Genomic DNA, 115,343 nt, shown 5'->3' on the forward strand with positions numbered 1-115,343 from the left:
AATTCCTATGAAAGTAACAATGATAATGACAGCAGAGGGTTTAAAGTTTCATGATTATAAATCTGAAACCAAAGCAACTAAAAATATTCAACAGCATCCTTTTGCATTTGTAGGCACGTCATCAATGAGTCGTAAGATTGTACTTTTGAAGAAGGCAAAAGATGATATAAGGGAATTAGAGTCTGATATATAACTGCTTTGTGTATTAGTAATAGCAGATCAGAAACTATATATGTCAGTAATTAAAAAAGCCCTAACAAGAATCTGTTAGGACTTTTAATTATGAGATTGATGAATTTGCTTGATTATTTGTCCAAATCTTTCAGCCAGGACTTGACTTCTTCACGTGTTTTGCCAGTTTTTTCTTGTAGTCTACCATAGAGTTCATCCTCTTTCCCCTCAATGTACAGTAAATCATCGTCGGTTAAGTCAGCATACTTTTGCTTAACCTTTCCCTTAAGGATGTTCCATTTTCCTTTTAAATCCAATGTATCCATATCAATTCTATTTTAGTTTTATTTATAACGCATAATGAAATGATAATGTTTTCATTTAACAGAAATTTAACTAATTGGATTGGTGCGTATATGGAGGATATCTATAGCCAAAGGAGCTTAACAAAATAATTATCTAATATGTATTGGATTATTTTAGGGAGGGGAACCTGACGCCAAATGTTATGCAGAAAGATGTCTGTAGTCTATCAAAATATAAGCATACCTGTTTTTTAATGCTTTAAAACTATAGGGGCTAAAAAAACGGTTTAATCTGTTCTATAAATTACCATGCGTCGGTTAAACTTTCTTTTATGTTATTATTTGCGACCTCCATAACCCCGTAGAATGTAGTACTTAATAAGTTTGCATTAACGTTATATTTTTGAAGTCTTTTTTCTTTAGTTTTTCCCTGTGATCTATTTACTTCCTTGGCAAGTTTGAAAACTATATCTTCAAGCGAAGAGCCGTACATGCTATAACTTGATGCGTCGTCGGTATGTATATCAAAAATTCTCAATCTAACCTTTCCATTCTTTACATCGAATTGCATTGTAAAATGAAACGTGCCACCAACGGATTTAGATCCATACCACCAACTATTGTCATATGTTTCTCTCGACGATATATTGCCCTTACAAATGATTAGACCTGTATTTATATCCTCTGACTGAATTACACTTTTAGCACTTTTAAAGTAGATTCCAATAAACCGCTTTGCTGCACCATAAATAGCATCTTTTGATGCGTTTGGGTAATCATATATTCTTTCGTAAATAATTTTTTCATCAATGATAGGAATTTCTTGAGATAGGCATTTTAGTGGTGCTAGCAAAATGAAGAATATTAAATATTTCATAAAAATTTAGTCTTATTATTCAAAAGTAGTAAAGATTTTTATACTGTAATCATGATGTTGAATATAAATTCCCCCTTTTGTTTTTCTTATATTTGTGTTTAAAAATTAACCAATGAAAAGCTTCTTTATGAAGAACAAATATTTTTTTTATGGAGTATGCAATGTAATTGTTGGCTTTTTACTGTGCTTATTTCTTCTAAAAGGTAATCCACATAATATTTCTAGATGGATTCATTATGCTGTCTGGGGAAATGTAGCTGATTGGTGTATGACTGTTATAACTGGCTTTACTGCGTTTTACTTGGTTAAAACATTTAGAGAACAGCGTAAAACTACGGAAATTGAGCAATCCAGATTCTTACAAGAAATAAAGCCTTCCTTAAAAGTAGCATTCAAAAATAAAGAGCTTGTTTTACTGGTTGAAAAGAATGGTGCATATAATGTAGTTATAATAAATAAGAGCGATAAAGATGTTGAAATAAAGGACTTATCGAATGAAGCACACTTTGAAAACATTCAAACAGGGGTACCTTTATTTCTTGATCGAAATTTTCAATTCCCAGCAAATACTGAATCTGCATTAGGAATAGAAATATATTACAGTGATAGACTAGGAAACAATTATAAACAAACATTTATAGCATTACATAACAAGCATGTAATTTCAATGGAATTAGTACATGTTAAGGAAAGTCCATTCGATCCAAGGAAGATTTGAGCTGTAAAACATTAACCTTAAGCCGTATTGCTACGACTTGGGGTTAAACAATGGGTCTACAAATCTCTTCTCAACTGGGTTAATATCTTTTATTCTCTTGTATGGCATTCTCCACTTCTCTAGCCCATCCAAACTTGACACAGTAACATATTTAAAGCACGGTCTTATAAATTTGTACTCTTTAACATTGCCATCTTTCCATCGATCTATTTTGAAAATATATCCTTTCTTTATATAACTTTTATATTCGAGTTCCTTTACAGATGACTGCATGTGATGTGTTGGATTGAAAAAGAACTTTTGAAATGAGGTTTCATTTTTAAAAGTGGTATCTTCAAATACAACATGAATACATTTTTCAGTTATTTTCCAACATGTACCCAATTTCCCTTCTGAAAGAACTGTATCTCCTACAACGAAATTCATAATCTTGTATTCGATTCCCTATACATCGAGAGGTTTTAGGTTTATTTGGAAGTAATTTTGTCCTTAATCTCTTGTGTTAATCGAAGTATTTCCTTCGTTGTATCTTTGTTAATTTTGCCATCTATAAACTCAGACTTTACGAAGCCTTCAATCACTTCTATGTCAGTAAAAATTTCATTTATCATTACGCTGCTTGTTTTAAAATTTCCTTTCCTTGCGATTCGCACCAGCATTTAACAACTAGCGGTACCACGGAATTTCCAATAAACTTCTTTTGATCAGATTGATTCCCGTACAACTTATAATCAGCAGGGAAGCCCTGAATAACTTTAAGCTCCGACACTTTAAGCATGCGCATCTTTATGTCAGATATTCCGTAAAAGGCCATGAACTCTTTGATCTTGATCATTGTCTCGGAATCACCTTCGTAAATAGGTATGTGATGGCTGTCTGATTGGGAGTACTGAACCAAATAAAGTGGGGCTTTGTCTTGTCTTGCTACTATTACGGGACACGGTTGATTGCAATGCATCGTGTGCCCACCATGGCTTGGATTAAGGATGAATGGAGCGGAAACAAGTGCGTGCTTATCTGACGTCATAATGGTGCCGGCTGGCTGATTAATAGATTGATGATTATGCTCGCCGCTGTACTGTTTGTCTAGCCAGTTCACCTGGACTTTAGTAAATCGATCCTTAGTCGTTAGTGTGCCGGCAGGTTCATCAATAGATGCAACATTTTCGCCAGTACCATAGTATTTTGTAAGGAAGGATGCATTGATAATTGAATGATGATCAACGGTTGTAATCGTTCCAAGTGGATTATTCACAGAGGCAATTTGTCCTTCAGGTTTGCCGCTAAAATACCGAGATATAAATGATGCTTGAACAAGTGATTGGCTTCCGGATGTCGTTATCGTACCTAAAGGATTATCGACACTTGTTACTTTACCTGCTGGCCTTCCACTGAAATACTTTGTTATAAAAGAATCTGTTCCGCCTGCGACATGTTTGACTAGCCCCGCATAAATTCGACGTAATGTAGCTTCGACCAAGGGTTTCTTACGTGTGAAAATGCTTTCTCCTTCATCTGAAAAATCTAAAACATCCTTTACGGGCTTCCACTTTTGTAAGTACGAATCAAACAGTGTCGCAGTATTTCCAACTTTTTTACTGTGTGTTGCTGTAGGCCATACGATCGGTAATCCATCTTTCGCAAAGCAGCCAAATAGACGGTTTCGGGAAGTATAAGCCCCAAAATCAGCAGAGTTTAATTCTCGCCATTCATCGCGGTACCCGAAGGAATTTATGTGATTTCTCCATCGCATCCAATCTTGTCCCGATTTCATGCTGACTGGTTTTCCCTTTTCGTTTAGAGGTCCCCAGCTCATAAATTCTACTACATTCTCGATCTGTACGTAATCGGGATTTATTGCCTGAATATATCTGTCTAAATGATCAGCAAGTGTCCGGCTATCGGCATCGCGAGCTTGTCCACCCTTAGCCTTTGAAAAATTGGTACACTCCAAAGATGCCCATAACACAAGTTTCGCTTTTGGATACAAGTTTCGGTACGTATTAACTAATGTGATTAACGGATCTAGTTGCAGTGTTCTGATATCCTCCTCGAAATGGAAAACTTCCGGATGATTTTCCCAATGGCTCCGAATTGCTTTATGATCATGGTTCACACATGCTGCAATTACAGCTATGCGATTGCCAGCGGTGTTGCGCGCTTGATCAAAGCCTATTGTAGTGCCGCCTGCTCCGCAGAATAAATCTACGATTACAAATTGTACATCCTCGGGGGCTTGTACAACTGTAGGAGTAAAAGGCTTATGTTGTAATACGAATGCGTTTATCATTTCCAATCAATTTGCGCCCTCAACAACCTAACTAGGCTTATGAGGGCAAGGGTTAGTATTATCATTGTTTACTGTGTTATTCTTGTTTATCACCAAATTCCGTGTTAATCTTAGACTGCATAGTTACCGGGACACCTTCCTTACCGATGTACCCGCGGTAATCTGCGTACCACTTGGATACTGTCTTTCGACTGCATCCAATAAAGCGAGCAAAATCTACGAAGGATACTCCCGAGGTTACAGATTCAATTGCCTGGGCACGGATGTGGATAGGGTAGGTGAAGTTGGGCATGGTTAGAAAAGGGTTAGTTGTGGATGAGGTTGGTTTAATTGAGCCTCGTTTGAAATCCCAGTTGCTGACGGAGTATGCTCAATGGTTGGGTACTCAACACATGCTTTCTCGTGTATACCCCCAACCTTAACCAACGCTGCTGAGCCCTTTAATCCGTATTCTTTACTGCATACATTGCAGTCCGAGACCTTCACGCGCTTCGCTATGCTGCTTTCTGTTATACTTATTGTTACCACTCCATTAGAGCAGCTAGAACAATGGTAGTTTGTGTTTTTCATTTGGTTTTTTTATTGGTGTGTAAATAATTGTAAACTTCTTCGCGTTACACCTAGATTAAATGCTGTAATATGCTGTTGTTAGATCGGCGATTGATGTAAATACCGTACCGTTGAAATCGGCATGACCGACTGCGAGAATCTGGTCAACCATTGATTTGTACTCAATCAACTGGCGACTCCGCATTCGCTTCAAACACAGTTTTCTTTTGAAAGAGTAGGGGATTGATAATATCATTGGCCACCTCCATAAAGAATTTCTTTAGCATCTTGTAGAACTTTATTTGTTCCTGCCATATTAGGATAAATGTTGTTTGCGATAATGTTTCCAATGAACTGGGGATGTGGCGTTACAAATGCTGCTGTTTGTAGCTGCGGGCTGTTCAGCATTCGGTCGGCGTTTTCTCGGTTTTCTTGGACGATCGCTTTCATCCATTTGTTATACCCGTTTGGATCATTTGGATTCCAATCTAAGGGGATGATTGTTTTTTGGATTAACAATTTTTTACCACTCATAATTTTGACTTTTAATAGCAAAGCCTGATCGGGTTTAGAGAAGTGCAGTCTCCGCCCCCAATCAGGCTCAAAATCTCTTTGGTATTTTATGTTCAGCTTCTGCACTTCTGAACTTTCAACAAGTCAAAGGTGAAAAAGATAATTAAGTTATCCAAATAGATTACTTTTTGTTTTTGTAAATATCTGTGTTACAAATAATTAATTTACAAATAATTTACAATGTGGAAGTTGTTGTGTGTTTACTTTATTGGTAATTAGGTTGTTATGTTGTTGTGATGATTAATTGGATACATTAATCATAGCCGCAAAGATACGGTTTATTCTTGGATTTTAGGCTATAGATGGCTGTTCACTTTTATTGTTTAAGGATGCCTTAAAAATATAAACCCCTGCGTCAACAAGGGTTTATATTTTTCTTAAAAGAGCACTCTGCGGAGTACGATACTCAACGATTTTAAGCCATAATAACAAGTACAAATCCAATAAGAGCGGGAAGTCCTTGTTTGTAAAATATACCCTTGTCTGCAGTGATTGCGCCGAAAATTGCAGCAATAATAATACAGCCGAGAAAGAACAAGATTTTTAACGTTTGATGAAGAATTTCTTAAGTCGCCAAAAGGAAAGGATATTATTATAGGAATATAGGAGTCGAATCGACCTGTCGGGATCTTTCTGGGGGACGATATTATGCTTTTTTTTGAATATTCTAGAAGAGGTTAAAATCTCTTAATTGTGTAGGTTTTAGGTTTATTAGACAGATTTCTTAATAAACAAAATCCAATATAACTAGGCTTGGTGATATCACTACTAGGAGAGGGGATAAAGCTTGTTATCCCCGTATGTCTAATCTGTACAAATTTACCTGTACTATTCCAAACGCTGTTGTCTACTCCGTATCAAGCTACTGTAGTTTGTTTTTCGTTTACATAAGATGTGCATAAACAAGAGAAATATTAAGATTGAAAAACTTTATTTAGTAGCTATTTAGAGTTTAAACGATCTATAATTGGGGCATATGTCTCTGGTCTATAGTAATCGGAGAACATAGTGTTCTTGAATACTCTTTCTGTTTCATCAAAGTAAAATTTATCCGGTGACATACCTGTGATTTTAGACAAGCCGTTTATTAGATATTGTACATCATAGTTTTTGCCATTTACAGTTATCTGTTGATTTTTAGATGGAAATTCAGGTGATTCCTCCTTCTTTTCACACGAGCTAAGACCTAGTCCCAGCAACATGAATAATAGCAATATATTTCTCATAATTAATTATCTGTAAGATAGTCAATTATGATAGTATTTTTTTTACGGGTTTCCGTAAAGTAAAAAGCCACTAACTAGTGGCTTTTATGTAAAGTGCTTGCCTTGATATGGAAGGTCTAGAGTATTTCTCCCGGATTCGGAATATCTCCACCGCCTGGAGCAACCCATCTATTTGCATTAATTATTTTACTTCCGCATTCTCCAACATAATTCAATGTGATTGATAAATTATTATCGGCTGTATGTGGATTTTGATCGGTTCTAACTGTAATTACATTAGAATTTTGCCCACTTATAATCGTTCCGCCTATAACACTCCAATTGAAGGAATTTAGATTAAAACCACTATCAACATAAAATTGATAAATTGTACTTGGTTGTAACGTAATTCCATTAGCGCTATCCTTTATATCACCTGAGCTCGGGTTACCAACATATATTGTCTGACTGACGTTATTCTGACCATTATCTGCTACTAGAACTATTTTTCCTGATCCATTGCCAATTTTTGAAACTTTATACTGTCCTCCGCCAAGATCCGTTAAAGTAGCTGTGTTATTTGCACCTTCTAGTGTAACTGTCGTGGCATTGGCAACTGTATATATTTCTTCTGAACAGATTGATGTAGGGCCATTAATTGTGGGAAGAGGTCCTGGTTCGAAACGGACATGTAGTATACTATAATTATTACTTCCAGGCGCTCCGTACATCTCTGTCCATCCATCATTGTAATCAGGGAATGGATACTGGTCTTTATAATATCTATATTTTAGTTTAAGGCGATCGGTTCCATTATCAGCTAACTGATTAGACTGGATAGAGCAGTTGATGAATTTTGTATTGGTTGCATCACCTGATATAATGTCACTTGATGTGAATTTTAATGTATCGCTAATATCGGTGATTCCCAAGCTACTTTCTAAGTATACAACTGCCTCAATTTTAATAGGTCGTGTGAAATTTACAGGTTGAAAAAAAAACATGCCGGTCTGAAAGGTTGTTGTCCCTGTACGTTTAATTTGTACAAATTTACCTGTGCTATTCCAAACGCTGTTGTCTACTCCGTATGAAGCCACTGTAATTAATTGACCATTTACATAGGAGATACATAAAAACACGAAAAAAGTTAAGATTGAAATAAATTTTATTTACGTAGTTATTTAGAGTTTAAACGATCTACAATTGATGCATATGTCTCTGGTCTATAGTAATCGGAGAACATTGTGTTCCTGAATACTCCTTCGGTTTCATCAAAGTAAAACTTATCCGGTGAGATACCTGTGATTTTAGACAAACCGTTTATTAGATATTGTACATCATAGTTTTTGCCATTAACAGTTATCTGTTGAGTTTTTGGCGGAAGTTCAGGTGATTCCTCCTTCTTTTCGCATGAGCTAAGACCTAGTCCTAAGAACATGAATAATAGTAGTAAATTTCTCATAATTAATTATTTGTAAGATAGTCAATTATGATAGTAGTTTTTTTACGGGTTTCCGTAAAGTAAAAAGCCACTAACTAGTGGCTTTTATTTAAAAATCTAATCTTGTAATAATCCTTACAAACTCCATCGACGGTATTGGTTAATGTATTCGCCATATCCCTATAAGTAAAAAAAAAACTGCCCGTAGTCTTCTGGGGTAGTAATGATTTGAAAGAGTTTTTTAGTTGGAGAGGAAAACGTACTTAAATTATAGAATTCTTTGAACACTATTCATAATGAAAATTTGACTTTTTTTTATTTTGGTGCCATTTCAACTAACATGTAACTACGATACTCAACGATTTTAAGCCATAATAACAAGTACAAATCCAATAAGAGCGGGAAGTCCTTGTTTGTAAAATATACCCTTGTCTGCAGTGATGGCACCGAAAATTGCAGCAATAATAATACAGCCGAGAAAGAACAAGGCAATATTCTGTTGCCACACACCATCCGTAATAAATAAAGACCAAATAAGGCCTGCGGCTAGAAAACCATTATAAAGGCCTTGGTTTGCTGCTAGTCCTTTTGTCTCCTTAAATAGGTGTTCCGGTAATGATTTAAATGTTTTTTTTCCGGCCGTTTCCCAGGCGAACATCTCTATCCATAGGATGTATAAGTGTTCGAGCGCAACGACGCTAATCACTATTTTTGCTATAATTCCGAGCGTTCCTTCCATAAGTTTATTTATGCTTTACAACAAATTTACAAACAATCTTGTTTGTAAAGACTAAAATAAAGGTCTGAACATAAGTATGGCACTTATCCCTTGTTTACAGCTTCATGGAACCTAACTAAGCGGATATAGGCCGGACATTTATCGATTTCTTTTGTCCAAGCTTCGGCCATTTGAAATGATGTTTTTAAAAACAAATCTACATTGGTAACCACTTGGTCCGGATTTATACGTACTTCTGAAGGGTATTCCTGCCCTAATAACGCACTTTTTAACTCACTTATTGACATACGGCAAATGTACTATTTAATTTAGTGATTTTGAGCTGTAATCAAAGGGACATGCTTTTGTTACCTTTGATTTTCTCGTTTTATGTCTACATTTAACCTTTCTATAACCATTGTAGTACCAAATGTTAGAGATTAATTTCAGAATAAAGGTCTTTTATGTCGTAGCTAAAGAGCTCAGTTTTACGAGAGCTGCGCGCGAATTGTTTATCAGTCAGCCCGCTGTTTCAAAGCATATCCAAGAGCTTGAAACCAGTATCGGACAAGCCCTCTTTTTACGTAAAGGAAAAGGATTAGTGCTTACGGAGGCCGGACATACCTTGTTGGATAGTGCGAAAGTTATCATGAAAGAATACGCCTTAGCTGATTATCGCCTAGGGCTTCTTCGAGATCAAGTTGTTGGCCAGCTGATTGTGGGCGCCAGTACCACACTTGCACAGTATATCATGCCTAAACTAATCGCTGGTTTTGTTAAAGAGTATCCAGATGTGCGTATTAAGTTGTTCAACGGGAATACGGCAGATGTTGACCGGTGGTTAAATGATAAGCGTATTGGGATAGGCTTTGTCGAAGGATTGCCTGAGGATAGCTCGCTGAAGTATAGTAAGCTGTGGGGCGATAGCTTGGTGCCGGTAGCCCGGCCGGATCACCCTATTTTTAAGGATGCGACGATTAAGCTTGATGATCTTCGCCGGCAAGAATTTATTTTTAGAGAACAAGGTTCGGGTACGAATGACATCGTTTTTCAACGGTTTAAACAATTTGGAATAGAGATAAAGGAACTCTTAAACCGAGTACAAATGTCGAGTTCAGAATCCATTAAACGCTACGTAGAATTAAGTGATTGTATCGGTATTATGTCTATTCATGCGGTTAAGGATGAGTTGGAACGTAAGGATTTACGATTGGTTGAGGTGGAGGGTTTCTCTATTCACCGCCATTTGTACATGGTACATTTACATGGAGAAGTTTCTGGCTTGCCCAAACTTTTTATGCGCTACGTGGAGAAAAATAAGTCTGCCTGTGATAACTATATGTTATAGGTCATAACTTTTTATCGTTTTACAATCTGTAGACCGCGGTGTATGTTTGCGGTATGGAAAAAGAACGGTTTAACAACGAAAAGCTGAGCAAGGAAGTAACGAAACTTGCTTACCAATCCCGCATTATTGGTTTTACCTTTATGCTTGTCGTGGTCCTCATTTTAATACAGATGTTAGGATTATTGCCCGCTGGGTTCTCTGGGCAGCCAATCACCGATTCGGTTCATGTATTTGCTGAAGGTTCTTTTTTACAACATGTAGAAAACTTTGAAATGGATCCTTTTCCTGATACTGAGGAAGGAAAGCTCGCTGCCTATGGTGAGAAGTTGATTACCCAGACAGCTACTTATCTAGGGCCTGAAAACAAATTAGGAGCGATATATTCCGGCAATAATTTAGCGTGTGCTAGTTGCCACCTTAATGGAGGTACGAAAGCGTTTGCCGCACCGTATGTAGGGTTGACCGCTGTTTTTCCGATGTATAGCGGTCGTGAGGGTAAAGTTGCAACTTTGGAAGATCGTATCAATGGATGCTTTGAGCGAAGTATGAATGGGAATAAGTTGCCAACAGATAGTAAGGAAATGGTGGCTATTATCAGTTACATGAAGCATTTAAGTAAAGATGTTAAAGTTGGTCAACGTATAAAAGGACAGGGGTTTGTTACGCTGGATATGCCCGATCGTAAAGCGGATCTAAAGCATGGTCAGGTGATTTTTGAAAAGCAGTGTGTGAGTTGTCATCAAGGCGATGGGCAAGGCCAGCGTCGTGATGTAGCTGATATCAGTCAAGGATATGCTTATCCGCCACTGTGGGGATATGACTCATTCAATGATGGCGCTGGAATGGCTCGCATGCTCACCGCTGCCAAATTTATTAAGGGTAACATGCCTTTGGGGGCCTCTGCAGAAAATCCGATGTTAACCGATGCAGAAGCTTACGACGTCGCGGCATACATCAATTCTTTTGCACGACCTGTTAAAACACAAAAAGAGCTTGATTATCCGGATCTATCCAAAAAACCGAAGGATGCTGGATACCCGCCTTATGCGGATAAAATCGCGACAGAACAACACAAATACGGTCCCTTTAATTTCTAGAATTTACACTATTTAAAATTTTATAACGCGTATGAATATGAAAAAAATAATGCTAATTGCTGCCATTGTATCCGGAAGTTATGCTATACAAGCACAAGAGGTATCCCTGGAGACGTTAACTAAAAATGCAGCATTTACGGGGGCGGTGGCAACGAAGTCTACCTACAAGGCGATTTACCAATTGGATAGTAATAACCCGGATGTCGTTAAGAAAGCATTTAGAAATATTCGGAATGTCTTGGGGGATCCTCGACTTAAAGGGAAATTGGAAATAGAGCTCATCACGTTTTCCGGAGGCACAGAGGTCATGTTAAAGACGTCCGTTTACGAGAAAGATATAAAGGATCTGATTGGTAAAGGTGTGCAGGTCTCACAATGTACAAATTCATTAGCTGAACGCAACTTGACGAAGGACCAGATTTATCCTTTTGTGGCTTTTGTGCCCAGCGGCAATGGAGAGTTAGTAATTCGTGCATCCGAAGGATGGGTTATTGTAAAACCATAAAATAGTATAACATGTATTATAGATTACTTCTTTATACGCTTCTAGGTCTTTTGGCCATAAGAGAAGCAAATGCGCAGGACCATCGTTTTGATCCGCCTTGGAATATTCCTCCTGCATCTGCTGTGCATTTTACGGTGCCGGGAATTGATAATGTGCCTGATTTGTACGGTGATATTGTCGATCCTCAGCTCGTTGTTTTCTTTGCTGGAAATCAATTTATGTGTATTGATGATTTGCTTGCAGCTTTTAAGAAAGAGCATCCACAATACGAACGTATTTTTGTTGAAACCTTGCCTCCAGGGATTCTAGCAAAACAAATTGAAGGTGGTTCATTGACGATGGGAAATTTACGTATTACGCATAAGCCGGATGTTTATGCGGCAGGGAAAGGACGGATGGATAGTATGGCCAATCATTTCTCCCGTGTGGAAACATATGCTTATAATAAGTTAGCCATTATGGTACCGAAGGGAAATCCTAAAGCTATTAAGGATATTCGCGATCTCGGTCGCCATGATGTCCAAGTAGCCATGCCTAATCCGGCTTGGGAGGGTGTGGGAAAGCAGATTGTAAGTGTGTACAATAAGATTGGTGGACCATCGCTCGCGGCGCGTATTATGACGGAAAAGGTAGAGAAGGGAAGCACCTATCTAACGAAAATACACCATAGAGAAAGTCCGATGCGTATTTTATATCGAGCTGCAGACGCCGCTCCGGTATGGTATTCAGAGGTTGTATATCAACAATTGTTGCAACACCCTGTGGATTACGTCGCAATTCCAGATGAGGATAATATTCGAGCGACATACCGTATTGGTGAACTTAAAAATGCGCCGCGCGCGCAAGCGGCTAAGGATTTTGTTGACTTCATGAAAAGTGAATCCGCAAAAGCAATATACCGTAAATATGGTTTTGAAGTATAACTGACCATCTTCTTTATAACTTTAGATCTGCTTTGATAATTGTCCAGTGGTCACCACATACTGGACAGTTATCAAAGTTTTTTTATCGGGTAGAATCTATCACGCATTTTCGCATTTGAATTTAAAGAAAATGAAAATGCGCAATTTGATTCTGATTATTTTATATGCACTGATAGGCTTGCTGGATAATTTTGCTTTTGGTAGAATAGCGGAAAGTTTGGAGAAAGATACATTATTGGTTCCGACCGTAGTTCGTCGGAATGTTTTGACGGACGAACGAATTTCCATTAAGCCGCATACTGATACTATAGGTGATGATGCGGAAATTTCTCGTTTTGCTATTCCTTCTGTTTTAATTGGTTATGGTTTAGTGACTCCGCTTATTCCCGGACTGAAAAATATTGATTACAGCACAAAACGTATGGTTAACCGTCATATTCATAGACGGATGCGCATCGATGATTTTATACAATACGCGCCTTCGGTTGGCGTGTATGCTCTAGAATTCGCTGGACTTACGCCAACACATAACTTGAAACAACGCACGTTGGTTATGGCAACTTCACATCTGCTGATGGGAGCTGTTGTACAGGGCATGAAGCATAGTTTTAAAGTGCAACGCCCCGATGGGTCTAACTATAAATCTTTCCCATCAGGACACACAGCAACAGCTTTTGTTGGTGCGCATATATTACATCGGGAATATAAAGATGAATGTCCATGGATCGGCGTTGCTGGATATGCGGTGGCAACCACAATAGGAATTTTTAGGGTGTTGAACAAAAAACACTGGGTGAGTGATGTCTTGACAGGGGCTGGGATTGGGATCTTGAGCACCGAAATGGGATATCTACTGCTACCCAAGGTGGAGAATTGGTTTCGTACGGCATCAATCGCTAAAGGTGTAAAGATTCAGCGCGTATCGTACGAAGACGGAGATGGCGTGCGCCTGACATACAAGTTTTAGGTTATTTGTTAAAGAGCTTGTCGTCTACTACGACTTGAAAGAACTCTTCGCGACGATGTTTGGATAAGGGAATTTCGTGGCCATTGATTAGGATTGTATTTCCGCGAATACGTTCGATTCGGGCAATATTGATCAAATATGATTTGTGTGTCCGAAAGAAGATATCCTGTGGTAAAAGAAGTTCTGCTGCTGACATGGTTTGATGTACTGTTATTTTTCGATCTTGGAAATGAACGATAATATAGTTTTGCATAGATTCGATAAACAGGATTTCCGACCATTGTACCTGTATATACTCATTACCTTGTTTCAGGTATATTTCGCGATTCATATGATTGTTGGTCTTTGGCAGTGCTTGTTCGTGTTTTTGCATAAATAAAGCACGTGCCCTTTGGGCAGCCTGTACAAAGCGTGCTACCGAGATGGGTTTGAGGAGGTAATCTACAGCGTTTAATCGAAACCCATCGATGGCATGCTCCGAGTAAGCCGTTGTAAAGATTGTTAAGGGGGGATTTTTTAAGGTTTCTAAAAAGTCGACTCCCGATAGATCGGGCATGTTGATATCAAGGAACATGAGGTCTACCGCGTGCCGATTTATTATTTCCATCGCATCGATTGCAGTGTGACATGTACCGATTATTTCGATATAATCTAATTTTTCAGCGTAAAACTTTAGCCCCTCTATTGCCAATGGTTCATCGTCAACCAAGAGGCATTTCATTTTGGTTACAAGGTTGATGTCAACAGGTTGTTGCATATAGTTCGAGCGTTAGGTGACAAGAATAGATCTTTTCGGTTCTGGTGATTGTTAATGTATGTTTGTTGGGGTATACGAGCTCGAGTCTTTTCTGTATGAGGTGAAGACCCAATTTGGGACTGGTTTTGTCCTTATGTTCTTTTTCGGTTACTGAATTTTCGATTGTAAATTCTAAAATACCAGCTCTTTGTTCTAAAATTATTTTAATGAAACCCGCTCCATTGCTTATTCTGGCTACATGCTTAAAGGCATTCTCAATAAAAGTAATAAAGAGTAATGGCGGAACTTGTTGCTGTTCATCTTCAACCATCCAATGGCTCTCTACGGATAATGTATGTTGCCAACGTAATTTCTCAACCTCGATATAGTTTTGCATAAAAGCAATTTCTTCTTGAAGTCTGACTGTATCTTTCTCGACTTTCTCCAGTTGATAGCGAAGAATATCGGCATATTGTAGTAGTACTTCCGAGGCTACTTCGGTATCCTTTTGTATTAAAGTATGGATATGATTTAATACGTTGAACATAAAATGTGGATTCACTTGTGCTTGTAATGCGGACAATCGACTTTCTAGATGTGCTTTCTCTAATGCCATATGTTTTTCGTTCAGCGCATTGTGTTCAAAATAGAATTTCAATCCAGTAAATCCGATGTTAATCATGAGCGTGACAGGTGCCGTACTCATTAAAAGGCGCAAGAGAGGCTCGCGTTCGGCTGGATCTAGAGGGAATGTAATGATTCCAATCTCCTTTAACGTATGAAAGGTTTCCTGGCACCCCCATAAGATCAGTGCTTGAGCAAGAGATATAGCCAAAACCCGTAATGCAATTTTTGATAAATTGAATTGATTGATGACTTTCGGTAGTAGGTAATTACAGAGGAGGTACGTGGTACTTATAAAGGATAGAAGGATAATAATGGCATACAGACGTTTCTGTATCGTATATATGGTGTTGGTATCGTCAACAAACCAAATTAAGGAACCTAGGATAAACCAAAGAATAAAAAAAATACTGTTGAAGCTATTTATTTTTATGTCTCGCATGGCACGAATTTACAAGTTTGTCCTTAATTTTTTAATACGAGGTTTAGGGGAGGAAAGGGGGAATAAAAAAGGCTACCATCGTAGCCTTTTTTATATCGTACTTTTAATTTGTTTTATACGTTAAAACGGAAGTGCATGATATCTCCATCTTCAACAATATATGTTTTTCCCTCTACGGAAAGTTTTCCAGCCTCTTTAACTGCTGCTTCGGATCCATATTGAATAAAGTCTTCGTATTTGATAACCTCCGCACGGATAAACCCTTTTTCGAAATCTGTATGGATCACACCAGCTGCTTGCGGAGCGGTAAATCCTTTTTCAATGGTCCATGCACGAACCTCTTGTACTCCCGCAGTGAAATAAGTGGCTAAGTCCAATAGTGCATAGGCCGCACGGATAAGTTTGTACACACCCGACTCATCAAGACCTAAATCGTCAAGGAACATCTGGCGCTCCTCATAAGACTCCAATTGTGCTATCTCCGACTCAATCTGTGCTGAAATAATCAAGACTTCCGCCTTTTCGTCCTTCACCGCTTCTCTTACTCGTTCAACATAAGCATTACCTGTGTTTACAGACGCTTCGTCAACGTTACATACGTATAAAACAGGTTTTACAGTTAGTAATGCTAAATCTTCTATAAACTCAAAATCTTCTGTTTCAATGGCCGCCGTTCTAGCTGATTTTCCAGCTTCCAAGTGCTCTTTTACGATGGATAAGATTTCAAACGTGCGTTTCGCATCTTTATCCCCCCCAGTCTTCGCCATCTTCTCCACTTTTTGGATACGCTTAACAACAGTATCTAAGTCCTTTAGTTGAAGTTCTGTATCGATGATCTCTTTATCTCTGATCGGGTCTACTGAACCATCGACATGGATAACATTTCCGTCATCAAAACAACGCAAAACATGAATAATCGCATTGGTAGTACGGATATTTCCCAAAAACTGATTTCCTAAACCTTCGCCCTTTGAAGCGCCTTTTACTAAACCAGCGATGTCGACAATTTCAATAGTATTGGGTACGATACGTTGTGGGTTTACCAATTCCGCTAATTTATTTAGACGTTCGTCTGGAACGGTGATAACACCTACATTGGGTTCAATCGTACAGAATGGAAAGTTTGCCGCTTGTGCTTTCGCATTGGACAAACAGTTGAATAAAGTTGATTTACCAACATTAGGTAAACCGACAATGCCGCATTGTAAAGCCATTAATTTGGAATTTTGTTAAAATCGCACAAAGATAATATAAAATCCTTATATATCGTTCTTCTAATGTGTTACAGTTTTTATGGTGTTTTTGTGGCTGAAATTTTACAAATTTTAACATTTTTGGAATTAATCCTTCGGCGCATTATTGGTGTCATACCACCAAAGATATCGCTATACGGCGCGCCTAATGTATAAGATGTCGGTACCGTCCTTTGAGGTCTAAACGTATCACAGAAACTAGGGTAATACCTTTGAAAAGCACATGAAAAATTAAATAGGGAGGGAACTATGAAGAAGTATTTTTACGCAGCGTTGGTAATGGGATTATTTACGGCTGTCACGCCGGCACAGGCGCAACTAAGTGTTAGTGTTAATATTGGGGCTCAACCACAGTGGGGGCCGGTTGGGTATGATTATGTTCGTTATTATTACATACCGGAAATTGATGTTTATTATGATGTTTCCAGTCGTAAGTACACATATTATCAAGGGAATAGATGGGTCACACGCTCTTCTTTGCCACGTGTATATGGACGTGTAGACTTATATCGCACATATAAGGTTGTTATTAATGATCGGAATCCGTGGCATCATCACGGGCGTTATAAAAAGCAATACGGACATTATGCGCATAATCATTCACAACACGTACTAAGAGACTATCATAAAGACCATCGTAAATACGAAAAGTACGAGAAAAAGAGAGATAAGCACGAACGTAAGGCGTATGAAAAACACAGAAAGCATTACGACCGTGGACGACGAGATTAAAGAATAAAAAGTGGACTTGTAACGCGTTGAAACAGCGCTGTTGCAAGTCCCTTGTGATGTTGCTTCCTTTACATTTGTAGGTTAATAATTTTGCGTTTGCTGAAGTAATGTCCTACTTTTGCATAAGAATAAAAAAACAGTGTTATGTTAAAGGGGATGCGAGGTCAGGCCATGGTGGGCGGCCTTTTATTAGCAGCGAATATATTTGTCGGTTGTCAAGGAAGTATGGATTCGAAGGCCGCACATAGCCCCCAAGATACCCTCGCTTTGGAAACGGAAGCAAAGCAAGATACCTTAGCGAAAGGAAAACTTGCAACGCGATTAAAAGATTCTGCAAAGCAGAAAGTTGATACCGTCGGTGTCATCAAAAAAGATTCTGTCATTCGACAGGCAAAGATGGAGCAGCGTCGTATAAAGGATTCTGTACGTCGAGAGCTCGACAAATTGCCCAAGCATATTTATTTTACCTTTGACGATGGTCCTTTACGTGGAAGTGCTGCTATTGACTCGATAGCCAAAGCTCGAAATATTAAGATCAATGTTTTTCTGGTAGGTAAGCATGCTAACATGTCGAAAGGATTGAAACGCGATTTTCAGAAGTATTATGACAACCCATTGGTGGAGTGTTATAACCACAGCTACACGCATGCGAATAACAAGTTTACCACTTTTTACAGTAATCCAGTAAGTGCTTTTGATGATTTTGCAAAGAATGAGCAAGATTTGAAATTGCAGCACAAAATCATTCGTCTTCCTGGACGTAATATTTGGATTTATGATGATATCCGTCGTATAGATCTTCAAAGCGGTGCTAGTACGGCAGACATGTTGTATGGCAGTGGATACAAGATTTATGGATGGGATGTCGAGTGGAAGATTCATGGTTTAACAGGTAAACCTTTACAGTCTGTTACCGAAATCTATAACCGCTTGCGTAATTATATGAATAATAAAACATCGCAAGAACCCAATAATGTGGTGTTGCTTATGCATGACGATATGTTCCAAAATAAGAAGGGACAAGCTTTATTGTCATCACTTATTGATACAATACAAAAGACAACAGACTATAAATTTGAGTTTATGCGGGATTTTCCTTTCCGCTACTAATTTCTCTATTTTAAGGTATTTACTTACAAAAGGCCGTAATTTTTAGCAACAATTGCTAAAAATTACGGCCTTTAACGTATTCATTGTCAGCTAGATGTTTTAGTGTAAAAAATACAATAAGCTGTGAATCAGTTTTTTAATTGATTTATCTTGCTTAGCTTTGTCTTATATTTTTTACTAAAAAAGTGTTGGGTTTTCAATTGTGCGCTGTCTTACTCTCTTTTATTTTAGCTGTTCAGTATAGCATGATACCCCGTCTCTATCCATTTAATCCTTTATATTTCATTATTCATGTCGTTAAAAACATTAGGTCAGTTTATTATTGAAAAACAAAATGATTTTCCCTATGCCAAAGGAGAGCTCTCGCGTCTCCTGCGTGATATAGGGATTGCGGCGAAGATTATTAACCGAGAAGTGAACAAAGCTGGACTGGCTGATATCCTTGGTGAATACGGCGCTGAAAATATTCAAGGTGAAGCGCAAAAGAAGTTGGATGTCTATGCCGATGAGCAGTTTATTGAAGCACTGACCAAAGGAGGGGAGTGTTGTTATGTAGCTAGCGAAGAGCATGAAGGGGGAATTGACCTCTCTAGACATAGCGTTTCCAAAAATGGAAAGTACATTGTATGTATCGATCCGCTAGATGGTTCTTCGAATATAGATTTAAATGTATCGGTCGGATCTATCTTTTCTATATATAGACGCAAGCATACCGATCGTCCTATCACGATGGACGAGGTGCTGCAATATGGTAGTGAGCAGGTTGCCGCGGGATATGTGATCTACGGCTCGTCAACCATGCTGGTCTATAGTACAGGGAAAGGAGTAAATGGCTTTACATTGGACCCTTCAATCGGAGAATTCTGTTTGTCTCATCCCGAAATGCAAATCCCTCTCGATGGAAAGACCTATTCAGTGAATGAAGGTAACTACCTTAAGTTTCCGCAGTATATCAAAGATTACATAAAGTATTGTCAAATGGAGGATAGTGAAACCAATAGACCCTATACGTCACGATACATAGGCTCTATGGTGGCAGACTTGCATCGTACATTGATTATCGGAGGGATATTCCTATATCCAGAGACGCAGAGTTATCCGCAAGGGAAGCTACGTCTTTTATACGAGTGCAACCCACTTGCTTTTATTATCGAGCAGGCTGGGGGCAAGGCTGTTTCTGGTGTAGAACGAATTCTGGAAATTAAACCAACGCACTTACATCAGCGAACATCCATTGTAATTGGTAGTAAACATATGGTGGAGAAGGTGGAGGAATTTTATGCGGGACATGAAGAGCAGGTAACATTACCGTCCCTCCGAAAGGTTTAAAATAGAGCGTTTTGTCACTAGAGAGGCGTACGACGATAAGACAATAGTAATGGACTGGGATTACAATTTCGTTTTCGTCGTACGCCATTTTACATAGAGGAATGCTGCGGCTGGCAATGCTAAAAGTTGAAATATAAACAAAAGGAGGGAAGGAATACCTTCGGGTTTGTTTGCATTCGCAGGTGTCAAAATCATAGCGCCTAATGGACCGTTGGAAAATAATATAATATGGCATAGATTCCATCCGAGATGCAAAGAAATTGGTAGCCAGAGTGTCCCTGTCTTTGCATAAGCAAAGGCTAGAACCCAGCCTATTAGTCCGGTGCTAATAAAAACAAGAAGCATCTGCATGGGGAATCCTAGAACGCCATAGGAGAACCAATGGTACACTCCGAACATCATAGCAGAAATAAAACAACCTTTACGCCAACCCATATATTCAATAACTAAAAATAAGAGCACTCCCCGGAAAAGAAGTTCTTCGAATAGTACAGATTTTACTACCCATAGGATTCCGTTCCCGACTGCGATAGTGTCTAGCTCTGGATTCCATAGCCATGTGTTTTTAGCTATACCTGCTTTTAGTAGATGGTAGAAAGTGCATAAAAGAATCGATAAACAAAACCCGATTAAAAAGTCTCGTGATCGGGCTTGATTCGGTTTTAAGCCTAAAATAGTAAGACTCTTACGCTTCAGAATCCATAAAAGTAACGCGGAAAGAATAAGAATGATGCAAAGCCCAAGCATATTTAATTCTATTTCAAATAAAAATACCACTATAAATGTAATTATTTATTTTTCGGATCTTGTTTTTTGACTTAACTCGATATAATGCTGTCTTATTTGGGCGTTCCTCTATTAGATTCTTTAAGATATTTGTGTGAATAGAGATTTCATCTCTACACTTTATAAAAATTTAGGTTGTTTAATTAGTTGTTGTATTTAGAAGGTGTTTTACTGTTGTGAGACACCTTTGAAAAGAATTTCTTAAAAAAGCGATAGGTTACGGTTTCCCGTAAGGATATTGTTTAATGAATGGTTATTTTTGATAATGTGGGCCTGCCTGTATGAAGAAGTATTATATAAATATTAATGCATATGTTAACGGAGATTACGAAGTGCATAGTGAACATTGTGTTTTGCTTCCAACGGAAGTGAACAGAGCATATTTGGGAAATTTTTCTTCAGGTCAAAAAGCAACGGAACACGCTCGAGAGCTTTATCGACTAGCGATCGGTTGCCGCTTGTGTGTTCGATAGTTCCTGCCTAAGGTGACAATTTTGGTTATACGTTAACACAATTATATTCTTGTAAGGGATTACTGCAACAGTAATCCCTTTGTTCTTTTAAAGAAATACGCTTTTATCCACCTGGTTTTATATTGAATTTCGATTTATTGTGTAGGGGCATAGGATGGGCATCACTATTTGAAGGTTGCTGTTTGTTGTTGCCAGCTTTACCAAGCTCCCAGCTAAAGCTAAACTTATAGACACGCAAGTCTGTACGGAAGTTCATCGTAGAATGTTGGTTCAGGTCGCCTAGAATTTCTGCTTTAAAGATGCCATTGTAAAAAAAAGATCACTCATCGAAAGTTTGAATGTTAGCTTCTCATTCCATAGTTTTTTGTTAACACCTAGGCTTACTTCAGCCCCTTTGCTTGCTATAGAAGAATGTTGGAGGAGAAACTTCCAATTTTGATTTTCGGTGTATTTACGCTGGAAGCGGAGACATGCGTCTCAATTATTGCTTTTGTTAGTCAATATATTTTCTTGCCTGAACTGTGTGGTATGCTGTGAATCCCCTTCCATAAATGTGCACGTTACTCCATTTGTAGGTGTACTTATACTTTTTTGCACATAGGTATGGTAGCGAAACCTAGCGCTAGAGGTGAAAATTGTAATTACAGCCAAAAAAGTGGTTAAAGCGTATTAAAGTCACCGTGAACCGTTTTAACGTTGACGGTTAATATGACCTCTTTTTCTATGGTATACACTGTGTTGTCATGCTATACATGTACTTAAATTTGGGTTATCCGTAATGTTTAAGAATATTATTTGTTTGTTTTATTCTATTGTTTATTTATATTTTGTTTTGACGGTCAAAAAGTGCTACATTGCGAAAAGACTATTAAACCAAGTTATTTAAAATTTTGTTTATGAGAAATTATAGCTTTTTTGTACATACCGATTATATCCAAGTTTGCTCGTAGGTGCGAGACGAACAATAGATCACAGTAGAAGGGCAGTCTATATTACATTGATATCGTTGATTATCAGTGGTATGTATGATTTCCCACAGACTTCTAGAAATTTTGATTACTTGGCGATCGTATTAAAGTATTCGCTGGGTTTTTTGTGCCTCAGACAGTGTAATGAATAATAATAAAACGGAAATTATAATAATAAAATGCATATGAATACGTGGACATCCCGGAATGGACGGATAGTTTCCTATCTTCTTCTTCAGTTTTTTCTTTTACTCCACATTGGAGGGTCATTTGTTCATGGCCAAACACGCATGACAAAGATTAAAGACGGTACGGTAGCTAATACCGATTTTGAACCATTTAGAGGAGCACTATTAGAGCTTGAAAGTACAAATAAAGGACTATTGGTGTCTCGTTTGACGACCGCGCAGCGGGATGCCATTCCGTTAGTAGATCGCTCGAATGGCATGCTTATTTACAATATCAGTACTGACTGTTTTAACTACTGGGCAGCCAATACAGAAAATTGGTTAAGTATTTGTGGAACTCCTCCTCCCGCTGTAATGCGTATATCAAATTGTGATCAGGTTAAAGTCGGTGGTACTTTAACACAAGGGATTGGGTTGGATGCCAATAATTACTTGGAAGTTCCTGTAACGGTAAATCAGGCCGGAACATACGAGGTTGCCGCCTCTACGGAAAATGGTTATTATTTTATGGTAAGTGGCACTTTTCCAAATGCAGGGAACTACACGTTGTATCTTCCTGGGATGGGTACTCCACGAACGGGATACGTTGAAGGGGATCCTGGCGATGTGCTCACCATAAAGATTAATGGCGTCGAGGTGACCAATTGTAGCCCCACTGTGTTTGTGCGTCGTGCAAATGTCGATTATTCCCTTATTTGTGGACAGATAAATGTCGTAGGCGACTACATGATGGGGGTTCCACTGGATGAAGGGAATAAGGTTCGTGTTTTAGTGAATGTGATCGTTCCAGGTTATTGGAGCATCTGGACTCCTACAATAAATGGCTACTCTTTTGCTGGAAATGGCACATTCAACGAAACCGGTGAACAGTGGGTTGAGCTGCAAGGCACGGGAACACCGGTAACGGGGGAACCTAGTCCAAATATGTTTACGCTAGCGGATAATGCCGAAAATAGCGTGACCTGTGACCCTTTCCCAGTTCCGATCACACCTGTTTCTTTCGTTATTGACTGTGATGCCGTTGAGGTAGGTGGCTCATATATGCATGACGTACCGTTGGGAGCAACGAATACGCTCAATGTAAAAGTACAGGTTACTTCTACCGGATATACCACATTGGAAACGAATACAGTGAATGGTTTCAAGTTCAGTTCAGGTTCTATTCTATTGCATAAGCTAGGGGAACAGGTGATTCCACTTATAGGCTCAGGAACCCCTCAGGAAGGTATTGATACTCCGTTTGAAATAAAGGCTACTCCGGGTGGTGCCGTTGCAAGCTGTAATGTTACTGTTCCAGTTAAACCGCAACCTGTGGCGTTTACGATGACTTGTGCCTCTATTGGAGTTGAGGGACGTTATCGACCAAAATTACCGATGACCGATGAGAATAAGATGACTATAAATGTTAGACCTGAGTACTTAGGCGAATGGAAGATTGAGACCAATTGGCTGAACGGTGTTCAATTTACGGGCAGCGGAACATTTACACAACCCGGAGAGCAACAAGTAGTGCTGCAGGCTAGCGGTACACCAATCAGTGGTGGACAGTTTAACTATACACTTACCTCGAATAGTGCTTCTGGAAGTACCACCTGTACGTATCGTGTTACGTACGTTTACCGGACGATGAATATACTCGGGATAGGGCGTGGAGTATACCAGCCGGGAACCTCCAGCGCCAGTAATTCCTCGCGGGCCATTTTGGCAAACTCAAATAGTTTTGGACCGAATGGTACGGTTAAAGTGCAACGTCTAAATATCTTTAATGCAAGTGAAAGCGAAGGAGCAACGCTAAGAAACGCCATAAACTCCAATAATATTGACATCATTGTTATAGGCTATAACTATACCCCAGGGGAGGAGTCTCGTTCTATTTTGGAAGATTTTGTCAAAAACAAAAGAGGGGTGCTGATTCATTCACAAGAAAATTCGTCCAGTGGAACAGCGGATCTTATAAACCGGATTTCTGGAGGTAATGTCTCTGTTTCGGGGTCTGGCTCGGTTTATTTTAACCCCACATTAAACGTCGATGACCCCGTATTGAATGGACCTTTCGGCGATTTGCGCTTAAAAGGTACGGGCTCGGATGTAAATAACTCTTATTACGTGACCAATATACCCTCCTCGATGATCGCTCTAGGCGTTAATGAGCGCGACCGTAGTCGGGTACACATCATGAGGCATCGTACTTTGGGGTATCTGTACGTCGGAGATTCGGGATGGACTGCCGGAAACTCGTCTAGTGGTTCTTCGACAATATACCCAGCGAGAATTACCTCGACAGGGTTGCCACAAACAAAGCCCTATTCTGGAGGAAATACGGTATACAATAGTTTTGTTTATGCAAATGCCATCGCTTGGGCTATTCAATATGCGGAAGAACATATTGTTTCGGATTACCAAGTGCGATAAAATAAGATAATGCTGTTTATAGGTGCGTATTTTTACAGTAGTACCTTTAAACAGTATTATTTACCTGCTTTGAAAAAATAAAACATTTTAAAGATCTTTACGTTTTTCGCTTTATATGATGATAGAAAATGCAGTAGTACCCGCAGATGTCCCTAGATTGTTCGCAGCAGCTTGGAACGAACGTAGAGCCGATAAGATTGCTGATCTTTTTGTTCCTGATGCTGATTTTATTAATGTAGTAGGTATTTGGTGGGAGAATAAAGTAGATATACAGAAGGCTCATGAGTATGGTTTAACTGCTATCTTTGGTGAATCACACCTAACTCTAGGCAAAGTAAAAGTGAAAATGTTAAGTTCCGAAATCGCTGTGGTACATGCACGGTTCCGCTTGGCAGGACAGCGTGGACATGGACAGTCGGCCGGTTTACGGCAAAATTTGTTTTTGTTTGTTATACAACGTCTTCAGGACAGATGGTTAGCTGTTTCTGCGCAAAATACCGACATAGTTATTGGCGCAGAAACCAATATAAGGCGTGCAGACGGGACTTTAGTCCCCACTGATTATCGCCCTTTAAAAGAAAACCAGACAGATATCCCTTCCTATAAAGTCCCCGAAACAGATTAATTTTTTTGCAGTTTTTATGTAGTAGAGATATTATCTGATTTTTTTTTCTCTTTTTATTGATTTACAATGTCTCATTTTCGTATTTTTCTACTTTTCCCTTATTTAAGTGAAAATTGATCTTTTTTTATTGTAAAACAATATTTTTGAGTGCGGACATTTGGTTTTTTTCGTTTTTAATATTGCGAAAAAAATTTAGTTATAAATCCAAGAGATAAAAAAATATCCATACTTTTTTTGCGAAGATCACCAAGGAAGAGGTCCCTTTTTTGTCCCGCTATTCATGGCTTTTATTTTCTTAAAAAAATCCACTATTCTTATTTTGAAATAAATTTTCTTAAAGGTGTTTTTATAACTGCGATTTTAGAAAATAGTTGTATATTTGTTTAGCAACATAAAAGGATAAATTTATGCCTCTGATTCGTTTCATTTTAGGTTTGTATATACTAGGAACAAGTTCGGATTGAGAACCATTCTTATTTTTTTATTGCATTGAGAAATTACGCTTTCGTTAAGGTTTGTGTTATTTTGCTTCCAGTTTATTCTTTGATGTGTTTTTGTCCTAAAACACCATATTTACGCTAAATTTTTTGTTTCAAAAAACCTATTAATTCTCTGTTTTTCAGTCTGTTATTTGTTTTTGCGCTTTTTACAACTTTAATAAGTGTACTTGTCCACCCTATATGTCCGTTGTTTTGTCTCCGAGACATTTTCATTAAGCAATAAAATCATTTCCAAACTTTGGTTAAGTCATTCGGCTCACTGCCGGATACCTACAAAACCAATGTATGCTGTGAAGAGGCATAACCAGTTGAGCTATTGAAGAACTCTAATTCAGTGGCTCAAGTCTCCATCAGCCAGTATTTATGAAATTATTGAAAGGAGGACATATGTTAGTACTCATCAACGGCTGTAAACTACAGGCTACAGACACAACCAATAGGTTACTTAGGACTACGATTATTTTTTTAGGTTTTATTCTCTTTTTCTTCACCAGCGCACGTGGGCAGGTTGTTGGTTCTTTTGAGGAGTTCACAAGCAACACACAGGACGAACGTAGCAAAGATATATTGCAGTTGTATCAACAGATCGACCCCGTAGCGACTATTGACCCGCGAGGGCAGTTTGTTGATAACTTGCCGAATTTCATTTCCAAAGTCCTTAAAGTTGATGGTCGTCAGCAACAGATGATCGCCACGGTTTATCCAAAGTTATCGGCTGTTCGACTCCTCGTTGTTAAGGCAGCATCTAGGAATCAATTGCCAAAAGACCTGTTTGACAAGATGCCAAGCTTAGTCTATGTCGTGGTGGAGTATGATCCAGACGAGGTGACATTATCTGCAAATGATCTTAAGAATCAATTCAATAGTGAGGATTTGGAAGATAGAGTCTTATTGGTAAGAAAAATCGGTAAGGATAAATAGGTTTTACTTTCTAAAGGGCAAAAATTATGAAAACTTTTATATATCAAGCAAAAGAAAGTAAAAGCAAGAATCTTGTCAATTACTTCTTACTCTTTATCTTGTTGCTGTTCAGTATATCTGGAGTGGCGCAGGTTCGAAAAGCATTTACACCTCGTACCTCGGTCGAAGCGGGTAATAAAACCATTTATAATCTAAAGGGTGACTTTACCATGTTGGGAAACCTCAGCTTACGGCTTCAGACTTATGGGGACAATACCACGAATGGTGGTAACATGATGGTTTATGCCGATGTTGATACGGATCCCAGTACGGTAAACTCCTCTTCGGCGAGTTTAGTTCTATCGACTGAAAACGGTTCAGATCCGAATTGTTCGGAGATTGTATTCGCCGGGTTATATTGGAGTGGCCGCGTTTCTGGAGGTAATACGACCTCTGTGACAACCTCTCAGCCCGTTACAAATAACTTGACAAATCAAAACGCGACATGGTCTCATAACTCGGTGACCTATACCAATGCCGCTTTGTCGATTGCTCGTTTGGGAGGCAACAACGATCGTTATCCCGAATACACCTTTGTCGTAGGTACAGAAACACATGTAATTCGTATCAATAATAATTCAGCTAGTGGCAATACACTACGGGGGACGGTCAGTATTAATGGAGGTTCATTTCAGTCGCTTCCTGGATCCTACAATTCATCGACTGGCATTTTTACGCCGACTGGCACCTACACCATTACTTCAGGCGGAACTTCTGTTACGATCAATAGTATCCGGCGGAATATCAGCGCAAGCGGTAGTACTGGCGACTATCAAACGAGCCCTACAAACTCTGCATCAGTTACATTGAATGGAACGTTTATAACAACCCAAAATGTAACAACAACACTGGATAAGACTAAAGTAAAGATTAAAGGGCCAGGGGCTCCCACTTATACCGACTTAACCGCAAATGCTTCTGACATACAATATCCTGGCGATAATAATATGTATGCTGCATACAAGGATGTAACAAGCTATGTTAAACAATATGGCATCGGTAGTTATACCGTAGCAAACGTGTCGTCAACCGAAGGTGAAGGTGATGGTGTCGGATATTATGGCGGTTGGGGAATGGTTGTTGTTTATGGTAACTCCAAGATGAAGTGGCGCGATATAACGGTATTCGATGGATATGCTTATGTCGTCAACGGAGTTGCGACCCATGAATTACCGATTAGCGGCTTTCATGCTACTCAGGCCGGAGATGTCAAAGTTAAACTTGGGGTGATGGCAGGTGAAGGTGATCGAAATTATGATGGAGATTTCTTAAATATCCGGAATGCGGCGAACACAGCCTGGGTACCCCTACAGCATGTTGGCAACCCGCCAAGTGGAGGTACCCCTAACTTTTTCAATTCGTCGGTGCAAACCGGAGGAAACGCACGAAATCCTAACCTATTAAATAATTCAGGTTTGGATATTGCGATGTTTGAGATTCCGAATGCGACGAAACAGATCATACAGAATAATGCAACCAGTACCACCTTGCAATATGGTAGTACATTGGATACTTATATTATTTACAATATCGTATTTGGTGTGGATGCCTATGTTCCGGAGGTAGAGCCTTTAAATACAATTGTAAGTGTCAATGGATCTCCATCAAGTGGTACACCAACTGTTCAACCTGGAGATATTATAGAGTATAAACTTCAAATTAAAAATAGGGGAACTGAGGGGGTTAGTAATGCGAAGGTTACCATTCCTGTTCCTTATACCGCTTCTTTTGTAAGTGGTAGTTTGGTGGGAACACCGGGTCCAGGTGTCACACCTGCAGCTGCACCTGCATTTGATCCACTTAATGGTGCATTAGGTTCCATTGTGTGGAACATTGGTAGTTTACCACTACCTGCCAATCCAGAGACCGTATTAGCAACATTAACGTACAAGTTTAAGGTTACCGAAGATTGTTTCTTGTTAGCAAATCCAAACTGTACACCTACTGTTGCAGTGGATGGATTAGTGACGGGAGTTGGTGCCGTAACAGGGACAACATTAGGAGGCAGCGGGGAATTTATTTCCGGCTTCCAGTCTGAAGGTGCTTGTCAAGGCGAACCTATTCGCGACCCAATCGCGGTACAGATCAACGTGGGTAATCACTGTCAAAATTATCAATATCAGATATTAGACTTTGTTTTTTGTGAAGCTACTAGTAACGCGGTAATATTGGCGCAAGTAAGGAGTGCTTTTCCGGCAGGAACGCGTTTTTACAGTAATGCGAATGGTACCGGAACGGAGTATAATGAGTCGACGCCATTTCCATTGAATGATCCAAATCTTGTATTCTATGCAAAACCAGCAGGAGCGGAAGGTTGTTACTACGAGTTTAAAATTAAAGTAACAGATATTACAGACCTTCCAACGGTGAGTAGCACTCCGATAGTGTATTGTGTGGGTGAAACTGCGGTGCCATTGACTGCCACTGCGACTGTTGCTGGGTATAATTTGTATTATTACACGGCGATTGACGGAAATGGTAAACCGGTGGGTTCAGCGCTGAATGCGATTACACCGCCGACGAGCACAGCAGGCACTTTCACTTACTATGTAACACAAGGTACAGCAATTTGTCAGAGTGACCCTGTTGCCATTACGGTTCAGGTTTTAGCTACGCCTACTATAACAACAGATCTTCAAAACGTAACTCTCTGTCAAAATACAAATGGCAGCATGACTGTGGTGGTTGGAAATACGCTTCCGGCTTTCACCTATACGTGGGAAATGGAAGTTGGTGGTGTTTGGCAAGCAATTAATAATACGGCCTTAACGTCTAATGGTGCGACTTTAAATATTACGAATGTGCCACTATCCCTTAACGGAACTAAGGTTCGTGTAACTATTGCGAATGGTAGATGTGCAATAACCTCCGCGGTGGGTACAATTACAGTTAATAAATTAACTACTGTTACGACTTCCCCAGTGGGAGCTACCTACTGTAAGGATGCAGTTGCTACGGCACTTTCTGTTGTCGCCGAGGGCACCGGTACGCTTACCTACCAATGGTACAGCAACACGCTCAACAGCACGACAGGTGGTACGTTGATCACGGGCGCGACCAATGCGAGCTATACACCGGTTACGACTACGGTTGGTACGCAGTATTACTATGTCGTGGTTAAAGGTTCATGTGGCGCAGATGCAACGTCAGCAGTTGCTGCGATCATCATCAATAAACCGACTGCGGTTACGACTTCCCCAGTGGGTGCTACCTACTGTAAGGATGCAGTTGCTACTGCACTTTCTGTTGTCGCCGAGGGCACCGGTACGCTTACCTACCAATGGTACAGCAACACGATCAACAGCACGACAGGTGGTACGTTGATCACCGGGGCGACCAATGCGAGCTATACACCGGTTACGACTACGGTTGGTACGCAGTATTACTATGTCGTGGTTAAAGGTTCCTGTGGTGCAGATGCAACGTCAGCAGTTGCTGCGATCATCATCAATAAACCGACTGCGGTTACGACTTCCCCAGTGGGTGCTACGTACTGTAAGGATGCAGTTGCTACGGCACTTTCTGTTGTCGCCGAGGGCACCGGTACGCTTACCTACCAATGGTACAGCAACACGATCAACAGCACGACAGGTGGTACGTTGATCACCGGGGCGACCAATGCGAGCTATACACCGGTTACGACTACGGTTGGTACGCAGTATTACTATGTCGTGGTTAAAGGTTCCTGTGGTGCAGATGCAACGTCAGCAGTTGCTGCGATCATCATCAATAAACCGACTGCGGTTACGACTTCCCCAGTGGGTGCTACGTACTGTAAGGATGCAGTTGCTACGGCACTTTCTGTTGTCGCCGAGGGCACCGGTACGCTTACCTACCAATGGTACAGCAATACGCTCAACAGTACGACAGGTGGTACGTTGATCACGGGAGCGACCAATGCGACCTATACACCGGTTACGACTACGGTTGGTACGCAGTATTACTATGTCGTGGTTAAAGGTTCATGTGGTGCAGATGCAACGTCAGCTGTTGCTGCGATCATCATCAATAAACCGACTGCGGTTACGACTTCCCCAGTGGGAGCTACCTACTGTAAGGATGCAGTTGCTACGGCACTTTCTGTTGTCGCCGAGGGCACCGGTACGCTTAGCTACCAATGGTACAGCAATACGCTCAACAGCACCACAGGTGGTACGTTGATCACGGGTGCGACCAATGCGACCTATACACCGGTTGCGACTACGGTTGGTACACAGTATTACTATGTCGTGGTGAAAGGTTCATGCGGAGCAGATGCAACGTCAGCTGTTGCTGCGATCATCATCAATAAACCGACTGCGGTTACGACTTCCCCAGTGGGTGCTACCTACTGTAAGGATGCAGTTGCTACGGCACTTTCTGTTGTCGCCGAGGGCACCGGTACGCTTACCTACCAATGGTACAGCAACACGATCAACAGCACGACAGGTGGTACGTTGATCACGGGTGCGACCAATGCGACCTATACACCGGTTACGACTACGGTTGGTACGCAGTATTACTATGTCGTGGTTAAAGGTTCATGTGGCGCAGATGCAACGTCAGCAGTTGCTGCGATCATCATCAATAAACCGACTGCGGTTACGACTTCCCCAGTGGGTGCTACGTACTGTAAGGATGCAGTTGCTACGGCACTTTCTGTTGTCGCCGAGGGCACCGGTACGCTTACCTACCAATGGTACAGCAATACGCTCAACAGCACCACAGGTGGTACGTTGATCACGGGTGCGACCAATGCGACCTATACACCGGTTACGACTACGGTTGGTACACAGTATTACTATGTCGTGGTGAAAGGTTCATGCGGAGCAGATGCAACGTCAGCAGTTGCTGCGATCATCATCAATAAACCGACTGCGGTTACGACTTCCCCAGTGGGTGCTACCTACTGTAAGGATGCAGTTGCTACGGCACTTTCTGTTGTCGCCGAGGGCACCGGTACGCTTACCTACCAATGGTACAGCAATACGCTCAACAGCACCACAGGTGGTACGTTGATCACGGGTGCGACCAATGCGACCTATACACCGGTTACGACTACGGTTGGTACGCAGTATTACTATGTCGTGGTGAAAGGTTCATGTGGCGCAGATGCAACGTCAGCTGTTGCTGCGATCATCATCAACAAACCGACTGCGGTTACGACTTCCCCAGTGGGTGCTACGTACTGTAAGGATGCAGTTGCTACGGCACTTTCTGTTGTCGCCGAGGGCACCGGTACGCTTACCTACCAATGGTACAGCAATACGCTCAACAGCACCACAGGTGGTACGTTGATCACCGGGGCGACCAATGCGACCTATACACCGGTTACGACTACGGTTGGTACACAGTATTACTATGTCGTGGTGAAAGGTTCCTGTGGTGCAGATGCAACGTCAGCAGTTGCTGCGATCATCATCAACAAACCGACTGCGGTTACGACTTCCCCAGTGGGTGCTACGTACTGTAAGGATGCAGTTGCTACGGCACTTTCTGTTGTCGCCGAGGGCACCGGTACGCTTAGCTACCAATGGTACAGCAATACGATCAACAGCACCACAGGTGGTACGTTGATCACGGGAGCTACGGCTTCTTCTTACACGCCATCATCGGCTACGGTTGGTACGCAGTATTACTATGTCGTGGTGAAAGGTTCATGTGGTGCAGATGCAACATCAGCTGTTGCTGCGATCATCATCAACAAACCGACTGCGGTTACGACTTCCCCAGTGGGTGCTACCTACTGTAAGGATGCAGTTGCTACGGCACTTTCTGTTGTCGCCGAGGGCACCGGTACGCTTAGCTACCAATGGTACAGCAATACGCTCAACAGCACCACAGGCGGTACGTTGATCGCGGGCGCTACCAATGCGACCTACACGCCATCATCGGCTACGGTTGGTACCCAATATTACTACGTGGTAGTGGGCAGTGATTGTGGGGCTGATGTCACCTCCGCTGTTGTCAGCATTGTGGTTAACCAACCTACAGTTATTACCACATCACCAGAGGGTGGTATCTATTGCCAGAATACAGAGGTTCTTCCATTGAGTGTTGTGGCCAATGGTACAGGCGAGCTTAGCTACCAGTGGTACAGCAATACGATCAACAGCACCACAGGTGGTACGTTGATCACGGGTGCGACCAATGCGACCTATACGCCATCATCGACTACAGTTGGTACCCAATATTACTACGTGGTAGTGGGCAGTGATTGTGGGGCTGATGTCACCTCCGCTGTTGTCAGCATTGTGGTTAACCAACCTACAGTTATTACCACATCACCAGAGGGTGGTATCTATTGCCAGAATACAGAGGTTCTTCCATTGAGCGTTGTGGCCAATGGTACGGGCGAGCTTAGCTACCAATGGTACAGCAATACGATCAACAGCACCACAGGTGGTACGTTGATCACGGGAGCGACGGCTTCTTCTTACACGCCATCATCGGCTACGGTTGGTACCCAATATTACTACGTGGTAGTGGGCAGTGATTGTGGTGCTGATGTCACCTCCGCTGTTGTCAGCATTGTGGTTAACCAACCTACGGTTATTACCACATCACCAGAGGGTGGTACCTATTGCCAGAATACAGAGGTTCTTCCATTGAGTGTTGTGGCCAATGGTACAGGCGAGCTTAGCTACCAGTGGTACAGCAACACCATCAACAGCACCACAGGTGGTACGTTGATCACGGGCGCTACGGCTTCTTCTTACACGCCATCATCGGCTACGGTTGGTACCCAATATTACTACGTGGTAGTGGGCAGTGATTGTGGTGCTGATGTCACCTCCGCTGTTGTCAGCATTGTGGTTAACCAACCTACAGTTATTACCACATCGCCAGAGGGTGGTACCTATTGCCAGAATACAGAGGTTCTTCCATTGAGCGTTGTGGCCAATGGTACAGGCGAGCTTAGCTACCAATGGTACAGCAATACGATCAACAGCACCACAGGTGGTACGTTGATCACGGGAGCGACGGCTTCTTCTTACACGCCATCATCGGCTACGGTTGGTACCCAATATTACTACGTGGTAGTGGGCAGCGATTGTGGGGCTGATGTCACCTCCGCTGTTGTCAGCATTGTGGTTAACCAACCTACAGTTATTACCACATCACCAGAGGGTGGTATCTATTGCCAGAATACAGAGGTTCTTCCATTGAGCGTTGTAGCCAATGGTACAGGCGAGCTTACCTACCAGTGGTACAGCAATACGATCAACAGCACCACAGGTGGTACGTTGATCACGGGCGCTACCAATGCGACCTTCACGCCATCATCGGCTACGGTTGGTACCCAATATTACTACGTGGTAGTGGGCAGTGATTGTGGGGCTGATGTAACCTCCGCTGTTGTCAGCATTGTGGTTAACCAACCTACAGTTATTACAACATCACCAGAGGGTGGTATCTATTGCCAGAATACAGAGGTTCTTCCATTGAGCGTTGTGGCCAATGGTACAGGCGAGCTTAGCTACCAGTGGTACAGCAACACCATCAACAGCACCACAGGTGGTACGTTGATCACGGGAGCTACCAATGCGACCTACACGCCATCATCGGCTACGGTTGGCACCCAATATTACTACGTGGTAGTGGGCAGTGATTGTGGGGCTGATGTCACCTCCGCTGTTGTCAGCATTGTGGTTAACCAACCTACAGTTATTACCACATCGCCAGAAGATGCTACTTACTGTAAGGATGTAGCTGCTACGGCACTTTCTGTTGTAGCCGAGGGCACCGGTACACTTACCTACCAATGGTACAGTAACACGATCAACAGCACCACAGGTGGTACGTTGATTACTGGGGCGACTAGTGCAACTTATATTCCTTCAACTGCAGTTGTTGGTACACAATACTATTATGTACTCGTTCATGGGGATTGTGGTGCAGACGTTCGTTCAGCGATTGCGACCATAACAGTGAATAAGCCGACAACAGTGGTGTCTTCGCCGGTAGGGTCTACCTATTGCGAAGGTGGAGGTGCTACTGTCTTGTCGGTGGTTGCTGATGGTACAGGCGAACTTACGTACCAATGGTATAGTAATAGCACAAATGCAACGACAGGCGGTACACTTATACCAGGTGCGACGTCAGATACGTATTTGCCAACCACAACAACAGTCGGCACACGGTATTATTATGTGGTCGTTACCGGAGAGTGTGGTACTATTAGTACTTCTAGTGCTGCAGCCGTTAAGGTCAATGCCTTACCAGAGCCACCGGTCGTAGAAACTATAACGACATTTAGTGGTGGTCCGGAAATAGCATATGATGTTGTGGCTCTTCCGAATCATACTTTGACATGGTACACTGATATGAACGGAACCAGTCCAAGATCTCTTAATGCGTCAGTAAGAACAGATGTTATTGGAGTATTCACCGCGTATGTATCGCAAACAAATAACGAAACTGGATGTACAAGTCGAATTATCCCAGTACAAATTATTGTTAAGTCGATCGGTATCGCTGTAGAAAAAGAAGTTGATCAGACAGCAGTTACAGGACCGAAGTTATTGACTTATAAGATTAAGGTTACTAATACAGGTACGTATGATCTTACCCAAGTAAATGTGGTCGATATTCTGAAACAAGAAAATGCGCCTGATATGTCCATTACCGCAATTGGATCTCCAGTAGAATCCGGTGTTGCCAATGGTATTTTAGAAGCACAAGAGACCTGGACTTACCAATTTACTTACATGGTGGATCAGGGACGTGTGGATAATGGTAAGAATGTCATCAATACCGTTTCGGTTACTACGCACGAAGTTGAGGTTCCAGTGACGGATGCTGTAGAAACCAGTATTAGTCAAAGTGGTGCGATACGTGTGGTTAAAAACCATGCACTTCCTAGCACCGGTGAAAGAGGATGCTACGAACTTAAAGTTGGAGACAAGATACCGTATCGTTTTGCGGTCAGCAATGGTGGAAATGTCACGCTACGTAACATTACATTAAATGATCCGTTGGTGGGACTTACGACTCCAATTTTGACTGGTGGTGATACCAATAACAATGGTCAATTGGATGTGGGTGAGGTTTGGAACTACACCGCAGAGTATACCATTAAGCAGGCTGATATCGATGCTGGACGGGTAAGTAACCAAGCTACAGTACGTGGTTCTACACCTGCAGGGGTACAAGTAAGTGACTTGTCTGGAAGTAGTGTAAACACGGATGGTGCTACGATCGTTAACATCTGTGCACTGCCAAGCGTAAGTATTGAAAAAATAGCAGATCGGGCAGAGATTGTTCAAGTCGGCGAAGAAGTTAAGTATACCTTGAAAGTGAAAAACACAGGTAACACCATGTTGTACAATGTCGTTGTAACAGACATTCTGTTCAGTGACTGGTCAAGAACACTGGCAACTTTAGCACCGAAGGAAGAGGTGGTTATTAATCTTACTTACAAGGTTACACAAGCTGATTTTGACAAAGGTACAGTGAAGAATATTGCACGAGTAGAGGGACGCGATAAACAAGAGGTACCAGTCAAAGGAGCAAGCCCTGAGGTGGTTATTCCGATCAAGTATATCAATAAACTTGTTGTGGAGAAAACAGCCGATGTTACCCAAGTGGGTGAACTTGATGCCGAAATCTCTTACACCATTTTAGTCAGAAATGATGGAAATCAACCGCTAATAAATGTAGTTGTTGTTGATCCATTGACAAACTTGAACAGAACGATTGAGAAATTGGCTCCAGGTGAGTCAACGACGATCACCACGGTTTACAAGGTTACTGTAGATGATCTGCGGAATAAATCGACTATTGAGAATGTGGTAAATGTAACGGCGAAGACTCCACAAGGTACAGAAGTTAAAGGCACCGATGCAGTGACAGTGAAGGTTGTTCCAGTTGATAATTTTAAAATACCAAATGTGTTTACTCCAAATGGAGATGGTACAAATGATAATTTTGAAATAATTGGAATTGAACTGTTGGATCGTGTAGAAGTAATCATTATAAATCGCTGGGGTAATGAAGTTTATAGAAATGATAATTACCGAAATGATTGGAGTGGTGAAGGATTGAATAATGGTACATATTACTATATCATCCATACTATAGATCGGGGAGTAAGAACGCCGTACAAAGGCTGGGTAATGATTAAAAAATAAAATCGAAATCAATTAAAATTGAGAATCATGAAGACGCTTTTTAAGATAGGGATGTTATTAATGCTGGTCGTAACCAAAGGTTACGCCCAGCAGAATATCCAGTTTTCGCAGTATATTTTTAATAGTCTCAGCGTTAATCCGGCCTACGCAGGGTATAAAGAAGAGTGGTTCGGACAGTTAGCTTTGCGGAGTCAATGGACAGGATGGAAGGGAGCGCCCAAAACGGGCTCGGTGTCTGTGGATGGTGTACTTGACCCTGTAAATCGGAGGCATGGTGTGGGGTTACAAGTTACCGGTGACAAGCTTGGGGCACAGAGCGCTACATCAATTTATGCTAACTATGCTTTGCGGTTGCAACTGGATGATGAGGATACGCAGCGACTAAGTTTGGGTATAGCAGGAGGGATGACAACATACGCACTAGATGGTACGATGTTAGATCCAAATAATCCGAATGATCCAAATCTACCGGACGGAAAAATATCCAAATGGAAGCCAGATATTAGGTTGGGAGTCTACTATTACAATGCCAATTGGTATGCGGGCGTATCGGTACAAGATTTCTTTGCAGGAAGTAATGATAATGAAGATTTTGTGTTTGATAACCTAGCTACGGAAAGTTTGTATCGTAAGATAAACGGTTATTTTATTGCTGGTGCAATATTTAATCTTTCGCCAGGTTTAGCGTTACGCCCAAGCTTATTGGTTAAAGACGATTTTAAAGGTCCTACATCATTGGACGTTAATGCAATGTTTATATTCCAAAATAAGTTTTGGATTGGCGGGGGCTATCGCACACGAAGCCGCATCTTTAATCGTGAATATGTGGATCAATCTGCTGCCAAGTTAAGTTCCCGAAATGCGGTTGTTGCTATAGCGCAGTTTTATATCTCACCACGTTTTAGGATTGGCTATTCGTATGATGCGATGTTGAATAAAATGAGCGGAAATCAAAATGGTAGTCATGAGGTGACCCTCGGAGTAACGTTTGGAAAATCCGTCGTGAAATTGTTAAGTCCAAGATATTTTTAATTGTATAGCCCTAAAATTAATGACGTTATGAAAAATATACTTTTTATGAAAAGGGAAATACTTCTCCTGTTGTTATTAGTGCTAGTATCGACTCGTCATTACGCACAAGAGCAACCGGATATAAGGTCAAGAGCCTATCAGTATTTTACATTGGGAGAATATGCTCGCGCGGCAACATTATATGAAAAGCTTGTCGATAAAAAGAAAGTTAGGACGCAGGATCTCGAGCATATCGCGGCGTGTTATCAGCAGATTAATGCCTATGAGCAGGCGGAAAATTGGTACGCTCGTGCTATGCAGCAAGAGGGATACCTACCGGAGACCCATTGGAATTATGCACAAGCTCTAAAGCAGAATGGAAAGTACGATGCCGCGAAAAAGCAATTTGAAGCGTACCGTACTAAGTATGGTGCTTCTGATCAACTTGCGTTGGAGATTGCTGGTGCAGATTCGGCCGTTCGATGGATTGCAGCTCCCCAAAAAATAGATATCCGAAATGAACGGAGTATAAATACCCCATTATCTCAGTTTGCCGCATATCCGTGGAAAGGTAATCAAGTGCTTTACGCGACAGAACCAATGGATAATAACATGAAGGTGAGCGGGATGACGGGGAATGCATTTCTTAGGTTGGCGTCAGCCAATACAACGGCGGAAACTTTGGCCTTACAAGCCGATAACCTTCTTTCAGGAGCTGTAAATAATGCTGCTTACCATATTGGCCCTGTTGCATCGACAGCTTCGGGCGAGGTGTTATATGTAACACGAACGTATCCAGGTAAAGATGTCGAGCGCTTTCGTAAGGACGGTCTGAAGTTTAAGAAGCATAACCTAGAGCTGATGATCTATACTAAAGATGGAGACGACTGGACGGTGGAACCTTTTGCTTACAACGATGTGAAAAAATACTCTGTAGGACATGCGAGCTTGAGTAGCGATGGACGTGTGCTCTATTTTGCTTCGGATATGCCTGGTGGTATAGGAGGAGTTGACATATGGTGTAGTTTTTTGGAGAATGATGGTAAATGGGGTACTCCGCAGAATCTGGGAAGCGCTGTAAACTCTGTCGGAGATGAGCTTTTTCCTACGATACACGGTGATAAATTGTATTATTCAAGTAATGGATTTGCTGGGATGGGAGGTCTGGATGTGTATGTTGCAACCGGTAAAGGAAATCAATTTGTGGGACGACAAAATCTTAAGTATCCAATTAACACCGCATCAGACGACTTCAGTTTTGTTGTCATAAAAAGTAAGGGGACTACGCGTTCAGGTTATTTGTCGTCTAACCGTTTAGGTGGGGCAGGTGGAGATGATATCTATTCATTCAATGATGTACCTACACCTGTGAATATTCGCCTGGTCGGGACAACGGTAAATAAGAACACCAACGCCCTACTACCTGAAGCAGCGGTGTATCTTTTTGATAAAGACAATACGTTGGTTTCGCGTAAGCTGTCAGATGATCGAGGGGCATTTGCTTTTGATATAAGCGCTGATAAGAGTTATAGTATTCGGGCGGAGAAGACAGGGTTTCATGAGGATATGGTTTTGGTTGATGCAGTACATCCCATTAAGGATACCACGCTTTCGGTCGTATTGCGTTTACAGCCAGTGTCTAAACCCGGAGATAAATTTGTGTTAGAAAATATCTACTACGATTTTGATAAATATAACATCCGAAAGGACGCATCGATTATACTAAATGGTCTTGTTCGGACATTGCGGGATAACCCTACATTGCGTATTGAGCTATCCAGTCATACCGACAGTAGAGGCAGTGACCGTTACAATGAGTCTCTTTCTCAAAAAAGAGCACAAAGTGCGGTGGATTATTTAGTGAGCCAAGGAATAGATCGAAATAGGCTGAAAGCCAAAGGATATGGAGAGAAAAGATTGGTTAATCACTGTTCAAACGGTGTTTCTTGTTCTGCTGCAGAACATCAAGCTAACCGGAGGACGGAGATTGAAATTTTAGAGTATTAATAGGGTGTAGCTTGTTATCTACATTTTTTAAAATGATAGTTTTTTGTAATAATATTTTGTTTTTAAATTGGAGTAGAGTTCTTGGAAATATACGTAAAGACGGTGTTTCCAACGCTCAAACCTAAGTGTGATGCCTATGAAAGTGTACGATAGCCTAGGGGAATTGCTAAATAGAATTGGCCAGCAATATCAAGAGTGGGGAAACAAGGGATTCGCCACATTGACCGATGTCAGTAGTGAGGGGGGTGTTCATTTGTTACCAAAAGAACAATTTCTTGCCTTGCATGATATGGATGTACTTCGAATACAGGGTTATGCTATTATGATGCTCTTTGTCAGTAACATTTCGCTCATTGTATTACTATGGTTTTTATTTAGAAGTGGTAAATCAGGGCAACGAAACGGTGTGGATCGGGCCTCTTTTGTGGGGAGAGAAGATGAATTCACTGGAAACGGATGGTCTAGCTATTTGCCACAAGGAAACGATAAGCTTCGTATAGAATTTGACTACGACTTTCAGGACCAGCAGGAAAAGAGGAAACAACATATGTTGCAAATGAATTTACGAGCTGATGATAAGTGGGTGATTTTCAAAAAATGGTTTAACGAGATCTATCCCGATTTCTATCCGGTGCTTACTGAGCGATATCCAGATCTCACACAATGCGAACTTCGGTTACTATCGCTGATGAAGTTTAAGCTTAATAATAAAGAAATGGCGCTTAGACTCGGTATTTCTATGGAGGGGGTGAAGAAGTCTAAACAGCGTTTACGTAAAAAGACGAGTATAGACCTGGATGAATTAGTTGCCTAATTAATTTGGCAATACATAAATGAACTCTCATAAACTACTCTATATACGGCGTCATCGAAAATTGATGACGCTTTTTGTACTATCTCAGTTTCGATTTTAGGTATATGAAAGTGGTGCTATCAAAGTCTATGCTTCCTTCTGCGTAATAAGGAATTCCCATATATTCCATTTCTGTTCCATTTCCTTGTATGAGAGAGTCTCCTGAAGCAAGTAGCGCTAATGGACGTCTTTTCTTCCTAAAAGTGCCGTGTGGTCGGTAGTAGTAGTCTCCGGTAAGTGTATCTTTTGTTATTTTTCCCTGTACTTCTCCGGAGTCGATTATATTTCCAGCGCGGTGAACATTCAATTTTCCATAGAAAGTATCTTTATAGCGAGTCAATGTTAAGTGTGCAGTGTCTCGCTTATATATGGCATGATACGAGACTGTATGATCATTCTTGTCAGAATGACACGATGATATAAGTGAGGCAATTGAAATGGTAGCAATAACTATTCTTGTCTTCATGACGTGTTGCTGAAGTTTTCGTAAAGAAACAAAGATGGTTAAAAAGTGTCAGATAATGTACCGTAGTCTTTTGTGCGATTGATGATGGCTTCGTAATAGTTGATAGACTGTGTTTACTCGTGTCTCATATTTTGTTAAGTTGTGATCAGGTAAATGTAAAAAGCAAGTAATCGTTTTGATACATCTATGGTATTACTTTTGAGAATTAAGATATAATCATCATCTTTATAATGGTTTTGTAACAATTCACGAAGATCAGTGGAGGTATAAAGCCGTATGACAAACATCAGATTAATTAAAAAGAAGGAAAATGAATAGTAAAAGTTTTTTTTTAAGAGCTAGTTTTTTTATGGTTCTGGGGGGGATGACGGTGTCGTTTGCTCCGATCAAAACTCATCAAATAGAGGTAAATGTATCTCCTTTGAAGTTTGAACAGGAAAAGTTGAACTATGCATTTGATGCGCTGGAGCCAGCGATTGATGCACAGACGATGCAAATTCACTACGAGAGACATTATGGTGCTTATGTGAAAAATGCGAATGATGCACTGGTTGCTGAGAATGTAAAGGAAACGAGTGACATCGCCTTGTTTAAGAATATAGATAAGTATAGTGCCAAATTGAGAAACAATGCTGGCGGTTCATTTAATCATGCATTATTTTGGAAAACGATTAGAGCGCCTAAAGCAGATAACAAACCTACCGGAGCATTAGCTGCAGCCATTGATAAAGAGTTTGGAAGTTTCGATAAGTTTAAAGAAGAGTTTACGAAAGTCGCGACATCACAATTTGGTTCGGGCTGGGCTTGGTTAGTACTTGAAAATGGTAAATTGAAAGTTGGTGGTACGGCAAATCAGGATAACCCATTGATGAAAGGGATCGCTTTACAGGGAACCCCTCTTTTGGGCCTCGATGTTTGGGAGCATGCTTATTATTTGAAATATCAAAATAAACGTGCAGATTATATCACTGCTTTTTGGTCAATCGTGAATTGGGACCAGGTGCAACGTAATTTCTCTGCAAAATAGTTTAACGACAAGAATCTAAAGAAGACCCCGGTGGCTAATATAGTACCGGGGCTTTTTGTTTTATAAAGTTATTAAAGGTGTATTTGAATTAGAATTCTTTGTTGTGTCATGTGCAATGTTGATGTATACTTTTAAAATAGGATTTGGTCTGGTTAAAGATATTTTTGATGGTTCTTAGTAAAGTTGGTGAAAAACAGGAGGATGTCTGTTTAACAAATATTCCTTCGTTGTGCCGCAATCTACTATATTATTTTTTGTAATTTTCTATCAACGTGATTTGGGGCAATGAAATTGTAATTACGTCTACTATAAGATTTTGTTCAAAAATGCTGAACTGTTGTAGTTTTTGACTATCAACATAGTCTATATCTTCATACAGTTGTAAATCCATTTCTTCCCTCAAAAATTTTAAGTACCCCGTATCATTTATTTTATAAATGAAAAAGCCATCAAAATTACTATCGGGCTGTATTCTTTGAAAGTCCTTTTCTTGCGTTAACATTTTATCCCTTATTTGAAAAGATACAAAATCTGCAAAAAAAATCTTGTAGGATATTTCCTCACTTGAATAGTGCTGTAGTACAAAGGAAATGTTTTCCCCTCGGGGTGATCTTATTAAAAGATCAATAATTCCAAAATCACTGGAGTTAACTCTTCCACCATATCTTCTTAAAATATCATGTTTCAACTCTTGCACACTTAATTTTTTTTCCATTACTATCTTTATTTTGCATTACTAATCTTTAAATATGCAATTTATTTTAGGTTATTGTAAATAAATATTTTATTATCAGTGTGTTAGTTTTTTTTTTTTTTTTTTTTTTTTGGCGTGATTTTAAATTTTCCTATTTGGCTGGTGAGGAAAATCGAGGAACGGCTTATTTCGTTCTATTAACTCTTGGTCTTTTATTATACCATTTTGTAGTCGGTATTCATTTACCTCATTTTCAATTTCATCATTATATCGGTTTGTTCGTCATCTCCCAGTTTGAAGATGTGTTTATCAAATTCAACAAAACCATTTTTTTTGTAAAAGCTGATCGCTCTCGGGTTTTCTTCCCAAACACCTAGCCAAACATAGTCTGCTTTTTTTCCTTGGCGATCTCCATAGCTTTTTGATACAGGACTTGTCCGACATTTTTGCCATGATATTCTTTTAATACATAAATACGTTCGATTTCCAGGGCTTTCTCATCTTTTAATTCGGTTTGGGATTGACCGAAGTTGATTTTTAAGTAACCGATCACCTCATTTTGGGATAAGGCGAAATAGAACATAGAGGTTGAATTATTCAGTTCGTCGGTGAGCTTTTCGAAAGAAAACCCTTCTGTTAAATAATTCGCCATATTTTCCTCGGTATTACTTTCGGAAAATGTTTCAAAGAATGTTTCTTTGCCTATTTTTTGTAATTGATTGATATCGCTTAGGGATACTTTCTTTATTGTTATCTGTTCCATTAGTGCCTTGTTTTTAGATGTTCCATTCGTAATTTAACCAATCCTTGTTTTCTTCTGCGCCTAATCATTCATAGAACTTTATTCCGGCTTCGTTCCAAGGTGCTACGGTCCATTTTATTTGTTTACAATTATTCGTTTGAGCTCCTTCTTTCAATGCATTATATGTTCGTAATGAATATTGAGTCTAAGTTCGGAAATGAATTTGATGTAAATTTTTACAAATGATAAAAAATTGATTTATACTAGTTATAGGAATATGACAAGCTATTTGCCTAACTTGTAGCGTGATCATTAAAAACAAAAAGAGGTAAATCATTGATATTTACCTCTTTAAAAGCTTAGTTTGTGGAGCCGGAGGGAGTCGAACTTCGCTCGTAACTCTTTGATTTAATATCGATTAAGATTCTTGTTTTCGCAAGGGTCTCGATTTGGTCTCGCTAAACATATTCTTGATATTCCCTAATTCTTTTGCTTAGTAAAGATAGCGAAAAAAGGGGAGAGGTGTATGTTTAATGACTTGTATTATATATAGTACCCGTTCAAGAAGTGTATGGCTTTACGATTGAATTAGAATCACGCTCGTATGAACCTTTTTTCTATTACAGTATACTCTTTGATAGTACAGCTTTAAACCATTCTTTAGTAAAGAACTATAAAAGTCAGACCTGATTACAAATTGCTCCTCCGTTGTTGTTTAATCTACATTATTACTTTTTGTAATTTTCTATCAACGTGATTTGGGGAGATGAAATTGTAATTATATCTACCATCAGATTTTGTTCAATAATACTAAATTGTTGTAGTTTTTGCGTGTCCACATAGTCTATATCTTCATATAGTTGTAAATCCATTTCTTCCCTCAAAAATTTTAAGTACCTCGTATCATTCATTTTATAAATGAAAAAACCATCAAAATTACTATCGGGCTGTAATCTTTGAAAGTCTTTTTCTTGCGTTAACATCTTATCCCTTATTTGAAAAGATACAAAATCTGCAAAAAAAATCTTGTAGGATATTTCCTCACTTGAATAGTGCTGTAGTACAAAGGAAATGTTTTCTCCTCGGGGTGATCTTATTAAAAGATCCAGAATTCCAAAATCACTAGAGCTGACTCTTCCTCCATATCTCTTGATAATATCATGTTTCAATTCTTGTAAACTTAAATTTTTTTCCATAATTAATCATTAAATCTGAATACGCCAATTTCCTTGTTGTTTCTTCTATAGCTTATTGAGCTTTTTCCTGTACTTTTAGAAAAAGGGTAATAAAAATATGTATCTGAACCAGATACCAACCGTAATCTTCCATCTCCATACTCTACCCATGTACCGCCGTGTTTTTGTTGTATCATTGCGCGAATTTGCGAAGGAGTATAATTATAGATTGTTATGCTGACTTTCTTTGTATTTCGAATTGTTGTAGAACGGAATGAAATACTCTTTGTATTAACTCCAATTCCATATAAAACATGTGTAATATAAACATAATATGATGGATCTCTTATAGCATCGATCCATGAATTGGTTACACCATGGAAAAAATCTCCTGCTGCAAGCTGTATTTGAGAAGTAGAAGGAATACCGTTTAAATAGAAGGCATTTGAAGCTGCTTTGTAGAGAGTATAATTACTTTTAAACATGCTTAATGCATCTGCTCTTATTATGTACTCTATTCCTCTATTTTGGTTTCTTGTAGCGGTATAGAATTTTAGCAAACTATTTGAATCATAGTGAGGGGTTAATGTGAACTCGCCAACTTTAATAGAATTTGATGCAACAGAATAAACACTTGAATTTAATATCTTACTATTTTTGTAGACTGAAATTAGATAAAACTCGATAGGATCACCTGTTATGTCATTTTGTAGATTGTTAAGTACACTATTAAATTCTGATTGAGCGAAAGGATCCGTTATACCTATTGCGGAGTAATTTGATGGTACTGTAGGGACATTTGTTTCTACTATTATGTCATCGTCAAAGTCACTTGTAACTCCATTAATAAAAATGAGCTCAAAATCTTCCCAAGTAATATTTCCACTTGTAAGTTCTTTAATTGCCCAAGTAGCTAATTCAAGTTTAGCTACTTCAATTTCATTTTCTATTGCATTTCCTGTGGGGCTTATGTTATACTCTCCTGATGTTATAAAATCTAGTATCTTGTCAGTAATCGTTTCATTTGATGCAAGAAACGTAGCCTCTTGATTCGTCAATGTAATAAACTCGCCAAGCAATTGTGTCTTTGTTAATGGGTCTATAGGTATAACATTAGAAAAGTAATCTTGACATTGCATAAATTCTTCATGACTTTGAAAACCTTCTCCAGTATAACATTGAGCAAAAGGAACGTCTGGCGGATAATTGCCTGGATCGGTACTAGGACCTCCAGGACCACCTCCAGGACTACCGCCTCCGCCACCACCACCACCTCCGTTACCGCCTCCGCTACCACCCCAACACTGCTGTACTATTGTAGTCGTTACGTAAGTGTGGTAGAATCGCATAGGTGGGCTACAATTAGTTCCGTCGCAATCGCAATTATGATCTACCGTATGCCCAGGGCCACCTGTACAAGGTATATCTAAAACGTCTGTTTTATATTGTGATACAAGAACGTCCATACATTCTACATCACCTCCTGGATTGGCAGAAGCAAGTTTATTTATCGGACCACGATCTTTACTGAGATTAATAGAGAATTTACTTTTACTTTTAAAGTCGTAGAAGGAAATACTTCCATTGACCTTTAATCGTTTATTTGATGTTATCCATTCAGTGGGGGATATTCTTATTGTACTAAAGTGAATTTCGTTGTCCTTTAAAGTGACAGATAAAAAATTGAGTTGTTCGTACGGGACGTTTTTCTTACCTCCAATGTTAATAAACGCATTTTTAAAGCGAATCGGAACGTATATGCTTGATGAATGACGAAATGCTCCATCCCATAAGGGCGTTAAATTAGTATTTTCCTTATTAAAGCTTAAGTCAATACCACTTTTCTCAAATTTAGACTTTATAATCTCAATATCTAGTTTATCATTCTGATGAAGAGAACCATTTAAGTAATAGTCTTTACTGCATCCTGAAAGGAGGATAAGTACCAGACAAAAAAGAGTCTGGCAAATCTTTTTGGTGATTTTCATAATAAAAAAATTGGTTAGTATTCTAAACATAGTTATTAAATATTTGATTATCAATTAATAATAGTTTTTGATTCTTTTCTACTTCAAACATCCTCCATTGTGTGAATTATTTTATAGTTTATTTTCTTGCATATTGATGGTCTAAAGGCATTAAATGCTGTTATTGTTAAAGCATAGCTATATTAAGTTCTTTGGAATACGGATTTCCGTAAAATTTTCTCCAAAAAAAAAGTACTCTTCGCATATGTCCGAAAAGGCAAATGATTAATTATTTGGTATGGTATATATTGGAGAATATCCTAAGAACCCAAACACTCAAGGTTGGGAGCAGTTCAATGCGAGTAAGAGTGCGATGTTATCGGCATTTGATCAGGCAATTGTGAGGTCGAAAGGTAGAAAGGTACAGACTGAGCATGGAAGGGTGGCTGAAGCGGAATTTAGGAAATGGTTGTCTGATTTTTTACCGAAAAAGTATGGTGTTACTTCTGGCTTTATAATTTCGCAAGGGTTAGGAGGCTGCGACGACCCCTAATTTTGATGTTATTATTTATGACATACTTGAGTCTCCGGTTCTATGGATTGAGGAAAATCCTGATAGTTCTATGAACGGTCAGTCTCGAGCAATACCTGCTGAATATGTGAAGGCTGTTTTCGAAGTTAAATCGCGGTTCAATGCGCAAAATGTCAAAAATGCCATTAACCATATAGGTGAGTTAGAAATTTTACTTTCTGGCCAGAATCCCGATCCAGACGGCTATAACTTGTTTTTACCAAAAGATTTCTTTTGGTCCCTCGTATTTTTTGACTTCAAAATAGGAGACCGAGGTAAGTTATCGTCATTGAACAATTTTTTAGATGGATTAAAGTTTCGTGGAATAGCCCCATCTGTGATTTTGCGATATGAGGGTTTTGAAAATGAAATGTTAACAGGTAGTGTCGAACTTTTTTTGAATGAACAAAAAGAGGAAGCAATTGCTGATGTATCTTCTTCTCAGTTTGAATTTAATGATCTAAATGCCTCTTTTGTATTACGCTTTACGGAAGAAAATTTTTCTCGTTTTGCATTTTCAACTTTACGACTTCTTAATCCTAATTTAGGTTATTCTAACTATGTTAGCGGTTCGTCTAATTCTGAATTTGTTTAACAATTTTAAGTGTTTATTATTAGGTGTTTATAGAAGTGTTTTGACGAATTCAATGCTATTTGGGTTTAAATATTTGGTAAAGTGTAAAATTCGGATCGTTTATTTTTAACAAGATAAAATTTCAATATTATGATTGTCTGTCATTATGATTTAGAGGTGCTGTTCAGTAATTACAAGAATTTACTTCAAGAACGTTTGGACCGATATCGCTTGTTGCATATCTGTGAAGACTCGGTTAGATATGATTTTTTCTCCGCCCTGATAGAAACTTATGGGTTAAGACCATCACAAATACAGATTGAGGTGCCAATAAATGAAAAGTGCTTTAATTCTCGAAATAATGATAAAGCTTTTCGCAAGGAAAAGCCATTAATTGACTTAGTCGTTAAAGAGGAGTTTTTAAATATTTCGGCTGAGTTTGGCTTGTTCCGGCAAAATAGCAATGAAAATGGTACTATCAATCAGACATATCGTACTGTTAAGATGTTAAACGATATGATTAGGGTGTCTTTAGAAGCAAATTTTACAGGCACTAGGGGGCTCTTCATATGTGTTGCCGATCATAAAATGCTTGGTCATCAAATGAAGAGTAAAATAATTGATAGTTTTCCATCTAATTATTATATAACCACTGCGCTTATAGAGCATCAGCTTAAACAAAAGACAAATAATTTTGATCACCGTTTTCTTCAGATTTTTAAGAACGAGGGAAGAAATATCGTTAGTAAGTTGATTTTTGATGAGCTGTTGAAAGCTAAGTTGGTTATGCATGAAACTAAGCTTCTTATTTGGGAAGTCTATTTAGAGTAGGTGATTGTAGATTTAAGATAAGCATATAATGCTTTTCCTTACCTAGCTATTTCTTAATGGTGTTGTATACACGGAGGCTTTGCCTATAGCTTTTACCTGTTATAAGGGCAATGTCTTTGGGATAAACGCAGATTCTTTTCATACTCTTTATACCCTTTATCTTAGGAGATGATATGCTTCATCACATTCACATGTTCCTTTACTGTGTTGTTTAGATGTTAAAAGACTTTAATTGAATACCTTCTGCTGTTTTCCATTCTAAAGGACCACTTGCTGATCTTGCTAATATTGCTGTTGCTGCTCGCGATGATGATGTGAAAATATAATCTTTGGTTAATCTGTAGTAGTCCCCTTCAATTTTTAAGATGCCTTCTGATAACATTTTCTGTCTTTCCGAGCTAATACTATTAGTTAGTGATGGTTGCTCATTTGCCATTAGAAGAGAGTCTTTATATATTATAAAACCTTCCGTTGATGGGCTGCCTTTACTGTCTGCTCCGGCTCCATTACGACAATAGAATATTTGATTTTGGACTGCGTTGTCTTCGATCGTTTCCTCTAATGCTTCAAAGAGTTTATGCCCTAAGGTAGCTGTTAGAACTTTTACATGTGCAAGAAATTCTTCTAGCTCGGCTTGTTCGGCTTCTGATAATTCGGATCGGGTAGGGGTATTCTGATTAATAGAATACCGACCTGCTTTTATCGCCAACTCATGCAATCGATTTTCCAGATACTTTATACTGGCTTTGTTTAGATATTTGTCTTTGCTACCAAAGAATATAGCTTCATTCCAGAAATCTTTATTTGCAATTTGTTGTAGTAAGCGGTCGGCAACAACCTCTGCTTCGCCAATATAGGCAGCGTCTTCGTTGTTTTCTCCTTTACCTATCAATATATAAACGCCTGGTTTTTGAAACTCCAAACGGTTACTATATTCTTTGATTTTAATACGAGGTACCTTGATCCCTATTCCCGTCCAGTTACTGAGTTCGACGGTTGTAAGACCGTTAGCTGTTCCATCTACTAGAAATAATCGTATAGTTTTTCCGAAAGTGTGCATTTGAATCGAAATTATATTCTTGTTAAAATGAATAGCCCTGTCTAGTCGATTGCTGTTCTTCTGTATTGTAAATATATTTGCTCATCAGCAGGATGATAATAATGCCACATACTTTTCGTGTTATTACTACCCAAAACAAATTCTCTAATGTCATAATCATTATGCCTCAAAGTTTTAATGGTCTTTTGATTTTTACTCAGATTCATTACTCCTAATGATAATTGCTGCAAAATACTTAAAATACTTCTAAAGATAAGGGTACACAAAGATGAAAAATAGGAGAGGTGCCTGTTTAACAGCTTGAATTTTATGTATACCCGATAAGGAAGTGAATAGGTAAACAATCTATCTAGAATTATGCTTGTACAAATCTTTTATCTAATACAGCATCCCCCTCTTTAATTGAAGTAAGGATTAAAATATTTGTACAGTTTTTTTTCACTTGCTACTATATTTTAATTGACTTTGGTTTACTTCATTAAGGTTTTCCGTATTTCAATTACGTTTTTTCTAACTATATTTAGACAGTTGTTAACTTATAAAATGTTACAATTACTCTATCAAATTTTGACACAATAATATCTATACAAATATTAAATGACAAGTATAATACAAAGAGAAGAGCTTAAGAGCAAAATATGGAAAATTGCCAATGAAGTTCGTGGCTCGGTAGATGGATGGGATTTTAAACAATTTGTTTTAGGAACTTTGTTTTATCGTTTCATCAGTGAAAATTTTACTGATTATATAGAAGGTGGTGATGAATCTGTCAATTATGCCAAGTTTAAAGATGTAGATATCCCTGAAGAAGTGAAGATCGATGCCATCAAAACCAAAGGTTATTTCATCTATCCTTCTCAATTGTTTGTAAATGTTGCATCGAAAGCTAAGGACAACGAAAATCTGAATACAGATTTAAAACAAATTTTTACGGATATTCAAAACTCAGCAAATGGTTACCCTTCAGAGCAAGATATTAAAGGTTTATTTGATGATTTTGATACCACAAGTTCACGTTTAGGAAATACAGTTGCAGAAAAGAATGAACGCTTAGTAAAATTGTTAAAGGAGATTAATGATTTTAACTTTGTTAGTTTTCAAGATAGTGATATAGATGTCTTTGGCGATGCGTATGAAATTTTAATTAATAATTATGCTGCCAATGCAGGGAAATCTGGTGGTGAATTCTTTACACCGCAGGAAGTATCGAATTTGTTAGCACGTATCGCCTTGCATAAACAAACAAAGGTCAATAAGATTTATGACCCAGCGGTTGGTTCAGGGGCGTTATTATTGCAAGCCAAAAAGCATTTTGATGATCATATTATCGAAGATGGTTTTTTTGGACAAGAAATTAACCATACGACTTACAACTTAGCACGTATGAATATGTTTTTGCATAATGTCAATTACGATAAGTTCAACATTGCGCTGGGTAATACCCTAACAGATCCACAATTTATAGACGATAAACCGTTTGATGCCATTGTGTCGAATCCTCCATATTCGGTGAATTGGATTGGTTCGGATGATCCAACTCTAATCAACGATGAACGATTTGCACCAGCGGGTGTTTTAGCTCCCAAATCAAAAGCTGATTTTGCCTTTGTATTACATGCATTAAGTTTCCTATCGGGTACAGGTCGTGCAGCGATCGTTTGTTTCCCTGGTATTTTCTATCGTGGAGGTGCCGAGCAAAAAATCCGTAAATATTTAGTAGATAATAATTTTGTAGAAACAGTTATTTCTCTAGCACCGAACTTATTCTACGGTACTACAATTGCGGTAAACATCTTGGTCTTATCTAAACATAAGTCGGACACCAAAACCCAGTTTATTGATGCTAGCGGTGAGGCATTCTATAAAAAAGTAACCAATAACAATAAGTTAGAACCAAACCATATTGATGCCGTATTAAATATTTTCGATAGCAAAGAAAATATCGACCACGTAGCGGTAACCATAGACAACGAAAAGATTGCTGAAAATGAGTATAACCTTTCGGTAAGCTCGTATGTAGCAGCTGAAAACATGCGTGAGGTAGTTAAAATTGAAGAATTGAATAACGAGTTAGACAGCACAGTCAAGTCCATCGATGTACTTCGTAACTCTATTGCTACTATCATAAAAAAGATTGAGGCATGAGTGAACTAATTTTATATACCACAGAAGATGGTATTACTAAACTGAGTGTTCAGTTAGAGAATGAAACAGTTTGGCTGACACAAAAACAATTGGTAGATCTCTATCAAACAGCAAAATCTACTGTAAGTGAGCATATAAAAAATATCTATGCCGACGATGAATTGATACCCGAAGCAACTGTTCGGAAAATCCGAACAGTTCAAACGGAAGGCAGTCGTGAGGTAAGTCGTGAACTCGATTATTACAATCTGGATATGATTATTGCCTTGGGTTACCGCATTAATTCTAAAATTGCTACACGCTTTCGCCAATGGGCAACACAACGCCTTAAAGAATACATCGTAAAAGGATTTGCGATGGATGATGATCGTCTAAAAGGCTTGGGCGGCGGAAACTATTGGAAAGAACTACTGGATCGCATCCGTGATATTCGCTCGAGCGAAAAAGTCATGTATCGCCAAGTATTAGAACTATATGCTACGGCAACAGATTACGATCCTAAAAGTGAGACAAGCTTAACATTTTTCAAAATCGTACAAAACAAACTACACTATGCGGCACATGGGCATACAGCCAGTGAAGTAATTTATTTGCGCGTAGATAGTGACAAACCTTTTGCAGGCCTAACCAATTTCAAGGGTGAGGAACCTACCCAAGCAGAAGCTATGGTAGCAAAAAACTTTTTGGAAGAGAAAGAACTCAAAGTACTCAACAACTTGGTCGCTGCATATTTCGATTTAGCCGAATTAAATGCCATCGAAGAACGCGAAATGCGCATGGAAGATTATATCCGCGAGTTGGACAATATCCTTAATTCTACAGGACGTAAAGTATTAGAAAACGCAGGAACGATCTCCAATCAACAAATGAAAGAAAAAGCGTTGGCAGAATACAAGAAATATAAAGCAAAGACGTTGAGCGGCGTGGAAAAAGAATACTTGAAAACTATTGCTACCATAGAGCAGCAAGCCAAAAAGGCAGGCAAAGTAGGCAAATCTAAAGGTAATTCTAAAAAAGGAGGAACAGCATGAGTACATTAAAAGAATTATTGCAGGATGTTCCAGTGGAGTGGAAAGCTTTGGGAGATGTTTTGAAAATAAAGAATGGTAAGGATTACAAAGAGTTTAAAACAGGAAAAATTCCAGTTTATGGCTCAGGAGGTATAATGAATTACATTGATACCTATGTTTTTAATCAACCTTCAGTATTGATACCTAGAAAAGGCTCTTTAAAGAATCTATTTTATGTTAATGAACCATTTTGGACTGTTGATACTATTTTTTGGACAGATATTAACTTAGATATAGTAAATCCAAAATTTGTTTATTACTATTTAAAAACTCAGAAACTCGAAGAGCTAAATATGGCAGGGGGCGTACCTAGTTTAACTCAAACTGTATTAAATAAATTACCATTCCCGATCCCATACCCTAATGATCCTGAAAAATCATTAGCCATTCAACAAGAAATTGTAAGGGTTTTGGATGGTTTGAGTGAAAAAAACAAGGCTTTAACTGCTGCTTTAGCCAAAGAAATAGAAAACCGTAAAAAGCAATACGAGCATTATCGTGAAAAGCTTTTTCGTTTTGAGGGTAAGGAAGTGGAGTGGAGGAAAATTAGTGAAATAGGTACATTTCAAAGAGGAAAACGTTTTATTAGAACGGATATGATCTCAGAGGGAGTACCGTGTATTCATTATGGAGAAATGTATACTCATTATGGTACTTGGGCTAAGCAGGCCAAATCCTTTTTAAGTGAAGAATTAGTTACCGCAAAGAAATTAAGAGCTGCAGATAAAGGTGATGTAGTGTTAGTAGCCGCAGGTGAAACAATCGAAGATATTGGAAAAGGTACGGCATGGTTAGGTGACGAAGGTGTGATTTTACATGATGCATGTTTTACATATAAAAGTTCATTAAACCCAATATACTTTGCATATTTTACTAGAACAGTTTTATTTCATGATCAAATTAGGAAAAATATTTCATCCGGTAAAATTTCTGCAATTAATGAAAAAGGATTTAGTAACGTAATTATACCCGCACCTCAAGGTGATGAGCAAGAACGCATTGTTCGCTTATTGAATCAATTTGATGAAGCTACAAAAAAAATTATAACCGAATTACATAGAGAGATAGAATTAAGAAGAAAACAATACGAATATTATAGAAATTTGTTATTAAGTTTTCCGGAAGGATAAATATTAGCCAATTATGAACCTAAACCTAAAAGAAGTAGCAGAAACTTTAAAAAACGCTAAGCATATATATAATGTGAAAAGTGAGGAAAAGATGGAGGTTGAGGTACCTGTACAATTAATTTATGCATTTAATGGTACGGGTAAAACTCGATTATCTAGACATTTTAAAGATTTGTTACTGCAAGAAGTTGTTGAGGAAGATGTGGAAGAACCTTTAAAAGACAGATTTTTATATTATAATGCATTTACTGAGGACTTATTTTTTTGGGATAATATAAATAAAAAACTAAATATTCACCCCAATAGATTTACAAAATGGATAATTGAAGAAGAAGGACAGGACGCAAATATCACTTCTTTTTTCCAATATTATACAAACAGTAAATTGACTCCATATTTTAATGAAGAATATGCGAAAGATGTAGGAAACGGTAACTCAATAAAAATATTAGCTAATTCAGAAGTAACTTTTTCAATAGATACGGGAGATGAAAACAAAACTAATACTGTTAAAATCTCAAAAGGTGAAGAAAGCTGCTTCATTTGGAGTATTTTTTATAGTTTATTGAATCAGATTATTGAAGTTTTAAATGTTCCTGAACGAGCAGAGCGTAGTACAGGTAGATTTGATGATTTGGAATATGTTTTTATTGATGATCCAGTAAGTTCTTTAGATGAAAACCATTTAATTGAATTAGCTGTAAATCTTGCTAAAATAATCAAGAAAAGTAAGTCCGAGGTGAAATTTATCATAACAACTCATAATCCGTTATTCTATAACGTTTTACATAATGAGTTTAAAGATTGTAAGTACAAGAAATATCTGTTTAATAAATTAGATGATGGCACATATCAATTACACAATCAGAACGATGATGCTCCTTTCTCTTATCATTTGTTACTAAAAAAGGAAATAGAGAATGCTATTAAGACGGGAACTATTTCTAAATATCATTTTAATTTTCTTCGAAATATTTTAGAGAAAACTTCTACATTTCTAGGATATAAAAATTGGTCAGAGTTGTTACCGGAAAAAACTCCAGGTGAACGGGATTCATATTCAACAAGGATTTTGAATTTATCAAGCCATTCAAAACATACAACAGAAGAATATTATATTTTGAATGAGGGACATAAAAGAAATCTCGAATACTTAATGAAAGAAATAGAAATATTCAAATTGTTTAAAGATTAGCTAATGCCTAATTACAACACCATAGCCGAAAGCAATAATTTTATTGTATTAGAGAAGTACGATAAGTACACTTATGCCAGCGATGCGTTCTCTGGTTATCAAACCGAGGTTGCTTTAGAACGAGAGTTTATTCAAGATTTAGTAAATCTAGGATACGAAAATGCTACGCATATCAAATCCTTAGATCAAATGTTAGCCAATGCACGTGTACAAATAGAAGCATTGAATAGCATGATTTTCACGGATAAGGAATGGTCTCGTTTCTTAGAAGAATACTTAAACAAGGCGAGTGATGATTTGGTCGCAAAAACCAACAAAATACAAAATAATCATATCTATGATTTTGTATTTGATGATGGGCATATTCAAAATATTTATCTGGTAGATAAAAAGGAAATTGCTCGTAATAGAGTACAGGTGCTTTCTCAGTTCGAGCAAAAAGGAACACACGCTAACCGCTATGATGTCACGATTCTGATAAATGGTTTGCCTTTGGTGCAGGTGGAGTTAAAAAAGCGAGGCGTTGCTATTCGTGAAGCATTCAATCAAGTACACCGCTACAGTAAAGAGAGTTTAAATGGAGAAAGTTCTTTATTTAAGTTCGTGCAACTGTTCGTGATTTCTAATGGAACCGATACACGTTACTTTGCGAATACAGTAACGAGAAACAAAAACAGTTTCGATTTTACAATGAATTGGGCAAAGGCAGATAATAACTTAATCAAAGACTTAAAGGATTTTACAGCGACGTTCTTTCAGAAAAATACCTTGCTAAATGTAATATTGACTTATTCGGTATTTGATGTAAGCAATACGCTTTTGATTATGCGTCCGTATCAGATAGCAGCTACAGAACGTATTTTGTGGAAGATTAGAAGTGCTTATAATACTAAAAAGTGGTCTACCGTAGAAGGTGGTGGGTTTATTTGGCACACTACGGGTTCGGGTAAAACCTTAACCAGTTTTAAAGCGGCACGTTTAGCGACTGAACTAGAATTTATTGATAAAGTATTTTTTGTGGTCGATCGTAAAGATTTGGACTATCAAACGATGAAAGAATACCAACGTTTTTCTCCCGATAGTGTAAATGGTTCAGACAGTACGATGGGCTTAAAACGTAATATAGAGAAAGACGATAATAAGATCATTGTAACCACGATTCAGAAATTAAATAATCTGATGAAGAGTGAGGCGAACTTGGAGATCTATAACAAGCAAGTGGTTTTTATTTTTGATGAAGCACACCGTTCACAATTTGGCGAAGCACAAAAGAATTTGAAAAAGAAGTTCAAGATATTCTACCAATTTGGATTTACAGGAACACCCATTTTTTCACAAAACGCCTTAGGGGCAGAGACAACGATGAGTGTTTTTGGTACCGAATTACATTCTTATGTGATTACAGATGCGATTCGTGATGAGAAGGTGTTGAAGTTTAAGGTTGATTATAACGATGTTAGGCCTCAATTTAAAAGAATAGAACAAGAGCAAGACGAGAAGAAGTTAAATGCCGCAGAGAATAAAAAAGCGTTTTTACATCCTGCACGCATCAAAGAAATTTCTCAATACATCTTGAAGAATTTCAAAATAAAAACCCATCGTAATCAAATCGGTAACAAAGGTTTTAATGCCATGTTTGCGGTGAGTAGTGTAGATGCTGCAAAACTGTATTATGAAGCATTAAATGAACTCCAAAAAGATTACGATAAGCCATTAAAAATAGCAACCATTTTCTCATATGCAGCTAATGAAGCACAAAGTTCCATTGGAGAGATAGTAGATGAAACGTTTGAACCAACAGCTTTAGACTCAACAGCAAAAGAATTTTTAACAAAAGCTATTGCAGATTATAATGCCATGTTTAGAACCAATTATGGTGTTGAGAGCAATGAGTTTCAAAATTACTACCGTGATTTAGCCAATCGAGTGAAGAAAAAAGAGATTGATTTAATCATCGTTGTAGGAATGTTTTTAACTGGTTTTGATGCCCCGATATTAAATACTTTATTTGTCGATAAGAACTTGCGTTATCATGGTTTAATACAAGCTTTTTCTCGGACTAATCGTATCTATGATGCAACGAAAACCTTCGGGAATATCGTTACGTTTCGAGATTTAGAACAAGCCACTATTGATGCAATAACTTTATTTGGAGATAAGAATACCAAGAATGTCGTTTTAGAAAAAAGCTACAAAGAGTACCTAGAAGGTTTTGCCGATTTAATAACAGGACAAGCCCGCCGAGGTTATAACGATATTGTAGAGGACTTAAATACTAAATTCCCTAATACAGATGAGATTGTAACGGAGAAGGATAAAAAGGAGTTTTCGAGGTTATTTGGTGAGTATTTAAGGGTAGAAAATATCTTACAGAATTACGATGAGTTTACCAATTTAAAAGCGTTTCAAACGATAGATAAAGATAATCCGGATGAAGTTGAAGCTTTCAAAGAACAGTATTTTGTGACGGATGAGGATATTGCATTCATGCAAAATATGGAGGTGTTACCGGAGAGACTTTCACAAGATTACCGGTCAACTTATAACGATATTCGAGATTGGATAAGAAGAGAGAAAAGCGGAATGCAAGCCGAAGAATCCGATATTGATTGGAGTGATGTTGTATTTGAAATTGATTTATTAAAATCACAAGAAATCAATTTGGATTATATTGTAGAATTGATTTTCGATCAAAATAAGAAAACCAAAAGTAAAGCAGATCTAGTTGAAGAAGTACGAAGAGTAATTCGTGCTAGTATCGGTAATCGAGCGAAGGAAAGTTTGGTCGTGGATTATATCAACAGAACAAATTTGGACGGTATAGCTGATAAACCAGCTATTTTGGACTCATTCTATGCTTATGCCCAAGAAAAACAGCAAGAAGAAGTTGCTGAATTAATTACGGACGAGGCTTTAAATGAGGAAGCAGCAAAACGCTATATTGCTAATTCATTAAAACGTGAATATGCCACTGATAATGGAATGGAGCTAAATTCTATTTTACCTAAAATGAGTTCTTTGAATCCTCAATTCTTAACTAAAAAGCAAAGTGTTTTTCAAAAGATTAGTGCTTTAGTTGAGAAGTTTAAAGGGATTGGGGGATTTTAATTTAGTTTGATAATCTGATAAAGATGAGTATATAAGGTTATATAAATAGATGTAATCTTCCTTTTGAAGACAGGTAAGTTTATCTTGTCTGTTTTCGTCACGCGTGCAAAAATGGACATTTAAGCAAAGGAGAATTTTGGCTTGCAAGATAAGGAAGTTTAGTAGAGTATCCGTAAATTCTTTTCATACTCTACGTACCCTTTATCATTAGGAGATGATATGCTTCATCATGGTAAAGGTTGTGGGGCTGAGGTGTGGCGAGGTAACACGAAAGGTACCACCGCACAAAATACGAATAATTTAAAGGTCTCTTTCTGTACATCTGGTGCCATTACGGCCAGATGGTACGGGGAGGTTTGTTTTGTTGTGCTTGAATACTGATTTTAAGGCGAAGCTGTGTGGAAATGGCTTTGATTAAACTACAGTAAAGATGGCAAAACAATCAGGAATTATTAAGTTAAAGGGTACGATTGGAGATATTACCTTTTATAAGAGCCAGGATGGATATCTGGCTCGAGAGAAAGGTGGGGTAGACCGTGCTCGTATTATGAGTGACCCGAAGTTTCAGCGTACGCGGGAGAATGCAGCTGAATTTGGGCAGGCTGGAAAAGCGAGTAAGCTTCTTTTTGGTGCGCTGCGTCCGGTGATCCGTAGAGCTAAGGATGGCCGAGCATTTTCGCGTTTGGTTCGGGAGATGTTAAAGGTGATTCAGTCGAATCCGGTGGAGCGCCGTGGTGAACGTTCGCTGACGGGAGGTGACTTGACGTTGTTAAGAGGTTTTGATTTTAATAGGAATGCGCCTTTGTCTACCACATTTTATGCGCCCAGTACATGGGCGATAGATCGAACAGCTGGAACGGCTGTGGTGGAGGTTCCTGAATTCAATCCGATGGATCTTCTGTCCTCACCTCGGGGCACTACGCATTTTAGATTTATCTCGGCTGTTGTTGGTATAGATTTCTATACCGAGGAGTTCAGTCTAGCGCAAGAACACAGTGTGGAATTATTTTATGAAAGTGACCTTGTTCCTACTGTTACGCATAGATTTGATATTAGTGGACCTCTGTTTGAGCGCACGTGCTTTTTAGTGTTCGGGGTGGAGTTTTTGCAGGAGGTTAATGGTATGTATTATTCGCTGAACAATGGTTCTTATAACCCGTTGAACGTGGTGGTAGTCGGAACTTAATGGGATGCGTGTAGCGTTGTTGCGGAAATATGGTGCCGGGGGTACAAATGGCGAACTGTTCGTTGATAGTACTTTTGTGTGCTATACGATTGAATTACCTTGGTTGGATAATAAGCGGAGTATTTCGTGTATCCCGGAGGGGCGTTATTTGTTGGCGAAGCGGTATAGCAAGCGTTTTGCGTGGCATGTTTTGGTGCAGGATGTTCCGGGTAGGAGTGGTATTTTGTTTCATCCGGCCAATACGGCATCGAAGGAGTTGCGTGGTTGTATTGCACCGGTTACGCTTTTGTTAGGGCTGGGTAGGGGTAGCTCGTCTCGTGTTGCTTTTCGTAAGTTCCGCAAGTTGGTTTATGATGCGATCGATGCGGGGGATGAGGTTGTTTTGGTGATTGAAAAGATGGAGGTGTAGAATGAATATTGTTGATCGGGTGAGAGCGCCTAAGCCGAAGCTTTTTCGGGTGTTGCGTAGTGTTGGTTTGGCGTTGGCTGCTGTTGGTGGGGTGCTTATTACTGCTCCTGTGGCTTTGCCGGCTGCGGTGGTGACTCTTGGTGGTTATTTGACTGTTTCGGGTGCTGTTCTTTCGGCTGTTTGCCAGGTTACAGTAGATGATAATACTCAAAATAAGAAGATGAAGTAGTGTGGGTTTGTGGGGTTAGACTGGTGGGGCTTTTATTTTATGTACCTTTATGCTATTAAGATATTTAAATAGAGTTGTGGTGGCTTTGTTTGTTTATGAAAGCTCGACGTTGGTCGGGCTTTTTTTGTGTGTAGACTGGAGGTAATATTCTCTTAAAAGAAAAGGAAAAAAGAAAGTTGTCTTTTAATGGATGTTTGACCAATTAGGCAAGTTCTTTTCTGGACTTGCTGTTTGGTCTTCATCCATTATCTTTCGGCTCTTTTTTGATTTTTACTGGGGTGTTTGTTATTGCCGTTTATAGGGTAGTTGTGGATAGGTTGGGTAGGCGCTTTATTCCGGCTGGCGCCGGGGCTGCAATGAGCGTAGCGGGTTGCGGATCTCGGGCCAAGCGCTAGCGAGCCGACTGCGAGTTGAGCGAGGGTGGCGGCCCCAGGTGGTGCGTTAGCACTGGGGACGGCATATGTAGCGGGGCTTGGTTGGCGGTATTTTTGATGTGCGTTGGGTTTTACGTGTGGGGTTTGTGGTGGGTAATGTATGTTGGGTTTGCAAAAATGGTGACAACCGAAAGTGCCGCTACACAAGGTGGGCTAGGCATGGCTTGGGTGGTGTGGCTTTTGGTTTGCCTATGGACACCGCAGCGGGAGCGATCCGCAGGTGAGCTTTATTCGAGGCGTCGATGGACTGCGCTGTTTTTGCACTGAACTGAATGGAACGTAGTGGAATGGGTTTTGTGCAAAGGTAGCGGGGGACAGTGGAGACGCCTATGAGGAGGTTGACCGAGGGGGCAAGGATGGTGACAATCTGCGTAGCACCCGCAGGGCAAAGGGGCGCTCTAGCACATTTTAAGAAATTGGTTTGGGTGCTAGAGGGCCTCTTTGGATTGGCGCCATGCTTTGCTGAGGGAAACCGAGGAATGCCTTATAACCTTACCACTAATTTTCTAGGACTAGCGAGTTTACAATATGCTAAGATGTTTTTTAAAGATCTTGGAGTTGGCTTGCGTATTTCGTATAATTAGTATAGAAAAGAATTTAAGGCTAAATACTCGAATTATAATTCGCCAAATAATGATTTAGATTCGTAGCTTATAAAATACATTTTGAGTAATATTAGCTGTTATTAATAATGAGGAAATTTATATTTATTAGTTTATTCATGGTTTTGGGAATGTTGCAATCTTTTTGTCAAGAGGGTTACAAAAGTTTTAAAGTCCATGAAAATAGGTATGGAAAATACATTACTATAGGTAATGGTAATAATGCTTTGTTCGAGAAATATGAGCTTAATGATTCGGTACAAGATCCAAACATCTTCAAGACGACGTATCGCGATGAATTAGGTGTTATTTTATCACGATACTTGGCTCGTACTATGGATGGCAATAGTATTAATAAGGATCAAAATCTTTATTTAGATCTGTATTTTGATCCGAGGACGTTCACGGTGAAAGAAGTATATTTTGTATCACGGAATATTGAGCTCTGTAAAGTTATCGATATAGAACGATTGGGTGAGTTAGAGAAAGAGATTAAAAAAGATATACAAACTACAACAAACACACGGTGGATTAATGAGATTGAAACGAATAGGCAGTTAAATAATTCTGTTTTTGTTAGACATCTGATAAGTTTTAGTGTACTTCAATTGTATAGGGTACACAAGGGGGAGCTTGATAAGAAGGAGATTACTTCTTTCTAGAAAGTTTTTTTGTTTTAGATCAATTTCTATACTGAAGTAACAGACTCCAAGAGATTAGATGTCTCTTGGAGTCTGTTGTCTTTACTTTTTATATATTATTTGAAGATCTTTCTTTTTGCTTTAGTTATGCTGTAATTTTGTACATGTATTTGCTTTTCGGGAGGTAGAAGTTTTCGGATAGGCGTGATGCTTTGCTGAGGAAAACCGAGGAATCCCTATTTCCCAATTTTTAATTTCATCATTATATCGGTTTGTTCGTCATCTCCCAGTTTGAAGATGTGTTTATCAAATTCAACAAAACCATTTTTTTTGTAAAAGCTGATCGCTCTCGGGTTTTCTTCCCAAACACCTAGCCAAACGTAGTCTGCTTTTTTTTCCTTGGCGATCTCCATAGCTTTTTGATACAGGACTTGTCCGACATTTTTGCCATGATATTCTTTTAATACATAGATACGTTCTATTTCGAGGGCTTTCTCATCTTTTAATTCGGTTTGGGATTGACCGAAGTTGATTTTTAAGTAACCGATCACCTCATTTTGGAATAAGGCGAAATAGAACATAGAGGTTGAATTATTCAGTTCGTCGGTGAGCTTTTCGAAAGAAAACCCTTCTGTTAAATAATTCGCCATATTTTCCTCGGTATTACTTTCGGAAAATGTTTCAAAAAATGTTTCTTTGCCTATTTTTTGTAATTGATCGATATCGCTTAGGGATACTTGCTTTATTGTTATCTGTTCCATCAGTGCCTTGTTTTTAGATATTCCATTCGTAATTTAACCAATCCTTGTTTTCTTCTGCGCCTAATCTTTCATAGAACTTTATTCCTGCTTCGTTCCAAGGTGCTACGGTCCATTTTATCTGTTTACAATTATTCGTTTGTGCTTCTCTTTTCAATGCATTCATTAGTTGCTCGCCAATTTTTTGACCACGATAATTTTCATCGACAAAGAGTTCTTTCATGTAAATTGCAGGGCGATTTTGAGCTGTGTATGGAAGGAAGTAATAAACGAGCATCCCTGCAATCTTGTCGCCATCTTCGGCTACAATACAATAAAAATCTGGGTTTGCTTTCTTAAAGCCACTGTCTCTGACAATTTCTGGGGTGATGGCAAAGCTGTTGATGTATTTTTCGAACACAGCTAATTCTTTCATTAAATGCCAGATTTTATCGCTGTCCTTTTCTTCGGATTTTCTAATTAATATACTCATTTTCTGAAATTGTTTATTAAGGAACGGTGATGCTAGCGGACATAGTTTGGATCACTTTAGGACAATGGATCTTATTTGTAGTTAAGTGGAGCAACATATGTTCGTAATGAATATTGAGTCTAATTTCGGAAATGAATTTGATGTAAATTTTTACAAATGATAAAAAAAAGTAATTTTTTTTATTTAGGTAATTATATATTATTGTAACCTTTTTATTTTTTTAATAGATTGTTGTTTTATATCTTGTAATAAAAAACTTAAACCATGACCTTACAAGAAGCCAAAGAGTTATTAGTAAAAAATGATAATTTAGTCGGAACAACTATTGAAAATTTTTACGTTGAATATTTAGTTATAGTGCCATCAAAAGAACACAGAATACCTGAAATACTTTTTAGAAAATCTATTTTTGAAAAACATGATGATATTTTAGATAAATATGATGACTTCGACGTTTTAGCGATAGATACGGATGGTTTTGAATATAAAATAAAATCATTAAATGAGTTTATTTAAGTTATTTTTTTGGAATAAATTCATCTTTATTAACCATTAATAAATATCCTACGTGCTTCCCATGAGGGTATATTTTTCTTTTACTATTTGCCTCAATATAAGTCGTAGGAACTAAAAGTATTTCTACTCCTTTTGGTAATGACGAAATGTCTTTGTCAATTATATTATCAATTTCTTTTATAGATATAGATAGTTTTGTTATGATGTCTTCTAATTCAATCATGATTTTTAAATTTAGTTTTGATTTAAAGTTTTGTTATTAGTAATATTGGCTTTTAATTAATGTAATAGCGAACTCGTTTTAGACTACCGAACCGACCAAATTCACAGTCAATACATACACGAGCAACGAAGTTCCGCATGCCATAGGCGTGGGGTTACTTCAGTCGTGTATGCGCTCTTGGTCGGGCGTGGTAGTCGATGAGGCCCCGCGCTGTTTTTTTATTAACCTGTCGAATGGGGCTAAGACATAAATTATAGAATTTATGAGATCATTAAGGTCATTAGCCTTATCCCTGTGTATTCTGCTTGCCTCATGCGGAGGCGCTGAAAAAGCTATGCAGAAAAGAATAGACAAGTTACATATAGGTATGACAATACCTGAATTTAAGACGGTGATGAGGGAGGCTTCTACAGTATACTTAAGTGAAGACTATTCAGCATTTAAAGTAATGAAGTCACGAGTAAAGTATGGGTACGGCTATGTCTATTCAACTCGATTCTTTTATTTTCAAGATGGCAAATTATGGAGAATTGATGAAGGAGAAAGAGCTGTTGATTATCGAGTGAAAGTTGACTAATCTATTTTTCTTTTCTTTTTAAGAAAAGTTGAATTGCCATATCAAGATTCTCATCCCCACTACTTTCTTTTTTAGGTGGGGATTTTTTATTATCATCTTTTTTTGATGTTTCTTTAGTCGCTTTGATGAAAGCTCTAATTTTTACGGGATCGATATTTTTACTCATGACACCAAATCTTTATATTTCAATCTGCAGTGCATATTTTCTATAAATAGATTAATCTGTTGCTGTACGCCTAATTTACGGTAATTGTATCGAAAAGCAAACTCAAAAAAGTATTTTTGTAAATGCTTTCGGCTTGTTTTATGGTAAATGCCAATTATTGCCCGCTTACATAAAGACCAGAATCCTTCTATTGCATTTGTGCTAAATCCATGTTCACCCACATATTCTTTCCTTCCGTGATCAATAACATAATGATAGTAATAACTGTTTAGACCATTATAAGCCTTCCATTCATCGGACACGAAATTTGAACCTTTTGTAACATATTCTTTAACTATTGGCTGGATGCTTTTTGTAGAAGTGTCAGGAACTACAAAACAAGATACTCGTGAACTTTCAGCTTCCATTAATCCTAAAACAGGTGTTTTGTCTTTGAAACTTCTACCTTGCGAGTATTTTACCTTCTTATTGGCGTGTCGGTTTTTATTCTTGCCGCCTACAAATGTTTCATCGGCCATAACTGTTCCGGATAGTTCAAGAATTTCTTCATTCCCAAGAACTGTTCTGATCCGTTGCAATAAAAACCATGCGCTTTTCTGTGTTATTCCTAGGTCTTTAGATAATTGTATGGAAGATATGCCTTTTTTATGCAAAACCATATATATAGCCACAAACCAGGTTTTTAACGAAATTTTACTATTTTCAAATATAGTTCCTGTTTTTGCGGTGAATATCTTTTTACAACATGTGCATTTGTATCTTATACCGTCTTTAAAAACCCAGGCTGTATCTCCTTTACACTCTTTAAAAGGACATTCTATTACACCATCCCATCTTTGCCCAGCCAAATACTGATGACATGATTTTTCGTCAGGGAAACGATCAATCAATTGGAGCAAATTACTAAAATTTGGTACCATGATTATTAATATTAAAGGTTAAACAATATATGAATTATATGTCTAAAATATTGAGGTTAGCTTTGTATGTAATTACCTTTATTTAAATCATGCGTAAAACTGTCACGTCCTGTAGCAGTTTTGTTTCAGTTTGAAAATAAAGGTATCCGATGGGTGAGATATGTTGGAAATTGATGTTTTAGACTATATAGGTGTGTTTTTTGTCGTCGTGTTCTTTAGCTAAGAATCGGTATAGTGGATTACCTAAGGAGCAGCGTGGTGGCTACGATTTGTATGGGTACAATACTAAAAGGATACATTTCGTAGAATAACTGTGTATGGTACTGTTTGTTTGGGTCATACAAAAAAACTTGTTAGCGATGCGAGGGGCTGTATTTTAAATACCGCAGGTGATGTTATTGCTGAAACAAAGACTGATAGTAAGGGACGCTTCCGTGTTGTCTTCGATCAGAAAAAATTTTCCGGAGGGATAGAAATATATAAGGATATGGCTAATCTTCTTATTTCTAAAATTGATTTTGAGGGCACTTACAAGAATATGCGTATCAAAGCGAGGTTATTCCACGATGATTATGCATTTGTATTTTCGGATTTTCCGGATGAACATGGAGAGGAGTTACGTAGAGAAATTGATATGAAGAAGAAGAAGAAGAAGAAGAAGAAGAAGAAGAAGAAGAAGAAGAAGAAGAAGAAGAAGAAGAAGAAGAAGAAGAAGAAGAAGAAGAAGAAGAAGAAGAAGAAGAAGAAGAAAGAGATGGAAAAGGTAAAGAAAGAGGAAGAGAAATTGCAAAGGAGGCAGGAACGGAAAGATAGGAGTAGGAATTGATAGATTTTTTGTAAAAATAACAAATTATGTTTCTACGATAAAACTGCTGCAGTCCGTCGCAGTTTTGCATCTGCTAGTAAATCCTGTAGGATTGGCGTAATGCTTTACTCAAGGTGACCTTGAAATACTTTAATACCTGAATCTAGAATTGTATCTCAAGTATCCTTTTTATGGGAACGGCCGAATAATATGATGGTTTCCCTTTTTTAATAAAGCCATCTCTATCATAAAGTTCTTTCTCAACAATGCCAATAACTTCTCCAAAAGAATTAATTAAGGGACTCCCTGAATTTCCTGAGGAAGTTTTTGCAGAAAAAATAATCTTTTCTGTACCCTCGAGATAAGAGGTGATAATTCCATTAATTTCTCCTTTATGACTCATTAAGTATGCATCTTTTGCTGTTGGAATTGAAGGGTATCCCATAGTAATAACTTCTGTTAAGACAATTGATTCTTCTTGCATATCGAAAGGAGCCTTCTCTCTAAGAAACGATGGGTAGAAGTAGGGCAAATTACCAGCGTTATGTACTTCAACTAAGGCTATGTCTTCAGTAGGGTGTAAGTAGGTATTTGAATAATCTAACTTATTCTCTCCATAGAATATTTTAAAATTGTTCAACTCTTGAACATTATGTTTACATGTTGCAAAATATACTTTCGAATTTAAGTCTATTAAAAAACCAGTCCCAAGAGATTGATCTCCTGTATCGAGCATACCTTCGATAGGTAAAACGGCAGAATTGTAGTTTGAAGAAATGTACGGGAAACTAAAGATTAGGTTAGCTGCCAAGTTATAGTTAAAGGTATAAAAGCCTAGTTTGGTTATTTTGTATCTGACATAGGACGGTTTATACATTTGCGGGTCTAAGGCTGAAAACATAAAATCTTCTCGTTGAATTAGGCCCTTTTTCTCAAGGAGATCAATTACATAAGATAGCATTGGGACATTTAAACCAGTTCCTTCTGATTGAGCAGCCAGATAGATTGCAATTTCATCGCAGTTTAAACCAAATATTTCAAATCGGCGATCAATACTTTCAGGCGCTACTTTTAGTAGCCTTGGCATGACCTCTCTCTCCGTCCCCGATTCATATATCTCTCGATATTTTTTTTCATCCGAAAAAAAAAGTGCGAAAATATTGAAGGTGTTTAATGCTAGTTCTTCTAGGTCTTTATGTTTCATTTTTTCGTTGCTTTAAAAACATAATTCTACTTCATTTTATCTATAAAGGTATTTATTCCAGGCATTGTTGGTGAAGAATCCTCTTTCAGTAGACCAGTATCTGATCTGCTAAAAAGGGATTGCAAGACGATTTTACGTTCCTCTTCGTTGAATTCGCCATTTGAGATTAGCGCTAGATACATATAAGTGAGCTTTTCTCTTTCTTCTGCATCTCGTGCGAGATGGAAATTACTGAACATAAACTTCATCAGGGATCGTATAATCACGAAAAAAAGGGATACAAAGAGTATAAAGACAATGGACCATCGTATTGCCGATGTTTTATCACCACTAAAGATTGACTCTAACATGCCTTCTGGTGTTAACCAGAGCAATTGATATATAAAATACGCCAAAAGGAATGAAGAGATTATGACTCCTACAAAAATGCCGTATCCTGTGTTTCTTAATTGAATGGCTCTTTCTGACCAGTACTTTACTGGTTCTTTTAGTTTGAGTAACTCCGAATATTGATTTTCTAATGCAGTGACCTTTTCTATAGATTCTGTATGAAAGGTTTCAAAATCACCTTTGTGAGTAATCATCCATTGGCTCAATGATTCTTCGGATCGTTGTTCGAAATCATCTAGTTTAGATTTATAGTCTTGATAATCAATCGTTGTTTGTTTTATGTGTTCTGTTAGAATGTTTTCGTATTCATTCGCCGTGTTATCTATTTGCTTTCTTATAGTAAACAGTGATTTTTTTTCTGTTTCGCGACGATTAAAAATATGTGAAATATCTTTGTTTTGAAATTCATAAGCTAGAAGTACTCCCTTGATATTTTTTTTGGTATTGAATGAGACCGGGAAGGCGGTAATGTATTGGAAAGCAGAGTCAAAGGACAATGGGTCTTTCTCTAGCAGATCGGTCAGAAATGTTACCTCGGGCGAGTCAAAGGTGAAAATTTGACTTGAAGGTGTTAAAAATTGATTTAAATGTGAAAACTCACTTTTAATACCAGTTTCTGTGATGAGTTTTGCCTCAATACTCGTTAATAGACGATCGAGTTGAGGTAGAGCATTATTAAAAAAGATTTTACTTATTTTCAGACTGTTGTTTGTACTGCTTTCACTTATTAATTCCCATTGATCCTTTTGTTCTTTAATAAACTTGTAAAGGTTAAATAATCCCTTAAACGTGTGTAAATCGTTTGTTGAGGGAAAAGAAATTTTGAACTGATGTTGGTTTAATACTTCTGTAATTTCAGAATTTGAAATTATTCTTCGGACTTCATTTAGGTTCATTGTTATTGGTTTTTTACTCTAAGCCGAGATTGGAGAGTTTAGGTTTTGGATTGAAAGTGATGTCTTATATGTGGTCAAATAGTATGTATATTTCCTTTATCGAAATTACATAATCTCTCCATGTAAAAATACCATGTATGGCTAGGTCTTAATCTTTTTTACTAGTAAGAATTATTCTTTTTTATTCATAAGCTTTTCCAAATATTCGACCTTGGTTTTCTCTGCATCAAGCAGACGTTCGTATAGTTCGATAATTTTATCTGCTGTGTTGAATGTAGGGAAGTAATTTACTGAGCTTGCTACAAGTGTGGAATTATCACTGCTGGTGTTGTTATATGTATTGTTTATTATATTAAAAACAGCTTCTTCACTGAAGTTTTCTATTGCTTCGGGTGTTACGCCTAAAATGTGTGCAACCTGGATCAATAAATCGGTTTCAATAGCTGGATGCTTTTCTATGTTTGATACGGTTTGTTGGCTTACTCCAAGTTCTGATGCTAATGCTTCTTGTTTCATACCGCGCAGTTCGCGGATGCGACTAATCTTTCTTCCAATATGATTTGTTGTATTCATGATACCGATTTTTATTGCTGTCGTTAAGATACAAATTTTATTGTTTGTGGCTGGAAAGAAATTTATTGTTTGTGAAATACTTGTTAGATTGGTTTTATACCATGGGTTTTGGTTCGATACGTGTTTTTTGTTTCGTTTATTTGTTTAAACCAAAAAAGAAAAGGATATGTGGGTACGGGTAAACTTAAATTTTCATGATGATTTCTTGTTGACGTGTGATACGATGCATGTGGATGTAAGGGATGCAATAAAGTGTTATACGGATAATGTAAAGTTGTTTGAGGTGTCGGATATTGAGGGTATGTGCGCGAAGTTTAAGGCTACGCGCATTTTCTTTTGTGTGTATGTGCCTTGGTGCTTGGCGTTGGATGGTGGTGCTGTTGATCTGCGGAATCGGGCGCTTGTTGTTTCGGCTATTGGGGAAATCCAAAGGCGACGGATGGAGGGGGATTTGGTGTTGGATTCGCAGGCTTATCGGTATGTGGTGGATCGCTTGTTTTTTGATCTAGGTTTAGGTTTAGGTTTAGGTTCGGGTTTAGATAGTGGTTTGAGGTCAGAAAGAGGTGTGGTTTAGGTATGGGGTATAGGAAATTGTTGTTGGATGTGCCTGCTGATTTTTTGATTCTTTGTGAGGTGACGGGGTTTTCGCCAGAGCATGCGATTCAGTATTTTATTGATCATGTGTCTTATCCGAAATTGTTGAGTTTATATCCGGTGGATCCTTATGGGGCGGTGACGGCTTTGGTTTATGGTTATGGTAAGCGAAGGGTTAGGAAGGTGGATCGTGATTTTGGGTCTTCTTTGCAGTGCTGTGCGTTTGATCTTGACTTTAAGCGGCTTAGGGGTGCTGGGGGGAAGAAGGTAGCGGCTGAGCTTGAGGTGCTTGCGCGTATGCGCTTAAAGGAATACTTGATTGATTATTTGAGTGCTGTAAGAGCTTCACGAGAGTAACAGAGTATCCGCTATAAGAGCCCCGCGAGAGGAGTAACGTAAACGCAGGAAGGGACTAGACTTTAGAGTTCTTTTATAGTTTATATGTGGATCCCTAGGTACTGGAAGATTTTATATGTTTCTGCTTTTGCTGTTTCGGGTTGTTGGATATTGAAATCGCCGAGCTGCATGGCGTTGTTGTTTGCTTGCTTTTGGTAGGGTTTTAATCGTTGGTAGATATTGAGTTTGTTGTTTTTAAAGTACTCTTCTGTCTTTTTGTATTTGGGCAGTATGTTGGATGTTTTTAGGAGTGATTCGACGGGTTTGCACTTTTCGTAGTATTTCCCGGTGGTTTTATCATGAAGCAGGAACCAGAATTCTAAACAGGGCGTATTGACGAGAATCGTGACGTTTCCGAGTTGCTGGGCTTGGTGGAAGTATTGTTTCACTTCATCGAATTTTTTCTGTTTGCTGGGGGATTCTTTGCTTTCTTTGATGACGGTGTCAAAATCCATCAGCCATATTACTTGGTTGTATATCTTTGCTTTTTCGCAAACGGTCTGGAATTGTTTTTGGAGGCCTTGCTTTGTGGGTAGTTCGGGCTTTATGTTCAGGGATTGGCCGAGCTTTTCGGTGTCGCGCAGCATTTGTAGGTACCATACTTCGGTTTCGCCGTCGACGATTATAGATATTGTCTTATTTCCTGTTCCTCTTCTTTTTCTATTTTCTCTAGCCATTTCAATCTGTTGTTATGTGGTAATCTTGAATGATGGGGTTGGCGCCTAATTTTCCTGTTTTGTATGCATTATAGATGGATCCTGTGTCTTTTCTTATGATGGATGAATCGAAGTCGGCCAGTGAATATAGGTCTGTGCTGCCGTCGTCTTTTTTATCGGTGAACCAGATGGCGTCGTGGCGTATGATATCGCGCTCCATTAATAGTTCGCGGTAGTGTGTTGTGGCAATCAATTGCGAGTGCTTTACGTTGGCGAGGAATACGAGGAGAAAGTGCTTGGTGAGGTCGGGGTGTAGGGACGATTCTAGCTCGTCGATAGCACATATGTGTTGTTGCCTTATCATGAGGTCTAGGATGCCGCTGAACTGGTAGTAGCGCTGTGTGCCTTGGGATTCTTGGTCGTATATTATTTCATAGGATTGATCTGCTGGGGCTTGGGGAATGCTGTGTTTAAACCATATTTCTTTTGCTGGCTGTTTGCCGAGTGATTGCGTTAACGGTGAATGAAGGTTGTTGGTGTTGAATGTTTGTTCGTATCCTTCGCCTAGTTGCAGGTTTTTGTTTTTTAAGGTAATATCACTGATCTTGAAATCTGCCTTTTGTAGGTAGGTTAGCATACTTTCTTTTTGGATTTCTTGGTTTTCGATCTTTGCGGATATAAAACCTAAGAGGTCTGTCCTTGGGGTGATAAGGGGCATGAGTACTTCTTTGAACCAGGTTGTGGCTTCGCGGAGTTCGTGTGCATCGATATTGGTTTTTAGAAAGCCTCCGAGGACGGTATTGTTCCAGAGGGTGTTTGCTTCAAGGATCTCTTTGTGGTTTTTGTTTATCCTGATGCGGGACCCGAAGGTGATGGTGGATAGTTGCTTTTGGGTGTCTGTTGTGCGGTGAAAGACGGTGGATTTCTTAGCGGATGCGAAATAGAACAGCTTTTCGTCTACGATGGCTTTGTTGTTTAGCTCAAGGGTGTATTCGTAGCGCACTTGGTTTTGTATGAATTCGAGTGCAAACTTGGTGTTTGCATGTTGTGTTGTTGGCGAGAATAGAAAAGGGGTTACTTGGAGTGCGTCGCTTTTCTTGTCTGCGGGTTCTAGTACGAGGTCTCGGAGTAGGTCTAGTGCTTTGAGTATGGTCGTTTTTCCGGATCCATTGGGTCCATAGATGAGTCCGATCTTTAGGAGCTTGGTTCCGGGGATTGGCTCGGTGAGATAGTAGTTGCTTAGCTCTTTCGCATTGGATGGCTCGAAAGTGAGTGTGATGTTGTCATTTACACTTTTGTAGTTCTGAATGGAAAAATTGACTATCATATTCTTATTTTTTGTAACTGAATTACAAATATAACGAAAATATGTTTGTGTTTTTCTATTGTGTTGATTTGTTGGGATATACATGTGTTGTGTTTTTAGTTCATCTTCTTTTATCAGTTACTTCTTTATCGAACCCTATGAGGTTCACCATTTGTCGGAGCCTGGATCGAAGCCTATTGCCATAGGCTTGTTCGAGCTCGGTGGCGGATAGGTTGGTGGTGATGTGGGTTTGGAGGTTGTGGGTTATGTAGAGGTCGTATCGGGATAGGAGTATTTCGGCCATGACGTTACATTCGTTTCCATAGTATTTGATGTTGTTTTCTGTTCCGAGGTCGTCGAAGCAGTATATTTTGCGGTTTTGGCTTTGGTAGAGGTGCCCGCGGGAGTAGCGATGGATGATGTCGTATCCTTCTTTGATGAATTCGAAGGTGATATCGCGTACGCTTTTGATGATGTAGCGGTTGTTTGGTGTGGTGAGGAAGCGCATGATGTTGAAGAGGGCTGTTTTGCCGCACCCGATGGGGCCGGTGAGCATGATTCCTTTTTTGGGATCGATGTTTTCTTGTATGCATGTTTTTTCATCTTGGAGGAAGTATGCGGCGAGTTGCCGGATGATGGGCATATCGTGCTCGGTGAGTGCAAAGGATTTGCCGTAGGTGGCTTGTCCTTGTGTTTTTATGTATTGGAATATTTTGGGGTAGTCATAGTGGTTCGTCATAGTTTTTGTGTGTTGTGGCGGAGAGGTGCTGTGGTCTCTTCGGGGTTTCATTTTTTGTGTTGCTGTTGGCGTTGTATGTGATGCTGTTCGTTATCCAGTTTCGGGCAGATGCGTTCCAATTTTTCATGGGGCTTTTGCCGCCTACGAGCCATCCGTTTGCGGTGTAGTGGTTTATGAATTTGTGTGCTTCGAGGATGGTGCTTTTTTGCTCGATGAAAAATTCTTCCACATGGTGGGGCTGCGGGGGGATTGTCTTTTCTTTTTTGGCGGAACTTTTTTCTTTTTGGGCTTTGCTTTTGATGTTTTGCACCTGACTATTTTTTGATTCGAAATCTCGTGCGTTTTTTTTGAGCGCGCGAAGTCTGATATTATTCATAATAATATTAGACTTATATAGTTTGTTAAAAGGCTCGTTTATTGGTCTTGTGTTTATTTCTTGTACCTGTCTGGTTATTGGTTTTGTTTTGGCCTTTTTTGGCCGGTTGGGATAGAAGATTATGGTGCTTCCTTTGTATGGATTGTAGGACGGTTGATAGTCTATGTATCCGTTGTTGTGGAGGTAGGTCATTGTTTTGTGGTATGTTGCTTTGGAGCTGATTTTGGCGAGCTGCATGGCTTGCTGTCGGGTGATCTGCAGCTGCTGCACAAAACGGGCTTGGTTCCATAGTTGGAAGAGTGCCATAAAGAGGCTTATGGTGGTTGCGGAGCAGGTTGGATCGGCTTGTGCTTTGTCGAAGAATTGGGTTAGTTTTTGGATGTAGTTCATGGTGCCTGGTTTTTGGATCCTTGTTTTAGGATGTTCTCGATTTCTTGCAGGGGGTAGTATATGGTGGTGCCGATGCGGGTGTAGGGTATGGTGCCGTTGATGCGCAGATTTTGGAGGGTTCCCTGGGATATTTGGAGCATTTTGATGACTTCGCGGGTGCGGATCCACTTTTTTTGTGGCGTGTTATTTTCGCTCTGCATGATTTGTTTTAGTTCGGTGAGTAGTTCGCGCTTGAAGTTGCGGAGGTCTTCTTGGGTTATGATTTCTATTGCCATGTTTATTTGGTATTGGTGTTTTTTAAAGGTGGTTATTAATTGTTGTCTTTTTTACCAAGTTGGTACCAAGTTGGTAAAGATTTTTAGGGGAAAAGTTCGTTTGTGGTGTCCTGCATTCGTTTTATGAGTGCGTCTTTTATGGTGTCTAGGAACTTTGTGTTGTTGATCTTGCGCGCTCGGATGTCGTAGAAGGTGCGGTTGTAGTCGCCTAGGTCTATGTGGAATATAGTTTGGAATAGTTTTGCTATTTCTGTGATGTCTGTTTTGCCGTTGTTGTATACGCCTGCAGCTTGTAGGGCGTAGATGAGTTCGATGAGATCGGTTTTGGACATGGTCCACTGGAGGTTCTGGAGGTTTTGGAGGTTGGCGGGGATTGTTTGTTTTTTTGCGAGGCTTTTGATCTTGTTTTTCAGGTAGTTTCGGAGCATGTCGTGTGCTTCTATCTGTGCGAATAGTTGGGTGTATGGTGTGTTTGTTCGGCTATCTACGATGTTGTTTTCGTGGGGTATGAGGATGTCTTGTTGCTGCCGGGTGAATAGGTAGACATCGCGATAGATTAATGTGGATTTATAATAATCGTAGTTTTCTTGTTGTTTTTGTATCCACTTTTTGGTGTTGTGGAGTTCTTGTAGGTAGTATTGTTTTACTTTTTTGTGTGATAGTGGTGGTTTCTTGAACTCGATGACTTGTCGCTGTTTGTAGTAAAAGAGGATGGATAGGAGGTGTGCTTTGATGTATTTGAAGTAGAATATCTCGTCTTCGGTGGATATTTGATGGGCTTGTGCAAATTGTTCTCTAACGGTTTGCAATACTTGGGCTATGTATTGGTTTACGTGCTGTGTGAGTGTGGTGTAATCGTGTGCGAATGTTTTTTCGAGCTGTATGATGTGTGCTGTGGCGCTCTCGCGGATGTTTATGAATGATTTCTGCATAATTGGTTTGTTTAATTATTGGAAATCTTCTTAAGATAGTATAATGGCGTGCAAAATGCTTTATAGTAGGTTGTTGTGTGTTTTTTGCGCTGTAGCTTTTGTTGGCTACCTTATTATGTTATTTGTGGTATCTTGATCTAGCCCCAGATAGTGACATACCTCGGTGGTTGTGAGGAGTTGATGGGGTTGTTTGTTTAGTTTTTTCTTTATGGTGTGGTATATGCGTAGGCTTTGCCGGTAGCTTTTACCGGTGAGCCGAGCTATGTCTTTTGGGTATATGCATATTCTTTTCATTTCTAGTTGATTGTTTGCTTACAATTTACGTATTTATTTATGTGCAACCAGTGTCTATTGTTTACACTTTCGGCCATTTGGTATGTTGAGCATGTAGCGTTTGGTTGCCCAATATGCATTTGGTTAACTTTATTGTGCTTCGAGAATGGGTATTATCAACTTTGAAAAGTGCTGCGATGATCGTCTTTTTAATTGTTTGTTTTTCTGTTTGTCTTTCCTGTTTCTTTTAATATTTTCTTTAAGTTTTCCATGTCGTTTGAGACTTTGCGGTCTGTTATCTTGGCGTAGTGCTGGGTGGTCTTTATGCTTTTATGGCCAAGCATCTTGGATACACTTTCTATCGGTACTCCATTGGATAGGGTGACGGTGGTGGCGAAGGTGTGGCGTGCGCAATGGAAGGTGAGGATTTTGTTGATGCCACAGAGGTCAGCAATTTCTTTGAGGTAGGCGTTCATTTTTTGGTTGCTGAGAATGGGGAGCAGCGTGTTTTCGTGATTGCCTTTTGGATGGTCTTGGTATTTGTACAAGATGTTTTGTGCGACTTCTAACAGTGGGATGTTGGAGGGGGCGTCTGTTTTTTGTCTGTGTGTGTTTATCCAGTTTTGGCCATCGATGCCTTTGACTATGTTTTTGGTGGTTAGTTGTTTGATGTCTATGTAGGCTAGTCCGGTGTAGCAGGCGAATAGGAAGATGTCGCGTACGAGTGTTAGTCGTTCGTTGATTAGGATCTTGGCTGTAAGTTGGTCTAGCTCTTCTTGGTTGAGGAGGGTTTTCTCTATTTGGATGAACTTGGATTTGTAGTTGATGAATGGATCGGTGGTGATCCATCCGTTGGCTAGGCATATGCGGATTATTTTTTTGAAGTTTTTGATGTATTTCATTACGGTGTTGTTCGCGCACTTGTGCTCGGTGCGGAGGTAGAAATCGAGATCGTTGATGAAGATGTTGTCTATTTCTAGTATGTCTAAGTCGTCTTTTTGGTATTTCCAGTTGAGGAATTTTTGTATATGGGCTAAGGTGGTTTCGTATCGGGTGTGGGTGGCTTTGGCGTAGTCTATGCCTATTAGCTCTTTTACTTTGTCGTTGTGGTTCTGAAAGATGGGTATGATGGTGCGTGCTTTTTCCTTTTTTCCGGAATAGGCTTCTTTGAAGTTGCTTAGGGTGAGGGTGGTTCCTTGGTACTGGAGCTGTAGCTCGGTTTGATTGATTTTTAAACGGATGGCGTCGAGGTAGCTGTTTAGTGTTCTGGCTTCTTCGGTGTTTCCTTTTGCTCGCATGCCGCGCTGATCCCATTTTTTGGGGTCTACGTACTTTTTGGTGGTGAATTCTAGGCGTTCGCCGTTGATGGTAATTCTGGCATAAATGGGTAGCATTCCTGCTTTGTTGGGGCGTGTGGCTTTGAGGTACATGCGAAGGGTGAGGTTCGCTTTCATAGTCGTGGTGTTTTTACGTTCCTTTAATTTGCTTCTTTTAGTGCTCTAAATCAAGATGTTCGAATCTTGTTCTTGTTTGGTAACTGTCTTGTAGTCATGTTTTTATGGCCTTTATCGAGACCAAATTTTGAATATTTTTTGGTCTCGATTTGGTCTCGCTGCAAATGTGAATTATGGAATGATCGGGGGGCTTTAAAACGAGAAAACCCTATAAACAGTGCTGTTTATAGGGTTTTGGTACGGTTTGTACCTCAAAATGTGGAGCCGGAGGGAGTCGAACCCTCGTCCAAACATAGTATGATTTACGCTTTCTACATGCTTAGCTTCTCTTTAATTGTCGAGAGAGGGAAGGTGAGTCGCTTACCTATACCGTACTCCGTATTTGCTGTTTCTCGCCTCGGCTTAGCAAAATCACCGCGACCAGTTCTATTGTTCGATGCCCCGAATGTTAGACCAAAGAACAGGATCTAACGGGACAAATAGCTATGTTAAGTCTAACTTAAGCAGCTAAGGCGTAGTTTTCTTCGCCAGTTGTAAAGTTGAAAGTTCAGATTTAAGTGCTCTTCTTACAACGCACTGCATGCTTACATAACCATCGCTATCCTGTCAAATCCAGTCGACCCCATTATGTAAATGTAGGCTACAAATATACGAAATATATAATCAAAAATAGCCTGTTAATACGAAAAAGCCCTATAATATTATTTGAGTAACATTGCTTCCCTATGGTTTAGCAACGCATGTAGCTTAGGTGCGCCTTTGGCAAGTAAGGCTTCATGATGTGGCGCTGGAACCATAATTTTATAATTACGGCCCTTTACCTCCAAGAAAAATAACGCACCATGTGCCTTTTGAGATTCATCAATCAAGAGCGTATACTTCGCCGCTAATTCATCCAACCTTTTCTCCTCCGTCAACGATTTGATTAACTGCTGCATCACCTAAAAAACTTCCTCCGTATTATCTCCTTCATGCAAGATTAACGTAGCCGTATTTGTGTGTACCGTCAGCCTATTACTGATACTAGAAACAAATAAACGATTTAAGAACGTACGGTTGCGTTTCACAACACATAGAAGGTCAACCTTATGGGCAGCAATATACTTATTAAGTGTATTCTCAATGCTCTCATCGAAATCCAAGAAAACAAACTCAAGTTCGTAATCTTTAAAAATGTTCTCCCAATGATCAGCCACACCAATGATATCTACATCATTATTCTTATTGACATTGACACACTTCACCTTAACACCAAACTTCTTCGCAAGTTCTAGGATTTCTCTCAATGCTGCTTCATCTTTTTGGCGGAACAACGTTGTGAAGACAATCTCTTTAATACCTTGATAAGACGCCTCCCGCGGAACGGATAACACCGGTACCTTTACACCACGGATAACCCCAATCGTGTTCGAACCGAAAATTTTATCAATAATACCTGTTGCACGATTCGTACCCATAACAACCAAATGGATACCCTCTTTTTCGATAATCGTTTGTGCGTTGGAAACTACAGTACCTTCTTCAAACAAAAAGGTTAAGGGAATATCAGATCTATTCTGCTTATGCGCCATATCACGCAATTGCGCAGTGTATTTTTTAAAGCTCTCGAAACGATGCAACTCATAATTTTCATAGACCTCAGGAACCATTTCTGGTTGGCCCGCATGCGTTGCTGATAAAACAGGCTGCATATAGGTATTCATCACATATATTTCTGCGTCCATCTCCTTCGCTAAGCTTAATGCATATAAAAAAGCATTGTTAGCAGCGTCTGAAAAGTCGGTAGGGAATAATATCTTTCTCATGACTCATTCGATTTTTGATTATCCTAATTTAATGCTTTTATTTTGTTTAAACAAGTTTTTATAGAACCCCAATACGCTTTTTTCTTCGCGTGTAGCGTTTGTAAATGCGTATTCGTTTATAGTAATAAAGTAAGGCTTAAAGCATGCGAAAAAATTAATCCGCTGTTCTGATAATAGAAGATTATTTAAGTAATTTGGCAATCTGAACAGACGATTTAAGTGAAGAGTATAAAACAGTATTTCAAAAGAGACAAGCCATTTTCGCTGCGCGAAGCTTTGGATGACTGTCTTTTGGCTAATACTGAGCGTGGTAAAGCCTTCCTGTATAAGAAGTATTATGGTTATGTGATGGCGGTAGTTTTGCGTTACATCGCGCAAGAGATGGATGCAGAAGAAGCTGTAAACGAAACTTTTGTGAAGGTTTTTCGGAAACTTGAAAGTTTTGAACGACACCCCGACGAAGAGATTCTAGAAAAGACATTTAAGTCTTGGATGGCACGAATAGCTGTAAATACATCAATCGATCTTTTACGTACAAAAAAGCAAACCAATCTTTTTGAAGATAACGACGAAGAGAATGTGATGTCGCAAGCTGTTATGGTAACCGATCGGTTAGCGGTAGAGGACATCCTAAAGCTATTAAATCAGATACCAGATGTGCAACGCTCGATTTTCAATTTGTTTGAAATCGAGGGCTATACACATGAAGAAATAGGGAAGATGTTGGATATTCCGGAGAGTACGTCGCGGACGTACCTCACCAGGGCCAAGCAGCGTTTGCGGAAGTTGTATGTAGAAGAATTTGGGGCATTACGTAATAGTAATCCTTAACTAAAGAGTAAGATGAAGGATAAAAATAACAAGGAATTAATCGACGTTGTCAGAGAGCAGCTTAAAGCTTTCGAGGAAACTCCATATAAACAAGGAGCCTGGGAAAGCTATAAAGCGACGTATGAGTCGGCAGGGAAGACCAGAAGGCTTACGGGCTGGTATTGGGCTTCTGCAGCGGCAGTCGTTGCTATGGGCATCGGCTTATTTATCTCCCAACGACAAACGGTTGATATTCCTGTTCAACAGGTTGTGCATACAGATCAAAGATCTACTGCTTCGCCGGCAGAGCGTGGTTTGGGCAATTCGTCCGATGCTGCAACCGAACTTCCTCTTATGAATACGAATGAAAGTGAAGAGCTTGCTCGAGTAGAAAGTGGAGATGCACATAATGCGGCCGTTTCATTGCCAAATACTTTCGCGCAACGTGCGCAGATTGCGGTGCAACAGATTCTCTCTTCAATTACCCCAGAGACAGCGGCGAACGTTCAGGCATCACAACTTGCGCATACGCATATAGCGGTGGGACGCCCCGTACTTCGAGATGTTCACGATGGCGATCCGCAGGTTGCAGATGTTGACCTGGGAATGGGATTTGCACTAGCGCAACAAGATGCCAGTTCAAGTTTTAAAAAGGAGAATCAAGCCCTTGATTTGGCGCCTAAAAAGATGCGTATCCTATCTAAAATGGAACTTGGTGCCTTCTTGAGTCCAAGTACAACAGATAGTAAAATAGATTTAGGCGGTGGTTTGATATTAGGGTATCAATTGAATGATAAGCTGACACTTCGTACCGGCGCTTCTTTCAATCAATATGAGGTGGGTATTTTACCTTCGGGAATGTATGGGAAAGAACAAGTACAAAATTCACCTGTCGTCGGTCAGGCTTCAAAAGATATGCCATACAAAACCTATGCAACATTGCCTAATATCAATGCCGTAACAGGAAAAGTACAGACATTGGATATCCCGTTGGAATTGCAATACAAGATGGGGAAACAGTTTTATACAAGTGTTGGAGTATCCTATGCTGCTGTTTTATCGCAGGAACGCTTCAATCACTATCAAGAAAATGCAGATCCATTGATGTTTTCGTCAACCTCAAACACAGAACGTCCGACGAATGAAGATGTAAAAGTTGTCGAAAGAAAGGTGCAATCGGTGGATAATAATGTGGATCCAAATGGGTTTGCCGGATTTGTGAACTTCTCTATCGGTAAGAAAACAAACCTTTCGAAGGCATTGAAGCTTTCTATTGAGCCTTACGTGAAAATCCCTGTCGGCCAGTTTAAACGAGCCGACATGAATTATACAAACGGTGGGATAAAAGTGATTACAACCTTCTAGGACTAGATTTGATCCACCCGGACCCATCCCATTCCAGCTGCTATGGCACCTTGAACTCCCGGGTCGCCGTCTTCAAATACCAAGCACTCAGTTGGATCAACTCCTAGGTTTTTCGCCGCAAGTAGAAAGGGTTGCGGAGAAGGTTTACCTAGTGGAGTATCACCTGCACAAACCAATGTTTCAAATTTATCGGTAAGTCCAATTACATCCAGTGTGATAGCCAAGGTTGAACGGGACCCACCCGAAACAATTCCAATTTTTTTCTTTCCGATATTCGATAATAAATGCGCCAATACATAATCGACTGGTTGGGTATCATGAATAAAACGTTCTATAAAGATGGCTGATTTTCGTTTTGCAAACGTATGGATGTCAAAAATAGTTTGATATCGTGTGGAGATTTCCTGCGCAACATCAATGGTGGGCCATCCTGCCAGCTCCTCCACAATATTAGGATCTAATTTAACCCCGTATTCTTCTGCAACGGCAACGTATGCCGCTTTGTGTGCGTGCATATTGTCAGCTAGCGTGCCGTCCACATCATAGAGCAAAGCCGTATAGTTAGCTGACTTCTCTTCCAGCGTTTTGTATTTTTCTAACGAAATAGTGTTCATGCTGCAAACATAATAAAACCATATTAAAGTTGGGGCCATCGAGAATAAGGCGTAACGCCTCGGTATTTGTAACTTTAATGTGAGAATCTATCTTTTTTATGCCCCCGCTGTAACAATTGTTTGAGCAACTCCGTTATAGTTTCAAATTTCATAATTTAGGTTGATAATTGGTTAGTATGAACACCTGGAGCTCCCCGCTCTGGGTGTTTCTTTTTTTGTTGCGTATAAAACCAAATTTAGGTATGTTTGCTTACCTAAATTTAAAACTTAACAAACAGCTTTATTAACTTATTTTGTAGTGTTCAAACAAAACATCACCTGTTCGATCTATTTTCGACATGTCACTGTTTATGTTTGGAGGCTCATCACTAATCTTTTTATGTTGTAATGAACAAAACAAGACGGAATTTTTTAAGACAGCTGACTGTTGCGGCGTCGGTATCGACTTTGCCTGTTAGTTTAACGGCAAGTCCATTTATTCGAAGCTCCTCGTCTGATGAGGGGAGTTTTTCATTTGTTGTTGAGCCTTATTTGCAAAATCTTCAGCAAGATGAAGTAACGATCTTTACCGTGGTAAATCGGAAGGCGTTCACGTGGGTAGAACGTATGGATGAAAACCAAAAGGTAGAACGTTTTTATGAAGTACATGAGGGGCTTCGCCATGCAAATGACGTGCTATCACGAATTACTTTAAAAGGACTGAAGCCGAACACGCAATATACCTACCGGGTTTGCTCCAAAGAAATAACCAAATTTGATCCCTATAAGATTGTCTATGGGGCGGAGATAAAAACAGCCGACCGTCAATTTAAAACGCTTGATACAAAGCTTCAAGATACAGTCTCTTGTTGTGTCTTTAATGATGTGCATGAAGATACAGCGACTTACGCCGACCTTTTAGCCTTGGTGAATAAAAACACATTGGATTTTGTGGTCAACAATGGGGATGCTGTCCATCATCTATCCACAGCAGACGATTATAGCAAAAAGGCATTGGCTCCCTTATCAAAAGCCCTTGAAGGACGTATTCCAATGATAATAAATCGGGGTAACCATGAAACAAGAGGTGGATATGCATTTGACTATAATAAATACGTAAAGCATGATTCGGGACATTATTACCACAGTTTTGCTTCAGGGAATGTGTACTGGATATTTTTAGATACGGGAGAGGATAAGCCCGATGACCATGAGGTCTATGCCGGATTGTCTGATTACGATGCCTATCGCGAGGAGCAAGCCATTTGGTTGACGAAGGTGATGGCTAGTAAGGCCTACAAAAAAGCGAAGTTTAAGGTTGTTGTAATGCATATTCCGACTTATCACTCCGATGAGTGGCATGGGACTGTACATTGTCGCAACCAGTTCTCACCGCTTTTTGATAAGAATGGAGTTGACTTAGTTGTAGCCGGGCATAGCCATCAACACGGACATTATCCGCCAGATAAGGATCATAAATATACGCTGTTGATCGGCGGTGGACCAAAAAAAGGAAATCGTACTTTGGTGACTATTGAAGGAAAAGGAAATGACTTAACCTATAAGATGTTGGGCGATGACGGGCGTATTATTGCCGAAAAGAAATTGACGAAATAACCGCCAGCCCGGTTTTGTGTAGCAGGTCGATAAGACAAACACAAGACCGGGCTGTTTGTAACTCCGGAGTTTGTGTGGATAAAACAGGCGTATATTTTATTAACTTTGCTAGTAAGTAGAAAAGGGAAGATACATGTATATTATTTTTGACACGGAAACGACGGGTTTACCAAAACGTTGGGATGCACCTATTACCGATACCGATAATTGGCCGAGGTGTATTCAAATTGCTTGGCAGCTACATGATGAGATGGGGCGATTGGTGGAGCATCAGGATTACCTGATAAAACCCGATGGTTTTAATATCCCCTACGATTCCGAAAAAATTCATGGTATTTCTACCGAGCTAGCGGAACAAGATGGCGTGCCTCTGATGGATGTTCTGGTGAAGTTTAATGAAGCTTTGGCAAAAGCCAAATTTGTTGTTGGACAGAACTTGGGATTCGATATCAATATCATGGGGTGCGAGTTTTATCGTTATGGAGTTGATTCAAAGATGGCAAGCATGCCGCTCTTGGATACCTGTACCGAAGTTACAGCAGACCTTTTGAAACTTCCTGGAGGACGGGGAGGACGCTTCAAATTGCCTAATCTAACGGAGTTACACGCCTACCTATTCGGTGTTCCTTTTGCGGAGGCGCATAATGCGACCGCCGACGTGGAGGCAACTACGCGTTGTTTTTTTGAATTGGTACGTCGCGAAGTATTCACGCCTGAAGAACTACAAGTTGACACGGGTTATTTTGTAGACTTTAAACAAAATAACCCAGATTTAATTCCAACGGCTGGCCTAAAGCATATCAACTTAAAGGCCGCGTCGGACGCTATCCGAAATAAAAGTAAGTCTGGTAGTACAACGGTTGAGGTTGACGAATCCTTACTTCAAGCACTTAAAGATGCAGAGTTCGTGCATCTCCATAACCACTCCCAGTTTTCAGTTTTACAATCAACGATTTCCATCCCTTCCTTGGTGGGGGCGGCGGCTAAACAAAATATGGTCGCTGTCGCGTTAACCGACCATGGAAATATGATGGGAGCGTTCCACTTCGTGAGCAATGCGCTGAACTATAACAAAGATATTGAAGCGAAGAATGCCGATGCCATGGAGAAGGGTGAACAGCCTGTTGGGCGGATTATAAAGCCTATTGTAGGAGGGGAGTTCTATGTCTGTGAAGATCATACCGATAAAACACGGAAAGATAATGGGTACCAGATGGTCTTTTTAGCGAAGAATAAGGAAGGGTATCATAACCTCGCCAAGATGGCCTCTGTCGCTTACACTAAAGGATTTTATTATGTGCCTCGTATTGATCGATCGGTTGTCGAGCAGTATAAAGAAAACCTTATTGTTCTTTCCGGTAACTTGCAAGGAGAGGTGCCGAGTAAAGTCTTGAATATTGGTGAAGCACAGGCGGAGGAAGCTCTTCTTTGGTGGAAAGATACTTTTGGTTCTGATTTTTACATCGAAGTGATGCGTCACGGGCAAGAAGATGAGAACCGTGTCAATGAAACGTTGATTCAGCTAGCGCATAAGCATGAGGTGAAACTTATTGCTACAAATAACACTTATTACGTCAATAAGGTAGATGCCCATGCGCACGATATCCTACTGTGTGTGAAGGATGGTGAAAAATTAAGTACACCTAAAGGGAGGGGACGAGGATTTCGCTTCGGTTTACCTAACCAAGAGTATTATTTCAAGTCGGCAGACGAAATGAAAAAGGTGTTCGCTGATTTGCCGGAAGCGATCATCAACATCCAAGAGGTACTGGATAAGATTGATATTTACTCCTTAAACAGGGACGTCTTACTTCCAAAATTCGAAATTCCAGATGAGTTTATTCATCAGGAGGATGATGAAGATGGAGGAAAGCGTGGTGAGAACGCTTTTTTAAGACATCTTACCTATGAAGGAGCGAGGAAACGATACGATGAGATTGATGAGATCGTAACCGAGCGGTTAGATTTTGAGCTTGCTACTATTGAGCGTACGGGGTATCCGGGCTACTTTCTAATTGTACAAGATTTCATCGCAAAAGCGCGTGAAATGGGGGTATCTGTTGGACCTGGTCGTGGTTCTGCAGCTGGATCAGCTGTAGCCTATTGTTTGGGAATTACTAATCTTGACCCCATTAAATATGACTTGCTATTTGAGCGTTTCTTAAATCCCGATCGGGTTTCGATGCCCGATATTGACGTGGATTTTGACGACGAAGGTCGTGGACGGGTCATGCAATATGTAATTGATAAGTATGGTGCTTCCCAAGTGGCGCAAATCATCACTTACGGTACGATGGCGGCCAAGTCCTCCATTAAGGATACTGCACGGGTACTTGATCTTCCGCTCCAGGAAGCGAATGATATTGCCAAACTAATTCCGAATTTAAAGCTAAGTAAGATTTTCTCACTCGATGAAAAGTCGTTAAAAGAAGTGTTGCGGAGTGAGGAAATTGAAGCCGTTAACCGGTTGAAGTCTTTAGCAGATGGTGCGGGACTCGAAGCCGAGACTATTAAGCAGGCTCGTGTGCTGGAAGGATCCATGCGTAATACAGGTGTCCACGCCTGCGGGGTTATTATTACACCCGACGATATAACGAACTTCGTTCCGGTCTCTTTAGCAAAAGATTCAGAACTCTTTGTTACACAGTTTGATAACTCGGTGGTAGAGAGTGCGGGATTGCTGAAAATGGACTTTTTGGGATTAAAGACCCTAACCCTGATCAAGGATACCGTAGTAAATGTTAGGCTTCGACATGGAATTGAATTAGATCCGGATAATTTCCCTATTGATGACGAGCTTACTTATGAACTCTTTCAACGGGGAGAAACAATCGGTGTGTTTCAGTATGAGTCGCCGGGGATGCAGAAGTACATGAAAGAGCTGAAACCAACTGTTTTTGCCGATTTGATCGCCATGAATGCTTTGTATCGACCGGGGCCGATGGAGTATATCCCATCCTTTATTAAGCGTAAGCATGGTATTGAGCCTATTACATACGATTTGGATGCTTGTGAAGAGTATCTGAATGAAACATATGGTATTACAGTTTATCAAGAACAGGTAATGCTGTTGTCACAGAAATTGGCGGGCTTCTCTAAGGGTGATGCCGACGTACTGCGTAAAGCAATGGGTAAGAAGCAAAAGTCTGTTCTGGACAAAATGAAGCCTAAGTTCGTTGGTCAGGCCGTTGAGAAGGGGCACAATGCAAAAGTGTTGGAAAAGATTTGGACCGACTGGGAAGCATTTGCGTCTTATGCGTTTAATAAGTCGCACTCTACATGTTATGCCTGGGTGGCCTATCAGACGGCGTATTTAAAAGCACATTTTCCAGCGGAATATATGGCCGCCGTGCTTTCCAATAACATGAATGATATCAAGCAGGTGACCTTCTTTATGGAAGAGTGTCGCCGCATGGGACTGGAGGTTTTAGGGCCAGATGTAAACGAATCATATTATAAGTTTACCGTAAACGATCAAGGAGCTGTGCGTTTTGGTATTGGTGCAGTAAAAGGTGTAGGAGCAGGTGCGGTAGATACCATTGTGCAGACGAGAGAGAAAGATGGTAAGTACAAATCTGTCTTTGATCTAGCGAAGCGTATTGACTTAAGATCGGCTAATAAAAAAGCTTTTGAAAGTTTAGCGTATGCAGGCGGTTTTGATAGTTTTACTACGACGCATCGAGCGCAATACTTCCATAATGATGGTGATAACTCTACGGGGTTAGAAAAAGCTATTAAATATGGAAATAGAATAAAAGAGAATGAAAATTCAGCTCAGGCGAGTTTGTTTGGCGGTTCCGCTGCAACGGAACTTCCTGAACCCGTTATGGCCCCTTGTCCGCAATGGGGGTTAATTGAGAAACTGAAGTATGAGAAGGATGTGATCGGAATATACTTGACGAGTCACCCTTTGGACAACTACAGGTTTGAGATTAAACGATTCTGCGCTAACACTGTTCGGGATTTACAGCTTATCAACAAAGTGAAAGCGAGTGAGGTTGAAGAGGAAGTATTGATTGAGTTTAATCGGATAAAGAACAAAGAGGCCGTGGTTGGGGGAATTATAGCCATGGCAAACCACCGTGTTTCTAAAAATGGTAAGCCGTTTGGTTCCTTCATTATTGAAGATTATGGCGATTCTTTTGAGATTATGGTCTTTGGTGAGGATTATGTGAAATTTAAGGGCTATTTACAAGAAGGTTTCTTTGTGCAGATACGCGGTTTAGTCCAAGAACGTTTCAAACAAGTGGGAAACTGGGGGTTTGAGCTTAAAGGTATTCAATTGCTGTCTGATTTACGCGAGAAAATGGCCAAATCACTAACAGTACAGATTCCACTTCATCTCCTGAACAATGAATTTATTGATTTAATGGAAGATCTGATTGAAGGAACGAAACAAGAAGGACAGGAGGCATATTGTCAACTTAATTTTCAAGTAGTTGATATTCAAGGTGAGATAAGTATCGAACTTCCGGGTAAAGCCTTGAAGATTATCTTGACAAATGAATTTTTGGATGGTATCGATGCGGTAGAAGGAGTGAAGTATAAATTAAATTGATAGGGTATAGAAAAATATGAATTTGCAATGGCTTTTATATTTTTTCTATTAGCTATCTTTGTATATTAGATTTACCGAAGAATTGATTAAAAATTAGATATTATGGCATTAGAAATTACAGACAGCAACTTCGAAGAGCTTGTATTAAAATCAGATAAACCCGTATTGATTGACTTTTGGGCAGAATGGTGTGGTCCATGTCGCATGGTTGGTCCGGTTGTAGATGAAATCGCAAAAGAATACGAAGGCCAAGCCGTAGTGGGTAAGGTTAACGTAGATAATAATCCTGATATTTCCGTGAAATATGGTATCCGTAACATTCCGGCATTATTATATTTCAAAAATGGCGAGATTGTAGATAAACAAGTAGGCGCTGTGCCTAAATCTGTTTTAGTAGAAAAATTAACGAAACAGTTATAAAAAAATAAAGCCGCTCTAGAGCGGCTTTATTTTTGATATGATTATTTTATGGGTATTGCATTATAGTTTTTCAATTTCTACTTTTCCTTCCTTGCCAGGGGAACCCGAATAAATTTGTCCTTGTGGTAAACCACGAAGCCCAGGTGCCGACATCGCAATTCTAGAATAGATCTGATTCAGGTCCGATGTAGGGTTTATAGCACGTCCACCAGCGGACACATCAACCAACAAGTAATTCTTCTTCTTTCTATCTGTCGTCTGTGGTGCGATACCATTGCCATCATATTTAAGCTTCACGATACCACCGTCCCCATTCGGATCGGTACGTGTGCCATTCATTGCATCTTCGCCTCGGGCTATCACGTAAAGCGAACCTAGTTTCTTAAAGTTAATTTCAATATCGAAGTTCGATGCATTGTTTCGTCCTGCAATACCGCTAATCGATGCACGATCTCCAATTTCAGCATGTTTAACGACCAATTTAACATCTTTCTTACCCATGAATATCAAGGATGACTTATCCTTCATGATTAATGTGTCAATATAAATGACAGACGATGAATCACGATCGTTAAAATATTGTTTTTTCTTTTTCCCCAGCTCAAGTTTGCTGATATGTTGCGTATTGGTCTGCGCCTGTATCGCGGCAGAAGTCAATAGGCCAACGAACATCAAAATTATAAAACGCTTTATTTTCATAGTGTTTAAATTTTTGTTTCTATTCGTTAGAGTATAGATACATCAAAAAAGTTTAATCACTACTGTCGCTTGTGTAAGAAAAAATTAATTTCGCTGCCTTTTGCGAAGCACCAGGTTGTCCTAACTTCTCGGCTAAGATGTCGTAATTCTCTAATACACTTGCGCGATGTTCCTTGTTGTTAATCAGCTCTTTAAGCTCATCGGCGATAGCGCGTGTCGTACAATCTTCTTGGATTAATTCACGGACAGACAGGAAGTTATTAATCAAATTTACGAGTGAAATAAATTTTACTTTTACAAGAAGTCGAGCGATTTTTATGCTCAAAGCATTCGCTTTATATACGACAACTTGTGGTACCTTAAGTATGCCCGTTTCTAAAGTAGCTGTACCGCTGGTGACTACCGCTGCATCAGCGACCTGTAATAAATCGTACGTTTGGTTAAAGACCACTCGAATAGGAAGGTCTCCGATATAGCGTTGGTAATAATCGGTGCCAAAGTTGGGGGCACCGGCAATTACAAACTGATGGGCCGGAAATAGATAATACAAACCCACCATTTCTGGTAGTATTTTCTCAATTTCCATTTTTCGGCTCCCTGGGAGCAAAGCAATAACAGGACGTTCATTAAGGCCGTTATCTTCCTTGAACGCTGGATTAAACTGGTAGCTGGAGATCGCATCTAAAAGTGGGTTCCCGACATAATCTACTGAATAATTGAATTTTTTATAGAAGTCAACCTCAAAAGGCAGGATACACAACATGTGATCCACTATTTTTTTTATTTTATGAACTCGACCTTGATTCCATGCCCATATTTTAGGCGAGATGTAGTAGCAAACACGTATTCCTTTCTTTTTGGCGAACGCAGCAATCTTAAGGTTGAATCCTGGAAAATCTATTAGGATGAGTGTGTCCGGTTGGTAACGGATAATATCCTCTTTTACAGCTTTAAGATTCTGACGTATCGTGCTTAAATTCATCAATACTTCGACAAAGCCCATGAAAGCCATGGCAGAAGTGTGTATAAGTGGATCTTGATCGGCTGCAGTTTTCATCTGGTCGCCTCCTACAATACGAAAATCTGCATGCGGATCTTCCCGTTTTAAAGAAGCAATCAGATTTGCGCCATGAAGGTCGCCCGAGGTCTCACCGGCAACTATATAGTATTTCATATGCTTGAGCTCCATTTCTTTTTCTAGTTAAACTTAGATAAAATTGCGTTTATACGCAATTTATATGGGGATTATAAAATAGAAATCGCTTCAGTAGATAAATATCAATTAATAATTTATAAATTAGCTTAATACGAACCGGAGGATGGTTTGTTATTTATAAGATAAACAAAAACCTTATTGCCTTGTTTATCTTTTATTATAGAACCTTAATAGGTATTTTATGACAACAGAAAAAAGTGAGCAAAAGGATGGGCAGTCTGTAGAAAATACAACGCCCGAGACCAAAACGACTCCCGTAACTAAACCAGCTCCCAAACCCGCACCTAAAAAAGTAACAACGAAGATTGCTACAAAGGCTACTGTAACAGCGAAAGCTAAAACAAGTGCTGGAAGCAGTCCAGAAGCAGCGGCTGGTAAAACTACAACAGCAAAATCAAGCTCAACCAAAACCACCGGAACTAAACCTTCTGGAACGAAAGTTAGTGCTTCGAAACCCGCTGTGGCGGCATCTAAGACAACATCAGCACCAGTCAAAACAACGGCTGCAGCTGTGAAGACCGCTACACCTGCTGCAAAAACAGCGGTAGCGCCAAAGGCGAAGGTCGTAAAGGCTGCGCTAAGTAAAGCCCCTATTAAAAAGGCTACAGCAAGTGTCGGCAAAAGTACACCTGCTCCACAGACCAAGGTTGAGCCGAAAAAAGAGCTTATTCCTGTAAAGATTAACAAAGAGATCGTGCCCGTAAACGTGCCCAAAGCTAATAGCACGAGTTCTGCGGGAGTAAAGAGTAAGGCCGCTGAGAAAGAGGTAAAGAAGAGCGACAAAAAGTCGACACCTAAGAAAGAAAGTAATTCGATCGATGCGAAAGAGGTCAAAATGTTACGAAAGGAGTCTGGCTATAGCGAAGAGTTTAAGGTAAAAAAATCGAAAGATGATGCAAAAGCTGAACAGGCCAAAAGCAAAGATAAAGTGAAGGAAACGGCGAAGCTAAAAGATAAGTCTAAAGAAAAAGAAAAGGCCAAAGAAAAAGAGAATAAAGCCAAGAAAGAAAAAAAGGCAAAGCAAGACAAAAAAGCTAAAAAAGAAGCCAAGAAGAAGAGAGAGAAATCCGCTAAAAAATTGAAGAAAACAATGAAAAAAATAGCAGAAAGCGTGGTGAAGAAAGATAAAAAGAAGAAAAAGAAATAATAAAAAGGGGCTGGTTAACCAGCCCCTTTTTATTATGCATTTGTACGTACTTCGTTTTTATCACGTTTTCGCTCACTTCGGATAATAAGTCGTAAACCTGAGTTTGCCGAATAGAAGGACCAAGTCCAGTTTCCGATTAACTTTCCTTTATTACGGAATCCCGCGATAGGGATAAGGTGGATCAATAACCAGGTCAACCAAGCAAATAATCCTGTAAACGATAGTTTCGGTAAGTCGGCTACCGCTTTATAACGCGAGATAACAGCCATACTTCCTTTATCCCAATACGAAAAAGCTTTTAATATATTGTTTGTGTCTTTCTTAACAATGTTTTTCGCTAATAATACACCTTGTTGCATTGCCACTTGAGCAAGTTGCGGGTGACCATTAGGGAAGTTCGGGTCGCTCGATTGAAAACAGATATCGCCGATAGCGAAGATATTAGAATAACCTTGTACGGCGTTGAATTCATCGACCAAGACACGGCGACCACGCGTGATAACCTCTGCCGGTAGTCCCGGTAGTTCACGTGCAATAACACCCGAAGTCCAGAGTAATGTTTTTGTTTTTATTTCAGTACCGTCCCCTAAAAAGACGACATCATCTATGTAATCCTTAACAGCAACGCCTAACGTAATTTCTACTCCCAAATTCTCAAGCACACGTTTTGCCTCCTGTTGTGCTACTTTGCTCATCGGCCCCAGTAGGGCAGCACCCGCATCAACCAAGAAGATTCTTGGTTTGATCTCTTTTAATTCAGGGTACTCTCTTTTGATGATACGATCGCTGAGCTCAGCAATCATTCCGGAAAGCTCAACACCAGAAGGACCACCACCAGCAACGACAATATTTAAGTAGGCGTCCCTATTTGGGTCGTCTTTACGTTGGATATATTCCTCTAGGTTTAGTAATATTTTATTACGAATAGCTAACGCATCACTCATATTCTTCATGGGAAACGCATTTTTCTTCACGTTTTCCATGCCAAAATAGTTCGTCTCTGTACCGGTCGCTAATACCAAATAATCATAAGAAAGAACGCCAGCATCTGTCTCAATCGTGTTACCGGCACTGTTGATCTGGATTAATTTTCCCAGGTGGAAAGAAAAGTTTTTGTATTTTCTAAACAGTTTCCGGAAAGGAGCACTGATATTAGAAGATTCGATAAAAGCTGTTGCTACCTGATAGATAAGAGGGGGGAAGAAGTTATAGTTGTTGATATCCACTAAGGTCACATGGTAGGCCGGATTGTCGCCTAGCGCCTTAATGAAGTTAATACCCGCGAATCCTCCACCTACTATAACAATATGTTTTTTGATGTCTGCCATAAATACACTGATCGTTTTGTTCTGCAATCGATATAAGGTGGTTGTCTATGCAATAAGTGAATATACAAACCACCTATAAAGAAGGTGCAAAATTAGATAAAATTTATCGTTTATCCGCGATAAAAGCATGAGGAATATCGAAAGGATTACTTCCGAACAGTCACTGCATTTTTATGTGCTTGCAATCCCTCCAGCTCCGCTAAGATCTCTACGGTCGCACCTATTTGCTTTATTCCTTCTTCATTAATATGTTGAAACGTTATTTTCTTCACAAACGAATCTACTGATACACCAGAATATGCACGTGCGTATCCAGATGTAGGAAGGGTGTGGTTTGTCCCCGAGGCATAGTCTCCTGCACTTTCTGGCGTAAGGTGTCCTAAAAAGACAGAGCCAGCATTTAAGATCCTCCGCGTTAATGGTTCCCATTCGGCAACTTCCAAAAGGAGGTGTTCAGGGGCATAGCTATTGGAGAACTTCATCGCATCCTCATGATTGTTTGCTAAAATAGCATATGAATTTTCTATTGCTTTTTGCGCAATATCTTGACGCGGTAATTGTGCCAATTGCTGCACAAGCTCTTGATTCACACGCTCGATAAGCGATTCTGTTGTTGCGACAAGTATAGCTTGACTGTCCGCTCCGTGCTCTGCTTGTGCCAATAAATCGGCCGCCACGAAAGTAGGGTTGGCGGTTTCATCAGCTATAACAAGTACTTCAGAAGGACCCGCAGGCATATCGATGCTTACATTTGTCATACTTTGAACCAAGCTTTTTGCTTTGGTGACAAATTGATTTCCCGGGCCAAAGATCTTGTCTACTTTTGGTATTGTCTCCGTACCAAAGGCCATAGCAGCGACAGCCTGGGCACCACCTACAAGATAAATGCGTTCTATCTTAAGTAAATGCAAACAGTAAGCCACATATCCGTTAATCTTACCATCTCTCTGTGGAGGCGAACACACGACTATTTCTTTACATCCCGCAATGCGTGCTGGGATACCAAGCATGAGCAATGTACTTGGCAAAACTGCGGATCCCCCAGGAATGTATAATCCAACTTTTTCGATTGGACGAATTTCCCGCCAACACTTCACACCGGGCATTGTTTCGACCACGCGTTCTCGTTTTACCTGAATGCTGTGGAAACGGTGAATATTTTGAAAGGCAATTTCCAGGGCGCGCTGCTGTTCCCGTGGGATACGCATTGCTAGGTCTTCAATCTCTGATTTGTCGAGATAAAGGGTATCAAGGGAAACCTTATCAAATTTTTGAGCCAATTCTTTTAAGGATGAATCGCCGCCCGTACGAACGTTTGATATGATATCGAGCACAACATCTGTTACCTGATGGCTCTCATCGGCATTGCGCGTTATCAGTCGTTGTATATCCGTTTCGGATAAAGTGCTATATGAATAGGTTTTTAGCATGTTACATAATGATTTTTTCGATCGGCATCACCACGATACCTTGTGCACCAGCAGCTTTCAACTTATTGATCTTATCCCAGAAATCATCTTCCGTAATAACGGTGTGTACAGCCACCCAACCATCTTCTGCCAAGGGCATTACCGTCGGGCTTTTGACGCCGTGCAGAAGTTCCGTAATTTGTGGGAGGTTAACCTTCTCGACATTCAGAACCACATATTTGGTTTCTTTCGCCCGTAGTACCGATTGTACCCGTTGCAAAAGTTCACATAGTGTAGGATCTTCAGCAATTCCATTGCGTCCAATTAAAATGGCTTCTGAGTTTTTAACGTCGATAAATGGTTTTAAACCATTGCTTTTAAGGGTTCCACCAGTCGAAACAATATCACAGATTGCATCGCTAAGGCCTAGTCCTGGCGCTATTTCTACAGAACCAGAGATTTCTTGGATGGTGGCATTAATGCCCTTTGAAGTTAAAAAGTCTTGTAGGATTACAGGATAGGATGTTGCGATAGACTTTCCATTTAAATCAGAAAGCTGCTCAATATTAGAATCTTTAGAAACGGCAATCTTAAGCGTACATTTGCCAAATCCTAACCGTTGTAGATAAGAGACTTCGACCTGTGTTTCATCGATTACATTTTCCCCAACAATACCCAAATCTGCTATGCCTTGCGCAACGTAACCGGGAATATCATCATCCCGAAGGAAGAGGATTTCTAGGTTAAAGTTATTGACACGTGTAATGAGGGAGCTTTTGTAGTTCTCGAAATCTAAACCACAGTTTTTTAATAATTGTACAGATTTTTCGTTTAATCTACCCGATTTTTGGATAGCTATTTTAAGATTTTTCAAAATATAAGGTTTTGCTTTTTATTATTAATAATACAGAAAAAATACACCGGGGGAGAAACTGCTTCACGTAGAAACATAAACATTACATATCGCCAAACTGGCGATGATGCATATGTGTATGAATAGTGAACAATGGTGTCATTTTTATTAATAATATAGCAAATGTAAGCTATTGCTGTAGAGATATCAAGTATTTGGTGAAATAAATATTAATTTCTTACAACAATAGCCCTTTATTTACTTTATAATGCGTTTTATCTTATTTGATTTCTTGATTAGCTTATGTAATCCTTCATAATCTTCAGCCGCTAGTTTATTATAGAGGTTTTGAAGCTGTTTGATATGTTCTTCCAATACTTCAAGCACATTTTCACGATTCTGCTTAAAGATCGGCGTCCACATCTCCGGCGACGATTTCGCTAAACGTACTGTTGATTGAAAACCGGAACCAGCTAATTCAAAAATACGCCCTTGTGATTTTTCTTTCTCCAAAACTGTTAATGCCAAAGCAAAAGAAGTTAAGTGCGAAATATGTGACACATAAGCGGTATGTTCATCGTGTTCATCGGCATTCATGAACGAGGTTTTCATTTCCAATTGTTCAGTCACCGCATCAGCGAGCTCGAAAGCATCTTCGTCCGATTTAAAGGCTTCAACGTAAACCATCACCTTTTCTTTGAATAATCCCGGGACAGCTGCCTCTGGACCTGAATACTCCGTTCCTGCCATTGGATGTGCAGCCACGTATCGACCACGTTTTGGGTGATCGGCAATGGTGCGTAAGATATTTGTTTTGGTCGATCCCATATCAATAACGACCTGATCGGTAACCTTATCGAGTAAACCCGGAAGTATTTTGACTATAGCGTCAACCGGGATGGTCAGGATAATAATCTTGGCTTGTTTAAGCGCTTCCTCTAAGGGCAGAATCTCATCGACTAGACCGAGCTGAAGCGCTTTCTTTTGGTTGGCTTCATTTTTTTCTACACCAATTGTTTTTTGAGCAAATTGGGTCTCTTTTAAGCGGATTCCGATGGAGCCCCCAATAAGACCGATACCAACTATAGCAATATTCATGTTCGTTGTTCTATCGTTTATTAGCGAATAGTTTTAATTCTTTCGATCGCTTGATCCAATACTTCCGTCTTGGCACATAGGCTAATCCGTATATAACGGTTCCCACTAGAGCCAAAGATTCCCCCTGGTGTAATAAAGACATGTGCTTTATCTAATACATCATCTGTTACAGCGTAACAATCTGTTGCATCGTCAGGTATGCGAGCCCATACAAATAGACCAACTTGTTGTGGATCGTAGGTACAACCAAGCAAATCCATTATAGCTTCCACTTTTTTACGTCTTATTCCGTATTCTTCGTTTAATTGCGTGTACCAAGTGGCTTCCAATTGTAATGCAACGGCCGCAGCCAGTTGAAGAGGAAGAAACATACCGGAGTCCATATTACTCTTAAAGCGCATAATTTCAGCGATACGGTCCGGATGAGCAACGAGCATACCGACACGCCAACCAGCCATATTGGATGATTTGCTAAGAGAGTTCAGTTCAATGGCTACATCCATTGCGCCCGGAACCGAAAAGATACTCATCGGTTTATCATTTAAGATAAAGCTATATGGATTATCGTGGCAGATAAGAATGTTATGCTTTCTACCAAAAGCAATGACGCGCTCGAAAAGATCATAAGTAGCAAGTGCACCTGTTGGCATATGCGGATAGTTGATCCACATAAGTTTCACTTTGGAGAGATCACGTTTCTCCAAGGCCTCTAAATCCGGGAGCCATTGATTTTCTGCACAAAGTTCATACGGAACAATCGTTGCTTCTGTAAGACGCACGGCGCTGGTATAGGCGGGGTACCCTGGGTTGGGAACCAAAGCTTCATCACCAGCTTGCAAATAGGTCATACAAATGTGTACTATTCCTTCTTTGGAACCGATCAGGGGAAGAATATCTCGTTCGGCGTCAAGTTGCACATGATAATAGCGCGCATACCAGTCGGCCATAGCTTGCCGTAGCACAGGAGAGCCCTTATAGCTCTGATAACCATGCGTGGTGGCCTTGGCCGATTCCTCGTTCAATACCTTGATAACATCGGGATGCGGAGGTAAATCTGGACTTCCGATACCGAGGTTAATGACTTGAGCGCCAGATTTATTCATGGCGTCAATTTCCCTAAGTTTCTTCGAGAAATAGTACTCCTCTGTTGCTAGGAGTCTATTTGCGACTTTAATATCCATTCTGATTTGCGATTTAAGCTGCCTAAATTACAGATTATCTATAAGACTTGTAGACAAGTTAAGGTAAAATATTATCTCTTTTATATGGCGACGACTGTGGGCCTCAAGAGTGGTTGTTTGTGTTAATCTCCGTAAACGTATGTTAAATAAACGACATAATTGAAATAAACATTCGTTTCATTTCAGCGTATATGTTTATTTGAGTATGGTTTTTATTACTTTTGTAGCTTATCGGATTACATGAAAACTTATTTTAGACTGCTATCGTTTGCAAAGCCTATTGAGAAATACGCAATTCCATATATTATCTGTACCATTATTACAGTCATCTTTGGAACGTTAAATCTCGCTCTATTAGTGCCTTTGCTGCAAGTATTGTTCAAAGGTACTGGAGATGCAGACCTGCAGCCTGTAGCTGTCGCAGAAAAACCATCAGGTCTGGATGATCTAGGTGGATGGTTTACATATTATGCAGATAAGCTGTATTATGAATTAGGACCCTATGAAGCATTAAAGTACGTCTGTATCGTTATTATTGCCTCTGTATTTTTAAGTAATGTGTTCCGCTACCTCTCGCAGCGTATCATGGAAAATCTACGTATCCATACGTTGCTGAATCTTCGCAAGTCTGTTTTCGATAATGTGATGGATCTGGATTTAGCGTATTTCACGAACCAGCGTAAAGGAGATGTGATTTCAAAAATCGCATCAGACGTTCAGGTGGTACAGTTCTCTGTTACAGCGACATTACAAGTGGTGTTTAAAGAGCCACTACAGTTGATTGCTTATGTCTTTGTACTTTTTTCTTTGTCGGCGAAGTTGACTTTGTTCTCTTTATTAGTTATTCCAGTTTCGGCATTTTTTATATCGCGGATTGTAAAGCGATTGAAAGAGCAAGCACGCGAAGGACAACAGTCATACGCCAATATGATCTCATATTTGGATGAAGCTTTGTCAGGCATAAAGATCATTAAAGCATTTAACGCCGTTCCGTTTGTAAAAGATAAATTTAATAACGAGAGTGCAAGCTATTCAAAGATTATGCGTCGTATGGCACGTCGTCAGCAAATGAGCTCTCCCGTTTCCGAATTGCTGGGCGTAGTGATGGTGGCTATCATTTTGTTGTATGGTGGTAATTTGGTTTTAAGTGGTCAGGGTGATTTAAAAGCATCTGAATTTATCGGATATATTGCTGTTTTTTCACAAGTGATGAGACCTGCGAAGGCATTAACTGATGCTTTTTCAAATATCCACAGTGGTATTGCAGCAGGTGAACGTGTGCTTGATCTTATTGATGAGAAGAGTCACGTGAACGACAAACCAGACGCGGTGGCTTTAAAATCTTTTGAGCAGTCTATTGTATTTAAAGATGTGCATTTCGCTTATGGCGAAAAGGAGGTATTAAAAGCGATTAATATAGAAGTCCCTAAAGGAAAGACAGTCGCTTTGGTGGGGCCTTCCGGAGGTGGGAAATCTACGTTGGTAGATCTTATTCCGCGCTTTATGGATGTAACAAGCGGAGCGATCTTATTTGATGGTACAGATCTTCGCGATGTACAGCAGGAATCTTTACGTGCGTTGATCGGAACCGTAAATCAAGAATCTGTTTTATTTAACGATACCATTTATAATAACATCGCATTTGCAAATGAAAGTGCGACGCAGGAAGAAGTGGAGCAAGCGGCTCGCATTGCAAACGCCCATGAGTTTATCCTGAAAACTGAAGGTGGTTACGATACGAATATCGGCGATCGTGGGGCGAAGCTATCGGGAGGGCAGCGACAACGTATATGTATCGCCCGTGCTGTACTTAAAAATCCACCGATTATGTTGTTGGATGAAGCAACCTCGGCATTGGATACCGAATCCGAAAAGTTAGTTCAAGATTCCTTGTATAAACTGATGGAGAATAGAACAACTGTTGTGATCGCTCACCGTTTGAGTACGATCCAAAATGCCGATAAAATTGTGGTGATAGACAACGGTACTGTGGTAGAACAAGGAGGGCACCTGGAGCTTATTGCGAAAGGCGGATTATATAAACGCCTGATTGATATGCAACAGTTTGTAGATTAATATTTTAAAGCGACTCTGGTGAGTCGCTTTTTTTGTGCCAGTCATTTAGAGCAGCGAAATGCACCCATATTTTCTTCGCTTTATTGTGCATCTGTTTGCCTTTTTAGGCGGTTTTTAAAAGAAAAATAGCTAAGTTTGTTTAGATAGGAGATAGAAATGAATGCAACGCAAAAGCTTGAGTTTTTAATTCAAGATCATAATTTATCAGCAGATTTAAAGGCGATTGCCACGAAGGTAATCCAAGGAGAGCGCATCAGCTTCGATGAAGGCGTTTTACTATATGAAAAAGGCGAGCTTGGTTACCTTGGTGCCCTCGCAAATTTTATTCGCGAGAAGCGACACGGTGACAAAACTTATTTTAATCGTAATTTTCATATTGAACCTACGAACGTATGTGTGTACGACTGTAAGTTCTGTGCCTATTCGCGCTTGATTAAAGAGCGCGAACAAGGGTGGGAGATGGATGTCGATGGGATGATGGAGATCGTGCAAAAGTACGATGGGGAACCGGTTACCGAAGTTCATATTACAGGGGGCGTGGTACCGAAACAGAACCTTGAGTTTTATGCCGAATTTTTTAAGCGCTGTAAGGCACATCGTCCTGATCTTCATATCAAAGGACTTACACCGGTAGAGTATTACTACATCTTTAAAAAGGCTAAATTAAGTCACTACGATGGCTTGAAATATTTAAAGGAATGTGGACTTGATTCAATGCCTGGTGGTGGCGCTGAGATTTTCGACTCAGAAATCCGTGAAAAGATAGCGGGCGATAAGTGTACGGCAGAGCAATGGTTGGATATCCACGAGCAAGCACATAGTTTGGGCATGCGTACCAATGCGACGATGTTGTATGGGCATATTGAGGAGTTTAAGCATCGGGTGGACCATATGGACCGCCTTCGGCAATTACAAGATAAAACGGGAGGCTTTCAGGCTTTTATTCCATTAAAGTTTAGAAACCAAGGGCACCAAATGTCGGATGTACCGGAAGTATCGGTTATTGAAGATTTGAGGAATTACGCCATATCACGTATTTATTTAGATAATTTTGAGCACATAAAGGCTTATTGGGCAATGATATCGAGAGATACAGCTCAACTTTCACTTGCTTTTGGTGTTGATGATATTGATGGCACATTAGATGATACGACCAAGATTTACTCGATGGCTGGCGCAGAGGAACAAACGCCTGCAATGAGTACCCAACAGTTGGTTGAACTTATCAGACAGGTAGGTCGTCACCCAATTGAGCGAGACACGCTTTATGGCGTTATAACGGACTTCAAGGATGTTGTTTTTGAAACAGAAAACAAACCCAAGTATTACTCTTTACCTGTAGTAGAATAAAGAAATTGAAAAAGATATTTTATTTTATCCGGCACGGACAGACCGATTTGAATCGGAGAGGGATCGTGCAGGGACGTGGTGTAAACTCACCGCTCAATGATACGGGAAGAGAGCAGGCACAGGCTTTCTTTGACGCCTATAAGGATATCCCCTTTGATAAGGTTTATATTTCGACGTTGCTTCGTACGAAGGAAACGGTACAGTCTTTTCTTGATTTAGGAATTCCTTCCGAGGAGCTGATAGGATTGGATGAGATTAGCTGGGGCGTTTACGAAGGGAAGGAACAAGATGAAACGATTATGGCGGGATTTAACCAAGTTGTTGCGGCGTGGCGCGCTGGTGATCTAGACTTAGGTATAGAAGCGGGGGAGTCTCCGAATGCACTAGTTGAACGACAGAAGGAGGCGATTGCTCATATGTTGAAACAACACGATGAGGAGACTGTTTTGGTATGTATGCATGGACGTGCGTTGCGGATTATGTTGTGCCACCTTACCAATATACCGGTCAATCTCATGGATGACTTCCCGCATACGAACACGGCCTTGTATGTATTGGAATATTCCGATGACGTATTTACCATTATTGATCATTACAACATTAAACATTTAGAGGAGTTAGGCGATGCATAAAATACGCATATCTGCAGTATCCTACACCAATACATTACCCTTTCTTCAGGGGATAAAAGCTTCGCCGGTGGTTATGGATCAGATTGATCTATCGGTAGATTATCCAAGTGAATGCGCCCGCAAAGTATTGGAGGATGAAGCTGATATGGGAATTATTCCGGTAGCAGCTTTGGCAAGATTAGAACATTACGAGATTATTGGTGACTATTGTATTGGGAGTGATGGTGCTGTAGACTCTGTCTTCATATTTTCGAATAAACCAATAACAGAGATTAATTCTTTATTGTTGGATAAGCAGTCACGTACTTCAAATGGCTTGGCACAGATTCTCTTAAAGCATTATTGGAAACGTGAAGTTAAGGTTGTAGAGCATGGTGAAGCAGATGCTTATGTCCTGATCGGAGACCGGACCTTCGGAAAGAAAGAAGAGGTGCCTTATGTTTATGATATGGGCTATTACTGGAAAGAGATGACCGGTTTGCCTTTTGCTTATGCAGTATGGGTAGCGAATAAATCATTACCATCATCTTTTGTTCAGGTTTTCAATGAAGCACTTGCTGCTGGCGTATCTCACCCCGAGGACGTGATTGAAGGATTGCCTGTATATCCTAATTTTGACTATAAGCAGTATCTTACCAAGAATCTTGATTTTCATTTAACGGATGCCAAACGGCAAGCGATTCAAAAGTATTTGGAATTGTATCGGAGCTTGTAGGTTGTGCAAGCAAAAGTGCTCCTCCAATAGTATTTATTACCAAGAACGCAACCAGAAACTAATCTATTCGTATGGTTTTCTTTCCATATAGGGGCTACCCTTGCGGTCGCCCATTTTTGATTATTCATAAATTACTGAAAAAAGGAAACGATTGCTAATTGTGAAGGAGGGCGGGGGCAAGCCCAGCCCCTACGTATGACGAATTAAAAATCACGAACCACAAGCAACGAACTCCGGTCTACGAGCTAGGCACAAACCACCATCCACCAACTAGCCACAAACCCCGAAGGGCTCAGCGGAGCTAAATCTTGTGGCTCTACAAAACCACCAACCACCAACTACACACTACCAACTACACTCTACCAACTACAATCTACAAACAATAATCTACAAACTACACTCTATAAACTACACTCTACCAACCACGAACTACAAACTACCTACGAATAAATACTTTTCTTGCCAGAGAGCACATAGGCCACAACACAAGCAACCAAAACCCACGGAAGTACGTCTATACCGAATAGTTCGGCACCCATGATAGCACAAGCTAAGGGTGTTTTGGTACTACCTGCAAACACCGCGACAAAACCCATCGCAACGAGGAGTGCCATTGGAAGCGGTATAAATAAAGCAAGGGCATTTCCTAATGTCGCACCAATAAAGAATAAAGGTGTTACTTCACCACCTTTAAAGCCACAACTAAGCGTGATGGTGGTAAGGATTAATTTAACCGCAAAATCATAGGCCGGCAGTTCACTGTCGAAGGCCGCGACTAAGGTTGGAATACCAAGACCAATATGTCGTGTTGTATGCGATAATAGAACCCAGGCAACAACGATAGAGCCGCCCAGGATTGGACGGAAGAGCGGTTGCTTTATGAAAGAAAAAGCCTGGTGTAGATAACTGTTAAACTGTATAAATATATATGCCGTACAACCGAAGAAAGCTGCGGCAAGCAAAAGACTTCCGAAATGTAGCCAACTCCACATGGTCGGCAAATCGGTCAATTGTGGGTAATGCGTATGCTGGTTTCCGTAAATATTACACACATAAAAAGCCAAGAAAGCGGTCGCCATTGTTGCCAACAGTCGCTTATAGTTAAAGTTGCGCCAACCGACAAGTTCTATTGCAAAGAATAAGCCTGCCCATGGTGTGCCAAAAAGCGAGGCGAACCCAGCTGCAATACCACAAGAAAGTAACGTTCTTCGATCTTCCGCACTTCCCGGTAAGAAGCGCGAGAACTGATCTGCAATAGTGGCACCATACTGGATAGCTGTTCCTTCACGTCCAGCGGATCCGCCAAATAGGTGGGTGATTAATGTGGTGATAAATATAAGTGGAGCCATAAGGAAAGGCAATACGGCGCTGGGTGCTTTAAACTCAGCGAGTACTAACTTATTCCCACCTTGTGAAGCAGATCCATAGCGTTGATACAACCACACTATAAATACACCCGCTAAGGGAAGAAGATATATGAGAACGAGATGTTGTTGACGGTAATTCGTGAGCGCGTTTAGCAAATAGAGAAATAGGGCAGAGGTGCTGCCAACAAGAAAGGCAATAAGTACAATACTTAAAAGCCATCTAAAAATAAGATTACGGGATAGTGCTGATAGAGACATACTTCAATACGTTAATGAGATAATTCCATTATTCAAAGTAGACGTCATCAGCTCCAGTAGCGGTTCAAGGCAGACATCATTGCCTATAGTTAAAAATATATTATAAAAAACTTACAATAAGGGATATCCAACCTATTATCATCAACAAGCCACCTAGTGGTGTAATCGGACCTAAAAAACGCAGATTTACTTTCCAATGGTTTGCGAAAGCTAACAGATAGATACTTCCTGAAAACAAAAATACGCCGAAAGCGATCCCGTAAAATGCGAGTCTGGCGCTATAAAATGAGAAGTCCGCTTGATATCCGATAATAAGTAACGCTAAGGCAGCGTACATTTGATAGCGAACACCAACCTCAAAAGAGGAGAGCTTATCTTCCGGAAGAAATTTCTTAAAGGCATGTGCACCAAAGGCACCCAATATAATAGCTATTGTCGCTAGTAAAGCAGCCGTTACAAGAACCGTTGTGTTCATTTATAGTTGTTTTTTTATTGCCTGTACTAATTCCGCTTCACTTAGCCCGCCAGTATGATCCCACACTTGCTTCCCATTTTTATAGAGCTGTAATCGCGGTATTGCGCTTATTTTTAATTCCTTTAACAAGTCTGGGTTAGCATCTGCATCGATGTAAACAACCTTTGTTTTATAGCTTTTATCTGCAGCAATTTTTTCGATATACGGTTTTATTTTTTGGCACGGTCCACACCATTTTGCAGTAAAGTCTATAAAAACTAGTGGATGTGATTGCTGTATTGCTTGAAAGTCAGCTAAGGTTAAGCCCTTTAGATCCTTTACATTGCTTTTTGCTGTTGTCGCAGAAGCTTTAGTTTCACTGTTCAGCTTCATGAGACCGCCCTCCAATTCGAAAACAGTAAAGCCTTCTTTTGTGAGCATTTGGGCAGCTTGTGTGCTACGCCCCCCACTAAAGCAAAATACATAAACCGGCTTTTTCTTGTTGAGTTTAGCAGCTTGCAATTGAAAAGTTGACTTATCGTTCCAATTGATATTTTTAGCGTGTTCCAACGTTCCCTTAGCATATTCCTCAGGCGTGCGGACATCCACAAGCTGTGACTTGCTATTCTTTTTTAATCGCTGTTGGAAATCTGTTGGCGACAATTTTGTTTGCGCAGCCAAAATCCCTGAAGAAAGCAGGGTCAAGAACAGGAATAGATATCTCATAGTAACGTAAAGGTAATTAAAAAACTAAGGCTAAGAAATACAAATCCCCCAGAATTGAGTATCTCTGGGGGATTTATATTATTAAAAATTTACTTTTTACTTATTTTATACAATAAACCAGCATCAGTAATCGCAAAGATCTCACCATTCTTGCCTTGGACTACATCCCGGAAACGCTGTCCTTCTTTCGCTAATAAGCGTTCCTCGCCAACCACCTTTTTATCTTTAATGACTAATCGTGCGATATGGGTACTACTTAATCCGCCAATAAATAGACTGTTTTTCCATTCAGGAATTGCATCTCCCGTATAGAACATTAATCCGCTCGGGGATAATACAGGATCCCAATAATAAACAGGTTGCTCCAATCCTTCTTTCTGTTGTATAATTGGATCACCGATAGGTTTTCCACTATATTCCAATCCATAGGTGATCGTCGGCCAACCATAGTTTTTACCCGCCTCCACAAGATTTAGTTCATCACCGCCACGTGGGCCGAATTCAGTTTCCCAAAGATCACCTGTTTCTGGGTGTATCGCAATCCCTTGCACATTACGGTGGCCATAGCTATAAATCTCTGGCAAAGCCTTACTATCGTTTAAGAAGGGATTTCCGGCTGCCGGTTGTCCGTCTTTCGTGATACGAATAACCTTACCCAAAGCCGATTTTAGATCTTGCGCTTGTGGTCGTGTCTCCAGCTCAGAGCGTTCACCTGTTGTTACGAGAAGATTGCCGGACTTATCGAAAATAATCCGTCCACCATAATGAAGCTTACCATTGAAAGTTGGTAACGCTCTGTATATCGTTGTCGCATTTTCAATTGTTTTATCATCCGCGGCCAATTTGCCCTTAGCCACGGCCGTATGGTTTCCTCCACTTACTGGTTCAGCAAATACCCAATATACCATTCTGTTCGTAGCAAAATCAGGATCTAGCGTGATACCAAGCAATCCACCTTGCCCTTGCTCATCGACCTTAGGAAGACCTGTAATGGCTTCGCTTACGGTACCATCAGCATTTACAATACGAAGTACACCTGCTTTTTCTGTAATCAATAAACGTCCATCAGGAAGTACGGCAATACCCCATGGTGATTTTAATGCTTTGGTAACTACCGTATGCTCGTACGGCGTTGTCGTTTTCACCCCAGCAACGCGCGTTTGGCCGGCAAAAGCAGGTTTATAATCCGTATTTGCTTTTCCGGACTCGACAGGCGGGTAGATGCTATCGGTGGGTGCACCATCCACTGGTGGCTGACTGGTCGAAGCACTGTTACTACAGGATGCAGCCAACACTAAGGTAGCCGATGCGAGTAAAAATGCAGGAATTTGGATTCTCATAGTTTTCTTATGTGTTTAGGATATAGACGCAAAATAGCGAAATTTGTTTTATAAAAAAAGCCGTCATACAAATGTATGACGGCTTCTTACTTTTTATGTGGATTGCTTATTCAGCAACTACTTCAAAAGGAACTTGTACTTTCACTTCTTTGTGTAAGTTCAAGTTAGCGATGTATTCACCTAAAGTTTTAGGCTCAACTTCGAAAGTGATGCGACGACGGTCAACATCAAAACCTTGCGCTTTCAAAGCATCAGCAACTTGAATGCTGTTTACTTTACCGAAGATTTTTCCTGTTTCACCAGCTTTAGCACCGATAGAAAGTTTTACGCTTTCTAATTTAGTAGCTAATTCAGCTGCATCTTTCTTGATTTTCTCTTGTTTGAACTGAGCTTGTTTAATGTTCTCAGCCAATACTTTTTTAGCAGACACTGTTGCTAAAGTAGCAAATCCTTGAGGAATTAAGTAGTTACGACCGTAACCTGGCTTAACAACTACGATATCGTCTTTCTCGCCAAGGTGCTTAATATCTTGTTTTAAAATAATTTCCATGTCGTTCTTCCTATTTTAATGAATCAGCTACATAAGGTAATAAACCGATAATACGCGCACGTTTAACAGCTTGAGCTACTTTACGTTGGAATTTCAAAGATGTTCCTGTAAGACGACGAGGTAAAATTTTACCTTGATCGTTTACAAATTTCATTAAGAAGTTCGCGTCTTTGTAATCGATATACTTAATACCGTTCTTTTTGAAACGGCAATATTTTTTACGATTGTCCTCTACTTTAGGGGCAGTTACGTATTGAATATTCTCGTTTGCCATTAGTTTGCTACCTCCTCAGTTTTAGTTTCAGGTTTTTTGTTGAAAGCACCGCTACGTTTTTTCTCAGCGAATGCTAATGCATGCTTGTCTAACGCAATAGTTAAGAAACGCATAACACGCTCATCACGTTTGTATTCAACCTCTAATTTTTTGATTAATTCACCTGGAGCCTTGAATTCAGTTAAGTGATAAAATCCAGTTGTTTTTTTCTGGATCGGATACGCTAATTTTTTCAAACCCCAATTGTCTTCAGCGACAATCTCGGCTCCGCCTTCTGTTAGGATAGCTTTGAATTTTGCGATTGTTTCTTTCGCAGCCTCCTCAGAAAGCAACGGGGTAAGAATGATGACAGATTCGTACTGTTGCATTTTTTTAATAGTTATATTAATTAAATATTTGTTCCGCACTCACGGAAGTGCAAAGGTAAGAATATTTCTTATATAAAAGATGTTTTTCTGCAAAAAATCACGATAGCAATCTGCCATCGACATAATACCAGATTCCTTGTGTTCGCTTAAACGTCGATTTCTCGTGGTGTATCTCTACTTCTCCGTTCGCATTAAGGTAATGTGCTTTGAATTCTACGGTAGTTTCGGTGGCGCGTAGTACTTCGAGCTGCATCCATTTGTTCGCTGAAGCCCATTGTGCTATTGCTGCTTTTTGCTGAAAACGTCGCGTAGTAGGGTGGAAGCTGTTGTATAGAAAGTCGATTAAGCCCTTAGTAAAAGCGCAATACCGGGCGCGCATAAGGGATTCGGCCGTAGTAGCCTCACGTAAATCTTGATGTATAGGGGCGCAGCAATCCGAATAAGGTTTTTCCGAGCTGCAACCACAAAGAAAAGTATAAACTGCAGTTTGTAAAATCACGATACAAACTTATAGAAAAAAGTCTGTAGACACGATAAATTGATCAGTAGATTGTCACAATTTTGTTTGATTGCGAAATGTCTAAACTATTTGCGCACACTGAACGTTTTGAAATATAAAACTAACGCAATTTTCATGACTACATTAAAAAATGAATTAGTTGGAACATGGAAGCTCCTTTCTTATATAGAGGTGCCGATAAATGGTACCGATTCTTTGTTTCCGCTAGGTAAAAACCCAAATGGACTTTTGATTTATGCGCCCGATAGTTTCATGTCCGTACAGATTGCAAAGGAGGGAAGACTCTTGTTTGAGAGTAACGACAAGCTTCTACCTAGTGTTGAAGAAATGGAATCCTCGATAAAGGGTTATTTAGCCTTTACGGGTAAATATAAAGTTGACAATAGTACAGCCGTTGTTCATTATTTAGTAAAGAGTGCGCTTTATCCGAATTGGAACAACAAAGTGTTATCGCGAAAGATCGATTTTGAAGGCGATATCTTATACATGAAATCTGTAGAACCCACACTTTCTAATGGACAGCAGGTGAACTCCTACATGACCTGGCAAAAAGTGGATCGGTCGATTGATGATTTTTTTGATGAAGGGGTTATCGAAACGGCGTATATATCCAATTCGCAATACGAATAAGTTGTTGCGTGGCATCTTGTCGTCCGGCGAAATAACATACATAATGAAAAAGGGTGCGATCCATTGAATTGGCGCACCCTTTTTCTATTTATCTCGTTGGCTAACGTTAGTTCAAAGCGTCTATTTTCGCTTTCAATTCGTTAGATTTAGCCTCATCCTGTTGGAAATCGTAGTAACCTTTTAAACTTTTCAAGGCATCTACATCTTTCGGATTAAGGGCAACAGATTTTTCTAAGTAAGGAAGAGCTTCTTTGATTTTCTCTTTCAACTCCGTTACTTTTTTGTTGTAATCGTTGTTTGATAATGTTTTGTTCTCGTTTAATGCGTTTAGCTGATCGCGTACACTATTTATTATAGTAGCTGCAGCATTTTTATTTGCATCATTATAGTTTGGATCAATCTCAACGGCTTTTTTGTAAGCAGCAATTGCTTTATCGTTATTGTTTGCCGCAGAATGTGCAATACCTAAATAGTAGTACAACGATTTGTTGTTACCATCTTTGGCAATTTGGTTTTCGATATCAGCAATTACTTTTGATTCTTTACCAGCGATCAGGTTCAATTCAATGTTTTGAACGGCAGCGTCGTTATCATTCGGGTAAGCCTGTGCTGCTTGTGCTGCGTAATCAAGTGCGCTAGCCGTATCTTTCATGGAAAGGTAAAGCTTAGGTAGGTCAACCATCACCGATTTATGTGCAGAGAAATCCTTTTTAGGAATCAGTAACTTGTACTTTTCAACTGCATTTTTGTAATCTTGGTTTTGGATTGCCGCCAAACCTCCGTAGTAAGTAAGTGTTGTGTCTCCAGGAAGGAAAGTTAACGCTTTATCAAACTGCGCGTAAGCGGATTTAAAATCTTGTTTTTCCCAAGAAGCTACCCCTTGATTAAAATTGTATTGACCTAAGACCTGTCCAACTACAGCGATATTCTCTGCGTTTTTCTTTTCTGTGTCCAAGGCCTTTGCTTTTTCAACACCTTCAGCTGCTGCTGTAGCCGCTTCTGGAACATTATCCATGGAAGCGATATTCGCATTTACCAAAGCGTAGATTGTCCATGCTTCAGGATCATCTTTCGTCTTTTCGTGGGCAACTGCTAAATCAATTGCTTCTTTAGCCGCGGTAAGATTTGATTTACCCAGAGCAGCAGAGCCTGCACTTTTTAATTCTTCAAACTTTTGTAAGCTGCTTTTTGCTTTTCTTAAATTACTTGTTTGCGCAAATGTCGTTGTACCTGCTGCAACCAGTAAAGAAAATACTATGGCTTTTTTAAAATTCATTTTTTAATTATTTGAAAGTTGATTTAATAATAGCTTTACTCGGTCTAATTGAGCCAAATCACCAGCCTTTTCGTAATACATAGATAGCGATTTTAGTGCATTGACATCATATGGTCTAATCTCATTTGCTTTTAACAATAAGTTTTGCGCATAGTATTGCGCCTCCACATTGGTGTCGTTTTTCAAAAAATCACCTAAGAATATCAGCCCTAAGGCTAAGTTGGCTTCGTAGTTATTTGGACTCAATTGCAATGTTTTCTGATAGTATCGTTTAGCGATATCGATGCGGCCGACAGTTTCGTTAGCATATCCTGCTAGATAATTCAACTCCACATTTTCGGGCTCAAATTTTATCGCTTCATCAATAATAGGAACGATAGCTTCGTAGTTATTATTGTGTGCTAACTCCTGAATTAAATTCATGAGCACAACTTTATTATCCTTGAATTTAGATCGCGCTGTTTCCAAGGTGCGTAATTGCGCATGCTTATCTCCAGATAGACGGTATACATCAGCAAGTTCCAGATACATGGTTGCCGTGGCGTCATCATCCTTAATAACGGTCGTATAATAACCGATTGCTTCCTTATACTGTTTACTTTGTACCGCCAGTAATGCCAAGTTATAGATTACATCCGTGTTGCCAATTGATAATTCTTTCACTTTGATGTAATTATCGTAAGCCGTCTTGTAGTCTTTTTTACCCAGGGCTTTATTGGCGCTTGAAATATGTGCCGCAGCTAAATTTTGCTTTACATATTTCATTTCGGCCGGATAGTTTTGAAGATCATTAGCCCTTAGTTTACCCAATGCATGATAGGTAATATCAATAGGATCTTTGGGGTTCTTGATCGTCCGGCTTGAGTCAGCATAAGCCATCGCACTATAAATCATGGCACGAAGGACATTTACTTTTGCGCTTGTCGAGTCCCGCTTGTTTTGGTATCCGGCATCGTTAAATTTCTTTGCACTTTCCAGATTCTTTAAGTCTCCCGATTGCATGTACATGGCAAAACTGTTGCTACTCTCTTTGTAATTAGATTGTGCAAAGCCTGTAAAAGAACAGGAGACTAAAAGACCCAAAATAACCGTTTTCTTCATAAAATTATGCTTCGTTGTCTTCGTTATCAGCTTCAGCGTCATTAGATTCCGCATCTTCTGAAGGACTAATTATTGCACCATTTGACGCATCACGTAGGATGGTGTCTGTGTCATCCGTTGTTGGGGTGTCGATTTCACCCTCTGCACCGCCTAAGCCTTCTTCATCATCCTCTTCGCGCTCTACTTTGGTGATCGATGCAATTTCATCTGTATCATTTAACGTTATTAAGCGCACGCCTTGTGTGGCACGACCCATAACACGTAATGAATCAACGCCAATACGAATCACGATACCAGATTTATTGATAATCATCAAGTCGTCCTGGTCGGTTACGCCTTTGATTGCAACAAGCTCACCGGTTTTATCCGTAACATTAATAGTTTTTACTCCTTTACCACCCCGGTTTGTTACGCGGTAGTCCTCGATATCCGTACGTTTACCATAGCCTTTTTCAGAAACAACAAGAACAGTAGAATCATTGCTGTCAACAGCGATCATACCTACTACTTCATCTTGCTCACTGGCCAAAGTAATACCACGTACACCTGTCGCGGTTCTACCCATTGGGCGAACTGTTCCTTCATTAAAGCGAATAGCGCGACCCGAGCGAAGAGCCATCACGATTTCGCTGGTACCCGTTGTTAAACATGCTTCCAATAGCTCATCGCCTTCATTGATATTAATTGCATTAATACCATTTGCACGCGGACGAGAGTAAGCCTCTAGCGATGTTTTCTTGATCGTACCTTTCTTGGTACACATAATAATGAAGTTATTCTCCAAGTACTCTTGATCTTTCAAGTTGATTACCTTGATAAAGGCCTTGATTTTCTCTTCTTTCGGAACATTGATAATATTCTGCAGCGCACGGCCTCTCGAAGTACGACTTCCTTCAGGGATCTCAAAAGCACGAAGCCAGAAACAACGTCCTTTGTCGGTAAAGAGTAGGAGGTAGTTATGTGCAGATGCTGTGATGATATGCTCGGTAAAGTCTTCATCGCGTGTGGTCGAACCAATAGCTCCCTTACCACCACGGCCTTGACGACGGTACTCTGAAAGCGGAGTGCGTTTTACATAACTGTTATGCGAAATGGTAATGACGATTTCCTCATCATCGATGAAATCTTCCATACGCATATCCTCTGCCGAGTGAACGATAATAGAGCGGCGCTCATCACCATATTTTTCTTTTACTTCAGCAAGTTCGTCTTTAATAATACGCATACGTAAGCCTTCGTCACTCAAAACTTCTTTCAAGTAGTCGATAGTCTTCATTAATTCGGCATATTCTTCTTTAATCTTGTCACGTTCCAGTCCTGTTAGACGACGTAACGTCATGTCTAAAATAGCACGTGCTTGAATATCGGTCAGGCTAAAGCGTTCCATTAATCCTGTACGCGCATCCTCTGGTGTCTCGGAGCTACGGATTAATTTAATCACTTCATCCAGGTGATCTAATGCAATTAAATAGCCTTCTAAAATGTGTGCTCTTTTTTCTGCTTCCGCCAACTCATATTTAGTACGACGGATAACAACCTCATGTCTATGTTCCACAAATTCATGGATCATATCCTTCAAGTTCATCAACATCGGACGCCCTTTAACTAAGGCAATGTTATTTACAGAAAATGAGGTCTGTAAGGCTGTGTATTTATAGAGATTGTTTAATACCACATTGGCATTAGCCTCTCTTTTTATTTCGTAAACAATACGGAAGCCATCGCGGTCAGATTCATCACGGATGGTAGCGATACCTTCAATTTTCTTTTCGTTGACAAGCTCTGCCGTACGCTCAATCATATTCGCCTTGTTGACTTGATATGGTATCTCGGTAACGATAATACATTCGCGTCCATTTTTCAAGGTTTCTATCTCAGCTTTACCACGCATAACCACACGTCCACGCCCCGTTTCACATGCATCTTTAACGCCATTGTACCCATATATAATACCGCCGGTAGGGAAGTCAGGGCCTTTGATGTGTTGCATCAACTCTGAGATCTCAATATCGCGGTTGTCAATATACGCTGTAATACCGTCAACAACTTCTGTGAGGTTGTGTGGCGCCATATTAGTCGCCATACCTACAGCGATACCCGAAGCACCATTTACCAATAAATTTGGAATCCGAGTAGGGAGAACTGTTGGTTCTTCAAGGGAGTCGTCAAAGTTGAGTTGAAAATCTACCGTATCTTTATTGATATCAGAAAGAATATCTTCTGCAATCTTTTTCAATCTGGCCTCCGTATAACGCATTGCTGCTGGAGGGTCACCATCAACCGAACCGTAGTTACCTTGACCATCAACCAACGGATAACGCATGCTCCAGTCTTGCGCTAAGCGCACCATTGCATCATACACCGATGAGTCACCATGTGGGTGGTACTTACCTAATACGTCACCGACAATACGCGCCGATTTTTTATAAGGTTTACTACTGGTAACACCCAAGTCCAACATACCATATAAAACCCGTCTATGTACAGGTTTCATACCGTCTCTTGCATCAGGCAACGCACGAGAAACAATCACCGACATCGAGTAATCGATATAGGCAGACTTCATTTGGTCCTCTATGTTAATGGGGATAATCCTGTCGTTAGCAGGAAGTAGATTGTTTTCGTTCTCTGTCTCTTCAGCCATATTAAAATTTGGTTTCGATAAAACTTAATAATGCGCACCTGAATAAAGTACACACATCGCATGCGAAGTTACGATTTTTTTCGTTCAAATTGGCAAAATCTCCTTGCTATTATTATTGTATAACATAAAGTCTAGGGGACGGTTCAGATGAAGTTTTTTGCATGTTCTTTAAGGTATTGGGAGTAATTTGTTGATTAGAAGGGCGCAAACGTTATTGTTGTGTCATTTTTATATTAAAAAAAGTAAAATTTTATATTCTTATCAATAAAACATTGAAAAATGTAAAAAACTTTTAAAAAAAATTTTACTTTTGCTTTTCATTTAGCCAAAGGTGGTTTGATGAGGGAGTAGTTATTTTATTTATCATTAATTTTTTTACGATGAAACATAATTTTGGGGCAGGACCATGCATCCTTCCAAAGGAAGTATTTCAAGAAGCGGCACAAGCAGTAATCGATTTTAATAATTCGGGCTTATCGATCCTTGAAATATCGCATCGTTCCAAAGATTTCGAACAAGTTGTTATTGAAACAGAAGCCCTTGTGCGCGAATTGTTAGCCGTTCCTGCCGATTATTCGGTGTTGTTTTTGCAAGGAGGCGCCAGTCAGCAATTTGCTATGGTTCCTATGAATTTGTTGCCTGAAGGAGGTAAAGCAGCTTACTTGGATACGGGAGTATGGGCTTCCAAAGCCGCTAAAGAAGCTTCGAAACTGGGGAACGTAGAAATCGTGGCTTCATCGTCGGATAAAAATTATACGTACATCCCGAAGGTATTTACTGTACCAACAGATGCAGCATATTTCCACTATACATCAAATAATACAATCTATGGTACGGAGGTTTTTGAAGCACCAAAAGTTAATGTTCCTTTGGTTGTTGATATGTCTTCGGATATCTTGAGCCGCACCATAAATGTAGCCGATTATGATTTGATATATGCGGGTGCGCAAAAAAATATGGGACCAGCTGGTGTTACCTTAGTTATTGTGAAGAATGATATTTTAGGTAAATCTGGGCGTACGATCCCAAGTATTTTTGATTATCGTGAGCATGCGAAAGCGGGCTCAATGTATAATACGCCACCAGTTTATTCGATCTATGTGTCGATGTTGAACTTGCGTTGGTTAAAAGAAAAAGGCGGTATCGAGGTGATCGAACAAGAAAACATCATTAAGGCACGTGCGTTGTATGATGAGATCGATAGAAACCCGTTCTTCCGTGGAACGGCAAACCTGGAAGATCGCTCTCGTATGAATGTGACGTTTGTGATGGACACAGCAGAGCAAGAGGCGGAGTTTTTGGAGTTAGCAAAAGAACGCGGTTTGATCGGTATCAAAGGTCACCGTTCGGTAGGTGGATTCCGTGCTTCCATTTACAATGCATTGACGCTATCGTCTATAAATGCATTAGTGGATGCGATGAAGGAGTTTGAAGAAAGATATAAATAAGCTTAGTTAGATACAAGAATGAGAATATTAGCAAATGATGGTATCGATGCCGTTGGCAAGCAGCTTTTAGAAGCAGCAGGCTTTGAGGTTGATACAAACCATATACCGCAGGAGGAATTAGCGGAAAAATTAAAAAATTACGATGCAATAACGGTACGTAGTGCCACTAAAGTTAGACAAGCGTTGATTGATGCTTGTCCTAATATCAAGGCTATTGGCCGTGGTGGTGTGGGCATGGATAATATTGATGTGGAATACGCGCGCTCCAAAGGTGTTGCTGTGATCAATACACCTGCGGCTTCTTCCTTATCAGTAGGAGAGTTAGTGTTTGCGCATTTATTGAATGGCGTTCGTTTTCTGTATGATGCTAATCGTAAAATGCCGGCAGAAGGAAATACTAAATTTGGAGACCTGAAGAAAGCTTACGCGAAAGGTGTGGAGCTTGCGGGCAAAACATTAGGTGTGGTTGGTTTTGGACGTATCGGTAAAGAAACGGCTAAAATTGCGTTAGGTTTAGGGATGAATGTGTTGTATACCGATTTGTATGAAGGACCGAAGGC

At 39.7% G+C, this 115,343-nt stretch carries 108 protein-coding genes, 1 other RNA gene and 1 riboswitch (1 of these 110 only partly in view); of the genes, 48 read left to right on the top strand and 61 right to left on the bottom strand.

All coding sequences use genetic code 11. From position 1 onward, the window contains the following. Positions 1–7 precede the first annotated feature (7 nt). Positions 8–193 carry a hypothetical protein gene (locus E2P86_RS08680; RefSeq protein ID WP_134432432.1) on the top strand — a complete coding sequence of 62 codons (186 nt, stop codon included), beginning with the start codon at positions 8–10 and terminating at the stop codon, positions 191–193. Between the two features lie 112 nt (positions 194–305). Here the strand turns inward: E2P86_RS08680 and E2P86_RS08685 are convergent, their stop codons facing one another. Beyond that, the gene (locus E2P86_RS08685) at positions 306–497 is read right to left on the bottom strand and encodes a CsbD family protein (RefSeq protein WP_085472989.1); all 192 of its coding nucleotides are present in this window, start codon (positions 495–497) and stop codon (positions 306–308) included. A gap of 283 nt (positions 498–780) precedes the next feature. Further along, on the bottom strand, positions 781–1,353 hold the full coding sequence (locus tag E2P86_RS08690; protein WP_134432434.1) for a DUF4468 domain-containing protein: 573 nt from the start codon (positions 1,351–1,353) through the stop codon (positions 781–783). A 127-nt stretch (positions 1,354–1,480) separates the two neighbouring features. On the opposite strand from E2P86_RS08690, the gene E2P86_RS08695 reads away from it, so the two are divergent. After that, positions 1,481–2,071: a hypothetical protein gene (locus tag E2P86_RS08695; protein WP_134432436.1), complete on the top strand. Its 591-nt coding sequence runs from the start codon at positions 1,481–1,483 to the stop codon at positions 2,069–2,071. A gap of 30 nt (positions 2,072–2,101) precedes the next feature. Here E2P86_RS08695 and E2P86_RS08700 read toward each other — a convergent pair whose 3' ends face one another. From E2P86_RS08700 to E2P86_RS08745, 11 genes are all read right to left on the bottom strand, one after another. Beyond that, the gene (locus E2P86_RS08700; RefSeq protein ID WP_134432438.1) at positions 2,102–2,497 is read right to left on the bottom strand and encodes a hypothetical protein; all 396 of its coding nucleotides are present in this window, start codon (positions 2,495–2,497) and stop codon (positions 2,102–2,104) included. A gap of 184 nt (positions 2,498–2,681) precedes the next feature. Next, positions 2,682–4,361, bottom strand: a complete 1,680-nt coding sequence (locus E2P86_RS08705) for a DNA cytosine methyltransferase (RefSeq protein WP_134432440.1) — start codon at positions 4,359–4,361, stop codon at positions 2,682–2,684. Positions 4,362–4,437: 76 nt separating this feature from the next. Continuing rightward, a complete protein-coding gene (locus E2P86_RS08710; RefSeq protein WP_134432442.1) occupies positions 4,438–4,653 on the bottom strand; it encodes a helix-turn-helix domain-containing protein in 216 nt (71 codons plus the stop codon). 2 nt (positions 4,654–4,655) lie between these two features. Beyond that, a complete protein-coding gene (locus tag E2P86_RS08715; RefSeq protein ID WP_134432444.1) occupies positions 4,656–4,931 on the bottom strand; it encodes a hypothetical protein in 276 nt (91 codons plus the stop codon). A 55-nt stretch (positions 4,932–4,986) separates the two neighbouring features. Next, entirely contained in the window at positions 4,987–5,166 is a 180-nt protein-coding gene (locus tag E2P86_RS18180; RefSeq protein WP_166785121.1) for a hypothetical protein, read from the bottom strand. Then, positions 5,163–5,444, bottom strand: coding sequence for a hypothetical protein (locus E2P86_RS18295; RefSeq protein WP_240775590.1), 282 nt, complete (start codon positions 5,442–5,444; stop codon positions 5,163–5,165). Before E2P86_RS18295 ends, E2P86_RS18180 begins: the two co-directional genes overlap by 4 nt. A gap of 454 nt (positions 5,445–5,898) precedes the next feature. After that, complete coding sequence (locus E2P86_RS18385) at positions 5,899–6,021, bottom strand: DUF1304 family protein (protein ID WP_200811787.1); 123 nt, start codon at positions 6,019–6,021, stop codon at positions 5,899–5,901. A gap of 804 nt (positions 6,022–6,825) precedes the next feature. Continuing rightward, positions 6,826–7,785: a hypothetical protein gene (locus tag E2P86_RS08730; protein ID WP_166785176.1), complete on the bottom strand. Its 960-nt coding sequence runs from the start codon at positions 7,783–7,785 to the stop codon at positions 6,826–6,828. 80 nt (positions 7,786–7,865) lie between these two features. Next, a complete protein-coding gene (locus E2P86_RS08735) occupies positions 7,866–8,150 on the bottom strand; it encodes a hypothetical protein (protein ID WP_134432450.1) in 285 nt (94 codons plus the stop codon). Positions 8,151–8,493: 343 nt separating this feature from the next. Beyond that, the gene (locus E2P86_RS08740) at positions 8,494–8,868 is read right to left on the bottom strand and encodes a DUF1304 domain-containing protein (protein ID WP_134432452.1); all 375 of its coding nucleotides are present in this window, start codon (positions 8,866–8,868) and stop codon (positions 8,494–8,496) included. 83 nt (positions 8,869–8,951) lie between these two features. Then, positions 8,952–9,155 carry a DUF6965 family protein gene (locus E2P86_RS08745; RefSeq protein WP_134432454.1) on the bottom strand — a complete coding sequence of 68 codons (204 nt, stop codon included), beginning with the start codon at positions 9,153–9,155 and terminating at the stop codon, positions 8,952–8,954. Positions 9,156–9,277: 122 nt separating this feature from the next. On the opposite strand from E2P86_RS08745, the gene E2P86_RS08750 reads away from it, so the two are divergent. From E2P86_RS08750 to E2P86_RS08770, 5 genes are all read left to right on the top strand, one after another. Further along, positions 9,278–10,195, top strand: a complete 918-nt coding sequence (locus E2P86_RS08750; RefSeq protein ID WP_134432455.1) for a LysR family transcriptional regulator — start codon at positions 9,278–9,280, stop codon at positions 10,193–10,195. Between the two features lie 53 nt (positions 10,196–10,248). Then, entirely contained in the window at positions 10,249–11,292 is a 1,044-nt protein-coding gene (locus E2P86_RS08755) for a c-type cytochrome (RefSeq protein WP_134432457.1), read from the top strand. 37 nt (positions 11,293–11,329) lie between these two features. Then, positions 11,330–11,797: a DsrE family protein gene (locus tag E2P86_RS08760; RefSeq protein WP_134432459.1), complete on the top strand. Its 468-nt coding sequence runs from the start codon at positions 11,330–11,332 to the stop codon at positions 11,795–11,797. 11 nt (positions 11,798–11,808) lie between these two features. Next, on the top strand, positions 11,809–12,720 hold the full coding sequence (locus tag E2P86_RS08765; protein WP_134432466.1) for a molybdate ABC transporter substrate-binding protein: 912 nt from the start codon (positions 11,809–11,811) through the stop codon (positions 12,718–12,720). A gap of 136 nt (positions 12,721–12,856) precedes the next feature. Beyond that, on the top strand, positions 12,857–13,687 hold the full coding sequence (locus E2P86_RS08770) for a phosphatase PAP2 family protein (protein WP_206368009.1): 831 nt from the start codon (positions 12,857–12,859) through the stop codon (positions 13,685–13,687). A 1-nt stretch (position 13,688) separates the two neighbouring features. Here the strand turns inward: E2P86_RS08770 and E2P86_RS08775 are convergent, their stop codons facing one another. From E2P86_RS08775 to ychF, 3 genes are all read right to left on the bottom strand, one after another. Further along, the gene (locus E2P86_RS08775) at positions 13,689–14,444 is read right to left on the bottom strand and encodes a LytR/AlgR family response regulator transcription factor (protein WP_206368010.1); all 756 of its coding nucleotides are present in this window, start codon (positions 14,442–14,444) and stop codon (positions 13,689–13,691) included. Then, positions 14,428–15,489 (bottom strand): sensor histidine kinase, encoded by a 1,062-nt coding sequence (locus E2P86_RS08780; RefSeq protein WP_134432470.1) that lies wholly within the window; start codon positions 15,487–15,489, stop codon positions 14,428–14,430. The genes E2P86_RS08775 and E2P86_RS08780 overlap by 17 nt, the downstream gene beginning before the upstream one ends. A gap of 113 nt (positions 15,490–15,602) precedes the next feature. Further along, positions 15,603–16,703 (bottom strand): redox-regulated ATPase YchF, encoded by a 1,101-nt coding sequence (ychF, locus tag E2P86_RS08785; protein ID WP_085473009.1) that lies wholly within the window; start codon positions 16,701–16,703, stop codon positions 15,603–15,605. Positions 16,704–16,991: 288 nt separating this feature from the next. On the opposite strand from ychF, the gene E2P86_RS08790 reads away from it, so the two are divergent. The 3 genes from E2P86_RS08790 (at position 16,992) to fbp (ending at position 19,913) form a co-directional block, all read left to right on the top strand. After that, a complete protein-coding gene (locus tag E2P86_RS08790) occupies positions 16,992–17,474 on the top strand; it encodes a hypothetical protein (protein ID WP_085473010.1) in 483 nt (160 codons plus the stop codon). A 144-nt stretch (positions 17,475–17,618) separates the two neighbouring features. Then, the gene (locus E2P86_RS08795) at positions 17,619–18,584 is read left to right on the top strand and encodes a polysaccharide deacetylase family protein (RefSeq protein ID WP_240775591.1); all 966 of its coding nucleotides are present in this window, start codon (positions 17,619–17,621) and stop codon (positions 18,582–18,584) included. A 291-nt stretch (positions 18,585–18,875) separates the two neighbouring features. Then, a complete protein-coding gene (gene fbp / locus E2P86_RS08800) occupies positions 18,876–19,913 on the top strand; it encodes a class 1 fructose-bisphosphatase (RefSeq protein ID WP_085473011.1) in 1,038 nt (345 codons plus the stop codon). Positions 19,914–19,973: 60 nt separating this feature from the next. Here the strand turns inward: fbp and E2P86_RS08805 are convergent, their stop codons facing one another. Next, positions 19,974–20,690 (bottom strand): CPBP family intramembrane glutamic endopeptidase, encoded by a 717-nt coding sequence (locus E2P86_RS08805; RefSeq protein WP_206368011.1) that lies wholly within the window; start codon positions 20,688–20,690, stop codon positions 19,974–19,976. A gap of 585 nt (positions 20,691–21,275) precedes the next feature. Then, positions 21,276–21,428, bottom strand: a complete 153-nt coding sequence (locus E2P86_RS18185) for a hypothetical protein (protein WP_159451838.1) — start codon at positions 21,426–21,428, stop codon at positions 21,276–21,278. A gap of 1,002 nt (positions 21,429–22,430) precedes the next feature. On the opposite strand from E2P86_RS18185, the gene E2P86_RS08815 reads away from it, so the two are divergent. The 7 genes from E2P86_RS08815 to E2P86_RS08845 all read left to right on the top strand — a co-directional run bounded on the left by E2P86_RS08815 (position 22,431) and on the right by E2P86_RS08845 (position 40,769). Continuing rightward, positions 22,431–24,740, top strand: coding sequence for a hypothetical protein (locus E2P86_RS08815; protein WP_134432472.1), 2,310 nt, complete (start codon positions 22,431–22,433; stop codon positions 24,738–24,740). Between the two features lie 115 nt (positions 24,741–24,855). Then, entirely contained in the window at positions 24,856–25,365 is a 510-nt protein-coding gene (locus E2P86_RS08820; RefSeq protein ID WP_134432474.1) for an SgcJ/EcaC family oxidoreductase, read from the top strand. 863 nt (positions 25,366–26,228) lie between these two features. Continuing rightward, complete coding sequence (locus E2P86_RS08825; RefSeq protein WP_134432476.1) at positions 26,229–26,786, top strand: hypothetical protein; 558 nt, start codon at positions 26,229–26,231, stop codon at positions 26,784–26,786. A 26-nt stretch (positions 26,787–26,812) separates the two neighbouring features. Then, a complete protein-coding gene (locus E2P86_RS08830) occupies positions 26,813–36,937 on the top strand; it encodes a gliding motility-associated C-terminal domain-containing protein (protein WP_134432478.1) in 10,125 nt (3,374 codons plus the stop codon). Between the two features lie 27 nt (positions 36,938–36,964). Beyond that, the gene (locus tag E2P86_RS08835; RefSeq protein WP_085474581.1) at positions 36,965–37,969 is read left to right on the top strand and encodes a PorP/SprF family type IX secretion system membrane protein; all 1,005 of its coding nucleotides are present in this window, start codon (positions 36,965–36,967) and stop codon (positions 37,967–37,969) included. Between the two features lie 45 nt (positions 37,970–38,014). Continuing rightward, the gene (locus E2P86_RS08840) at positions 38,015–39,955 is read left to right on the top strand and encodes an OmpA family protein (RefSeq protein ID WP_240775592.1); all 1,941 of its coding nucleotides are present in this window, start codon (positions 38,015–38,017) and stop codon (positions 39,953–39,955) included. Between the two features lie 136 nt (positions 39,956–40,091). Continuing rightward, on the top strand, positions 40,092–40,769 hold the full coding sequence (locus E2P86_RS08845; RefSeq protein WP_134432482.1) for a helix-turn-helix transcriptional regulator: 678 nt from the start codon (positions 40,092–40,094) through the stop codon (positions 40,767–40,769). A 79-nt stretch (positions 40,770–40,848) separates the two neighbouring features. Here E2P86_RS08845 and E2P86_RS08850 read toward each other — a convergent pair whose 3' ends face one another. Further along, positions 40,849–41,274 carry a hypothetical protein gene (locus E2P86_RS08850; RefSeq protein ID WP_134432484.1) on the bottom strand — a complete coding sequence of 142 codons (426 nt, stop codon included), beginning with the start codon at positions 41,272–41,274 and terminating at the stop codon, positions 40,849–40,851. Positions 41,275–41,584: 310 nt separating this feature from the next. Between E2P86_RS08850 and E2P86_RS08855 the strand changes: the two genes are divergently transcribed. Continuing rightward, a complete protein-coding gene (locus E2P86_RS08855; protein ID WP_134432486.1) occupies positions 41,585–42,301 on the top strand; it encodes a superoxide dismutase in 717 nt (238 codons plus the stop codon). A 247-nt stretch (positions 42,302–42,548) separates the two neighbouring features. On the opposite strand, the gene E2P86_RS08860 is transcribed toward E2P86_RS08855, so the two are convergent. The 4 genes from E2P86_RS08860 to E2P86_RS08880 form a co-directional block, all read right to left on the bottom strand. Further along, positions 42,549–43,016, bottom strand: a complete 468-nt coding sequence (locus tag E2P86_RS08860) for a hypothetical protein (protein WP_134432488.1) — start codon at positions 43,014–43,016, stop codon at positions 42,549–42,551. A 352-nt stretch (positions 43,017–43,368) separates the two neighbouring features. After that, positions 43,369–43,758, bottom strand: a complete 390-nt coding sequence (locus E2P86_RS08865; protein ID WP_240775593.1) for a GNAT family N-acetyltransferase — start codon at positions 43,756–43,758, stop codon at positions 43,369–43,371. Between the two features lie 707 nt (positions 43,759–44,465). After that, entirely contained in the window at positions 44,466–44,933 is a 468-nt protein-coding gene (locus tag E2P86_RS08875) for a hypothetical protein (RefSeq protein ID WP_134432490.1), read from the bottom strand. Between the two features lie 2 nt (positions 44,934–44,935). Then, positions 44,936–46,900, bottom strand: coding sequence for a hypothetical protein (locus E2P86_RS08880; RefSeq protein ID WP_134432492.1), 1,965 nt, complete (start codon positions 46,898–46,900; stop codon positions 44,936–44,938). Positions 46,901–47,177: 277 nt separating this feature from the next. On the opposite strand from E2P86_RS08880, the gene E2P86_RS08885 reads away from it, so the two are divergent. The 3 genes from E2P86_RS08885 (at position 47,178) to E2P86_RS08895 (ending at position 48,855) form a co-directional block, all read left to right on the top strand. Beyond that, positions 47,178–47,432, top strand: a complete 255-nt coding sequence (locus tag E2P86_RS08885) for a DUF6602 domain-containing protein (protein ID WP_134432494.1) — start codon at positions 47,178–47,180, stop codon at positions 47,430–47,432. A gap of 46 nt (positions 47,433–47,478) precedes the next feature. Further along, positions 47,479–48,045: a DUF6602 domain-containing protein gene (locus E2P86_RS08890; RefSeq protein ID WP_317128142.1), complete on the top strand. Its 567-nt coding sequence runs from the start codon at positions 47,479–47,481 to the stop codon at positions 48,043–48,045. A 129-nt stretch (positions 48,046–48,174) separates the two neighbouring features. Beyond that, on the top strand, positions 48,175–48,855 hold the full coding sequence (locus E2P86_RS08895; protein ID WP_134432498.1) for a hypothetical protein: 681 nt from the start codon (positions 48,175–48,177) through the stop codon (positions 48,853–48,855). Positions 48,856–49,066: 211 nt separating this feature from the next. Here the strand turns inward: E2P86_RS08895 and E2P86_RS08900 are convergent, their stop codons facing one another. Beyond that, positions 49,067–49,915 (bottom strand): GIY-YIG nuclease family protein, encoded by an 849-nt coding sequence (locus tag E2P86_RS08900; RefSeq protein ID WP_134432500.1) that lies wholly within the window; start codon positions 49,913–49,915, stop codon positions 49,067–49,069. 597 nt (positions 49,916–50,512) lie between these two features. Here E2P86_RS08900 and E2P86_RS08905 point away from each other — a divergent pair. From E2P86_RS08905 to E2P86_RS08945, 9 genes are all read left to right on the top strand, one after another. Next, positions 50,513–52,060 (top strand): type I restriction-modification system subunit M, encoded by a 1,548-nt coding sequence (locus tag E2P86_RS08905; protein WP_134432502.1) that lies wholly within the window; start codon positions 50,513–50,515, stop codon positions 52,058–52,060. After that, positions 52,057–53,091, top strand: a complete 1,035-nt coding sequence (locus E2P86_RS08910; protein ID WP_134432504.1) for a virulence RhuM family protein — start codon at positions 52,057–52,059, stop codon at positions 53,089–53,091. Before E2P86_RS08905 ends, E2P86_RS08910 begins: the two co-directional genes overlap by 4 nt. After that, positions 53,088–54,260 (top strand): restriction endonuclease subunit S, encoded by a 1,173-nt coding sequence (locus tag E2P86_RS08915; protein WP_134432506.1) that lies wholly within the window; start codon positions 53,088–53,090, stop codon positions 54,258–54,260. The genes E2P86_RS08910 and E2P86_RS08915 overlap by 4 nt, the downstream gene beginning before the upstream one ends. A 13-nt stretch (positions 54,261–54,273) precedes the next feature. Then, the gene (locus E2P86_RS08920; RefSeq protein ID WP_134432508.1) at positions 54,274–55,455 is read left to right on the top strand and encodes an AAA family ATPase; all 1,182 of its coding nucleotides are present in this window, start codon (positions 54,274–54,276) and stop codon (positions 55,453–55,455) included. A 3-nt stretch (positions 55,456–55,458) separates the two neighbouring features. Beyond that, complete coding sequence (locus tag E2P86_RS08925; protein ID WP_134432510.1) at positions 55,459–58,563, top strand: type I restriction endonuclease subunit R; 3,105 nt, start codon at positions 55,459–55,461, stop codon at positions 58,561–58,563. A 430-nt stretch (positions 58,564–58,993) separates the two neighbouring features. Continuing rightward, a complete protein-coding gene (locus E2P86_RS08930; RefSeq protein ID WP_085474548.1) occupies positions 58,994–59,749 on the top strand; it encodes a hypothetical protein in 756 nt (251 codons plus the stop codon). A gap of 4 nt (positions 59,750–59,753) precedes the next feature. After that, positions 59,754–60,158, top strand: a complete 405-nt coding sequence (locus E2P86_RS08935) for a DUF5675 family protein (RefSeq protein ID WP_134432512.1) — start codon at positions 59,754–59,756, stop codon at positions 60,156–60,158. Position 60,159: 1 nt separating this feature from the next. Continuing rightward, positions 60,160–60,387, top strand: a complete 228-nt coding sequence (locus tag E2P86_RS08940; RefSeq protein WP_134432514.1) for a hypothetical protein — start codon at positions 60,160–60,162, stop codon at positions 60,385–60,387. 1,125 nt (positions 60,388–61,512) lie between these two features. Beyond that, positions 61,513–62,085: a hypothetical protein gene (locus E2P86_RS08945; RefSeq protein WP_134432516.1), complete on the top strand. Its 573-nt coding sequence runs from the start codon at positions 61,513–61,515 to the stop codon at positions 62,083–62,085. Positions 62,086–62,300: 215 nt separating this feature from the next. Here E2P86_RS08945 and E2P86_RS08950 read toward each other — a convergent pair whose 3' ends face one another. Further along, positions 62,301–62,825: a GNAT family N-acetyltransferase gene (locus tag E2P86_RS08950; protein ID WP_134432518.1), complete on the bottom strand. Its 525-nt coding sequence runs from the start codon at positions 62,823–62,825 to the stop codon at positions 62,301–62,303. Positions 62,826–62,838: 13 nt separating this feature from the next. Next, on the bottom strand, positions 62,839–63,294 hold the full coding sequence (locus E2P86_RS08955) for a GNAT family N-acetyltransferase (RefSeq protein WP_134432520.1): 456 nt from the start codon (positions 63,292–63,294) through the stop codon (positions 62,839–62,841). Between the two features lie 264 nt (positions 63,295–63,558). Between E2P86_RS08955 and E2P86_RS08960 the strand changes: the two genes are divergently transcribed. Further along, a complete protein-coding gene (locus tag E2P86_RS08960; RefSeq protein ID WP_134432522.1) occupies positions 63,559–63,810 on the top strand; it encodes a hypothetical protein in 252 nt (83 codons plus the stop codon). A 1-nt stretch (position 63,811) separates the two neighbouring features. Here the strand turns inward: E2P86_RS08960 and E2P86_RS08965 are convergent, their stop codons facing one another. Then, positions 63,812–64,033, bottom strand: a complete 222-nt coding sequence (locus E2P86_RS08965) for a hypothetical protein (RefSeq protein WP_134432524.1) — start codon at positions 64,031–64,033, stop codon at positions 63,812–63,814. A 262-nt stretch (positions 64,034–64,295) separates the two neighbouring features. On the opposite strand from E2P86_RS08965, the gene E2P86_RS08970 reads away from it, so the two are divergent. After that, on the top strand, positions 64,296–64,610 hold the full coding sequence (locus E2P86_RS08970) for a hypothetical protein (RefSeq protein ID WP_134432526.1): 315 nt from the start codon (positions 64,296–64,298) through the stop codon (positions 64,608–64,610). Position 64,611: 1 nt separating this feature from the next. Here the strand turns inward: E2P86_RS08970 and E2P86_RS18190 are convergent, their stop codons facing one another. Further along, positions 64,612–64,776 (bottom strand): hypothetical protein, encoded by a 165-nt coding sequence (locus E2P86_RS18190; protein WP_166785177.1) that lies wholly within the window; start codon positions 64,774–64,776, stop codon positions 64,612–64,614. Next, positions 64,773–65,696, bottom strand: coding sequence for an IS1595 family transposase (locus tag E2P86_RS08975; RefSeq protein ID WP_134432528.1), 924 nt, complete (start codon positions 65,694–65,696; stop codon positions 64,773–64,775). The genes E2P86_RS18190 and E2P86_RS08975 overlap by 4 nt, the downstream gene beginning before the upstream one ends. Before the next feature lie 331 nt (positions 65,697–66,027). On the opposite strand from E2P86_RS08975, the gene E2P86_RS18195 reads away from it, so the two are divergent. After that, positions 66,028–66,522 (top strand): hypothetical protein, encoded by a 495-nt coding sequence (locus tag E2P86_RS18195; RefSeq protein WP_166785122.1) that lies wholly within the window; start codon positions 66,028–66,030, stop codon positions 66,520–66,522. A 142-nt stretch (positions 66,523–66,664) separates the two neighbouring features. Here E2P86_RS18195 and E2P86_RS08985 read toward each other — a convergent pair whose 3' ends face one another. From E2P86_RS08985 to E2P86_RS08995, 3 genes are all read right to left on the bottom strand, one after another. Continuing rightward, positions 66,665–67,705 carry a S1 family peptidase gene (locus tag E2P86_RS08985; RefSeq protein ID WP_134432532.1) on the bottom strand — a complete coding sequence of 347 codons (1,041 nt, stop codon included), beginning with the start codon at positions 67,703–67,705 and terminating at the stop codon, positions 66,665–66,667. Positions 67,706–67,731: 26 nt separating this feature from the next. After that, positions 67,732–68,991, bottom strand: coding sequence for a DUF6161 domain-containing protein (locus E2P86_RS08990; RefSeq protein ID WP_134432534.1), 1,260 nt, complete (start codon positions 68,989–68,991; stop codon positions 67,732–67,734). A 171-nt stretch (positions 68,992–69,162) separates the two neighbouring features. Continuing rightward, on the bottom strand, positions 69,163–69,564 hold the full coding sequence (locus tag E2P86_RS08995) for a helix-turn-helix transcriptional regulator (RefSeq protein WP_134432536.1): 402 nt from the start codon (positions 69,562–69,564) through the stop codon (positions 69,163–69,165). Positions 69,565–69,730: 166 nt separating this feature from the next. Between E2P86_RS08995 and E2P86_RS09000 the strand changes: the two genes are divergently transcribed. After that, positions 69,731–70,138 carry a hypothetical protein gene (locus E2P86_RS09000; protein WP_134432538.1) on the top strand — a complete coding sequence of 136 codons (408 nt, stop codon included), beginning with the start codon at positions 69,731–69,733 and terminating at the stop codon, positions 70,136–70,138. Between the two features lie 2 nt (positions 70,139–70,140). Further along, positions 70,141–70,515: a hypothetical protein gene (locus tag E2P86_RS09005; RefSeq protein ID WP_134432540.1), complete on the top strand. Its 375-nt coding sequence runs from the start codon at positions 70,141–70,143 to the stop codon at positions 70,513–70,515. A gap of 80 nt (positions 70,516–70,595) precedes the next feature. Here the strand turns inward: E2P86_RS09005 and E2P86_RS09010 are convergent, their stop codons facing one another. From E2P86_RS09010 to E2P86_RS09060, 10 genes are all read right to left on the bottom strand, one after another. Beyond that, positions 70,596–71,231 carry an RloB domain-containing protein gene (locus E2P86_RS09010; RefSeq protein ID WP_134432542.1) on the bottom strand — a complete coding sequence of 212 codons (636 nt, stop codon included), beginning with the start codon at positions 71,229–71,231 and terminating at the stop codon, positions 70,596–70,598. A 1-nt stretch (position 71,232) separates the two neighbouring features. Continuing rightward, positions 71,233–72,537: an AAA family ATPase gene (locus E2P86_RS09015; protein ID WP_134432544.1), complete on the bottom strand. Its 1,305-nt coding sequence runs from the start codon at positions 72,535–72,537 to the stop codon at positions 71,233–71,235. A 100-nt stretch (positions 72,538–72,637) separates the two neighbouring features. Further along, on the bottom strand, positions 72,638–73,255 hold the full coding sequence (locus E2P86_RS09020; protein ID WP_166785178.1) for an AAA family ATPase: 618 nt from the start codon (positions 73,253–73,255) through the stop codon (positions 72,638–72,640). Then, on the bottom strand, positions 73,239–74,021 hold the full coding sequence (locus E2P86_RS09025) for a transcriptional regulator (RefSeq protein ID WP_134432548.1): 783 nt from the start codon (positions 74,019–74,021) through the stop codon (positions 73,239–73,241). The genes E2P86_RS09020 and E2P86_RS09025 overlap by 17 nt, the downstream gene beginning before the upstream one ends. Continuing rightward, on the bottom strand, positions 74,018–74,296 hold the full coding sequence (locus E2P86_RS09030; RefSeq protein ID WP_134432550.1) for a helix-turn-helix domain-containing protein: 279 nt from the start codon (positions 74,294–74,296) through the stop codon (positions 74,018–74,020). The genes E2P86_RS09025 and E2P86_RS09030 overlap by 4 nt, the downstream gene beginning before the upstream one ends. Positions 74,297–74,379: 83 nt before the next feature. Beyond that, on the bottom strand, positions 74,380–75,228 hold the full coding sequence (locus E2P86_RS09035; protein ID WP_134432552.1) for an RteC domain-containing protein: 849 nt from the start codon (positions 75,226–75,228) through the stop codon (positions 74,380–74,382). 482 nt (positions 75,229–75,710) lie between these two features. Then, positions 75,711–76,955, bottom strand: coding sequence for a site-specific integrase (locus E2P86_RS09045; protein ID WP_134432556.1), 1,245 nt, complete (start codon positions 76,953–76,955; stop codon positions 75,711–75,713). 256 nt (positions 76,956–77,211) lie between these two features. Further along, positions 77,212–77,579, bottom strand: a transfer-messenger RNA (tmRNA) gene (ssrA, locus tag E2P86_RS09050). Positions 77,580–77,656: 77 nt separating this feature from the next. Beyond that, a complete protein-coding gene (locus E2P86_RS09055; RefSeq protein WP_134432558.1) occupies positions 77,657–77,893 on the bottom strand; it encodes a hypothetical protein in 237 nt (78 codons plus the stop codon). Positions 77,894–77,896: 3 nt separating this feature from the next. Beyond that, a complete protein-coding gene (locus E2P86_RS09060; RefSeq protein ID WP_085471933.1) occupies positions 77,897–78,760 on the bottom strand; it encodes a universal stress protein in 864 nt (287 codons plus the stop codon). Positions 78,761–78,979: 219 nt separating this feature from the next. Here E2P86_RS09060 and E2P86_RS09065 point away from each other — a divergent pair, with 219 nt between their 5' ends. Both E2P86_RS09065 and E2P86_RS09070 read left to right on the top strand, forming a co-directional pair. Beyond that, positions 78,980–79,591, top strand: a complete 612-nt coding sequence (locus E2P86_RS09065) for an RNA polymerase sigma factor (RefSeq protein ID WP_085471932.1) — start codon at positions 78,980–78,982, stop codon at positions 79,589–79,591. Positions 79,592–79,603: 12 nt separating this feature from the next. Then, the gene (locus E2P86_RS09070) at positions 79,604–80,935 is read left to right on the top strand and encodes an outer membrane beta-barrel protein (RefSeq protein ID WP_134432560.1); all 1,332 of its coding nucleotides are present in this window, start codon (positions 79,604–79,606) and stop codon (positions 80,933–80,935) included. 2 nt (positions 80,936–80,937) lie between these two features. Here E2P86_RS09070 and E2P86_RS09075 read toward each other — a convergent pair whose 3' ends face one another. Then, complete coding sequence (locus E2P86_RS09075; protein ID WP_134432562.1) at positions 80,938–81,549, bottom strand: HAD family hydrolase; 612 nt, start codon at positions 81,547–81,549, stop codon at positions 80,938–80,940. Positions 81,550–81,936: 387 nt separating this feature from the next. Here E2P86_RS09075 and E2P86_RS09080 point away from each other — a divergent pair, with 387 nt between their 5' ends. From E2P86_RS09080 to trxA, 3 genes are all read left to right on the top strand, one after another. Then, positions 81,937–83,145 (top strand): FN3 domain-containing metallophosphoesterase family protein, encoded by a 1,209-nt coding sequence (locus tag E2P86_RS09080; protein WP_085471929.1) that lies wholly within the window; start codon positions 81,937–81,939, stop codon positions 83,143–83,145. A 133-nt stretch (positions 83,146–83,278) separates the two neighbouring features. Beyond that, complete coding sequence (gene dnaE / locus E2P86_RS09085; RefSeq protein WP_134432564.1) at positions 83,279–87,703, top strand: DNA polymerase III subunit alpha; 4,425 nt, start codon at positions 83,279–83,281, stop codon at positions 87,701–87,703. Positions 87,704–87,805: 102 nt separating this feature from the next. Beyond that, positions 87,806–88,123 (top strand): thioredoxin, encoded by a 318-nt coding sequence (gene trxA, locus E2P86_RS09090; protein ID WP_085471927.1) that lies wholly within the window; start codon positions 87,806–87,808, stop codon positions 88,121–88,123. Between the two features lie 60 nt (positions 88,124–88,183). Here the strand turns inward: trxA and E2P86_RS09095 are convergent, their stop codons facing one another. Beyond that, a complete protein-coding gene (locus tag E2P86_RS09095; protein ID WP_234991106.1) occupies positions 88,184–88,822 on the bottom strand; it encodes a hypothetical protein in 639 nt (212 codons plus the stop codon). Between the two features lie 52 nt (positions 88,823–88,874). Then, positions 88,875–89,996: a lipid-A-disaccharide synthase gene (gene lpxB / locus E2P86_RS09100; RefSeq protein ID WP_085471926.1), complete on the bottom strand. Its 1,122-nt coding sequence runs from the start codon at positions 89,994–89,996 to the stop codon at positions 88,875–88,877. Positions 89,997–90,219: 223 nt separating this feature from the next. Between lpxB and E2P86_RS09105 the strand changes: the two genes are divergently transcribed. After that, on the top strand, positions 90,220–91,185 hold the full coding sequence (locus tag E2P86_RS09105) for a hypothetical protein (RefSeq protein ID WP_134432566.1): 966 nt from the start codon (positions 90,220–90,222) through the stop codon (positions 91,183–91,185). Positions 91,186–91,217: 32 nt separating this feature from the next. Here the strand turns inward: E2P86_RS09105 and E2P86_RS09110 are convergent, their stop codons facing one another. The 5 genes from E2P86_RS09110 to E2P86_RS09130 all read right to left on the bottom strand — a co-directional run bounded on the left by E2P86_RS09110 (position 91,218) and on the right by E2P86_RS09130 (position 97,054). Then, complete coding sequence (locus tag E2P86_RS09110) at positions 91,218–92,513, bottom strand: NAD(P)/FAD-dependent oxidoreductase (protein ID WP_134432568.1); 1,296 nt, start codon at positions 92,511–92,513, stop codon at positions 91,218–91,220. Positions 92,514–92,659: 146 nt separating this feature from the next. After that, entirely contained in the window at positions 92,660–93,943 is a 1,284-nt protein-coding gene (hisD, locus tag E2P86_RS09115) for a histidinol dehydrogenase (RefSeq protein ID WP_134432570.1), read from the bottom strand. A 1-nt stretch (position 93,944) separates the two neighbouring features. Further along, positions 93,945–94,796: an ATP phosphoribosyltransferase gene (gene hisG / locus E2P86_RS09120; protein ID WP_134432572.1), complete on the bottom strand. Its 852-nt coding sequence runs from the start codon at positions 94,794–94,796 to the stop codon at positions 93,945–93,947. Positions 94,797–95,033: 237 nt separating this feature from the next. Beyond that, the gene (locus E2P86_RS09125) at positions 95,034–95,873 is read right to left on the bottom strand and encodes a prephenate dehydrogenase (RefSeq protein ID WP_134432574.1); all 840 of its coding nucleotides are present in this window, start codon (positions 95,871–95,873) and stop codon (positions 95,034–95,036) included. Positions 95,874–95,893: 20 nt separating this feature from the next. Beyond that, positions 95,894–97,054, bottom strand: coding sequence for a pyridoxal phosphate-dependent aminotransferase (locus E2P86_RS09130; RefSeq protein WP_085471921.1), 1,161 nt, complete (start codon positions 97,052–97,054; stop codon positions 95,894–95,896). Between the two features lie 240 nt (positions 97,055–97,294). On the opposite strand from E2P86_RS09130, the gene E2P86_RS09135 reads away from it, so the two are divergent. The 4 genes from E2P86_RS09135 (at position 97,295) to E2P86_RS09150 (ending at position 101,827) form a co-directional block, all read left to right on the top strand. Continuing rightward, positions 97,295–99,130 (top strand): ABC transporter ATP-binding protein, encoded by a 1,836-nt coding sequence (locus tag E2P86_RS09135; RefSeq protein WP_085471920.1) that lies wholly within the window; start codon positions 97,295–97,297, stop codon positions 99,128–99,130. 156 nt (positions 99,131–99,286) lie between these two features. Then, positions 99,287–100,480, top strand: coding sequence for an aminofutalosine synthase MqnE (gene mqnE / locus E2P86_RS09140; RefSeq protein ID WP_085471919.1), 1,194 nt, complete (start codon positions 99,287–99,289; stop codon positions 100,478–100,480). A gap of 5 nt (positions 100,481–100,485) precedes the next feature. Beyond that, positions 100,486–101,112, top strand: coding sequence for a histidine phosphatase family protein (locus E2P86_RS09145; RefSeq protein ID WP_085471918.1), 627 nt, complete (start codon positions 100,486–100,488; stop codon positions 101,110–101,112). Beyond that, on the top strand, positions 101,105–101,827 hold the full coding sequence (locus tag E2P86_RS09150; RefSeq protein WP_085471917.1) for a menaquinone biosynthetic enzyme MqnA/MqnD family protein: 723 nt from the start codon (positions 101,105–101,107) through the stop codon (positions 101,825–101,827). The genes E2P86_RS09145 and E2P86_RS09150 overlap by 8 nt, the downstream gene beginning before the upstream one ends. A gap of 440 nt (positions 101,828–102,267) precedes the next feature. Here E2P86_RS09150 and E2P86_RS09160 read toward each other — a convergent pair whose 3' ends face one another. The 8 genes from E2P86_RS09160 to E2P86_RS09195 form a co-directional block, all read right to left on the bottom strand. After that, positions 102,268–103,452, bottom strand: coding sequence for a chloride channel protein (locus E2P86_RS09160; protein ID WP_134432576.1), 1,185 nt, complete (start codon positions 103,450–103,452; stop codon positions 102,268–102,270). 31 nt (positions 103,453–103,483) lie between these two features. Continuing rightward, positions 103,484–103,545: riboswitch (Fluoride riboswitch) on the bottom strand. Positions 103,546–103,552: 7 nt separating this feature from the next. Beyond that, positions 103,553–103,927, bottom strand: a complete 375-nt coding sequence (locus E2P86_RS09165; RefSeq protein WP_085471915.1) for a DUF423 domain-containing protein — start codon at positions 103,925–103,927, stop codon at positions 103,553–103,555. Then, the gene (locus E2P86_RS09170; RefSeq protein WP_085471914.1) at positions 103,928–104,632 is read right to left on the bottom strand and encodes a thioredoxin domain-containing protein; all 705 of its coding nucleotides are present in this window, start codon (positions 104,630–104,632) and stop codon (positions 103,928–103,930) included. It lies immediately after the preceding gene. An 89-nt stretch (positions 104,633–104,721) separates the two neighbouring features. Continuing rightward, positions 104,722–105,972 (bottom strand): PQQ-dependent sugar dehydrogenase, encoded by a 1,251-nt coding sequence (locus E2P86_RS09175; protein WP_085471913.1) that lies wholly within the window; start codon positions 105,970–105,972, stop codon positions 104,722–104,724. Positions 105,973–106,078: 106 nt separating this feature from the next. Beyond that, complete coding sequence (gene rplI / locus E2P86_RS09180) at positions 106,079–106,522, bottom strand: 50S ribosomal protein L9 (RefSeq protein ID WP_085471912.1); 444 nt, start codon at positions 106,520–106,522, stop codon at positions 106,079–106,081. A 10-nt stretch (positions 106,523–106,532) separates the two neighbouring features. Continuing rightward, a complete protein-coding gene (rpsR, locus tag E2P86_RS09185; protein ID WP_085471911.1) occupies positions 106,533–106,796 on the bottom strand; it encodes a 30S ribosomal protein S18 in 264 nt (87 codons plus the stop codon). Continuing rightward, on the bottom strand, positions 106,796–107,164 hold the full coding sequence (gene rpsF / locus E2P86_RS09190) for a 30S ribosomal protein S6 (protein ID WP_085471910.1): 369 nt from the start codon (positions 107,162–107,164) through the stop codon (positions 106,796–106,798). Before rpsF ends, rpsR begins: the two co-directional genes overlap by 1 nt. Positions 107,165–107,261: 97 nt before the next feature. Then, positions 107,262–107,663 carry a YchJ family protein gene (locus tag E2P86_RS09195; RefSeq protein ID WP_262708593.1) on the bottom strand — a complete coding sequence of 134 codons (402 nt, stop codon included), beginning with the start codon at positions 107,661–107,663 and terminating at the stop codon, positions 107,262–107,264. A 135-nt stretch (positions 107,664–107,798) separates the two neighbouring features. Here E2P86_RS09195 and E2P86_RS09200 point away from each other — a divergent pair, with 135 nt between their 5' ends. After that, positions 107,799–108,314 (top strand): lipocalin-like domain-containing protein, encoded by a 516-nt coding sequence (locus tag E2P86_RS09200; protein WP_085471909.1) that lies wholly within the window; start codon positions 107,799–107,801, stop codon positions 108,312–108,314. A gap of 106 nt (positions 108,315–108,420) precedes the next feature. Here E2P86_RS09200 and E2P86_RS09205 read toward each other — a convergent pair whose 3' ends face one another. The 3 genes from E2P86_RS09205 to gyrA are packed head-to-tail and all read right to left on the bottom strand — an operon-like array spanning position 108,421 to position 113,335. Then, positions 108,421–109,590 (bottom strand): tetratricopeptide repeat protein, encoded by a 1,170-nt coding sequence (locus tag E2P86_RS09205; protein WP_085471908.1) that lies wholly within the window; start codon positions 109,588–109,590, stop codon positions 108,421–108,423. 3 nt (positions 109,591–109,593) lie between these two features. After that, positions 109,594–110,745 (bottom strand): tetratricopeptide repeat protein, encoded by a 1,152-nt coding sequence (locus E2P86_RS09210; protein WP_240775594.1) that lies wholly within the window; start codon positions 110,743–110,745, stop codon positions 109,594–109,596. Further along, a complete protein-coding gene (gyrA, locus tag E2P86_RS09215; protein ID WP_134432578.1) occupies positions 110,696–113,335 on the bottom strand; it encodes a DNA gyrase subunit A in 2,640 nt (879 codons plus the stop codon). Before gyrA ends, E2P86_RS09210 begins: the two co-directional genes overlap by 50 nt. A 380-nt stretch (positions 113,336–113,715) precedes the next feature. Between gyrA and serC the strand changes: the two genes are divergently transcribed. Both serC and E2P86_RS09225 read left to right on the top strand, forming a co-directional pair. Then, a complete protein-coding gene (serC, locus tag E2P86_RS09220) occupies positions 113,716–114,783 on the top strand; it encodes a 3-phosphoserine/phosphohydroxythreonine transaminase (RefSeq protein WP_134432580.1) in 1,068 nt (355 codons plus the stop codon). 18 nt (positions 114,784–114,801) lie between these two features. After that, positions 114,802–115,343 carry the 5' portion of a D-2-hydroxyacid dehydrogenase gene (locus E2P86_RS09225; RefSeq protein ID WP_134432582.1) on the top strand. 406 nt of this gene lie beyond the right edge of the window, so the window shows 542 of its 948 coding nt (coding positions 1–542); its start codon is at positions 114,802–114,804; the stop codon falls past the right edge of the window.

This window comes from Sphingobacterium psychroaquaticum (genome assembly GCF_004421025.1).
GTDB lineage: Bacteria > Bacteroidota > Bacteroidia > Sphingobacteriales > Sphingobacteriaceae > Sphingobacterium > Sphingobacterium psychroaquaticum.

Excerpts from the sequence above, each read along its gene's own strand:
- E2P86_RS08680 (WP_134432432.1), top strand. The coding sequence starts at position 8 with ATGAAAGTAACAATGATAATGACAGCAGAGGGTTTAAAGTTTCATGAT.
- E2P86_RS08685 (WP_085472989.1), bottom strand. The coding sequence starts at position 497 with ATGGATACATTGGATTTAAAAGGAAAATGGAACATCCTTAAGGGAAAG.
- E2P86_RS08690 (WP_134432434.1), bottom strand. The coding sequence starts at position 1,353 with ATGAAATATTTAATATTCTTCATTTTGCTAGCACCACTAAAATGCCTA.
- E2P86_RS08695 (WP_134432436.1), top strand. The coding sequence starts at position 1,481 with ATGAAGAACAAATATTTTTTTTATGGAGTATGCAATGTAATTGTTGGC.
- E2P86_RS08700 (WP_134432438.1), bottom strand. The coding sequence starts at position 2,497 with ATGAATTTCGTTGTAGGAGATACAGTTCTTTCAGAAGGGAAATTGGGT.
- E2P86_RS08705 (WP_134432440.1), bottom strand. The coding sequence starts at position 4,361 with ATGATAAACGCATTCGTATTACAACATAAGCCTTTTACTCCTACAGTT.
- E2P86_RS08710 (WP_134432442.1), bottom strand. The coding sequence starts at position 4,653 with ATGCCCAACTTCACCTACCCTATCCACATCCGTGCCCAGGCAATTGAA.
- E2P86_RS08715 (WP_134432444.1), bottom strand. The coding sequence starts at position 4,931 with ATGAAAAACACAAACTACCATTGTTCTAGCTGCTCTAATGGAGTGGTA.
- E2P86_RS18180 (WP_166785121.1), bottom strand. The coding sequence starts at position 5,166 with ATGATATTATCAATCCCCTACTCTTTCAAAAGAAAACTGTGTTTGAAG.
- E2P86_RS18295 (WP_240775590.1), bottom strand. The coding sequence starts at position 5,444 with ATGAGTGGTAAAAAATTGTTAATCCAAAAAACAATCATCCCCTTAGAT.
- E2P86_RS08735 (WP_134432450.1), bottom strand. The coding sequence starts at position 8,150 with ATGAGAAATTTACTACTATTATTCATGTTCTTAGGACTAGGTCTTAGC.
- E2P86_RS08740 (WP_134432452.1), bottom strand. The coding sequence starts at position 8,868 with ATGGAAGGAACGCTCGGAATTATAGCAAAAATAGTGATTAGCGTCGTT.
- E2P86_RS08745 (WP_134432454.1), bottom strand. The coding sequence starts at position 9,155 with ATGTCAATAAGTGAGTTAAAAAGTGCGTTATTAGGGCAGGAATACCCT.
- E2P86_RS08750 (WP_134432455.1), top strand. The coding sequence starts at position 9,278 with ATGTTAGAGATTAATTTCAGAATAAAGGTCTTTTATGTCGTAGCTAAA.
- E2P86_RS08755 (WP_134432457.1), top strand. The coding sequence starts at position 10,249 with ATGGAAAAAGAACGGTTTAACAACGAAAAGCTGAGCAAGGAAGTAACG.
- E2P86_RS08760 (WP_134432459.1), top strand. The coding sequence starts at position 11,330 with ATGAAAAAAATAATGCTAATTGCTGCCATTGTATCCGGAAGTTATGCT.
- E2P86_RS08765 (WP_134432466.1), top strand. The coding sequence starts at position 11,809 with ATGTATTATAGATTACTTCTTTATACGCTTCTAGGTCTTTTGGCCATA.
- E2P86_RS08770 (WP_206368009.1), top strand. The coding sequence starts at position 12,857 with ATGCGCAATTTGATTCTGATTATTTTATATGCACTGATAGGCTTGCTG.
- E2P86_RS08775 (WP_206368010.1), bottom strand. The coding sequence starts at position 14,444 with ATGCAACAACCTGTTGACATCAACCTTGTAACCAAAATGAAATGCCTC.
- E2P86_RS08780 (WP_134432470.1), bottom strand. The coding sequence starts at position 15,489 with ATGCGAGACATAAAAATAAATAGCTTCAACAGTATTTTTTTTATTCTT.
- ychF (WP_085473009.1), bottom strand. The coding sequence starts at position 16,703 with ATGGCTTTACAATGCGGCATTGTCGGTTTACCTAATGTTGGTAAATCA.
- E2P86_RS08790 (WP_085473010.1), top strand. The coding sequence starts at position 16,992 with ATGAAGAAGTATTTTTACGCAGCGTTGGTAATGGGATTATTTACGGCT.
- E2P86_RS08795 (WP_240775591.1), top strand. The coding sequence starts at position 17,619 with ATGTTAAAGGGGATGCGAGGTCAGGCCATGGTGGGCGGCCTTTTATTA.
- fbp (WP_085473011.1), top strand. The coding sequence starts at position 18,876 with ATGTCGTTAAAAACATTAGGTCAGTTTATTATTGAAAAACAAAATGAT.
- E2P86_RS18185 (WP_159451838.1), bottom strand. The coding sequence starts at position 21,428 with ATGAACTTCCGTACAGACTTGCGTGTCTATAAGTTTAGCTTTAGCTGG.
- E2P86_RS08815 (WP_134432472.1), top strand. The coding sequence starts at position 22,431 with ATGACAAAGATTAAAGACGGTACGGTAGCTAATACCGATTTTGAACCA.
- E2P86_RS08820 (WP_134432474.1), top strand. The coding sequence starts at position 24,856 with ATGATGATAGAAAATGCAGTAGTACCCGCAGATGTCCCTAGATTGTTC.
- E2P86_RS08825 (WP_134432476.1), top strand. The coding sequence starts at position 26,229 with ATGAAATTATTGAAAGGAGGACATATGTTAGTACTCATCAACGGCTGT.
- E2P86_RS08830 (WP_134432478.1), top strand. The coding sequence starts at position 26,813 with ATGAAAACTTTTATATATCAAGCAAAAGAAAGTAAAAGCAAGAATCTT.
- E2P86_RS08835 (WP_085474581.1), top strand. The coding sequence starts at position 36,965 with ATGAAGACGCTTTTTAAGATAGGGATGTTATTAATGCTGGTCGTAACC.
- E2P86_RS08840 (WP_240775592.1), top strand. The coding sequence starts at position 38,015 with ATGAAAAGGGAAATACTTCTCCTGTTGTTATTAGTGCTAGTATCGACT.
- E2P86_RS08845 (WP_134432482.1), top strand. The coding sequence starts at position 40,092 with ATGAAAGTGTACGATAGCCTAGGGGAATTGCTAAATAGAATTGGCCAG.
- E2P86_RS08850 (WP_134432484.1), bottom strand. The coding sequence starts at position 41,274 with ATGAAGACAAGAATAGTTATTGCTACCATTTCAATTGCCTCACTTATA.
- E2P86_RS08855 (WP_134432486.1), top strand. The coding sequence starts at position 41,585 with ATGAATAGTAAAAGTTTTTTTTTAAGAGCTAGTTTTTTTATGGTTCTG.
- E2P86_RS08860 (WP_134432488.1), bottom strand. The coding sequence starts at position 43,016 with ATGGAAAAAAAATTAAGTGTGCAAGAGTTGAAACATGATATTTTAAGA.
- E2P86_RS08865 (WP_240775593.1), bottom strand. The coding sequence starts at position 43,758 with ATGGAACAGATAACAATAAAGAAAGTATCCCTAAGCGATATCAATCAA.
- E2P86_RS08875 (WP_134432490.1), bottom strand. The coding sequence starts at position 44,933 with ATGGAAAAAAATTTAAGTTTACAAGAATTGAAACATGATATTATCAAG.
- E2P86_RS08880 (WP_134432492.1), bottom strand. The coding sequence starts at position 46,900 with ATGAAAATCACCAAAAAGATTTGCCAGACTCTTTTTTGTCTGGTACTT.
- E2P86_RS08885 (WP_134432494.1), top strand. The coding sequence starts at position 47,178 with ATGGTATATATTGGAGAATATCCTAAGAACCCAAACACTCAAGGTTGG.
- E2P86_RS08895 (WP_134432498.1), top strand. The coding sequence starts at position 48,175 with ATGATTGTCTGTCATTATGATTTAGAGGTGCTGTTCAGTAATTACAAG.
- E2P86_RS08900 (WP_134432500.1), bottom strand. The coding sequence starts at position 49,915 with ATGCACACTTTCGGAAAAACTATACGATTATTTCTAGTAGATGGAACA.
- E2P86_RS08905 (WP_134432502.1), top strand. The coding sequence starts at position 50,513 with ATGACAAGTATAATACAAAGAGAAGAGCTTAAGAGCAAAATATGGAAA.
- E2P86_RS08910 (WP_134432504.1), top strand. The coding sequence starts at position 52,057 with ATGAGTGAACTAATTTTATATACCACAGAAGATGGTATTACTAAACTG.
- E2P86_RS08915 (WP_134432506.1), top strand. The coding sequence starts at position 53,088 with ATGAGTACATTAAAAGAATTATTGCAGGATGTTCCAGTGGAGTGGAAA.
- E2P86_RS08920 (WP_134432508.1), top strand. The coding sequence starts at position 54,274 with ATGAACCTAAACCTAAAAGAAGTAGCAGAAACTTTAAAAAACGCTAAG.
- E2P86_RS08925 (WP_134432510.1), top strand. The coding sequence starts at position 55,459 with ATGCCTAATTACAACACCATAGCCGAAAGCAATAATTTTATTGTATTA.
- E2P86_RS08930 (WP_085474548.1), top strand. The coding sequence starts at position 58,994 with ATGGCAAAACAATCAGGAATTATTAAGTTAAAGGGTACGATTGGAGAT.
- E2P86_RS08935 (WP_134432512.1), top strand. The coding sequence starts at position 59,754 with ATGCGTGTAGCGTTGTTGCGGAAATATGGTGCCGGGGGTACAAATGGC.
- E2P86_RS08940 (WP_134432514.1), top strand. The coding sequence starts at position 60,160 with ATGAATATTGTTGATCGGGTGAGAGCGCCTAAGCCGAAGCTTTTTCGG.
- E2P86_RS08945 (WP_134432516.1), top strand. The coding sequence starts at position 61,513 with ATGAGGAAATTTATATTTATTAGTTTATTCATGGTTTTGGGAATGTTG.
- E2P86_RS08950 (WP_134432518.1), bottom strand. The coding sequence starts at position 62,825 with ATGGAACAGATAACAATAAAGCAAGTATCCCTAAGCGATATCGATCAA.
- E2P86_RS08955 (WP_134432520.1), bottom strand. The coding sequence starts at position 63,294 with ATGAGTATATTAATTAGAAAATCCGAAGAAAAGGACAGCGATAAAATC.
- E2P86_RS08960 (WP_134432522.1), top strand. The coding sequence starts at position 63,559 with ATGACCTTACAAGAAGCCAAAGAGTTATTAGTAAAAAATGATAATTTA.
- E2P86_RS08965 (WP_134432524.1), bottom strand. The coding sequence starts at position 64,033 with ATGATTGAATTAGAAGACATCATAACAAAACTATCTATATCTATAAAA.
- E2P86_RS08970 (WP_134432526.1), top strand. The coding sequence starts at position 64,296 with ATGAGATCATTAAGGTCATTAGCCTTATCCCTGTGTATTCTGCTTGCC.
- E2P86_RS18190 (WP_166785177.1), bottom strand. The coding sequence starts at position 64,776 with ATGAGTAAAAATATCGATCCCGTAAAAATTAGAGCTTTCATCAAAGCG.
- E2P86_RS08975 (WP_134432528.1), bottom strand. The coding sequence starts at position 65,696 with ATGGTACCAAATTTTAGTAATTTGCTCCAATTGATTGATCGTTTCCCT.
- E2P86_RS08985 (WP_134432532.1), bottom strand. The coding sequence starts at position 67,705 with ATGAAACATAAAGACCTAGAAGAACTAGCATTAAACACCTTCAATATT.
- E2P86_RS08990 (WP_134432534.1), bottom strand. The coding sequence starts at position 68,991 with ATGAACCTAAATGAAGTCCGAAGAATAATTTCAAATTCTGAAATTACA.
- E2P86_RS08995 (WP_134432536.1), bottom strand. The coding sequence starts at position 69,564 with ATGAATACAACAAATCATATTGGAAGAAAGATTAGTCGCATCCGCGAA.
- E2P86_RS09000 (WP_134432538.1), top strand. The coding sequence starts at position 69,731 with ATGTGGGTACGGGTAAACTTAAATTTTCATGATGATTTCTTGTTGACG.
- E2P86_RS09005 (WP_134432540.1), top strand. The coding sequence starts at position 70,141 with ATGGGGTATAGGAAATTGTTGTTGGATGTGCCTGCTGATTTTTTGATT.
- E2P86_RS09010 (WP_134432542.1), bottom strand. The coding sequence starts at position 71,231 with ATGGCTAGAGAAAATAGAAAAAGAAGAGGAACAGGAAATAAGACAATA.
- E2P86_RS09015 (WP_134432544.1), bottom strand. The coding sequence starts at position 72,537 with ATGATAGTCAATTTTTCCATTCAGAACTACAAAAGTGTAAATGACAAC.
- E2P86_RS09020 (WP_166785178.1), bottom strand. The coding sequence starts at position 73,255 with ATGACGAACCACTATGACTACCCCAAAATATTCCAATACATAAAAACA.
- E2P86_RS09025 (WP_134432548.1), bottom strand. The coding sequence starts at position 74,021 with ATGAACTACATCCAAAAACTAACCCAATTCTTCGACAAAGCACAAGCC.
- E2P86_RS09030 (WP_134432550.1), bottom strand. The coding sequence starts at position 74,296 with ATGGCAATAGAAATCATAACCCAAGAAGACCTCCGCAACTTCAAGCGC.
- E2P86_RS09035 (WP_134432552.1), bottom strand. The coding sequence starts at position 75,228 with ATGCAGAAATCATTCATAAACATCCGCGAGAGCGCCACAGCACACATC.
- E2P86_RS09045 (WP_134432556.1), bottom strand. The coding sequence starts at position 76,955 with ATGAAAGCGAACCTCACCCTTCGCATGTACCTCAAAGCCACACGCCCC.
- E2P86_RS09055 (WP_134432558.1), bottom strand. The coding sequence starts at position 77,893 with ATGCAGCAGTTAATCAAATCGTTGACGGAGGAGAAAAGGTTGGATGAA.
- E2P86_RS09060 (WP_085471933.1), bottom strand. The coding sequence starts at position 78,760 with ATGAGAAAGATATTATTCCCTACCGACTTTTCAGACGCTGCTAACAAT.
- E2P86_RS09070 (WP_134432560.1), top strand. The coding sequence starts at position 79,604 with ATGAAGGATAAAAATAACAAGGAATTAATCGACGTTGTCAGAGAGCAG.
- E2P86_RS09075 (WP_134432562.1), bottom strand. The coding sequence starts at position 81,549 with ATGAACACTATTTCGTTAGAAAAATACAAAACGCTGGAAGAGAAGTCA.
- E2P86_RS09080 (WP_085471929.1), top strand. The coding sequence starts at position 81,937 with ATGAACAAAACAAGACGGAATTTTTTAAGACAGCTGACTGTTGCGGCG.
- dnaE (WP_134432564.1), top strand. The coding sequence starts at position 83,279 with ATGTATATTATTTTTGACACGGAAACGACGGGTTTACCAAAACGTTGG.
- trxA (WP_085471927.1), top strand. The coding sequence starts at position 87,806 with ATGGCATTAGAAATTACAGACAGCAACTTCGAAGAGCTTGTATTAAAA.
- E2P86_RS09095 (WP_234991106.1), bottom strand. The coding sequence starts at position 88,822 with ATGAAAATAAAGCGTTTTATAATTTTGATGTTCGTTGGCCTATTGACT.
- lpxB (WP_085471926.1), bottom strand. The coding sequence starts at position 89,996 with ATGAAATACTATATAGTTGCCGGTGAGACCTCGGGCGACCTTCATGGC.
- E2P86_RS09105 (WP_134432566.1), top strand. The coding sequence starts at position 90,220 with ATGACAACAGAAAAAAGTGAGCAAAAGGATGGGCAGTCTGTAGAAAAT.
- E2P86_RS09110 (WP_134432568.1), bottom strand. The coding sequence starts at position 92,513 with ATGGCAGACATCAAAAAACATATTGTTATAGTAGGTGGAGGATTCGCG.
- hisD (WP_134432570.1), bottom strand. The coding sequence starts at position 93,943 with ATGCTAAAAACCTATTCATATAGCACTTTATCCGAAACGGATATACAA.
- E2P86_RS09125 (WP_134432574.1), bottom strand. The coding sequence starts at position 95,873 with ATGAATATTGCTATAGTTGGTATCGGTCTTATTGGGGGCTCCATCGGA.
- E2P86_RS09130 (WP_085471921.1), bottom strand. The coding sequence starts at position 97,054 with ATGGATATTAAAGTCGCAAATAGACTCCTAGCAACAGAGGAGTACTAT.
- E2P86_RS09135 (WP_085471920.1), top strand. The coding sequence starts at position 97,295 with ATGAAAACTTATTTTAGACTGCTATCGTTTGCAAAGCCTATTGAGAAA.
- mqnE (WP_085471919.1), top strand. The coding sequence starts at position 99,287 with ATGAATGCAACGCAAAAGCTTGAGTTTTTAATTCAAGATCATAATTTA.
- E2P86_RS09150 (WP_085471917.1), top strand. The coding sequence starts at position 101,105 with ATGCATAAAATACGCATATCTGCAGTATCCTACACCAATACATTACCC.
- E2P86_RS09160 (WP_134432576.1), bottom strand. The coding sequence starts at position 103,452 with ATGTCTCTATCAGCACTATCCCGTAATCTTATTTTTAGATGGCTTTTA.
- E2P86_RS09165 (WP_085471915.1), bottom strand. The coding sequence starts at position 103,927 with ATGAACACAACGGTTCTTGTAACGGCTGCTTTACTAGCGACAATAGCT.
- E2P86_RS09170 (WP_085471914.1), bottom strand. The coding sequence starts at position 104,632 with ATGAGATATCTATTCCTGTTCTTGACCCTGCTTTCTTCAGGGATTTTG.
- E2P86_RS09175 (WP_085471913.1), bottom strand. The coding sequence starts at position 105,972 with ATGAGAATCCAAATTCCTGCATTTTTACTCGCATCGGCTACCTTAGTG.
- rplI (WP_085471912.1), bottom strand. The coding sequence starts at position 106,522 with ATGGAAATTATTTTAAAACAAGATATTAAGCACCTTGGCGAGAAAGAC.
- rpsR (WP_085471911.1), bottom strand. The coding sequence starts at position 106,796 with ATGGCAAACGAGAATATTCAATACGTAACTGCCCCTAAAGTAGAGGAC.
- rpsF (WP_085471910.1), bottom strand. The coding sequence starts at position 107,164 with ATGCAACAGTACGAATCTGTCATCATTCTTACCCCGTTGCTTTCTGAG.
- E2P86_RS09200 (WP_085471909.1), top strand. The coding sequence starts at position 107,799 with ATGACTACATTAAAAAATGAATTAGTTGGAACATGGAAGCTCCTTTCT.
- E2P86_RS09205 (WP_085471908.1), bottom strand. The coding sequence starts at position 109,590 with ATGAATTTTAAAAAAGCCATAGTATTTTCTTTACTGGTTGCAGCAGGT.
- E2P86_RS09210 (WP_240775594.1), bottom strand. The coding sequence starts at position 110,745 with ATGCGGAATCTAATGACGCTGAAGCTGATAACGAAGACAACGAAGCAT.
- gyrA (WP_134432578.1), bottom strand. The coding sequence starts at position 113,335 with ATGGCTGAAGAGACAGAGAACGAAAACAATCTACTTCCTGCTAACGAC.
- serC (WP_134432580.1), top strand. The coding sequence starts at position 113,716 with ATGAAACATAATTTTGGGGCAGGACCATGCATCCTTCCAAAGGAAGTA.